This window comes from Vibrio sp. NC2, assembly GCF_025195005.1.
Taxonomy (GTDB): Bacteria; Pseudomonadota; Gammaproteobacteria; order Enterobacterales; family Vibrionaceae; genus Vibrio; species Vibrio splendidus.
The window spans coordinates 1-115343 of the sequence record NZ_JANVFC010000012.1 but is presented as its reverse complement, the minus strand read 5'-3'; the positions used below and the strand labels follow the sequence as shown (position 1 = coordinate 115343).

Below are 115343 nucleotides of genomic sequence, written 5' to 3'. Positions count from 1 at the left end.
GTAACGCAAAGCCTGACGGCTCAATACAACTCTCTGAGCCCTACCTGTTCTATTTCCTGCAAACCAATGGCATCACGCTTTCTAGACGTTCTTTGGATGGCAAGCATGTCGTTGGTGCCGACTTCACGTTGAAATCTCTCTCTTCCCAGATCAGTGAATTGGCCTACTCTCCACAAACCCGACTCGCTCTGTTCGATCAACATTTCAATCTTCTCGGCCAACATCAACTTGATCTATCGATTCCCAAGCTTACCTCCCAGCCTAACGACACAAGTAAAACTGAGAAAACGAATAACCAAACGACGGGGAAACTCTCTGGCAGTGAGCAAGACCAAAGCTTCTTTAATGTGCCCAAACGTGAACAGATGGAAGCATTGAAAGCATCCGTCATAGCACCACTTATCTCCGACGAGGAGAAATTAAACCTCAACCTAAAAAACGTTGAGTACAACCTAAACACTTGGGCATTAACACTAACGCCTGTTGAGCTCACTCAGAATGTCACTTTATATTTGGCAGAGGCTACGCCGCACAATGAGTTGCTCTCTGATCTTATCTCGATGCGTGACAAGCAAGTCGCCGTCGCGATTGGGATGTTGTTCATCTGCTTCGCTATCGTATGGTTTGTTGCTAATAGACTGTCTCAGCCACTCAATACGCTGATGCAACTCACCGACAACATCGCACGATTTGACTTCAGGCGAACTCATTATCCCAAAAGCATGATTCAAGAAGTGGCTAACCTCGCCCACTCAATTGAGCTGATGGAACACACACTTCATGATCTTATTACGCTACTTCGAGACACGGCCGGTAATCAGGAGTTTTCGATATTAGCCAAAAATATTGCTCATCAAAGCTATTTAATTACCAAAGCAGAAACCATCGTCCTCTTCACTCAATCAAAAGAGAAAGATGTGTTTGATACGGCCGCGAACCTCGCCATTTTGCCCTTTAAGGCCGACATCAATGACTTCATCAAGCACACCCCTTGGTTGCTGTGCCAGCTTAAATCTGGAGAAACCATCCACTTAAACCGAGAAGACAATGTTCTCAACTATTACCAAGATTCGATCTTCAATTCAGATCTATACCTGTTTCCACTATTAAACCGTGAGAAGTTGTTGGTGGGTATCGTCGCAATTGGCTATGAAAGACCGATTACCAAGATGCAGGCAGACAAGCACGCCTTCTTACGAGAACTGCTCAGCTTTGCGGAAATAGCCAAAGATAACATTGACCAAATGCAGCAACAGAAAGACATGCTTAATGCCTTTATCGAGTTGATTGCATCAGCGATTGATACAAAATCACCTTACACGGGCGGGCACTGCCAACGCGTGCCTGAACTGACCAAATGGCTGACTCAAGCAACCATTGATGATGACCGTTATTACCCGCAATTCTCATTGGATAGTAAACAGTGGGAAGAGTTAATGCTCGCCGCTTGGCTTCATGACTGCGGAAAGGTAACCACACCTGAGTATGTCGTAGACAAAGCGACAAAACTTGAAACCATTTACGACCGAATCCACGAAGTGCGAATGCGTTTCGAACTGTTAAAACAACAGGCTGAAACGGACTACTGGAAAGCGATAGCGAACGGATCGCTTCAAGAGGATCAGCTTAAGATCCTCGAACAAAGCTTGTCAGAATTGGATGAAGAATTTGCCTTTGTTGCTGAATGTAACCTTGGTGGCGAATCTATGACGGAAGAGCAGCTAGAACGCTTAGACCGAATAGCCAAGCGCCAATGGAAACGAACACTCGACGATCAGCTAGGGTTATCTTGGTCTGAAAAAGAGAGATTCAATGAACAACAAGACACGACAGAGAAGAGTGAAGCTGAGCCAGCAAGAAAAGACCAAATACTACCGGTGATGGAACCGCTACTTGCTGATAAACCCGAACATAAAATACCGTGGGATAATGGCTTTAACCCAGCTGATGTGTGGCAAGAAGCGTTTGTGCTTAAGCCAGGAGAGGTCAAATACAACCAAGGTGAACTGCACAATTTGAAAGTTCGTCGTGGTACGTTAAACGATGAAGAACGTTTCATGATCAACGATCATATTATTCAAACCTTCACCATGCTTAACAAGCTGCCTTATCCGTCTTACCTCCAGAATATTCCGGATATCGCCAGCGGACACCACGAGCGTATCGACGGTAAGGGCTACCCAAGAGGCTTAAGCGAAGACCAATTACCTCTACCGTCCAGAGCGATGGCAATTGCTGATGTCTTTGAAGCGCTCACCTCTAGTGATCGCCCGTATAAGAAAGGCAAACTCCTAAGCGAATCACTCAACATCATGACCGACATGGCCACCAGCGGTCATATCGATCCCAAGCTGTATTTGCTGTTCTTAGAAAACAAAATCTACGACAAATACGCTGAGCGATTCCTAGAGACTAAACAGCGTTGCGAGATTGAACCAAACGAACACATTGACCGAGTAAAAGAGTATATACGCTCGTTATTTTAAGTTTGAGCTAACCATTCAGACTAAAGACCATAAGCTTTATAAGCTCAATGGTTAGCTTTTAGCTGCCGAGTCCAATACCGCAACGTCCACTACAGTCGCTACAGCCACTGTGACTCGCGGTGTCTGGTTGGCTTTCGCCTTGCTGTGTCTTTTAGCTAATAGAGTGTTGGTAATGCTCGCTACAACAATCAGGTTAATGCCAATCATCTGCTGAGTAGAAAACACATCATCAAAGAACAAACCCTGCCATAAGGCGCTAAACAGCATGTTAGTAAAAATCAGTGGTGCCAACTGGGAACCGCTATCTGCAAGCTTATAAGCCTTGGATCGGAAAATTTGAGTATTGATGGTAAACAGTGCGAGTCCAAATGCACCAAGTCCAATCCAACGCAAGTCATCAAACGACAGCAAAGTCGTTAAAGCTCCATACACACTATCCCCCTGAAGTACATCTGGTACAGCAGAAACAGAAGTAAACACGACCATAGGTATAACGAGAATTGCTGCGACTAAAAAGGTCCATGCGTTAAGCTCTGCTGGTGTCAGGCTGGTTTTAGATGCTCGGTACAGACTCACTTGCGAGCCAGAATTAAACACACCCGCTAGAAGTCCAAGCAATAGCGCAGGTCTAAAGAACTCCGAACCCAACTCAAACTGCGACCAATCCCCCGCCATCATCACTACGCCGAAAAATGTAATGGCTAAACATGCGATAGTCGTTGTATGAATCTTGGTTCCGAATATTAATTTTTCTAACAATGGAATAAACAACGGACCCGTACTGAATAACACCACACCTTCAACCAGCGTTAAGGTTTGTAGTGAAGTAAGGAAACACCACTGACACGCCACCATAAAGATCGCCCGCATCACCAAAGGTTTCCACATCTCTCGTGTCGGCTTACTGATTTTGTAAAAGGTCAGAAAAAGGAATAAAAACAGACTAGGTAACAAAAAACGCACAAAACTGAGTAACGAGATTGGCATCACTTCAGATAGATACTTGGCCATCAAGCCACTCAAAGACAAACTGAACGTCGACAACAACATGAAAGTCGTCGCCTTGGTAATATCAGACATAATTATCACCTCCTATGACACCTATTTTAGAAGCGTGACGTGATGAAAAATAGCGAGTAATATTAACCATAACTGTAAGGAAAACTTACCAATGAAGAAACTCGTCCCGCTTAAATCCGTTTATGCTTTCATTGCTGTTGCTGAAACCGGCAGCATGACCGACGCTGCTCGAGTGTTGTATGTCAGTCATTCTGCAGTAAGCCAAGCCATCAAATCACTAGAGCAACTGGTTAATAAACCGCTATTTCAGCGAGTAGGTCGTCGTGTTGTTCTTAATGCCGCCGGTAAGCGATATTATCGAAAGGTCGCGCCAGCACTGGAACAGGTGATAGAAGCGACAGAAGAGCTTGCCAGAACGCCTAAAGACCACCGTATCACTCTCAACATGGTGAACTCACTCGCGATGCACTGGTGGATCCCTCGAGTCCCCGAATTCCAAGCATTTGCTCCCTCACTTGATATCCGTATTTCGACATTAACCGGCCCTTTCGATATCGAACAAGAAGGGGTCGATATTGCTCTCGTCCATGGCAAGCCAAACGAGTGGGAACAATATTACAGCGAAAAGCTCGGCGACGATGACCTGGTCTTGGTGTGCAGCCCTGCTCTATTGAAAAACCAGACCGGATTAAACGTCCAACAACTCGTCAAACAAAACCCGACCATTGGCGTTTTTAACCTCAGGCGACAACATGACTGGCAAGTCTGGTGCGACAAATACCAAATACCAATGCCCACATTCCATAGCAATCTAACGTTTGATGTCTCCATTCAAGCGGTGCAAGCTGCAATTCGTTCGTTAGGCGTATTGGTTACGCATCGCTTGTTTGTGAAAGATGACATCAGCCATGGGATGCTAGTGGAGTTGGGCGAACCCGTCGCGAACCCACACCAAGATTTCTATTTTGTTTGCCCAAAAAACAAATTAAAACAAGAAAGTGTGCTAAAACTGAGAACATGGTTGAGGCATGAATTCACACGCTCAGAGACAACTCTGAGCGATGTTATTCAAGAGTCAGACCAAACTATCAATCCATACAGCGAGTAACAACTCAGCAAGCTTACAAGAGGCCATTATGATTATTACCACCACTCAATCTGTTGAAGGCAAACGTATTGTCGATTACAAAGGGGTTATCGCCGGAGAAGCCATTCTAGGGGTGAACGTTTTCAAAGATATGTTTTCAGGAATTCGTGACTTTGTGGGTGGACGTTCTGGCACCTACGAAAAGGAACTGGAAAAAGCACGCAACTACGCATTCAAAGAGTTGGAGCAAAAAGCGATTGAAGCGGGTGCCAACGCGGTGGTAGGTGTCGATATAGATTATGAAGTATTAGGGACGGGTAATGGCATGTTGATGGTATCAGCGAGCGGCACGGCGGTTGTCGTCGCTTAATCGCTTAATCGCTTAATCACTTAAGATCTCAACACATGAGCACATAAACACTTGGGCACACAAGATGTTGAGCACTTAATCTATTAAGCTATTGAGCAATCAGGCAGCCTAATGAAAACTCGTTCCAACCCTTTGATGATTAGCCGCCAGAGGGTTAGAACGGTTATAAGCTGATACTTAGCTTGATGTTACTCGTGCAACCTTTTGCCCGGAGAGCATGTCATCAAACGAGGCAACTCTCGCCAAAAATGCACCTTTATTTTCAGGTAAGATAGAACTCGCTAAAGGTAAGTTCGCTTTCATCGAATCCACCGCTCTTCCACGCACCAGCACTTCAAAATGCAAATGCGGCCCGGTTACGCGACCAGTCGTGCCAGACAACGCAATTTTCTGCCCACGCTTAACCTGTTGCCCCTTCTTAACCAAGAATCGGCTCAAGTGCAGATAGCGAGTTTTGTAAACACTGTTATGTTCAATCACTATGTATTTCCCCGCATACGGGTGGTTACGAATAGCAATAACTCGACCATCACCGGTTGAATAAACTGGCGACCCTACGGGTGTTGCGAAGTCAGTACCATTATGCGGAGATATACGTCCGGTCACTGGGTGCTTACGGTATGGGTTAAATGGCGAAGTAATTCTTCGGAATTGTTTGTCTATTGGGTAGCGATTGAACGCTTGCTCAAGGCTATTACCCTCTCTGTCGTAGAAGCGTCCATCTGGAGCAAGAAACGCGGCCACTTCCTTACCTCGTAACGTAATCGATATGCCTTGGATCTCCGTTTTTCCTGTTAGATGGTCGCCTGTGTATTGCTCATTGACCAACACATTAAACTCATCGCCCGCTCTTAACTGCTTTGAGAAGTTAATCTTGTCTCTTAACGTTCGAGTAATATTGGCTATCTGGGCGGTTGTTAATCCCGCTTTGTATGCTGACGTTGAAAAACTGCCATGAACGGTGCCCTTATAGAGCTTTTCTTTCCATTCGCCAGGCATTTCATGGAATTGGTAATTAAAGCTTCCATCATCATTTTTAGTGAAGACAGCTTGCTCTGCGAGACTTTCATGGAAAATCAGCTCTACGAGTTGTTTAGAGTCACTATCCAAAAGCAACTCTAGGTGATCGCCAGGCTTTATTGTATCGAGCTTCAAAGACTCAAGATCCGCTTCCATGACTTTTTGAACTGTCTCATAAGGCAGTTTCCATGACGAAAAGATGTTGCTGAGCGTATCTCCAACCTTCACGAAGTAATGCACTTTTACCAGTGTTCTTGAGCTTGTATCTGTATCTGTATCTGTATATAAGTTTGATGCCCCCTCTTGATGAGTTAATAAATCTTTATAAGGGGTGACTTGAATTGAGATTTCTTCTGGTGCTTCGGATTGAAAATGGAGCAAAACGGAAAGCGAGAATGCACTGATAGCGATAACGATCAGGCCAATAGGGAGGAACTTCATAAAATACTTAGCGGTTATAACAAGGAACTTGGCAAGTGTTATAACATAACAATTAATTCAAAAAAATAAACGTAATGTAAGAAACCGTTCCACAAAAGTTGCCAAAATATGGTGGGCGTGTGAAGCCCACCACCTTAAATGACATTACTCTTCACAAAGCGCTTCAAAACGATCTAAGCCGCGCAGCATCTCAAAGTCTGGCTCTTCAGCTAGCAACTCTCTCATTGAACCACTGGCTTCGATAGAACGCTCTAAGTCATCGATAGCCTGACCTTCTGCTCCTAACCTTGCATACGAACAAGCACGTTGATACAAGGCGTGGGCATTTTGGTCATCCACTTCTAACACGCGGTTACATAGGCTCATTGCCCAGTGGTATTCCTGCATATCCATCGCAGCATCCGCTTTATAGGTCAACGCTTCTAAATCACCCGGACGAACCTTCAATATCTCATCGTAAATTTCAATCTTCTGCTCGGCGGTTTGAGCGTTTTGCGCTCTGAGCCATAAATTGTGAATCTCATTGATGATTTCTATTTCTCGGTTGTTCTCTGAGATAATTCTGGTCTTACGCTTAAGATCCCTTTCAAGAACATTGAATTTCTTCTCGTAGTCTTGAGCAATCGAATTAAGTCGCTGGTCAGCCATTTCTTTGGTGGTGTGTTTGAGATCTTTCATTGATTGCCAACCAACCAATGCAATAAGAGAAGCAACACCCGCAATAATGTAGAAGAAATACGTGACCGTGACATTGGCATAGTTCAATGACTTATCGGCGACTGTAAGCTCACGATCGGTCATCTGAATGGTCAAGCGCCTTTCCAGATCTTGCTGTTCCATTCGCAACTGCTTCAGCTCATCTAAGATGTAGCGTTCCATCAATGGTCGGTCTACATACTCTTTCTCTGAGTATTTAACTTCCTCGCTTGCAAAGCTCATGGTCGTGACCAGTGAGAACACTGCAATCAATAGGATTCGAAGCATTTATACATTCCTTATATATTTTATCTTTGTTAACTGTATCTCTTAATCGCAAGACAAGCTAGAAAGTCGGCAATTCTGCCTTCTCCTTATTGGAATTAACACTCTAAAACATCATTGATAATTATAAAACACCTGAAGCAACATCATTAATTTCTAAATTATAAAAATACCGCGTAATACTGTTCTATATAATTAATTCGCGATGCGAATATACCAAGAGTTGATTTATTGCATCGAGATGAATCTTATATTAATAACGATCAGAGCGAGGTTAATTTGAACAATCCACGATACGACTTAATGAGCCGGGTGCTGCACTGGGTCATGGCGTCTGTCATCATCTATGCAACAGTCGCAGGGTATGTGATGCACTATGTCACCAGTCATCCAGAACTGTTTTCTTTTCTGTCAGTGCTCAACATGTCATTGGCGACCATTGCGACGCCATTATTCGTGGTTCGTTATGTCTGGAGTCACTTCCGCTCATCGCCAACCATGCCACTGTCTGTACCTGAAGGGCAAAAATGCGTTGCTAAACTTGCTCACTCCCTGATGTATCTAGTGATGTTTATGGTTTTCAGCACCGGTTATTTGATGCTAAAAGAACCTTATTCGTTATTCTGGTTAGTGAGCGTGAATAACCCAATTACCGACCCTGCAATCAACGGCTTCTTTTTCTATTTACATCGTGCCAGTTGTATTGCCCTAGCCTGTTTAGTTGTTCTTCATGTTTGTGCTGCACTTAAACACCACTTCGTCTCTAGGAACTATGTATTGAAAATGATGCTTTAAATTTTGGAGGGATATTTAAAGTAATCTCAGTGATGTTCTCAGTATTCGTGGTAATCATCTGCTTTAAAAAATACAGCATGGTTTACACAAACAAAAAAGCCATAGCATGCTCGCTATGGCTTTCTTATTTCAATTTGATTACTTGGTTTGGGTATCAAGCATCACTTGCCAGTATTCACACTTGGCCAAGAACTCTTTCAAATAAAGCTCTGGGTTCGCTAGCTTCTCACCGCCTTTAACATCAGCCCCAGTCACACGCCAAAAGCCACGAGTTACCAAGTTTCGGTGATAAATAAAATCGCTGATTTCATTTGTCTTTAAAGGAAGTTGCTCACCAAATGTCTGTTCGTATAGGCTCAGCGTAGAGGCTTGCTCACTTGGCTTTTCCCTTAAAAAGGTATCCAACTCCAAGCCTAGTGGCTGCTGTTGTTCCTTTGGCAGTGCTTTAGTTAATTTAGAGATAACACTGAACAGAGCCAACTCAACTTTTTGAGACGCTAATAACGATGCACCTAAAAGCGCATGTTCATTGGAAATGTGTTGCTCTGTTGATGAAACGGTTGCTGTTGTCACTGTGTTAACCTCAAATAATCATAACGGGCGTTACTGAACTGGATAGAGTCTTTTCACTAAGCTGAATCTTATTCTTGTCATTAAGAAGAATCTTACAGTTAAGCTGAGTCTTGTAGCTAAGCAAAGTCTTACAGCTAAGCAAAGTCTTACAGCTAAGCAGAATCTTTTAGCAGAACTCGGTCAGCATCAATAATGGTGAAGCCCGATGCATCTTCATTCTTTTCGACTTGCACTAAACCTTTAAAACCAACCTGCGACAACTTCTTCGCAAGGTGATCCGGTGCTGTTTCAAAAACAACATTCATAAAAGGTAAAGACTCAGCATCAACAAAACCATGCTCGTTAAACAGTTCCATTGCTTGAGATAAATGGTCTGAGTCGGTTAATTCGATAATTTCTACAACTTCTTCCAACAACATCTTCGATTCCATATTCGCCAGAAAGTGACTGACACAAGCACTTACGTTTTGCTCGCATACATCCCGATGCCCGAAGACACCCCTTTAGTAGTAGGGAGATCATAACATATTAATAATCGAAAAATATGTTTAATTTCCCTAACCTATTGGGAATATTAGAAAACAATAGAAACTGGAGAAGCATAGACAAGACCAGTTCGTCTCATCGAAAGCAACAGCCTGATTTGAGGCAATCAAGCTACCGTAACTTGAGAATCGCCCGTTTCGACAATCGATTCCTTCAATAACCCGGCGTAAATTCCATTATGTGCGACTAGCTGTTGATGATTACCTTGCTCAACAATTTCACCCTGTTCCAATACCAGAATCGTATCCGAGTGACGAACGGTACTCAAACGGTGTGCAATCGCAATCACGGTTTTTTCCTTAAACAGACGCTGCATCGCTTTTTGGATGAGGTCTTCGGTGATTGAATCTACCGAGCTGGTCGCCTCATCAAGCATCATCAATTGACCACCCTGTGCAACCGCTCTAGCAAACGAAATAAGCTGCGTTTGCCCCACAGACAAATTGGAGCCGTTCTTTTCCAAGTGGAAGTCATAACCTTGTGGCAATTGTTCAATAAACTTATCGGCATAAACATAGCGCGCTGCTTGTTCAACCTCAGTTCTAGATAGATGCGTTTTACCCAACGCGATATTGAATTGGATTGTCTCTTCAAACAAGTGCACATCTTGCATCATCATTGAGAACAAATGAGCAGAGTCTTCGCTTGAGATCTGCGACAGCTCTATTCCATTCAACAAAATGCTGCCTTCATAGTCTTGGTAGGTTTTAGATATCAGACGCAGAATCGTCGACTTACCCGACCCCGTAGAACCGACAAGCGCGATTTGATGCCCTTTCTCCAATACAAACGAGACATTCTTTAGAACGTAGGGAGAGTCGTTTTTGTAACGGAAGCTCACGTTCTTAAACTCCAGGCTCACAAACTGTTCGAGCTGTTTCTCAACCTTGTTAGATGGCAGCAGGTTGCGCCCTTCCTCTTCAGTCGGCTCAACAAACAGCTCTTCAATATGGTCAAACGCTGCAAATGAACTCTGAATCGAAGCTATTTGGGAGGTAAAGTCTCGAATAGGTACAAACACTTTTTCTAAGGTGTTGATGAACGCAATTAGCACACCCAAGGTGAGTGCCCCTTCTATCACTTGCTCAGAGCCATACCAGATCATAATTGCGATGGTGATTGAGGTGATGCCTGAGATAAATGAGAACAAAATCGCATCGTATTTATTGATCTTCTTCTGCGCTCTTAAAAACTCATCGGTATAGCCTTGGTAGCGTTGTTCGACTTGCTCTTCCGCTCGATACATCTGAACGGTTTTCATACCAAATAGTACTTCCTGTAAAAAGCCAATACCGCGAGCGAGCGAAGAACGAGTCACCTTATACAAAGCACGAAGTCGGTTTCTCACATACACCGTCAAATACATCACTGGCGGCATAATGATCAATACAATCATCGTTAACTGCCAATCAATGAAGAACATCATCACCAACAGAGCAATGGTATTGATGCTGTCTTTAACTAGACCTACAACCGACTGAACAAATGTCTCGCCGATGGTTTCCAAATCACTGGTTAATCGTGAAAGCGTTACACCAATCGGTGTGTTATCAAAATAGCTGCGCGGCAGTTTGAGCACGCGAGCAAACAACACTGAGCGCATGTCAGTTATCGTGTATTGCCCGGTTTTACGCAGGTTGTACGAATAGGTGGTATCCACCACATAGCTCGCCACCAGCACGGCAACGAGATAGAAGACATACTCGAGCAGTCCATCCATATCCCCATGGCTCAGGTGAACATCAATCACTTGAATGATCAGCCAAGGGAACAACAAGCTCGTGATGACAGAGAGAGGAAGCATAGCGATGCCCAGAATCGCAGAGCGTTTGTATTTCTTAGCAAACTTAAAAAAGTGCTTGAGGTACTTGAGATCAACACCTTTTAACATGCTGCTGCCTCCGTTTCATTCTGCTGTAACTGCCATGTATCGTAATAGTAATCACACGTTTTCAATAACGTTGCATGGTCGCCCTTCGCGATCACCTTACCTTCGTTCAACACGATGATTTCATCCATATATTCAAGGGCATTAACACGGTGTGAAACCACAAGTACTGATTGATTTTCCAAGCGCTTAAACAAGCCTTCCAAAATCTTACGTTCTGTTTCATAGTCGACGGCCGATAGAACGTTATCCATGATGATCAGATCGGTGGGTTGTAATAAAGCACGAGCAATACTTAAACGCTGCTTCTGGCCACCAGACAACATGATCCCTTTCTCACCGACTAAGGTTTGGTCACCATGCTCAAAACGAGTAACGTCACTCGCCAACTGGCTGAGATCCAGCACTTCATCAACCTGACTCTTTGCCAAGTCAGTATCTAAGCTGCCAAAGCGGATATTGTCCTCGACGGTTGCTGAAAACAGGAAAGGGTCTTGAGTCACGGTTTTCACGTAACGGCGCAAGTCACTGCGTGAGAAGCTAGTGATATCCCTTTCGCCAAGGAAAACCGAACTTTCTGGTACATCCAAGTGATGGTTCAAGCAGTTCACTAATGTCGTTTTACCCGCTCCGATTCCACCTAGCACACCCACTTTCTTACCGGCAGGAATATCAAAGCTGATGTCATCAAGAATCACACGCTCTTCACCCGAATAGCTGAAGCTGAGGTTGCGAACGGAAAACGTTTTTCCCCTTAGCGATTCAACATCTAACTCCGTGAGCTTATCTTCATCAAGCTCGGGAACTTTGGCATTAAGAATAGTCTGTGCACTCTGAATACCTACCATGCCACGCTGATAAATGGTCGCGATTCTACCGAGTTGCATCAATGGCATAGCGAGTAAAACAGAATAAGTCAGGAAAGCGGTTATTTCGCCCAAAGTAAGCTCTTGCCGCATTAGCATAAAGCCACCAAGTCCCAGAATGATGATTTTCATCAGGTCATTGGCGTAGTCGAGTACCGGCATAAAGAAGACTTGAATACGTGTAATTTTAAGGCGGCACTCAAGCAATAACTGGTTAAGATTTTCAGTTTCGGCTTTCACCCAAGGTGACATCTGTTGGCTCTTAATCAAATCAATCCCAGACAGGTAACTCATTAGCTGAGCAGACAAGTTTTGTAGACGTTTCATGTGCTCTAAATGCAGTGTTTTCATACGCTTGAAGCCCACACGGAAAATCACAAAAGCGATTGAGATAGGAATAATCGAGTACAGTGTGAGTTCTGGTGAGATACGCCACATGTAAAGAGGTGTCAACGACAACGCAAGCAACGCATTGAAGAACTGCAAGAAGCCGACACCAAACAGCAGTCGGATACCACTAAGGTCGTTATTGATAATTGAGATCAATCGACCTGAAGCAAAACGTTCATGAAAGCTGCTTGGTAAGCGATTCAGCTTTTGTAGAAGTGTACTTTTGAGCGCTGCTTCTGTAATTCGCCCCGGATTAAGCGCATAGATACGAGACAGAATTCTCACCACCACCATGGCGACAGACATGCCGACTACAATCCAAACATAGCTTTGCAGCTGCTGATGGCCAGTTGAAGAAGCATCATCAATCAGATCTATCGCCAATTGGATATAGCGTGGTATTTCAACTTGAAGCCAATTTACGAGAAAAATGAAAACTATCGCCAACAAATAAGAAGTGCGATTCATACGCAAATAGTGGGCAATAAACTGTCTTTTATTCATGGAATTCTTTCTTTGAGGACGGGTTCGCGGCTGTACCATGGATTCATCGGGAGCTTGGTACATTCTCAGGTTTAAAGGTACACCAAAAAGACATAGTTGACAATATCAACCAAATTTATATTTTAATCGTTCCGTTGTTTTTCAAAGCTACAAAAAGAAAATTTGCCGCCAAAATGGCGGCAAATATTTTAGGTTTGTTAAATGATGAGATTTAAAGGACGACGTCTACCTGCCCATTGTTGATGTCCACTAAACGCTTTACTTCACTTCCCATTGCTGATGGATACCATACTTCTACCCAAACCTTATCAACATGATTTGGAAGAAGCAGTGTTGTTGAAAAATCAATATCCTCATTGATCGGCGTTCTCAACACTTGTGAGGTGTAATCGACAACATCTCCATTAAAATCAGTGTAGATGCTCATAAAGCCTCGGGAGCTCTGCGAACTTCCGACATCTACATTGACAACAACCTCTCTTTCAGTAGAGAAATCAAAACCTTCCGGAACTACTAACTCTATCGATTTCTGTGCTTGTTGTGCCGCAGAAGAGCTTGGAGCTGAAGCACTACTGCTACCACCACCTCCCCCGCCACCACAAGCTGAAAGGAAGACAAGAGACACGCTACTCAGCATTAGTTTGATTGTTTTCATAAATCCTCCTTGATTAGTCTTCTGTTGACCAAGTTTTGTCTGAAGTCGGGTTTTGGTACCAGGTTGGTTTCGCTGAACCTCCTGAGGTCGCCCATTCGGCAAAATCAGGATATGCCTCACTGATATCAATGTACTCTGCTGGGTGATTCCAAGGAGATGATATTAATATTCCCCAAGGCATATTTTGCGTAGTTCGATAATACTTATTGCTCGACGGGTCAGAGTCATCCTGCGCAATTCCGTAGAAGTCACTGACTAACGTACCGCGAGTTGTCGGTGGGAAATCGGCTGTATGAATCTCTAAGTCTTTACCCGGAGAACTAGTGAAGCTATCACCATGATACTGACCTTCACCCGGCCCAAAGATGAATGGGTCAAAACCACTCAATGGCATCAATGAACTCACAGTCGGCTCGCTTCCAGAAGCAAACGGTAGTGAAATACTAAACGTCATATTATCTGCTTCCAGCGACATGCTACAAGATGGGTTAGTACGGTGGAACATACACTCGGCATTAATGGGCAGATCGTTTCTTAAATTTAGAGATGCAACAACGACAACGTCTCCTCCTGGCGATGCAACCGCTTTGTCCTCACCAGTAAATGGTGAAATATTAACGCGAGTCGCCCCATTTTTTTGTACTCGAGCAGTTTGCAGATCAACATCTGACTCATCGAATCCATTGAGCTTCCAACCTAAACCATTGCCGTAAGAAGCTCCATAAGCCATGACAGTGCCAGTAATATCCATTCGAAGAACGGCATCGTCTTTACTTAAGATGGTGGTTCGGTAGTAAACAACGACATCATTTAAGTCAAAGTCGCCCACTTCTGGCCAATTATCTTCAAAGGCCGCAGTGTAGTAATTAGAGTGTTGGATCGTGGTCCCTGGGTCGGTTACATTGAAAACGTAATCCTCAACCTCCCCATCACCGACATAGCCATCGCTAGGAATGTTTGGGCTACTAGCCAAGCGGAATCGAGTTTGTACAGTACCAACGACTGCACCGTCGCCGACACGAATAGGAACAACTTGGCTTCCATCGACAACAGAATGATTTTTCAGTATTTGCTCGTCATCATCGAAAACACCATTCATGTCCCAGTCAGCCCAAGCCTGTAGGTAGCCGCTACCGACTACGTTGACATTGATTAAGCTGTCTAATCCAATTTCTAGATTGGACAACAAGGTAATTCCATCGTCGTCGTTCCCGCCAATATCCAAGTCGTCGCCATTGGATGCTGCACCAGGTTGTCCGCCGGTATCAGCATCAATGCTAGCCCCTAAATAAAGCGTTGACGAAATCGCATGTTCAGCACCATTACTCGCTTGTAACGTGCCGTAACTATCAGGCGCATCACCAAAATCAGATTCGTCTGAGCTTTCGATGGGAGTTGTAAAACCGGATAACTCCCAGTTACCATCAAATGCAGAGAATATAGGGTTCGGTCCAGTACTCGTGGTAACCGTTTCAAACTGAAGTGTGACGATAGAAGTGTTTTTGTAGGTGAATTTAACCGCCCCTGAAGTGTCTGTTTCAGAGTAGTTTGTACCAGGACCCGTGAATAAGACTGAAGTCCCATCGGTACTCTCTTCTGCCGTCAAACTTGCACTCGCACTACCAAGTTGATAGCTGAAAAAACCTTCACTTTTAAAGACTCGTACTTGTTCAGACTGTGAGGGTTCTCCATCGATGTCATAACCAATCATGTCAAACTCAGGAATAGTATAAGGTACTGAGAAGGTTCCGGAGAGACCATCCGTACCATCATAAAATTCAAAGGTATAGATTAAGCCTGCCGATCCCGCAGAATTAGTTTGGTAAAGAAAACCAATATCTCCTGAAGGCTGCGTTGCGCCAACTTTGTAGTTGGGAGCATGAAACAAAAATGTCGCATCACCAAACACATTACTAGACACTTTGGCATCTATTGTTTTTCCATCATGTGTTCCGACATTCAGAAAATGCATTGACACCCCATCGTACGTCGGTCCCGCCCAGCTGCTACTCCCATTAGTTGGCTCTATATGGTTTGAAAAGTCCAAATCCACCGTCGTTGCATAAATAGGGACACTGACTACTGCCGTCATAAGATAAATAACTTGCTTGTATTTCATAGTAAACCTCGACTTCTTCTTCGCATGAGCGATTTCCTTGAAAAGTGTGTGAACTCTGAACGACGGTTAAACAAAAGTTTTCCACATCCCAAACTCGTAACTAAGCAAAAGTAGTGGTTTGTTATTTTGGTGTCGATAAAGCGAGCTGCTTAGTCAATGAAGCAAGAGGAAGGCCAAGTTTTCAATTAAGCAAAGCATGAACTTAAGATAATGAAATTAAAGGTAATTTTATTTATTTTCATTTTAAATCTAGAGCTCGTTCTCGATATATTCAAAATAAGAATCAAATTGCTTAAGTGTTACGTCAATTTAAAAACCACCGACTTTAACTACGATTTATACCTATATAGGAAAGTCAAAAGACGAGCACTACATCCACTTCAAACAAAGTGGTTGATGTCAGATACAAAAACCGCCTAAAAGCACAGGACTCTTAGGCGGTTAATAATTAGCAAGTTTAAAAAATAGAAGCTTGATAAGGAAAAAGTTATTGCTGCTTACAGCATCTCTTTGGCAATCAAATGCAGTAAGAAGGTTTCACGCTCAATACTCATGCCCTTTTTCGGGCTCTCGGCCATGGTCTTTTCATTATGGGCAATCGCTTCATGGATATTCATCCACACTGGTTTCATCCCATTTTTCACTTCATAATCTTCGTAAGCCGTTTCACCAAGCTCACGATCGATCTTGCATGAGTAGCAGTAAGAGATCATGTGCATCATATCTGCGTCGTCTTTATACCAAGGACGAAACTCTTCAAAAATACCGAACGGCTTGATGCTATGAATGTTCTTTGCACCGGTTTCTTCTTCGAGTTCACGAACCATACCAGCAATCACATCTTCACCTTCATCCAAACCACCACCAGGAATGGTGTAATCGTGATAACGCTCGGTGTACAGCATCAGAATGTTTTCACCGTCTAAGACAATTGCACGGGCAGCGTTACGCTTGTATACGGTTTTATTGTCTAGGTGATCGATATCAGGGTGGATGGTAGTTTTTAGGTGTCTCATGATTCTGACTGCTCAACTGAATTTGGGCGGCATCATATCATAATAGAGAATAGATTCGAGGCTAAGAACAAGTGACACAACATCAAACACCACGCTCATTAACCCAGTTTATGCATTGCCCTGAAAGAGTCAGTTTCGCTTCAAAACCCTAAGTTCTCCGTATACTGATCTCGCAATACCATGGCCTCTCTTAGCTTGATCTAACACTCAAAAAGCAGCTAAACATGAAGAAATATCAACCTATTTCAATATCTTGACTAAATTAGGACAACCTTTTCTGAAATCTAAAATATACTAATTTCATAGAGCTTCTCATTTGGTTCTGTAGAACTTAACGCATTCGATTATAGAGTTATCACGTAGGAGATAAACATGAAGAAAATTGGTTTGATGGCTGTATTTGCCGTTGTATTAGGCGGTTGTGCAAACGACTATGCAGAATATAGCGAAGGCCAACGTGTTTCAGTCGCTAACCCAGCTGCGGTTTATTGTGTTCAACAAGATGGCGAATTAGATACGGTGACTGAAAACAATCAACGTACCACTTACTGTGTATTCGATGACGGTGAGCGTATCGAGCAATGGGAATATTACCGTAACAACCATGAGCAAAAAACGGAAGAATAACCCCTACTGGCTTCCTCTCACTTCAACGCTCACACCACTTAACAACCCCGAAAGATCTGTAAACTGCCTGCCATTACGGCAGCGGTTTACCGTACACAAGCACTAATTGTACAGTGTTTTATTTTTGACATTTCCCTGACATTTGAACAAGCGTAATAAATAGAATGCAAGTCTGTTACAAATATTTACAAGTAGTGTTGATTATGAAAGTACAAACAAAATCGAAAGAACAAAATCATATGTCATTTGAGATACCAGAGTTCAATCTATCTCAATCGACCTCTGAGGTAATCTACAAACGCTGTCAAACAGCACTGGTGGTTTTAGCGATTGGTATAATAGTCAACCTTGCAATCCGCATTGATTTCGTTTTCTTGAATGGAAAAATCGGTGAAAATTCAGTCACTGAAATGCTACAGCAATTTCTTTTGATCGTCTCCTCTGGTGCATTTGCTTACCTCGCTAAAAAGCGTCCTGAGGTAAAGCACGCCGCTATGTTAATCAGCGCGTTTTTTGCCGTAATGTTCATCCGAGAACTAGACCATTGGTTTGACATGATTACTCACGGTGCTTGGGTATATCCCGCAATTCTCACAGCCGGGAGTGCAATTTTTTATGCACTTAAAAATGGTAAACAAACTATCGAACAACTGGCGCTTATTTTAGCTTCACCGCACATGAACCTTCTGGTTACTGGTGTAATGCTTCTGCTTGTTTTCTCTCGTTTATTTGGCATGGGAAGTTTTTGGCATGGCGTAATGGGCGAACATTACATAAGAAATGTAAAGACTATCGCAGAAGAAGGCACTGAACTTTTGGCTTACTGCCTGATTGCGTTTGCGAGCTTAAAGACCGTTATTGGCATCACGAGAAAAAAATAAACATCTATCGCCACCAGCGATGTGTGTGATCCGATTCCGGGTCTAAACAACGATTCAATAAAGTCAGGTTAATATCAAGTAATGCTAGGTACTCCCTGACTTTTTTTATGTCGGTACCCACTGAAGTCTGCTGGATACAGCGCTCCAATACTGGGAGTAAGCTGTCGACGATGTCAAAATGAGGTGCCCCCTCTACTAACGCCTTTACAGCTATCAGTGACTCCAACGACAGTCTTTCAGGCTCCCCCCTAACTAACTCCAAATCTCGCTTGAATGTTCCCGCAGAAACACCTTCAAGATAAACTCGATAGGTTGTCAGCACATCCATCCACAGAAACAATTGCCCTTGAGTATTTTGATGAGGATATGGAACCGCAACATGAGCTTCTAGCTGAGGATCGATTTGTAGTTCCACCCCAAGTGCAGAGCACTTCTCGACCAAAACCTTAAGCAAGCCTTGTTCGTCCATTAGTGATTGGATCTCGAAAATACGTTGTAAATGGTAGTCATTCGAAACGAACGTCACCTTCACACTCTGCCCACGGGTAAACAGTCCACTTTCAATCATCTCTGAAGCTAAGTTCTGAATGTTCTCAACCGTATTTGTCGAGTTCTGCTCAAGCAAAATCGCCCCCAAGGAAAACGGATATTCTCGCTGGCTTTCCAGAATTCGAAAATACTGGTGCATTGCATCCGCTTCAGAGGTGGTTTGACCTTTTGTCACCCCACCACAAAATGCAACACCCGTTTTCTGAATAGACTCTTCTGCCAAATGCCCCGCCAGATACTCCACTAAAGCATCAACTCGACTGATGCCTTCATCAGTCAATTTATTCCCATTAAGTCGCTTACCTAGCACAATAAGGAGGTGATTAATGCTCATTTTATGTTCAAGTCTCGTTTTAGTGATTAGATGGAGTGAATTATGTATACAATAGTTCTTAACAAAAGTATTTTTAAATTCCTAAATGTAGCTCGCAATAATGCTCACTATTGATAGCAACATCTTAAGGTACACAAGAATCAACGTGCAGCTATATAAAGCAAAAATAGCACGGTCTTGTATTTCATCGAACTACACGCTTGTTAACATTAATCTCATTGAAAGAATACGCTCACTCAAAGAAGTGAGGTTAACAAAAGATATACTTTAACCAGAGTTCGTTCATCGAACCGTCTTCACAGGAAGTTACTATGCTGTCTATTTTTGATATCTACAAAATTGGGGTTGGCCCGTCCAGCTCCCACACAAATGGACCAATGATCGCTGGGTTTAACTTTACCCAAAAAATTGATGCTCAGCTTAAGCAAGTGAAGCGTATTCAAATCGACTTATATGGCTCGTTATCATTGACGGGTATTGGTCACCACACAGACAGAGCAACTTTGTTAGGTTTGCTCGGTAACCGCCCCGACACTATTAAGATTACCAGTGCTAACCAAGCAATGCGTAAAGCGATTGAAGATAAATCTCTACTGGTTAGCGGTAACCATGAAATTCACTTCGATGTAGAAAGCGATTTACTCTTCCATAAAACTAATCTTCCGCTTCATGAAAATGGCATGACCATCTCTGCCTTTGACGCAAGCGGTAGTCTTCTAGATATGGAAACGTACTACTCGATTGGTGGTGGCTTTATCGCAACCGCTGATGAGCTACAAAACGGCAAGCAAGAAGCAGAAACACAAGTCGAGTTCCCTTTTACTTCTGCCGACCAATTGCTTGAATTGTCAGAACAACAAGGGCTTAGCCTTGGTGGCTTAATCCTGCGCAATGAAGTGTCTTTTCAAGGCATGGACGTGATTGACCAAAAAGCTGACCAAATTTGGAAGGTGATGTCTCTGTGCATGCAGCGTGGCTTTGACACCGAAGGTATTCTTGATGGCGGTTTAGAAGTGACGCGTCGAGCGCCTGCTCTTTTGAAAAAGTTGGAAGCGAATGCTTCGATTGAAAATGATCCAATGGAGATCATGGATTGGATTAACCTGTTTGCCTTTGCTGTAAGCGAAGAAAACGCAGCGGGTGGCCAAGTGGTAACATCTCCAACGAATGGTGCGGCTGGCGTTATTCCTGCGGTATTAATGTACTACCACCGTTTCATTAAAGAGCTCGACACCAAACAGCTGAAAGACTTCTTGGCAGTCTCTGGCGCTATCGGCATCCTATACAAAACCAATGCTTCAATTTCTGGAGCAGAAGTAGGTTGTCAGGGTGAGGTCGGCGTATCTTCATCAATGGCTGCTGCTGGCTTAACGGCTTTGCGCGGTGGCAGCAACGAGCAAATCTGTATCGCAGCTGAAATCGCAATGGAGCACTCTCTCGGCATGACATGCGATCCGATCGGCGGGCTTGTTCAGGTGCCATGTATCGAACGTAACGCCATGGGGGCAATGAAAGCCATCAACGCATCACGTATGGCTCTAAAACGCACCAGCAAGTGTCTTATCTCGTTAGACAAGGTTATCGCAACCATGTACCAAACAGGTAAAGACATGAACAAGAAATACCGTGAAACGTCTTTAGGTGGTTTAGCGGTGATCCACATGGCGCCACCGTGTGAATAGTTAGATGCGGTGACCAATTAGATGCGGTGACCAGTTAAATGCGGTGACTAGTCGAGATACCGAGAATAGTTGAAACGCAATACATCGTTGACACGCACGACGAGAAATCGCCTCACTCAGAACCGTTATTGTAAACTTAGTTTTCGATATACAAACAAAAGCCAGCCACCAAGCTGGCTTTTTTATTGGCTAAAATCCAACAGCCAATTGAAAGTGATACTCACTTGAACATTTTACAAGATGACCAATGTTAACTTTTCCTTTATCCGTTCATTACTTAGCCACAAATGAAGGTAGTTAAATTTCTCACAGTTATGCATCCATTATCAAAATCTAACATTGCAAATTTCATTCATGAGAAATATCAATGCACTCATAAGAAAAGGTATATCGAGTAAAGTTCTGTTTGGGATGCATGTTTCATTTTATGTATTGCTAGTGATGGTATTATAATTAGGTTATTACACTACATCTTAATACTAATGTGAGAATAAAATAATGTGGAATAGATTAAACAAATCAATGATGTTCTGCCAAATGATGTTTGGACTTTCGTTCTATGGCGTCATGGTGATCTTGACTCGTTTCTTCCTTGAAGATCTTAACTACAATGAAGCCGACACAATGATGGTTGTTGGTGCTTTCTCAGCAATCGGACCGCTATTTGCTATTGCAGGTGGCTTCATCGCCGACAAATTTTTAGGCGCATACCGATCGTTGACCATTGCCTTTCTAGGGTTCGCTAGTGGTTATGCTCTACTGGTACTCGGTGCCGCGGCGACCAATGTTCCAATGGCATTATGTGGTATTGCTTTAGCGAGTTATGCGCGTGGTTTGATGTCCCCTTCTTACCCAAGTCTTTACAAACGCACGTTCAAAACTCAGGAAGATTTCGAAAACTGCTACCCTATCAACTACTCAGTCAACAATATTGGTGCGCTTTTAGGCCAGTACTTGTTCCCGATGCTAGTGCTTGTTGTTGGTTTCCACGGTGGCTTCCTTCTTTCAGCTGCTCTAGCAGGTGCCGCACTTCTGATGATGCTCTTTGTTCGCAAAGGCCTTGTTGAAGCAAGTGCTGAAATCGACCAAAAACCAGTAAGCACTAAACACTGGGCTGCATTCCTTGGCCTTTCTGCTGCAATGATTGGTTTGGTATTCTTCATGTTTTCTAACATGGATATCGGCCAGAACATCGTGTACGCAATTGGTGGTGCAGCGATCATCTACTTTGTCTCTTTGATGATGAAATCGAAGAAGTCAGATATGCTGAAAATGGGCACGATCTTAATCATCACATTCCTCACGACATGTTTCTTCGTGTACTACGGTCAAATGATGACATCGATGACAATGGTTGCAATCAATACAATGCGTGGCGATCTATTCGGTTTCATCCCTGTAGCCCCTGAAGCGTCGATGGCAATGAACCCACTTTGGTGTATGGTTGCAGGCCCTATCATTACGGGCATCTTCTCTAAACTAGAAAAGAAAAACATTCATTTCTCTACCGCAACCAAAGTAGGTTTCTCTTTCATTCTGACTGCGATCGCTTTCGGTATCTTAACGATGGCAGTAACAACCGTTGGTGAAGATATTCTGATTCGCCCTGAAGTGTTCTTAGCAATCCACTTCTTCCTAGCATTTGGTGAGGTTATTGTTGGTTCTATGGTTGTAGCATTCATCCTGTCTGTTGCACCTAAGCACATCGAGAACTTCTCAGTAAGCTTATTCTCTGTCGCAATCGCACTATCAGGCATTGTTGGTGCTGTATTCTCAACGTCTATTGCACTTGAGAAAGGCCAAGAGATCACACAAGAAATCGTTCAAACGGTTTACGGTGATTACTTCCAACTATTAACTATCCTAGCGGTAGTAATGGTTGGTATCGCAATGGCAGCATCGTTCATTATTCGTAAGATGCTAGAAGCAGCGAAAGCCGCTGAAGAAACTATCGAACTAGAGCAAGCAAACAGCTAATTCTGCTCACGTTAAACAGTTCCAATACACCAAGCCCTTTAGTTTTCTAAAGGGCTTTTTTTGTCGATATTTTTGTTTCTATTGATATCGGGTTCAAGTTACGTTGCGCTTGTGTAAATAAAAGTAAATGATAATTATTAGTATTGAGTGTTTTCTTGTTCAGGATTATGATGTGGAAATCAAAATCTAAGAGAGCCTTATATGAGCAAGCCTAGCCCTATCACATTAACCGTTACTCAAACCTCAACCATTACACCGAATATGCAGCGTATAACGCTTAGCGGTGAAGGATTAAGTAAGTACCCAACCGAATGTGCCGGCGGCTACATCAAGCTTTTGTTCTCGCCACTCGGCACCACAGATTTAAGTCACCTGAACGAAGGTGAGCGCCCAACCATGCGCACTTACACCATTCGTCAGTACAACCCTGTCGAAAAATGGATTGAGGTTGATTTCGTACGCCACATCACCACAGATCTGCAATGTGGCTTTGCTGCAAGATGGGCAATGAACGCAGAAGTAGGTGACACGGTTTCAGTGGCAGGCCCTGGATTAATTCAAGGGCTGAATCTAGAATCGGATTGGTTCTTCTTGGTGGCAGATATGACTTCGCTACCTGCGCTCTCTGCCAAAGTAAAAACGCTTCCGGAACACGCAGCAGGCCACGCTGTCATTCAGATCAATTCAGCAGCAGACAAGCAAACACTTGAAGTACCTCAAGGTATAAAAGTCACTTGGTTAATTGAAGATGAAACTGAAGAAACACTTTCACAAACAGTTCGCAACACAGAATGGTTAGAAGGGCAGGTTTCAGTATGGACGGCGTGTGAATTTGAGAGCATGCGCGAACTAAGACAGTACTTCCGCAACGATAAAGAAGTCGCGAAAGAAAATATCTACATCAGCAGCTACTGGAAACGTGGCGTCACTGAGGATGGCCACAAAGTATTGAAGCAACAAGATGCTCAAGCTTTAGTGGGTTAAGCCTGTTACTACATACATCTTTTTGCTAGATAAATAGAAAACGCCCTTAGCGAAATTCATCTCGTTAAGGGCGTTTAAGTTTGAATCCGATGAAAATCAAAGTCGAAGTGTAAGATTAAATACTCTCCCCCACTTCAATCTCATAACCAAGATCTAGCTTCGCGACCCATTCATTGTTGCCTTGCAAACGCGCTACAACTTGCTGTGCTGCGACTTTACCGATCTGCTCCCTAGGTGTTACTACAGTCGCTAAACGCGGCGTCATCGCCACGGTGATGTCGTGTCCGTGGAAACCTGCAATCGCCATCTGCTCTGGTACCTGAATACCACGTCGTACACACTCGTAAAAAGCACCAATGGCCAAATCATCGTTAGTACAGAAAATGCCATTCACTTCAGGGTGTTTCTCAAGTAACTCACCAATCAGTTTTGCACCAAGAGTAAACGAGGAAGCGTCTTCCGTTTGCAGCGTTACTGGCGTTTTGTCGGCTTCTTGCATCGCATGTTCATAACCGGCCATTTTTAAGCGCGTACGTTCATCCATACGAGCCGCTAAGTAAGCAATATTGGTTCGCCCCCGGTCGAGCATGGTTTTGGTCATTGCTCTTGCCGCTTCGAAGTTATCAAAGCCAACCGCTTGTTCAATACGGGGAGACACCGAATCCATAATTTCAATCACTGGGATAGAAACAGTCTGCAGCATTTTACGCGCTCTATCAGTGTGAACGTTTTCTGAAAGGATAATCGCGTCAACGTTGTAAGAAAGCAGCGAAGCGATGCTCTGCTCTTCCAGTTCTGCGCTATAGCCATAGTGAGCAATCATGGTTTGGTAACCCGCAGGCGCGGTGACTTGCTCAATACCACGAATAACTTCAGCAAAAACTTGGTTAGTTAATGAGGGGACCAAAACACCAATCGCATTGCTTTTTGCGTTGGAAAGAATGTCTGGTGCGCGGTTAGGGATATAACCTAGCTCGTCTACTGCAGCGCTGATCTTATCTCGCAGTGCTTCTGATACTTGAGAAGAGTCTCTCAGGCAGCGACTGACGGTCATTTTGGTGACACCAACTAAGTTGGCAACATCTTGTAATGTTGGACGTTTTTTCTTATTCGACATAATTAGTAATTATTATTTTTGAGTTATGTTACTGGTAACAGTGTATCCGACTGACGTGGAATTTGAAGCCTAATTTAGTAAAATGTTGATACAGCGTCAAAATTACAAACGCCCTCTTGTTGAGGGCGTTATTGATTGTTTAAGCGTTTACTTTTACTTCAGTTCTTGGGGACTGACTCCAAGTGACATGGAATTTTTCAGCTTCCTCTCTATCGACTCGCGAATAGGTATGAGAACCAAAATAGTCACGTTGCGCTTGCAATAGATTCGCTGGTAACACTTCACAGCGCAGAGAATCAAAGTAGCTTAATGCAGAACTGATCCCCGGCATCGGCACACCATACAAAGCGGAGTTAGCAACGGCGATACGCCAAGCAAGCTCACGCTCTTCCACTTGTTTGATGAAAACCTCGTCAAACAACAGATTCGCCAGCTCACCATTTTGTTGATAAGCCGATGTGATACCTTGTAAGAATGCTGCACGAATAATACAACCTGCTCGCCAGATCTTAGCTATTTGGGTGAAATCGAGATTCCAACCCTCTTTGTCTGACGCTGTCTTTAATAAATCAAAGCCTTGTGCATAAACAGACAACTTGGCGCAATATAGGGCATCGTGAAGTTCAGAAATAACCTCTGTTTTATCCAACTGACTCGCATCGGCAACATTGCCTTTTAGCAGTTTGCTCCCTTGAATACGTTGTGATTTTTGACCGCTCATCGCACGTGCATAAACCGCCTGTGCAATGGTTGGAGTTGGGCAGCCTTCCTGAAGGCTGTTAACTGCTGTCCATAAGCCTGTGCCTTTTTGGCCAGCCTTATCAAGCACAACATCAACAAATGGTTTACCCGTAGCCAAATCTTCTTGTTGAAGAATGTCGGCACTGATTTCCATTAAGTAGCTATTAAGTACACCGTTGTTCCACTGTTCGAAAACTTGGCCAATCTCTTGAGCTGGCATTTCAAGTACATCACGCATGAACTGATACACTTCGCAGATGAGCTGCATGTCGGCATATTCAATACCGTTGTGTACCATTTTCACATAGTGCCCTGTACCAGAAGGACCAACATAGGCAGCGCATGCTTCACCCGCTTCAAACTGAGCAACCGGTAGCCCATTAGCATCCACTTTTGCAGCAATCGCTTCCCACATCGGTTTCACATATTGCCAAGCCGATTGGTCACCACTCGCCATAAGCGCCGGGCCAACACGAGCCCCTTCTTCACCACCAGATACAGCAGTGCTGAAGAAACGAAGCTTGCCTTTATAGTTAGCTTCGCGGGCTTCTGTGTCAGTCCATAAACTGTTGCCTGTATCGATAACAATATCGTCGCTCTCTAAACCGGCTTCTAGCAAATTACTCACTACGATATCGACAGGCTTTCCTGCAGGAACCGACAAAGCGATTACACGCGGCTTCGCGAGCCCTTGCAGCACATGCTCAAGGCTAGCCCCTTGTGTGAACTTACCTTTACCAGTAAACGATTCATTAAGCAGCTTTGCTTCTGAACTGGCGCGATCAATGTTGTCTGTATTCAAGTCAAAGCCAGCAACGTTAAAGCCGTTATCCAGTAGGTTGAGTGCTAGGCTTTTGCCCATCACTCCTAAACCAATCATCGCGATGTCGTTTTTTAACTGAGTCATGGTTTAGCCTATCTGCTTAATTTGTTTGAGTGCACTTTCTACTACCTGTTCGACATCTTGTGAGATATCAACAAACAACGCATCGGCTTCATTCGGTTCAACCAAGGTTGCGAACTGGCTTTTCAACATTTCTTGACCATTGAAGTAATGGTTCTCGCGCGCTTTGTGGCGGTTCCAAATGGTGTCGAAGCTACCTTGTAGGTACACGATAACTAAACCTTCATTGTTCTTCCGTAGAATGTCGCGATATTGAGGTTTCAATGCAGAACATGCAATCACAGCACTTGGCTGCTCAATGTATTGCTTGTTGAGTGTTTCTAGCCATCCTTGACGATCTTCGTCAGTCAGCGGAATACCTTGACGCATTTTTTCTACATTGCTTTGCGGATGGAAGTCATCGCCATCAAAGAATTGAAGCTCTAAAGCCTGTGCGATACGGCTACCAATTAGGCTTTTTCCGCATCCAGATACGCCCATCACGAGTATTTTTTTGCTTTTCATAAGGCAAGCCTTCCCTAAGCCCCAACCGAAACAGGGGCTGACAATCGAATCTAATAGTTAAACTTGTGTTGCTGATGATCGGTTCCTGAACATTAGATTCGCTCTGGAACCTTTGCTGTTATTGCCACCAAAGCGCGAGCTGAGGGAAGATAATAACCAGTGCCAACACCAATACTTGAAGTGCAATGAACGGCAGTAGTGAAGAGAAAATCTCACCTAAGCTGATGTCTTTGGGTGCTACCGATTTCAGGTAGAAGGCCGCGGGACCAAACGGTGGTGACAAGAACGACACCTGCATGTTTAGACAGAACACAACGCCGAACCATACTGGGTCGAACCCAAGGCCAGTGATGATTGGTACGAAGATTGGCATTGTTAGAAGTGCCACACCTACCCAGTCAAGGAACATGCCTAGAACCAGTAAGATAGCCATCATGATTAATAGCGTTACTGTCGCGTTACCGCCACTGAGCGCAAGGATGGTTTCTTCAACAAAATCAATACCGCCCATCAGGTTGTAAATACCAACCAATGCACTAGCACCGATACCAATCCACATGATCATGCCGCAGGTACGCATAGTTGCGATGGCACTCTCTTTCAACATGCTGAAATTCAACTCACCACGGATAAGAGCACTGATCATGATACCAACCACACCCAAAGCCGAAGCTTCTGTTACTGAAGCGATACCCGTGTAGATACTACCTAGAACTGTTGCTACAGAAAGCAGTGGGAAGAACAGAGCCTTGAAGTAGCTTGGCTGATTTGCGATATCTTCTTCTGTCTCATCATCACTAGGAAGAGGAGCCAGAGAAGGATTCAGCTTACAGCGAATCAATACGTAGCCGATGTAACAGCCCGCAAGGATAAACGCTGGCAAGAAAGACGCTTTGAACAGGTCTCCAATCGATACACTCGCTGTCATACCGTAAATGATAAGTACGATACTCGGTGGAAGCATAGTGCCTAGTGCGCCACCTGCACAGGTTGTACCGATAGCAAGCTTACGGTCATAACCTAAACGAAGCATTTGTGGCAGTGCGAGAATACCCAGTAGTACCGTTTCACCACCGATAACGCCTGACATCGAAGCCAATAGAACCGCGACTAATAAGGTTTGTACTGCCACACCACCACGAACCTTACGGCCGACAGATTTCATTGCATCAAACAAATCGCGAGCAATGCCCGAACGGTCTAGTAAAGCGGCCATCAATACAAACATCGGTACCGCGAGGAACACATAACCAGAAGCAAAACTGTAGGTACGGCTTGCGATCAAAGGCAGGGCATCAGGACCAAACCAACATAGAGTGAAGAAAATTGCGACAAAGCCTGTTACGAACGCTAGCTGCATACCGGTCAGTAGCAAGCCAATCATCATAACCAGCATGAGCAAGCTGCCCCATGCGATACCAATAGAAGATAAATCAAACATCGTCATTCTTCCTTAGACCCATCAACTCTTGGATTAGGTGCAATACAAACTGGACAACAAGAACACACAAAACGACAAAAATCAGGCCTTTCAGCAGCGCAGGATAAGGCGCGTTTAACACTGAACCTGATGTTTCAAGGCGGAATTCACCCCATGGTGCAAACCACGCTTCTTCCGCAGTGAAGTAAGCTGCATAAGCGAGCATGCCTGCAAAGGCCAAACCCACAATGTGGTGAACAAGATTAAGATATTTACGTGCTTGGTTAGACACTGAATCGTAGATAAGAACCACACGTACATGCTTATTCGCAGCAAACGCGTAGATGCCACCAATAATGAATAAAGAACCACCGATGAAAGAAGCTGTTTCATGTACCCATGTGGTCGGGGCATCGAATGCGTAACGCATCACAACTTCATAAAATGAAATCAATACAGTAAAGATAAAAAACCAGCTCACGAGATTACTGAACTTTATAACAAAACGATCAAGCGCATTTCTTGGTTGCTCGTCGTTTTCAGCTGGGGCATGGGGAGTTTTGTCTGTCATGGGCCAAATATCCTGGGAGAATACGGGAGAGCAGTGCCCTCCCCCGTCAGTAAACTAAGTTTAAATTACAGTAAGCCGTTTTCTTCTAGGAACACAGTCACTGAGGTGTAAACTTTTCCTGCGTTATCAGAACGCTCTGCAAATACTTTCCATTGACCTTTCGCGATTTCACGGAACTTCTTACGCTCTTCTTGAGACCAGTCGTGGATAGTGATTTCTGGGTTCGCTTGAGCTTCTTTAAGCGCCGCTTGGTCAGCCATTTTCAGCTGAGTTGTCATGTCGTAAGAGAAGTCACGCACTGATGTTTGCAGCATTGTTTGTAGATCAGCTGGCATCTTGTCCCATTTCTTCTGAGAAATAGAGATATCGATAAGCGGTAGTGAGTGAAAGCCCGGTTGAACTGGATGTGTTGCAATGTCGTTCATGCCCGCTTTTTGGTTGGTAGAGAATACCGTGTAGTCCGCTGCATCAATTACGCCTTTGCTTAGGCCAGTAAATACTTCAGAACCTGGCAGGTTTACTGGAGTAGCACCCGCGGCTGCAAATACTTGTTGTACTAGGCCTTCAGGCGCACGCAGTTTAAGACCTTTAAGATCCGCGACACCATCGATTGGCTTTTTAGAAATGAATGATTCAACGCCGGTTGTTGAAGCACCAACGAACTGAACACCGTAAGGCTTGTACAGTTCAGTCATTAGCTCATTACCACCACCGTAGTTCATGTACTGAAGCAGCTGTGTTGTGTCTGACCATGCACCAACCATATTACCGATAAGACCAAAAGCTGGATCTTTACCAGAGAAGTAACCTGTTGCTGTGATGTGACCATCTAGGATGCCCATTTTGATCGCGCCTAGCGTTTCTGTGTGCTTAACCACAGCACCAACAGGAAGTAGATCGATGTCGATACGTCCATTAGACATCGTTTCTACGCGCTCAGCCCACTTCTGCTGAACCTTGAAGTTCAAATCACCAGATGGATCTGAAGATTGAATCTTAAGTTTAAAGTCTGCAGCCATTGCTGAAGTAGCAAATAGACCAGAGAGGGAAGCGGCAATCAGCGTTTTAGTCAGAGCTTTCATTTGGGTATCCTTATGAGTTTCACAGAGTCCGGCTTGTTATTATATGTTACCGGTAACGTTGGAGTGGATGTTACCGGTAACTTTACAACCTTGTCTATGAGAAGGATCACATCTTTAACATTAGTAAAACGTTTGCTATCAATAAGAAAAATGTGACTAAAAAGTCACATTATAGGTTGGAGGTAGGATTTAATTTCTTTTTAAGTCAGTGAGATAACTAAACCTGCAATGATAAAAACGACGCCTACACCGCGAGTGGCGTGCCACTTTTCCTTTAAAAAGTAGATCCCCATCACTACGCCGAAGATGATGCTTACTTGCCTTAGAGCGACAACCAAGCTGACATTTTCAGTCATGGTCATCGCAAATAATACGAGGCCATAGGTCGAAGCCATCATGATGCCAGCAAGTGTTGCTCTTTTACGCAATAACCAAGCATTATGAAATTCGATTTTTTGATTCGACACGAGCAACCACAGGCTCAGTGGAATCACAATCGCCCAAAACTGAATGCCTAGATAGAAAATCGCGGTGTGCTTGTTAGTTATAACTGTTGTGCTCAAAGGATCGAGTAACAAAAGCGCTTCTTTATCAATGATGGAATAGCCCGTGGTACCAATGGCCGCGATTAACGCCCACAGCACGCCAAGGTTGAGATACGCTTTTAACCTAAAATCTGAAAACTTCTTAAGTGGTACAAACAAACAACCCAAGGTAATCAAGGTGAACCCAAACCATTGATTAGGTGACAGCTCATAGCCTATCAACACGGTGCCTAAACCCACCATCAACACGGGCAGTGCTCTTGCCATTGGGTAAATCACGCCGATATCAGCCTGTTTATAGGCTGCGCCCAAGCCGATCAAATAGATGATTTGGCAAATCCCGCTCAAGAAAACCAGTTGCCAAAACGGAAGTAAGATATTTGATAGCCCTACACTGTGAACATACCAGATCAAGTAAGGCGTCAATATCGCGGCAGCGGCAAAGCCAGAGGCTAAGAAGAAAGACGAGCCCGAGCCTTGATTAGATTTACCTAAAACGTTCCAACCCGCGTGAAGCAAAGCCGAAATGATCACGATTACAATCGCAGAGAATTCCATTTCATTCCTAAATTATTGATGAATTAGCACAACGGCTGACAACAGGTGATAAAAAAGGCCTCCGAATAAGAGACCTTTGAGCGTTTCAATTGGGCAATCCTGCATAATTGAAGATATGCCAACGTTCTAAAGTATGACTAGCGCTCTAGCTGCGCGATCGACTCAATGCTGATCGCGTCATGACGCCAATATTCAATATCGCAGTCAATCAAATCACCGTCTTGATTGTAATTAACACGCTCGACAACCATAGCCGGAGAACCAGAAGTCGCACGCAGGGCTTGCGCGGTTTCGCCAAGCAAAGACGTTGTGCTCACTCGGTAACGGATCTTCTGATACACCACGCCAAAGTGCTCACGGTAGATGTCCGTCAACGATTTAGACAAGTCATAATCAAGCAAATTAGGGAACAGCTCAGGTCGAATGTAGTTGGTCACATACACAACGGGTCTGTCTTCAAGATAACGAACTCTGTCTACTCGATAAACATCCGAAAAAGGTTGCAGCTCAAGAAGCTTAGTTGCTTCCTTGGTTGCTAACATGCCTTTCGCTGCCACTAATTCTGTTTTCGGCTTACGATTCTGCGACAAAGCCATATTAGTGAAGTTCAGTGTTTGTGTTGGATCGTAACGCAGTGGCGCTGGAGAGATAAACCAACCTCGTCGGTCTTCTCGATAAATTCGTCCTTCCGCTTCAAGTGAAGACAAGGCTTCACGTAACGTAACTCGAGTCGTATCAAACGATTCAGCCAGTTTGCGCTCCGCAGGCAGCTTCTGTCGTGGCGTTAACATCCCCGACTCTATCTGTTCTACGATGACATCTTTGATTTTTACGTACTGCACTTCATTTCCTTTTATTCTTGTTCTTGTCGTCAGCCACTCCTTGGCCAACTGCAACATAAAATGGTTCGCTAGCGTTTACGCCAAGCTTGGGTGCGCTTCTCGAATAACTTGTTGATTAACATATGAATCAACTTCGCGCTCGCTGCCGATATCATGATCATCACCGCCATGGCAGCTGCTGCACCCGTTTGTCCCGCATCATCCATATTCAGTACTGAAACTGACGCAGGTATCGTATCGGTAGAATACAAGAATACTACCGCAGATGTCGTGGTAAGTGCATTAATAAACAGGTATGTCGCAATATCTAAAATCGCAGGCAGACATACGGGTACCGTCACCTTAAAGAACAGCTTGTATTGCGGTAGGTTAACCGAAGCCGCCGTCGCTTCTATTTCCTCAGGCAGCTGTTTTAATGCGGTTAACGCTGTCATGTGGCCGACTGTGTAGTAGTGAACCACCGTATTAATCACCAAGAACGCCATCGTGCCATATAAGAAGTTGAGTGGGTTACTCAAATCATTAAAGTAGAAGATATACCCCAAACCCAACACCATACCCGGAACAGCCATCGGTACCACACTGAGCATTTGCATTGCTTGACGAACAGGACCAAATGCTCTGCCCTTCTCAATGCAGTACGCGCCTAAGAAAATCAATACGGTACCGATGATCGCAGTCCAAGCGCCGAGGGTTAAAGAGTTGAAAAATGGCGTCCAACCATAAGTACTCATCTCTGCGAAGTTATAATTATTTAGCGTTAACGTTTTATTCCAAGGCCAGAAAGTGACCATAGATCCGTATATCGCCATACCTAGCACGATAACAACAGCCACTGAAATTACGGTGCAATAGAGTAAACACACGCCATCACGTAGAGTGTTTGGCTCTGGTTGGTAAGCGACGGAGCGAGTATCAAACAAGCTCTTTTGTTTCTTTTGAACCCAGCGGTCAACGGTAAACGCAAGCAACGCAGGCAATAGCAATAGGATGCTGGTCACCGCGCCCATAGAGAAATTCTGTTGCCCTACTACCTGCTTAAAGATATCGGTAGACAGAACGTTGTAGCTACCACCAATCACCTTTGGCACACCAAAATCACAAACCACCAGCGTAAACACAACGATCAAGGTACTTATCAAACCGTATTTTGCCGCAGGTAACGTCACCATGAAGAAGGTTTTTAGCGATGAAGTATTGAGTGCACGTGCCGCCTCATAAAGACGAGCGTCAGAGGTTCTCAATGAAGTAGTTAAAATCATTAAGGCGTGTGGAAACGTCCAGAATATCAGGCCCAGTGAGATACCAATCAAGCCATAAACCGAGTTGCCACCCAAGACTTCTTTAGCGATACCTTGGTTACCAAATAAGAAGATCAAACTGATGGCAGGAAGCAATGAAGGAGCAAGAATTGGCGCTGAACCCAACACCTGAAAAAGCCCCTTGAAAGGCATACATGAACGAGTCAAAGCATAGGCATAGCCAAACGCTAATACTCCCACGACAACGGTCACTAACAACCCAAGCGTGAACGTATTGCCTACCGACTGCCACAGGCTTTGAGAAGCAAAATACGTTGCGAAATTCTGTAATCCTACAAATTCTCCGTCTGCATTCTGAACGCTTTTTTTCAACATTGCCCACAGTGGCATCAGGATAAACAGCGTCATGAACACAGACAAAAAAGCCAACAGCCCAAATAGGATTACGTTGTCTTTACTTAATCGAGCCAGAAAAGGTTGTACTCGTCGTTGAATTAGCAGCTTAGATTGCATCATTTGAGTCGATTCCATGATTATTTACGCCGCCTCGTCTTTCATCACTTGCAGGCTTTTCGATGGGTAAGCTCTCAGGCCTTGTTGGTCAAACGCCACATAACGAATATCACTGCGACGCAGCTTCAATCGGTTGAACTCTTTGACTGATACATCAACGATGATCTCTTTCGCCGTTGAGTCATGTTGCAATTGACACTCAACACGATAAAACGCCCCTAAGAATTCGCTTGATACGATTCTCACTGGCAAGGATTCACTAAAACGATCAACAAACTGGATTTGCTCTGGACGAACGGCAATATCGAAAACATCACCCAGATTTGGCGTGAGGTTATCCAAATCCGGCAACGGTAGCATCGACTCAGCAATACGTATCTTGCCTTGCGCTGCGACAGAAGCTTGAATGAAGTTCATGCTGCCAACAAACTCAGCCACAAAACGACTGACGGGTTTTTGGTAGATATCTTGTGGGGCGCCTACTTGCTCAATGACACCATGGTTCATCACCACAATTCGGTCTGCCATCGTTAAGGCTTCATCTTGGTCGTGCGTCACCATGATAGTGGTGATACCCAACTTGCGTTGCAGTTGGCAGATCTCGTCACGCAGATGTGTTCTTACCTTCGCATCCAACGCAGACAGCGGTTCATCGAGTAGCAACAAGCCTGGAGACAACGCTAATGCGCGAGCCAGAGCAACACGCTGCTGTTGTCCACCAGATAGCTGATTTGGGTATTTCTGACCAGACGTTGGTAAGCCGATGGTCTCTAACCAAGACTCAACCGTCTCAAGGGCTTCTTTGGTCGACATGCCTTGATTTTTCAGACCAATCGCAATGTTTTCTTCTACAGTGAGATTTGGAAACAAAGCGTAAGATTGGAACACGATGCCAAAGTCGCGCTTTTCTGGTGGCAAGAAGGTCGTATCATTACCGTTCTGCTCAATAGAACCTGAAGTTGGCAAGTCTAGACCTGCAATCGCACGTAATAAGGTGGTTTTTCCACAGCCGGACGGGCCAAGAAAACAGACGAACTCGCCTTTATCTATCGATAGGGAGATGTCTTTTAACGCTGTAAATTGGCCAAATTGCTTTACAACGTTTTCAATATTCAAATAAGTTTGGTTGCTCATACTACAGCACTCTCTATATGGTATATACCAAATTTAAACTGAGAATATTGCAGTTGAGTGACAAATTTATAGTAGCTAAATGACAGTTATATTGCATTTGTGTCATCGTTGGATATACACATTGAAAAGTTAATGACGGCGACCTCTTTCGGAGGGAAGTATCAACGCAGATCTTCTTCATTGAGTTGATGAAGTAATGAACTTAGGCTTCTGTCACCAAATGAGATTGAGTGGCCAGTTACAAACAAAAGCCCCTTAAAACACAAGCAATAAAATACTAATGATAATAAATATCATTAGTATTTGAGTATTTCGTAAATATTCATATAATCCCCTCTCCAAATAATTACTATAAGCTTGCTTTATGAGTATTTACTCACATCCATTTTTTAAATTAAGCCTTTTACCTGTTCTCTTTTCACACGCATTTAGCTCAATTGCAAATGGAACCGAAACTGAAACTACGGATGAATATATTGAGGTTCTTGGCGCTCAATATACTAAACCCATCACTATATCAGAACCCGGGCAAACCACTGTTGACTGGCAAGAAGTAGAAGAGCAGCAGTATTCAAACTTTGCTTCACTTGTTGACTCGGTACCAGGGGCACACCTAGATGGTGGTGCTCGTTCTGGTGGTGAACGTATCAACATTCGTGGCTTTTCTAACCCGAGCGATATAGCGGTGTTCGTTGATGGTGCACCAATCGGTTTTCAACAATATCGTTATGGCACATTTTTCTTTGACCCATTTTTAATTGGCGAAGCGGAAATCGTTAAAGGCGCCCACGACTATCGAGCACTCAACGGTAAGTTTGGTGGCACCATTCATATCAAAACCAAAACGGTCGACGACTTGCTCACACCGGGTGAAAGCTTTGGATTTCGTGTCAACCAAAGGTACAACACCAATGGCGACGCCAAAGCCTATAACCTAAGCTTATATGGCAAAAGTGATTCAGGGTTCTACTACATTGCCAACGGCTCAGTTACAGACTCTGACGACATTCGAGTTGGTGGAGCCAGCGAAGATTTAGATTACTCAGGGTACGAGCAAGAAAATATGCTATTCAAAGTGGGTTATGAAAACGATCATCACCAATTTGAAGTCAGCCACACTCGCTACAAAGATGAGGGGCGCAAACCTTGGGCTAACCGTCGCGGAGATATGCCTACTATTACAAATAGAAACATCGAAAAATATGGCTCCCTAGAAGCAGCAAAATACGCGTATACCACTTACAACGAATATACCGACAATACGACCACCATTTCATACAACTATTCACCGTCAAACCCTTATATTGATTTCAACATCAAGGCAGCACGTTCAGAAAATGACCGACATTGGGTTCGACCAGACATCGCTTTTGAAAAAATGTATGTGTCTGTTGGAAGCTACGGACACGAGTCTTGGTTGAGCTATAGCCGAGATTTTATCGATGTTTACAATACTGCCGTTTTGGGTGATCACACTTTGGTAACTGGTCTCCAATACCAAAAAACCGACCGTGATTCATTAGTTTTTAATGCTACTCAAGCAAAAAAAGAAGCCAAAAACTACGGTTGGTATACTCCGTATTATGAGCCTTCCGGTATCCAAAGAACTTATGCTGCCTATGCTGCTGATCACTACCAAGCAACGCCTAACTTTACTATCAGCCCTTCACTAAGATACGAATACGTCACGAGTAAAGGTAAAGGGAATGCAGCATCGGACTACAATGACCCTTCTGCAGGCCACGATTACAGTGAAACAACGCATAAGGGATTCAGTCCACGGCTCGATCTTGACTACGAGGCAACGGCTAACACGCGTTTAAACTTCTCATACGCGTACGCAATGAAAACGCCAACCGTCGACAATTTGTATTCTGTTCAGTATTCACGAGCGAGAGCTAGCGCAAGTGCTCGTGATCTGGAGGTGTCTCGAATCCATGCGTACCAAGCCAGCATCATAAATATCACAGATGGACTATTTCGCGACAGCGACTCAATCGGTACTGAGTTAACTCTGTTCTACAATGATGTCAGTGACCATGTTCACAACAGGGTTGGGGGAAATCTAGACAGAGACACCAATGAGAACCAGAGTTGGAATACCAACTTAGATGGTTACAAGAATTACGGTTTCGAACTGATCAACCAATATCGTATTGCTGATTTCTTTAGTGATTTTTCTGTTGCCTATGTCCGTGGTAAATATAAAGGAAGCTTGTCCGATTCGACAGGCAGTGACGAGGATTTCCCAAGTACGCCACCATTGAATATAAACCTAGGTTTAGGCTATGAATGGAGCGAAGGACTAACAACAGGTTGGAAACTTCGTTGGTATGACGCTCAAACGAAAACTGGCGAAGACAAAATCTACAGCTACCCTGTGGGTAAACAGTATACATTGCAAGACATATATGCAACGTGGGAAGTCCAGCAGGTTAAAGGTCTCTCATTTGGTGCTATCGTTACCAACTTGACCGATCGATACTACGAAGCTTACCTTTCAAAAGGTGTAGCCTCTCCAGGCCGAGAAATTAAGTTAAACGCAGCTTATCAGTTCTAATAGGAACTGATAATTTAAAAAAGGTAACCAAATTAGTAAATATTGGTTACCTTTACCCCCAACTACTGGAGAGACTCTACAACACAATTAATCAGCAAGTTTATCTGCTTTGCCCGCCGCACCTGCGAGTTTGGATAACTGTTTATCTAGCCACAATGGCGTGCTACCCGAATCTTCCGCGTTCTCTTTTCTTCGTACCGCATCACGCACCATCATCGCACCTACCCAACGAAATGGCTCTGGCGGGAAGTGTCCTAATGGGCCTTTGGTTAAACCACTTCGTGTCCATGCATTGTCGATATCGAGTACCATTGCTGACAAAATTTTTCCGCCCATACGGGTTTGAGCAACGCCATTGCCTGAATAACCAAGCCCATAATAGATGTTGCCTTGGCCTTTTAGATTACCGAAAAATGGCAGACCGGTGACCGAACGATCTGAGCCTCCTGACCAGTTGTAATCGAATTCACTTTGTTCCAATTTAGGGAACAGTTTTTGAAACGATTGATTGAGAATCGGCAGGTAGTTGGTCGTTTGGTTAAACATGCTTTCAACTTGATTGGCAAACGAGAACTTATTACCGCCTTTGCCCAACATGAGTCGTCCGTCCTGGGTATCTCGGTAATAGTGGACAAAGATACGCGAATCTACCACCGCTGCCCCTTTCTCTGGACCAAACTGCTTGAGCTTTTCAGGAATAGGCTTGGTCACCACCATATCTGAAGAAACAACCACTATGCTGCGTTTGAACTCTTTAAAGTGATCGAGCATCCACGCATTGAGTGCCAAAATCACTTTATCCGCAAATACGGAACCGCCTTTGGTTTGAATTCGAGCTGGGGAGCCATAGTCGAGTGATGTCATCTCTGTATTTTCGTAAATTTCGACACCCAATTCGGTCGCAACGCGGCGTAAGCCTCTCGCCAATAACGCTGGCTGCACACTACCCGCAGCTTCTGAGTAGTAACCCTCAATGTGGCGATCAGATCCCGCTTTATCAGCCAAAGAATTGTCGCACTTCTTCCAGCTATTAATACCCTGCTTAACCAGCTCATTAACAACAGGCTCCATTCCACCCTTTTGCGCTTCATTGGTCGCCGTGTAGTAAGTACCGCTTCGATATAGATGCGCGTCAATCTTGTGTTCGTTACAGAAGGCTTCGATCTCGTATATAACCTTTTCCGATTCCTTAACCAACCATTTCGCTTGTTCTTTTCCGTAGAGCTTTTTCAGCGTCGGATACTTAGTTGACCACGTCAGCATGCAACCGCCGTTCGCACCAGAAGCACCGCTACCACATAGACCTTTTTCAATCACGACAACATGCTTTTCGGGTTGCTGTTGTTTGATTAAAATCGCCGTCCATAACCCCGTATAGCCACCGCCAACAATGGCGATATCACAGTTGACGTCTTTTTGGAGCGACTTCGCCGAATCTAGCCCCTCATTGATGTTGCCAAACTCTTGCTCTAACGCTTGCTTGAACCAATATGAGTAGTGCTTTGTCATTTGTTGTACCTTACTTAAAACCTAAAGGCGTAAAACTAAAAAAGGAAGACCGAAGCCTTCCTTTACTGATTTCTAACTTCTAATGAGCTGCATATCTAATGGACTACGTGTCTAATAAGCCATATATCTAATAAACCATGTGTCTAATAAGCTCGGTAGATAATTAACCAAGGAGCTCATGAACTAAAAAGCTCAGCAGATTAAGATTTTGGCTCTGATTTAGCGTCAAACTTCTCAGACCATGTTTTAAGAACGTCTGCACGTTCACTGCCCATGCGAGCGAAGTCCATTTTTGCCATGTTCTTTTCTACATTAGGGAAGTTCTCTGCTTTGCCTGTCACATCTTGGTGACCAACAACTGGGTACATTTCGATGTAAAGCTCATTTGCCGCTTTAGAAATAGACCAATCGATAACACGTTGTGCTGCATCAGAAGGCTTAACAAGGCCTACCGCTTCAGATTCCCAGCCGATGCCTTCAGGTGTAATCACTGAAAGTGGAGCGCCTTGAGTTTTCAGCTTAGCGCCACGGCTCGCCATAGAAATACCGATAGCGACTTCACCCATGCCCGCTTGAACACATGGCTTAGAACCTGAGTGCGTGTAGTGAGCAATATTTTGGTCTAGCTTCTGCATGTAGTTCCAACCTTGGTCTTCACCCATGTTTTGTAACCAAGCCGAAACCTGCATGTAGCCCGTACCAGAAGACGCTGGGTTTGGCATAGCAATGTGGCCTTTATAGATAGGCTTCGTTAGATCATCCCAAGATTTAGGTGCAGGTAAGTTAAGTTGCTTAGCGACCACTTCGTTGAAACAAACTGCATTGAAGAATGCATCATTACCGTACCAAGCTTGAGTAGACTGTGGGTCGTTAAGGTTAGCGCGTAATGCTTCTACACCTTGAGGCGTATAAGGTTTCAGGATGCCCTCTTCTTTAAGCAGTGCCATTGAAGAACCAGCAAGTCCCCAAACTACCTCTGCACGCGGGTTGTTTTTTTCGGCCAATAATTTTGCCGTCATGATCCCAGTTGAATCACGTACCCACTTGATGTTGATGTCTGGGTTTTCACTTTCAAATGCGTTTTTGTACTTCGCTAAAATGTCAGTTTCAAAAGCGGTGTAAACCGTCACTTCCTGTGCTGCATAAGCATTACCAGCCAATAGAGTAACTAAAGCTGCAAGTGATCCTTTCATAAAACGGTTTTTCATCATTTTCTCCAGTCAGGCCCGATGCCAAGGTTAGGAATTGCCAAGGTTAAAGTTGTTAAGGCTAGAAGCTCCATCTAGAGGCTTCTATATCCATAAATTCATTTAGGTTGTTAACACACACCTTTGCATTGGTATGTACCAGATTTCGAGTATTAAGCTAACTGGCTTTTATGACGATTAAATGAACAAAAAATGGCAATTTAAAGATCGGAAAATTTCTCAACAAAAGTGACAAATTTGAATATGAAGCTTTTGTGAAAATAACGTTTGGGCTATTTACGACCGTTTAAATTGGTTGTTAAAGTAACCGCAAATATTGGTATAGTCCAAAATACAAATCACGAGAATTGAACATGAGAAACGAATACTTACTGCTGACACCGGGTCCTCTATCTACTTCTGAAACCGTTCGCCAAGCGATGCTAAAAGACTGGTGTACTTGGGATGATGAATACAACAAAGACGTTGTTGAAGTGATTCGTAGCAAGCTTGTGACTTTGGCGACTAAGCAGGCGGGATATACAAGTGTATTAATGCAAGGTAGCGGCACCGCTTCAGTTGAAGCAACAATCGGTAGCGTTATCTCTCAAAGCGGCAAGCTTCTTGTTGTTGACAACGGTGCGTATGGTGCTCGTATTGCTCAAATCTCAGAATATTTAAACATTCCATGCCATGTCGTTTCCCCAGGTGAAACATCACAGCCTGACTTGAACGAAATGGAAACGGCATTGGCTATGGATTCAGACATTACTCACGTTGCGATTGTGCACTGTGAGACCACTACGGGTATGTTGAATCCAATCGAAGACATCGCCAAATTGGCAAAACAGCACAACAGAACCGTCATTCTAGATGCGATGTCGAGTTTTGGTGGTATCCCTATGGATATTGCTGACTTAGGTATCGATTACATGATCAGCTCGGCAAACAAGTGTATTCAAGGTGTACCTGGATTCGGCTTTGTTATTGCGAAGCAATCGGAACTGGAAAAATGCAAAGGCCAAGCTCGTTCATTAAGCCTTGACCTGTTTGACCAATGGCACTGCATGGAAAGCAACCATGGTAAATGGCGCTTCACCTCTCCGACTCATACAGTGCGTGCTTTCTACCAAGCTCTACTTGAATTGGAACATGAAGGCGGCATCGAAGCTCGTCATAATCGCTACCAAACTAACCAAACCACATTGGTTGCAGGTATGCGTTCTCTTGGCTTTGAACCACTGCTCAATGATGACCTTCACTCACCTATCATCACCTCTTTCTACTCTCCAACTCATAGCGATTACCAATTCAAGGAATTCTATGACCGATTGAAAGAGCAAGGGTTTGTGATTTACCCGGGCAAGGTTTCAAACGCAGACTGCTTTCGAATCGGTAACATCGGTGAAGTGTATCCGTCAGACATTGAAGCTCTCATTGGCGCAGTGAAAAACGCTATGTACTGGGACATCAAATAATGACGACGACCAATCAAGAGCCGACTCTAAAGGCCACACACTTTCGAAGCGAAGGCGATGTGAACACCACGCCAGCACGCGAAAAATGGAACGAATCGCTAAACGATGATGCGACTCAAGCGATGTTAAAACGTGACTCTGATGTATTTCTTCATCAAGCGATGTCGACACCTTGCCTAGACACACTTGAAGCCGCTGAAGGTATCTACATTCAAGATGCGACTGGTAAGAAGTACATAGACTTTCACGGGAATAATGTTCACCAGCTAGGTTATGGTCACCCACATATTATTAATAAAGTGACTCAACAAATGGCATCATTGCCGTTTTCACCCCGTCGCTTTACCAATGAAACTGCCGTTCAGTGCGCTGAGAAGCTGACACAGATCTGCGGTGGCGATTTAAACCGTGTGTTGTTTGCTCCAGGTGGCACATCGGTGATTGGTATGGCACTCAAACTGGCTCGACATGTCACCAACAACTTCAAAGTCGTTTCATTGTGGGATTCCTTCCATGGCGCGTCACTCGATGCAATTTCAGTAGGTGGCGAAGCGTGTTTCCGCGAGGGTATGGGGCCGTTAATGGCTGGCGTAGAACGTATTCCACCAGCAGTCTCTTATCGTGGTGCTTTTCCGCTTAGAGACTCTTTTTCGCCTCGCGATAGTTTTCCGTTAAGTGAGAGTAGCGCAGGCGGTGAAAGTGAGACCTCATGTGATGTGCATTATGCGGATTACCTAGAGTACGTGATTGAAAAAGAAGGTGGCATTGGTGCCTTCATTGCAGAAGCAGTGCGTAACACAGACGTGCAAGTACCAAGCAAAGCTTACTGGAAGCGCATCCGTGAGATTTGTGACAAACACAACGTCCTGTTGATCATTGATGACATCCCTAATGGCATGGGTCGCAGTGGCGAATGGTTTACACACCAAGCTTTTGATATCGAGCCTGACATTCTTTGTATCGGTAAAGGTTTTGGCGGCGGCTTAGTACCAATCGCAGCCATGATCACAAAAGACAAATACAACACGGCAGCGCAAGTATCTCTTGGTCACTACACCCATGAGAAAAGCCCTATTGGTTGCGCGGCAGCACTCGCAACCATGGAAGTAATTGAACAAGAAAACCTACTTGAAAAAGTACAAGCGGACAGCGCATTCGTGCGTGAACAGCTGCATCAAATGAAAGAGAAGTACCCAGTCATTGGTGACGTTCGCGGCATCGGCCTGCTCTGGGGGGTGGAGTTGGTCACTGACCACATCACCAAAACCCGAGCTTTCGATGAAGCAGAAGCCGTGCTTTACCAATGTCTAAACGATGGCCTGAGCTTTAAGGTATCACAAGGTAATGTGATTCAGTTGAGCCCACCATTGATCATCAGTCGCAGCGAACTAGAAGTCGCTCTGGCTGTATTCGAAAAAGCGATAGCAAAAGTCTGCAAAGACTTTGAGTACCTTTAAACCACCTTTTAAAGCATGTCTTGAAGCAATAATTTCAAGCAATTAATAACCTAAAAAATCATTCGTCCCCCAGTACTTTTGAACTGGCAGTGACACAAAAATAGGACATTATTATGAACACAACATCACCTATCCAAGCGGTTATCTTTGACTGGGCTGGCACTATCGTTGATTTTGGATCGTTTGCTCCAACCAGCATTTTCGTTGAAGCATTCAGACAAGGTTTCGACTTTGATATCGACTTAGCAGAAGCGCGTGAACCTATGGGGATCGGCAAATGGGACCACATCCAAGCAGTTGGTCGAATTCCTGCTGTTGACGCTCGTTGGAAGGCTCAGTTCGGACGCTCGATGACCAGTGAAGACGTTGACGCGATCTACGCGGCATTCATGCCTCTTCAAAAAGCGAAAGTAGCCGATCACGCAGCACCTATTTTGAATGCGATAGAAGTGGTCAATAACCTAAAAGAGAAGAACGTGAAGATCGGATCTTGTTCAGGTTACCCACGTGAAGTGATGGATGTTTTAATTCCTGCTGCTGCAGATTACGGTTACCGACCAGATAACGTGGTAGCGACCGATGACTTACCTCAAGGTGGTCGCCCTGCTCCATTTATGGCACTGAAAAACGTAATCGACCTAGGTGTAACCAGCGTTGCTGCGTGTGTAAAAGTAGACGACGCAGCACCGGGGATCGATGAAGGTCACAACGCAGGGATGTGGACAGTTGGACTTGTATTATCGGGGAACGAAGCAGGCTTAACGTATCAAGAATATTTAGATGCAGACGAGACAACACTTGCGGCTGCACGTGAAAAAGCAAGCGTTAAGCTAAACAAATCAAATCCGCACTACCTGATCGATACCATTGCAGACCTACCAGGCGTCATTGCAGATATTGAACAGCGTTTACTGGCAGGAGAGCGCCCATAAGCAAAAGCGAGATGTTCACGTGATATAAAGTACGTGAAAAACATCTCTAATCGCTTTAATTCAAACCCCTACCCAATCATGTATTCATTCGAGTTATACATATTGGGTGGGGATTTTTGCTTTATAAGCATGATAAAGCGCAAGTTTTTTACTTATTACCCGTAGGGCCACTGGTAAATAGACGAGGTTAGGCTATAGCTTAGATATAAGCATTCCAACAAATGATAAAATCAACAATTAAAACATCTTAAATATATAATATTTAACAATTTCATTGACTCTAATACGCAATCAGATTAACAATATAAGTAGCAAGAAAGAAATAGGTTCACCTGAACCAACACCTTGATTTACTTATTATAAGCAGTGTCGTAACCCAATAAGTGATCGTTTTACTGGTAAGTTCAGATAACAATAATAGCTAATCCAAGGATAAGATTATGAAAAGACTGTCAAAAATCATGTGTGCTGTTGTTGCCGCTTCAGGCCTAGCAGCAGCGCCTTCTATTGCTGCAACCACTTATGTAGGTGCAAAAGTGGGTATAGGCTGGCTAGACAGCGCATGTGTAGCCGGTGCTAAATGTGATGATGATGCAATTGGTGCAGGCATCTACTCTGGTTACAATTTTAATGACAAATTTGGTATTGAGCTAAGCTCAGACTTCCTTGGCGACTACAAGACAAGCTTTTCAAAAAACGGTACAACAGCTGCGTTCAGCGACCCACTAATCGCAATCTCGCTAACTCCAATGTACCGTCTAGCAGTACAACAAGAGTTTGATGTATTCTTCAAAGCGGGCCCGGCATACATTTCACACGGTGGCGAAGATGACGTTGTTCTTTCTGCTGGCATCGGTCTAGAGAAGCAGCTTTCTTCTGATTGGGCATTGCGTGTTGAATACCAATATTTTGATGATTTCGACGACAACTACGTTCAAGACCTGAACTCGAACCTACTATCAGTTGGTGTTAGCTACAACTTCGGTACTGGCAACACAACAGCATCAGCGGCGGCTGCAACAGCTTCTGCAGTAGCAGTGACTCAAGCGCCATCTGAGCCAATCACAGAGCCTGCAGTTGTTGTTGAAGAGAAAACGACTGTCGTTGTAACTAAAGCGCAAACAGAGAGCTACTCTCAAGAAATGTTCGCGACTAACAGTACTGAACTGTCTACAGATGGCAAAATTGCATTAATGCCATTAGTTGAAGTACTTAAAGCTCACCCTCAATCAACAGTTGATGTTGTTGGTCACACAGACTCAACAGGCGCAGCTGAATACAACATGATGATCTCTAAGAAGCGTGCAGCAGCTGTAGCGGCATACATCGAAGAGCAAGGCATTGAAGCAGACCGAATTACAGCGTCAGGTGAAGGCGAAGAGAATCCAATCGCATCAAACGATACAGCAGAAGGCCGTGCTCAAAACCGTCGTGTTGACGCAACGATCCCTGGCTTTGAATACCAAGAAGAAGTCAAAGTTGAAGAAGTTGTCGTAGAAGCTACTGAATAATAGCACTCTACCTTAGTTAAAATAATAAGGGCGGAGCACTTTAAAGTGCTCCGCCCTTTTCTTTATCTGTCTTTGTCCATAAACCGTAAGCCGTAAGCCGTAAGCCGTAAGCCGTAAGCCGTAAAGATTAGCCTAACGCCAAGCTGTACAATCAGAGACTAGACGATTTCCCAACTATGAGTCATCTCTACGCCAGCACCCAACATTAGACATACAGAACAGTACTTTTCTAATGAATCCGCACAGACTTTAGCAACCTGATCAGGATCAAGGTTGTCACCAGACACTTCAAAGTGAATATTAATCACAGTAAAGATTTTCGGCGCTGTTTCACGACGTTTGGTTTCAAGCTTTGCATTACAACCAGTGATGCTTTGACCCGCAGATTTCAAACCGTCCACTACATCAACAGAGCTACAACCACCAGCGGCCATGAGCACCATCTCCATAGGGCTTGGCGCTGTAGCACCGCCGCTTCCATCCATAACAATAGAATGGCCTGATTGAGAGTGACCTAGGAATTTAAAGCCTTCGACCCATTTAACTTCTGCTTGCATGTTGTTCCTTAGATGTACGAAAACGTCATCATTATTTGGTATTTTATATCAATGCCTACACCCTACTACTGGCGGCATTTATGAGCAAGATTTTCTATTTGAGATATTTTTTTCATGAATAGTGTAATTTTTTCCATCTAAAACCTGTCTCTATTCGTACATTCAAAATCGAATGAGAAAAACGTCAAGATGAGGTATCTATGAATAAATTATCTAAAATATTGGTATCACTCGTGGTTGCACTACCACTGATTTCGCTGTTTGTAAGCCAGACTGGCACTGCCAATACAATGGATAAAACGGCTAATTCAGGTAAAACTGAAATCGCGACACTGGCTGGTGGTTGTTTTTGGTGTACAGAATCCGATCTAGAAAAACTGACAGGCGTGACAGACGTTATCTCTGGGTATTCTGGTGGTGAATTAGAAAACCCAACCTACAAACAAGTTTCATCGGGTAAATCTGGCCACATCGAAGTAATCAATGTGACCTATAACCCTGATGTGGTCAGCTATGAACAGGTGCTTGACCAATTCTTCCAACACATCGACCCAACCGACGACAAAGGTTCTTTCGTAGATAGAGGTCCACAATATCGACCTGCTATTTTCTATCATAACCAAGAACAGAAAGACGTCGCTCAAAACTTCATGATGGAGATAGACAAAGCTCAGATCTTTGGTGAACCACTAAAAACAGAACTGATTAAGTTTGAAAAATTCTGGCCAGCAGAAGATTACCACCAAGATTATTACAAGAAGAGCAAAGTTCGTTATAACTACTACCGCTACGCCTCTGGTCGTGATCAGTACCTAGATAAAGTCTTCGGCGATGATAGAAAAGAAAACCCGCAAACGATCCGTCAGATCATCGATGGTAAGAATACGACAGCCAATGCTAAGACATACAGCAAGCCGTCTGATGCAGAGATCAAAGCTTCTCTAACTTCACTGCAATACGATGTCACACAAGACGACGCGACAGAGCGCCCGTTTGACAACAAATACTGGGATAACAAGCAAGAAGGTATTTACGTCGATATCGTGACTGGTGAGCCATTGTTCTCTTCAAAAGACAAATACAAATCAGGTACAGGTTGGCCGAGCTTTACACAGCCAATCAGCGAGGCTTATGTCGTCACAACTACTGACTACAAACTGCTTTACCCAAGAACAGAGGTTCGCAGTAAATTTGGTGACTCTCACCTAGGACATGTATTTAAAGATGGTCCAAAACCAACGGGGTTACGTTACTGCATGAACTCTGCCGCAATGCGCTTTATTCCAGCGGATAAACTGGCAGACGAAGGCTATGAAGAATATATTGAAATGTTCGAAGGCTAAGAATTCAGAAACTTACTATAAACCTCTGAACCTCTAAAAAACAAAGCCAGCATATTCGCTGGCTTTGTTTTTCTAACGCACTAACAAGAAGGGTTAACTTAGCCTGTTAACCTTATTAACCCGTTAGCACAGTATCTTCAGGGTATTTCAACAACGAAGGCTCAGGGCGAGCTAACATGTAAGCCAAAGTCAAAGGTCCGATTCGTCCAATCACCATTACCACAATCATGATGTATTTCCCCGGTTCAGTTAAGTTTGCGGTTAAACCGGCTGTTAAGCCAACCGTCGCAAAGGCCGAAATTACCTCAAACATCACTCGATCAAACGCGGCCTGCTCAGTAAGCATTAACAAAAACATTGCAGTGGTTAATAGTGCTCCACTAACCACAATAATGGCCAATGACTTTGTTACCGCTTGCCAGGTCACAGTACGCTTAAACATCACGACATGCTTCTTCTGACGCAAGAAAGTCCAAGTCGCGACAAATGCAACCGCAAAGGTCGAAACCTTAATACCACCACCAGTGGAAGTTGAACCAGCACCAATCAACATCAGTACTATCATCACCAACAATGCAGGCTGAGTGTACTGAGACAAATCCACACTATTAAAACCAGCAGTACGAGCACTCGCTGACTGGAAAAATGCCGCCAGCCACTGCCCTTGTGTCGACAAGCCCTCCATCGTCGCTGAGTTATTTCTCTCCAATAACCAAAACATCACCGTGCCCACCAACAATAACGTCGGTGTCGCCGTTAGCATAATCTTGGTGTGTAAGTGCAGATGTTGGAAGCCTTTCCGCCAGTTAGTCGATAGGTCGCCCACGACAGTAAAACCTAATCCGCCGAAAATGAACAAGCCTGCTAAGGTAAAGATCACCAGTGGATCGTCAACAAAGCTCACCATACTGTCTGAGAACAACGCAAACCCTGCGTTATTGAATGCGGAAATCGCGTGAAATAACGCGTAAAAGCTCCCTGTTACCCATCCCATTTCAGGAACCCAACGAAAACAGAGCAATACGAAACCTATAAATTCGGCCACCAATGCAAAAATGATGATCTTCTTCACTAACTTTCTGAGGTTAATCTTACGATCTTGCCCCAATGCTTCTTTCGCTAATGCTTGCTGTTTCAAACTTAGCCGAACACCAAACATATAGAGCAGCACCGCAGAAAGGGTCATCTGCCCTAACCCGCCGACTTGCATCAAGAACATCAATAAGATTTTGCCTGCCAAGGTGAAATGCTGACCGGTATCAACAACACCTAAGCCTGTCACACTGATCGCCGACGTGGCAGTAAACAGTGCATCCGTAAAGCTTAGACCTGTCACAGAGAACACGGGTAGCGTCAACAATATTGCAGACGGGATAAGTACGCCTAAGAAGCTCGTAAGGATAATCTTAGGTTCAGAGCCTTTACGTGGCTTTTTATCACTCTTAAGCGTGTAGAAAGTACCTTTTCGTTTTAACGAATTCATACTGTTACCTTATTTCCGATTGCCAGTTACCAATTGCGTAGCTTTCTAGATAAGGTCTCTTTCGGCCCTGCGATGATCACCACATCCCCAATTTCTAAACTCACATCCAGTTCAGGTGCTTTAGTTAGGTTCGGGCCTCGCTTGAAACCAAGTACCTCAACACCATTTTCTTTGCACAGCTTAAGGTCACCAAGTTTCTTACCCAAAAAATTGGAACCAATAACAATTTCCGTCATCGCTAAGCCGCTGCCAAGGTCGATAAACTCAAGAACGCGTCTATCCAACATTTTACGCGCAACACGAATACCCATGTCTCGCTCCGGCATGATGATATGATCGGCACCAATCTTAGAAAGGATCTTACCGTGAAACTTATCGTTCGCCTTCACCCAAACGGCTTTTGCGCCTGATTCTTTTACCACTAGCGTCGTTAGAATACTGGAGTTAACATCAGAGCCAATCGACACCATCACCATATCGTAATCGTCCAGCCTTAGTTCTTTAACTGTCTCTTCGCTCGTACAGTTCGCAACAATCGCTTGTGAAACAAAATTGGCCGCTTCTTTCACTCGCTCTTCATCAATATCGACAGCGAGCACCTGCGCCCCTGAACTTTGTAGCTCTTTGCATACAGATAACCCAAAACGCCCTAAGCCGATAACTGCATATTGTTTGTCACTCATTTATTACTCCACTTACAAAGCTACGTAGCATCGAAAACAAATAACAAAATTGTCTTCATACAAAAAAACGACTATATATCCATATAGAGATACAATTGTCAGCTAATCGATTGATTTATAAAGGTAGAGAACAAAAGTGATTTCTGCTAATTTCTAACCCATAATTTCTGCGGCAGTACACACAATGAATGAATTCATAACCCAAGTACAAACCTACATCAACCAGAGCCATAGCGATTGGGCAAATAGCGTCCTGTTCATCACTATTGCGAGCTTTTTCGCTTGGGTCGCTTGGCGAATTGTCCATAATCGCCTGGAAATCTTGGTCAAAAAAACCCAATTCCATTGGGATGACCTACTGCTAGAGGCCTTAAAAACACCTGTCAGTACGTTGCTTTGGTGCTGGCCTGCTACCGTGTCTGTTGGCTTGATTCTTCAAGACCAGTTTGGTAATGAAATCAACTGGCTAAGAACACTCAAACACATACTGATCATATCTACGTTTGTTTGGTTTACGCTGCGAATGATCAGTAACTCTGAAGAGTATGTCTTAGAGCAGAAAACCAGAGACGAAACCACAGTACAAGCTATCGCGAAAGTGGCTCGACTGTTCTTTATGGTGATGGGCGGCTTAACCATCATGCAGGCGTTTGGGCTGAGCCTATCGGGTTTGCTTACCTTTGGTGGTGTCGGTGGTTTAATCGTCGGTTTAGCCGCTAAAGATCTACTGTCGAATTTCTTTGGCGGCATGATGATTTACTTCGACCGCCCTTTTAAAGTCGGAGATTGGATACGCTCTCCCGATCGTCAAATCGAAGGTACTGTCGAACGCATTGGCTGGCGCATGACGATTATCCGCACTTTTGATAAGCGTCCTTTGTACGTTCCAAATTCGGTGTTCAGTAGTATTGTGGTAGAGAACCCATCGAGAATGTTGAATCGTAGAATCAATGAAACCTTTGGTCTTCGTTATCAAGATGCAGACAAATTGGCGCTCATTGTTGATGATGTAAGAACCATGCTCGAGGCCCACCCAGATATTGATGCCAAACAGACGTTGATCGTTAACTTTGACAAATTTGGGCCATCAACGCTGAACTTCTTTATCTATACCTTCACAAAAACGGTCAACTGGATCAGGTACCACAAAGTGAAGCAAGACGTTCTGTTACAGGTTCTGGCGATTATTCATAAACACAATGCAGACATCGCGTTCCCAACACAGACACTCAAGATTGACCCTCAAGACTTTTCTAATGTTCAAGGTCATAACAGCGTTCAAAGCCTAGGTGATAATCAGAATGTTAGCGATCCCAAAGATATGTTGAACTCCCCTACGGAAGGTCATCGATAGTCAACATCCTTCTTGGTTATCGATAAGTAATAAGCGTGAAGCGTGGTAATATGATGGCAGTATTCTAATGCACACAATTACCACTCTATGATTTTACCTGTCATCCTAGCTGGCGGCTCTGGAAGTCGCCTCTGGCCACTGTCTCGAGAGCTCTATCCTAAGCAATTCCTGAATATTGCTGGCGAACAATCGATGCTTCAGCAAACACTTCAACGCCTGCAAGGTATCGACGCACACCTAGCGGATAGTAGCTGCGATGCGCCATTCATTATCTGTAATGAAGAGCATCGTTTTATCGCTGCTGAACAAATTCGCTCAACTAACGTCCTGCACAGTGGCATTCTGTTAGAACCTGTCGGTAGAAATACTGCGCCAGCCATCGCACTTGCAGCCTTGCAAGCTTTGACCAAGTCTCATGGCACTAAAGGAGAAGCGGCTGACCCAATCTTATTAGTGCTTGCTGCCGACCATCACATAGCTAAAACCTCTGAATTCCAACAATCGATTAACCGTGGTGTTGATTACGCAAAACAAGGCAAACTGGTGACATTCGGTATAACCCCAAATGCTCCAGAGACTGGCTATGGCTACATCAAACAAGGGCAACCTCTTGTCTCTAGTCTACAACTAGAAACCAACACTACAGACCAACCAGCCCATTATGCTTACGACATTGAGTGCTTTGTAGAAAAACCCGATAAAGCAACCGCAGAAGCATACATTCGCTCAGAACAGTACCTATGGAACAGTGGCATGTTCATGTTTAAGGCATCACGCTATCTTGAAGAACTCGCCGAACACCACCCCGAGATATTAGCGGCTTGTAAACTCGCTCTTGCAAAGCAAAATACCGACCTCGACTTTATCCGTATCGACGCTGAAGCATTCAAAAGCAGCCCAAGCGATTCCATCGATTATGCCGTGATGGAGAAAACCTCGCACGCAGCTGTGATCCCGATGGATGTCGGTTGGAATGATATTGGCTCATGGTCTGCTATCTGGGATGTAAGCGACAAAGATGAGCATAACAACGTCATTGAAGGTGATGTGTTAACCGTCGACTCTCAACACAACTACATCCATGCTGAAAACAAGCTAGTTGCTACTGTAGGTGTCGATAACCTGATTATTGTCGAGACCAAAGATGCAATATTGGTTGCGAACAAAGACAAAGTTCAGGGTGTTAAGTCGATTGTTAGCCAACTGAATCAGGCTGGTCGAACGGAGCATGTACATCATCGCGAGGTATTTAGACCTTGGGGTAAATACGATGTGATTGATTTAGGAAAGCGAGACAAAGTTAAGCGTATCACCGTAAAAGCGGGTCATCAGCTTTCACTTCAGATGCATCATCATAGAGCGGAACATTGGGTAGTAGTAGCTGGCACTGCGAAAGTGACCAACGATGAGAAAACCTATCTCGTCGAAGAAGATCAGTCGACTTACATCCCTTTAGGTCACATCCACTGCCTAGAGAACCCTGGCGAGACACCTCTTGAAATGATTGAAGTTCAAACCGGCAGCCATTTAAGTGAAGACGATATCATTCGATATCAAGACAGCTATGGGCGAGATGTTCGAAGCGAACAAGCTTCGTCGTCTCAGAACAAAAAATCGAAATAGAAGCGGCGACAATCAAATGAAACCAACATTAGATCTTCGCTGCTTTAAGAACAACGACATTCGCGGCATCATTGGTAGCCAAATCAATGAGCCGTTTGCCTATCTGCTTGGAAAGGCGTTTGGTGAATATCTCCTGTTAGGAAATGCCAAGACCCCAAGTGCATGGCCTCCAGTCGTTATTGGTCGAGATAACCGTGAAACGTCTTTGTCACTGCAAGAAGCCATTACTGCAGGCTTAATCGAGTCCGGGATAAGCGTCATTGATCTTGGGATGACTGGCACTGAAGAAGTCTACTTTGCGACTCGTCACCTAAAAGCGATTGGCGGAATACAAATCACAGCCAGCCATAACCCAATCAATTACAACGGAATGAAATTGGTCGGTGCTGACGCTAGCCCCATCAGTAAAAACAGTGGTTTAGATAAAATCAAACGACGCATTAAAGTACTGAATCAAGAGCTGAACGCCGATTCGCCGATCGTTCATGTTCAATCAAATAACTCCTGCATATCAACTAGTATTCTCGCCCCTTATGTAGACCACCTACTCTCCTACATAACACCTTCTAAACTTTCACCAATGAAGATTGTGGTTAACGCAGGAAACGGCGTTGCAGGACATGTCATTGATGCTTTGGAGAAGAAATTTAACGAACTCAGTGCCTCTATCACCTTCATCAAGGTTCACCATACTCCTGACGGAAATTTCCCTATTGGTATTCCCAATCCATTGATTATAGAAAACCAAATAGCGACTCGAAATGCTGTGTTAGAACATTCGGCCGATCTAGGGATTGCGTGGGATGGTGATTTTGACCGCTGCTTTTTCTTTGATGAAAAAGGTAATTATATTGAGGGTTACTATATTGTCGGGTTGCTCGCTGAAGCATTTTTGTTAAAAGAGCCTAACGCCACAGTGTTGCACGATATGCGTATGACATGGAGCACGATTGAAGTCGCCAATAAGCTTGGTGGGAAGGCTGTTGCAGTCAAAGCTGGGCATGCGCTCATCAAAGAGAAGATGCGAGAATTAAACGCTGTGTACGGTGGTGAAATGAGTGCGCACCATTATTTCCGTGATTTTGGGTATTGCGATTCAGGAATGATTCCTTGGCTGCTTATTATCGAACTGATGTCGAAAACTCAACAATCTCTTCACCAATTGACCAATTCGAGTATGGATAGATTTCCCTCTTCAGGAGAGATCAATCGTAGGGTTTCAGACCCAGAACAAGTCATGGCTTATGTGTTGTCGCACTATCAAGATAACGCCGTTGAGATCGATCACACAGACGGGCTCAGCATGAATATGGGCACATGGCGCTTCAACTTAAGAAAGTCCAATACAGAGCCGTTGATACGCCTCAACGTAGAAACCAAACAAGATAGAACTTTGCTTTCACTTAAAGTCGACGAGCTACTGTCTTTTCTCATTTAAGAGTACAAGGCACTTTCCGCTTACAACTAAGAACCACAAAAAAGCCCTTACTAGCGATTGCTAATAAGGGCTTTGAATTTTCAGTCGTTTAGTGACTGGCTGTAATAATTAGATTACTTGTTGCGGCGAGCTTCAACAGCGTCTGCCAACTGGCGAAGTACTGTTTCAGTATCTGCCCAACCAATACATGCATCAGTAACAGATTGGCCGTAAGTTGCAGCTTTACCATCAACAAGATCTTGGCGACCTTCAACAAGGTGAGATTCAATCATCACACCAAAGATAGCTTTGTCACCGCCTGAGATTTGAGCACTAACGTCATCAGATACATTCATTTGACGCTTAAACTGCTTAGAGCTGTTTGCGTGGCTGAAGTCAATCATGACCTTTTGTGGAAGGCCTGACGCAGCTAGTTCTTCTTTGATTTTACCTACATGCTTAGCGCTGTAGTTTGGCTCTTTACCGCCACGTAAAATGATATGACAGTCAGGGTTACCCACTGTTTCAATAATTGCTGAGTGTCCGTACTTAGTCACAGATAAGAAGTGGTGCGAAGCGCTTGCCGAACGAATAGCGTCTGTTGCGATCTTGATGTTGCCATCAGTACCATTCTTAAAGCCAACTGGGCAAGATAGGCCAGAAGCCAGTTCACGGTGAACTTGAGATTCCGTAGTACGAGCGCCGATTGCACCCCAGCTGATTAAGTCAGCAACGTATTGAGGCGTGATCATATCTAGGAATTCACTTGCCGTCGGCATTCCCATATCAGTTAGGTCAAGCAGTAGCTTACGTCCAAGACGAAGACCATCATTTAGCTTGAACGTGTCGTTCATGTACGGGTCATTGATTAGACCTTTCCAACCAACGGTTGTACGTGGCTTTTCAAAGTAAACACGCATTACGATTTCAAGGTTATCGCCAAGTTCGTCGCGCAACACTTTCAAACGCTTGCCGTACTCAAGAGCGGCTTCTGTATCATGAATAGAACATGGGCCAACAATAACAAGCAAGCGGTCGTCGCTTTCTTCTAAAATATTGTGGATCGCTTTGCGGCTTTCAAAGGTTGTAGAAGAAGCAACTTCTGTCGCTGGAAACTTTTCTAAAACAGCAACAGGTGGTAATAACTCTTTTACTTTGTTAATTCTTACATCATCAGTCTGGAACATTGCTTACTTCTTCCTTTTTTCTATCCTTGAGCTGAATGTACGTTGTCTCACGTAACTTTCTTTCAGCACTAATCTTCTTGTTCCTTGTAACTTAACTAGTAAAAACTCTAGTTTCAATCACTAATTGAAAATAAACGCAATTTTTTTTGTGTTTTATATTAGAAACACCCTGTATAGCATTATTTACACGCTATCGATTGCGTAATTTCAAGGAAGACAAGAGAGCAGCTATTCTTCAAGCTTCAGCATACATGTAGCATTGTGTAGCACTTGAAAACAAAAAAGCTCACGTGATTAACGCAAGCTCTCTATTCAATTACATTCTTTTCAATGGTTTGACAACGCTATCAAGCCCTTCAATTTTCAGAGCAAGGCACAGTTTTAATAAGTCACCTAGCTCACCAGAGGGGAACCCTTTTTTGTCGAACCACAGCAAATATTCTTCAGGTAAGTCAATCAACGCACGACCAGCGTATTTACCAAATGGCATTTGCATTCTAGCAAGTTTAATCAGGTTCTCTTTCTCTAGCATTACAGGCTCTTTCTATGCGTCATCGATATTCTGTAGAGTATCACCTAAACGTTCAACCCAATAGTTGATCGCATCTTTGGCATCATCAAGCGAGTCAATCATGGTTGAAAAGTCTTTATTACACGCTTCACGGTCGATCACCACAGAATCATAGTCGTCTAACTTGGAGCTCAGTCGCTGCGCATCACGTAGCCCAATCCTTGCCCAAACTAGGTCAACGCCTCCATCAGGGACTGGCTGAAAATCTTTATAACTGGTGAATTTAGTTGCGGTTTTAATTGGGCCGCCTGCACAACCAAACAAGAAGATGCTGGTTGCAACAAGCAAAAAGACTTTTAGAGGTTTCATGACGCACTTAGTTAAAATTAAGGAATTTAATTGAGTAAGTCATACCTTATATGAAAAGTTTGTAGAAAAGGGGAGTTAAAACTCAGAGCTAGCTTTAAAATTAATCATGCTGAACGGTGTGTGCATACTCTACGATTACCTGATTTCCTTCGATATAAGCATTTTGGATCTCACCATCAACGCTCATTCTACTTTTTAGGTAGACCACTTTAGGCCCTGACTCATTGCCTTCTTTAAGTGAAGGAAAAACATTCCTAGGCTCTAAATGAAGTAAACGACAAAAGTGACTAACGAAAGACATCGTTAATGGCGTCTCGCCTCTTAGCACTCTAGAGAAATCAAGCTGGTTCATTCCAAGCTTTTTTGAAAACTCCATCTGCGTAATACGCATTCTCGATTTTTGTGACATCCACGTTTGATATAACGCGTCTCTATCTAGTTCTGTGAATTCCATACCGACTCCTTTATATAATTCATACCAATCAATTGTCCGGCTTTTCATACATAGCATGTCAGGGTTTGGTTAGTGGAAACCAAAGGTTTGGTTTTGATATGCGCGCAATTGTCGTGCAGAACAAAACATCACAATCGAAAAGCATTCACAAAAGCGATTAGAGCAAATACTTTCTTCATTTATATCAATAATTTATACGTTAGCGAACTAAACATATAGCAAGTTAATTTGTATTAAGAATTAAAAGTTCGAGATTGGCATTCCACATTTCAATCTATTGATTCGCATTTATAAAACTGGTTGGCTACATTTCGCTTGCTCAAACGCACTTCTGGCAAACTATTTGAAAGAATAGGACGCAAAGCCACCGGTCTGTCGACAATTATTCTGTCTATGATAGCGGGGCCGCCACTTAATAGGATTTAAGTGTCAATGCATGCTGGAGTGTTCTCTTTTTTGTCGGCCAAATACAGTAAGGACAAATAATGAAACAACTCCCAAAAAAATCGCTCATCGCACTATCGCTACTTAGCGTAAGTGGAGCAAGCTTCGGTCACGGTTATGTTTCGGCATACAATAATGGCGTTGCTGAGAGTCGTGTCGCCCTGTGTAAATTCCCAGCGAGTGATACACAACAAAAAAACACCAACTGTGGTGGTATCCAATATGAGCCACAAAGTGTGGAAGGCCCTGAAGGCTTCCCTGAAATCGGCCCTGCTGATGGAAAAATCGCCAGTGCGCAATCTTCTTTAGCAGCAGCGCTTGACGAGCAGACAGCCGATCGCTGGGTTAAACGTCCGATCAAGTCTGGTTCTCAATACTTCGAGTGGACGTTCACAGCTAATCACAAGACTCGCGACTGGAAATACTACATTACTCAACCCGACTGGAACCCAAACCAACCTTTGGCGCGCAGCTCTTTCAACTTAACGCCATTCTGTGTTGTTGAAGGCAATATGGAACAGCCACCGATGCAAGTAAGCCACTTGTGTAATGTGCCAGAACGCGAAGGTTATCAAGTGATCCTTGCGGTATGGGATGTAGGTGACACTGCAGCGGCTTTCTACAACGTTATCGATGTGAAGTTTGATGGCGACGGCCCTATCATTCCTGATTGGGATCAAGGTGGTCAAATCAACCCGACACAAGACCTGAATGTTGGTGACGCTGTTTATACGCGTGTATTTGACCAATCTGGTGAGAACGCTTCATACAGCACAGAGCTTGTGATTGAAAGTTCTGATCAAGGCAAAGCCAATAACTGGTCTTACGCACTTGCCTCTAAGATCAATCAAGAGCAGACGCAAATCAAAGCAGGCCAATTGAATGACCAAGGCGATTTCGCACCCGTTTACGGCACGAACCCTGTTTATCTAAAAGCAGGCTCTGGCTTTAACAGTGTTGAAATCGGCTACAAGATTGATACTCCAGAACCCGAGCATGAGCTAGAAGTAACAGGTCTAGAGTCAGAGTACATTATCGATGAGAGCCAACCTACTCAGCTTGACCTTACGCTAGCGGCAACAGGCGATATCCAAGCCGAGCTTACCGTGTACAACCATCACCGTGAAGCACTTGCATCTCAGAAATCAGACCTAACAGACGGACAAGTTGAAGATATTCAACTGACTCTTTCTAAGTCAGAAGCTGGTCACCACATGCTTGTGGTTGTGACCAAAGATGACCAAGGTAACTTAGTGGATCAGAACACGCTTGATTTCCATCTAATGGACGAGCAAACACCGCCACCAGCGGGCGACTACGACTTCGTGTTCCCAGAAAGCATTGAGTCTTACACAGCAGGAACAAAGGTTCTAAGCAGCGATGGTGGCGTTTATCAGTGTAAAGAGTTCCCATACTCTGGCTACTGTGTTCAATGGGCTCCAACAGCAACTCAGTACGAACCAGGTGTCGGTTCACACTGGCAAAGTGCTTGGAACAAAGTGGACTAATTACTCGCTAGATACTTACTTTGTATTGGGTGAGTTTTAGTCATCAACCAAACAAAAACGGATGCCCAAAGCATCCGTTTTCTTGTTCATTAAAAGTAGAAACGCCAGTTGTCAAAGTAGATAGTGGTCTGCCAACAGAGCAACAAACAAGATCATGAGATGATAGATGGAGAACTTAAAGGTCTTCATCGCCATATTAGGCTCATCACGATACTTAAGTACCCAAGCGTGATAAACAAACCCGCCGTTTAACACCAATGAAGCGCTTAGATATATCCAACTACTCATGCCAACCAACACCGGCAATATACATACGATGCTTAGCAGCAAGGTATAGAGCAGAATCGATGTTTTGGTGTACGCAATACCATGGGTCACAGGAAGCATGGGGATATTCACTTTGGCATACTCATCACGACGATGAATTGCCAACGCCCAGAAGTGCGGAGGTGTCCAAATAAAGATGATCATCACCAACAACCAAGCATTTGAATGAAGCTCGTTGGTGACTGCCGTCCAACCCAATAGCGGAGGCATTGCGCCTGCGATCCCTGCAATTACGATGTTCTGTGGCGTCGCTCGCTTCAAGTACATTGTATAGATGACCGCATAGCCTAATAAACTCGCAAAGGTTAACCAAGCCGTGAGTTGATTGACCCACACCATTAACGTGGCAAACCCAAGTAAGCCGATACCCGCGGCAAAGCTGAACACACGCACACTATTCAGTTCACCAGATGGTAAAGGGCGTCGATTTGTTCGAGTCATCTGGCCATCGATCTTTTTATCGATCAAGTGGTTAAACGCCGCTGCTGAGCCTGCCATTAATCCTATTCCGATCATTCCAAACAAAGTTTGCTGTAAAGGTAATCCGTTGGGCACGGCCAAACACATACCCACTAAGGCCGTCAGTAACATCAAAGCCACCACTTTAGGCTTGGTCAGCGTTAAATAAACTTTCCAAGTTGCTTTGTTTTTTGCAGCTATTTCGTTACTTAAAGCTGTGTCATTGTTGGCTGCTATCTTATGAGTTAAGGCTGCGTCTTGAGCCACCACTTCATACTGTGTTGACGTTCTACTGACCATGATTACCTCCTTGTAATACACTGTTTTTCACCAAGCTCTGACTTGGTTTGCGTTGCCACACCACAAAATTGGTTACAACCATGCTGATGAGCAACATCGCTGCGACTAGGTTATGCAAAACCGCGACTGAGATTGGCAGGTGAAACCATACATTACTGATCCCAAGGCTGATTTGGGTAAACAGGACTATTGCGACAATCACGCTCAGCTTTTGGTGAGGCGCTTGGCCAAATTTCCATAGCTGGTACACGATCATCAGCACCGTTAACGTCGCCACAATAGCCCCGAACCTGTGCATTACATGGATGGTAAGCCTTGCGGGATATTCCAACACGCCAAACTCATAGTTATCATGGCCATGTTGAGCAAAATCGAAGGCATTCTTGAAATCTAAATAGCTTGTCCAGTTCCCTTCACAGATAGGTAATTGGGTACACACCAGAGCGGCATAATTAGACGATGTCCAGCCACCAAGCAGTATCTGCCCAACCACAATGAGTAATCCGAATAGTGCCGAGACTTTAAGTGGTGAAGAATAGGTAGCCTCACCAAAACGGCTTTGGAAATGAGACAAACGACAGTAGAGCAGACACAACAGTGACAGCAACGTGAAGCCCCCCATCAAATGCGCCATAACCACAACGGGCATCAACTTGAGAGTCACCGTCCACATTCCAAGCAAAGCCTGAAATATCACGGTTGCAGAGATAAGTAACGGAAGACCAGCAGCTGTTATATTCTTTTTAATACACCAAGCAACAACAACAAAGATAAGCAGCCCTAATGTTCCTGCAAAGTAGCGATGGATCATCTCTATCCAAGCTTTGTCTGCTTCGAGAGCTCGTTCTGGAAATTGTAGATTGGCTTGATTAACTGCTTGGGTATTCGAGGGAACGGTAATCTTTCCATAGCACCCAGGCCAGTCAGGACAGCCAAGGCCAGCATCAGACAAACGGGTATAAGCGCCGAGCACAATCACGGTAAGGGTTAACAAGATAGTTAATCTCATCATGTGCATGAGTAAATCAGGGGCTTTATTCTGCATCGTTTATCTCCCTATACTTATTCCCTTTTCGCTAACAACACTCAGCATTAACGCAATCTGCTAAAGCTCATTAACTCAAGCTCATCAACTCAAGCTTATCAACTTAAGCTGATTAACTACCCAACTCGTGACAGCTTAAGCAGCTTTCTTAGATCATGAATCATGCCTTTAGATTGGCTGACTAGCTGCGAAGGATCAGAAACACTTTTGTATTCCATAACCAATTGCCCGAGTGGGTCAATTATGACAATGGAAGCGGGTGCAAACTCAGTACTTAATTGATCACCACCTGCTAACAAAGATAAATCAGGCTTGTTGAGCGAACCCGACAACGAGTTACCTTCTGAGACGAAAACAACGGCGGTCACTCGCTCTTTGTTTTTCCCTAGCGCCAAGTAACTTTGATTAAAATAATGGAGTTGTTGTTCGCATAAGCTTTCACACTCTGTGGGAGCGATATAACCCACAACCCAACCCTCTCCAGCCATGGGTACCGTTACGCCGAAATCCGCTAGTGTAATTCTTGGTTCGACCAATTCGCCTGAGTTAGTGACACCTGACGTATACCAATTCTGATCCAACACTGTTTTGGCGATAATCGCAGGCAAAGCGAAAATTAAAACGAGTCCGATTAATACCAAACGTCCCTTAGTACGACGGCTTCTAAGCTCAGCCATGTTTGCCTCGGTACTTTCCCTGTTCACTTGTGCTTGAGACTTATCCATCGTTGTTCTCCGTGATAGGTGTCGTTTTTAGGTACCGATAGCCAATTAACAACATCAAAAACAAAAGTACCGCTGCCATTACAAACCATTGAAATGAGTAACCGAAGTGCTTCTCAGATTTCATTGCCGTCGGTCGCCATAACAACTCATAAGGCCACGATTCTAAGCTTTGCGGTTGGAAGACAAAGGGTAAAACGGCTTGTCCTGTGTGCTCTGATAACGCTGTTATGTTGATGTTTTGAATTCTTTTAGGCGTTGTGTTTTCTAAACCCAGCTCATGACTTAGAGGATTCACTGAACGAGTGTACAAACGCCCTGACATATTGGTCGGTAGTGTTATGTTTCCTAGTTGTGGAAGCTCTCTTCTGTCATTACTTGCCGCAACGAACCCCAGATCGATCAATAACTGCTTTTCGGCCACTAAAGACTCGTTTTCATCTTCAAGACGAACCTTTCCCAACATGTAAATCACATACCCCACCGCTCCTTGGTTAATCTGATTGTCTAACAAGACCACTAAGCCACTTGGTGTTTCCAGCTCCACGTCAACTCTCAAACCATTTAAAGACGGCAGTTCAGATGAGCCTTGCGCTTGTGTACGCGAGTCCTTCCATTCAGAGATAACCGTGTCCAATGACCTAGGCGATTGCTGCGCTCTTTCTGATAGCTGTTGTTCATAACGCAATTTCTCGTTACCACGCTCTAACTGCCACAAACCCAACTTGATTAAAATGCCGACTGAAACCACAGTTAAAACAACCGCTATCCAAAAACCTTTACTGCGGAACTTGTGTTCATCATCAATCAATCGGTTTGGAGTTATCACTATGGCGTCATCTACCTTTGTGTTGTTGTTTAAAATTGTATTGGTCGCTTTGCTGTTTTTTATCGCTTTCAATTTGATGAAAGGTCTAATCCAAATCGCCTCAGGTAAACACAATGGCAAAAGACTGAGTCACTTCTTGGGTCGTCGAGTCATGTGGTCAGCCGTTGTCGTGCTACTGTTGTTACTGGCTTTAGGTTCAGGAGTGATAACTCCCAACCCTCGCCCTTACTAATCCCCTATAGGCTCAACCGCTAAAGCACATAAACAAACACAAACAGCCCTAACCAAACCACATCAACAAAGTGCCAATACCAACTGCCCGCTTGGAACGCAAAGTGGTCTTTCGGAGTGAAGTGGTCTTTCGCAACTCTCGCCAGTAACACAATCAAAAAAATCGTTCCTAAACAGACATGCAAACCATGGAACCCAGTCAACAAGAAGAAGGTGTTGCCGTAGATGCCAGACTGAAGTGTCAGCCCCATCTCTTGATAAGCGTGAAGATACTCTTCAACCTGGAAGAACAGGAAGAAGCCAGCCAGAACGATGGTTATCTCCAACCAGACGATCAAAGCCATGCGCTTATTTTGTTCAAGACTGATATGTGCCATGTGCAGAGTCACAGAAGAAAGCAGCAGAATAATGGTGTTCTTAAGCGGGATACCTTGCCAAGACATCGCTTCTGTCGTCACGCCATCAGGGGTAGTCGTTAACGGCCACATTGATTGAAACATCGGCCACAACACTTCATGGGTCATAGCATTGTTGCCCGCCCCACCAATCCAAGGGACAGAAATCATTCGAGCATAGAAAAGCGCGCCAAAGAAAGCGCCAAAGAACATGATCTCAGAGAAGATGAACCAGCTCATTCCTTGTCTAAAAGAACGAGAAATCTGCTCAGAATAGAGACCACTTAATGATTCCGTGATCACATTACTAAACCATCCTGCGAGCATGTAAAGCAACACACAAAATCCGACTAACAGAACTGCTTTTCCAAACATGCCGCCAGCGGCATCAGTGCCCATATTTTGCACCGTCAAGCCAGCGCCAACCGCGACCAAAAATAGTGCGACGGCACCCACCAATGGCCAGTGGCTTTGATGTGGAACGAAATAAACTTCCTTTTTAGAACTCATCGCTCAACTCCTTATGTTGATACTGGTTCTGTAAATCCCTAGTTACTTGCGAGTGTGCTCGCTTTTGGTGAGCCAGATTGTAGTGTGTTCAATGTTGATGTGCTCACTTCAGGCTTACTTGCCTCTCCACTCACCTGACTTGTAATGTTAAACAGCGTATAAGAGAGTGTAAGCGTATGTATCGATTCTGGAATATCTGGCTCAATGTAAAATATCAAACCCATTTCTGCGCTCTTATGCCCGTCCAATGGCTGCTGATTAAAGCAAAAGCATTCCATCTTATTGAAATAAGTTGCCCCCATACCCGGAGAAACCGATGGCACAGCTTGGCCAACCAATGAGGCTCCTGATAGGTTTTTGGCGATGTAGTTAGTTTGAACCACCTCACCAGGGTGAACCTCTAACACTCGAACCTCAGGCGCAAACTGCCATGGCATATCTGGCTTAATGTGCGACATGAATTCCACTCGAACAGTACGAGAATAGTCGGGCTGCATTCCCTGAGGTTGCACCGCTGAAACGGTATTAGTTTTGCCATTGATCCCTAAAGCCTCACACATTACGTCATACAGAGGAACCAAAGCGAAACCGAAGCCAAACATCGCAACCACGCCCAACACCAAATAACCCGTCAGCTTTTTAGTCGATCGCTTATTAGACAGGCGCTTTGGTTGTTTTTTATCTTGATTGGGATCGCTTTGCTTATCACTCATGGTTCTATCCTCTAATCCACTTTAGGTGGATGAGTAAAGGTGTGGTGAGGCGCAGGGCTTGGTACTGTCCATTCAAGACCTTCAGCTCTATCCCAAGGCTTGCTTGGCGCAGGCTCGCCCCCTCTTACGCACTTAATCGCTAGCCATAAGAAAATCAGCTGAGACAACCCAAAGGCAAAACCACCAATCGACACCACTTGGTTAACGTCGGCGAACTGAATCGCGTAATCAGGAATACGACGCGGCATGCCTGCTAGTCCTAAAAAGTGCATCGGGAAGAACAGTACATTGACTGAAATTACCGACGTCCAGAAATGCCACAGACTGAGCTTGTGGTCGTACATATGCCCAGTCCATTTCGGCAGCCAGTAATAGGCGGCGGCCATAATTGAGAACACAGCACCTGTCACCAGAACATAGTGGAAATGAGCCACAACAAAGTAGGTATCGTGGTATTGGAAATCAGCTGGCACGATAGCGAGCATCAATCCGGATAACCCACCAATCGTAAACAGAACTATAAAGGCAATCGCAAACAGCATTGGAGTTTCAAAAGTCAAAGCCCCTCGCCACATGGTCGCCACCCAGTTGAAGACTTTCACACCGGTCGGCACAGCGATCAACATGGTGCAATACATGAAGAACAATTCTGCAAATACTGGCATACCCGTGGTGAACATGTGGTGCGCCCAAACCAAGAATGACAGCAATGCGATACTACAGGTCGCATAAACCATAGAGTGATAACCAAACAGACGCTTACCACTGAATGCAGGGATGATTGCAGAGACAATACCAAAAGACGGCAAGATCATGATGTACACTTCGGGGTGCCCAAAGAACCAGAATATGTGCTGGAACATCACCGGGTCCCCACCACCTGCGGCATCAAAGAAGCTCGTCCCAAAGTATTTGTCGGTCAGCACCATGGTCACCGCACCCGCGAGCACGGGCATCACGGCTATCAGTAAGAAAGCGGTAATTAACCATGTCCATACGAACATCGGTAGCTTGAACCAAGTCATACCCGGTGCGCGCATGTTCACTATGGTTACGATGACGTTAATCGCCCCCATGATCGAACTGATCCCCATAATATGAACTGAGAACACAAACAATGCCGTACTGTCTGGGCCATAAGTTGTCGAGAGTGGCGCATAAAATGTCCAACCAAAACTCGGCCCACCTCCCTCAGTAAACAAAGATCCGATCAAGATTAGAAACGCAAAAGGCAAGATCCAGAAACTGAGGTTATTCATTCTCGGCAACGCCATATCTGGAGCTCCGATCATCATCGGGATCATCCAGTTAGCCAAGCCCGTAAATGCTGGCATCACGGCACCGAATACCATGATTAAACCATGGACTGTAGTCATCTGATTGAAGAAATCTGGCTCAACAAGTTGTAACCCGGGTTGGAATAGCTCCGCACGGATCACCATTGCCATGGCACCACCCGTTAAGAACATCGCAAAGCTGAACCACAGGTAAAGTGTACCGATGTCTTTATGATTGGTTGAGTAAAGCCAACGAGCCCAGCCTTTAGGTGCCGCATGTGAGTCGTGATCGTCAACAGGCAAATCATCATTGCCCAGCGTACCTTCCGCAGAATGGCTCAGTGCTTGGTCTTCTGCTGGAGCCGATTTCACCGGCTTATTGATTGGTGAACTCATAACTGCTCCTTAGCATCGTTTTGTGCTTGATCCGTTGAACCTTGCGTTTCGTCCATTGAACCTTGTTCGTCAGCTGCTTGGCCTCCGCCTTCTTGCTTGGCTTTATAAGCGTTCACATCTGAAGCCTGAACAATATCGCCCGTATCATTACCCCAAGCGTTTCGCTGGTAAGTCACTACCGCTGCGATCTCTTTCTCGGTTAACTGATTATCAAACGCCTGCATCGCCGTTCCGCCACGACCATAAACAATGGTGTCGATATGAACACCCACATCGCCAAGCGCAATAGGGCTTCCTTTGATGGCAGGAAATGCTCCAGGGATACCTTCGCCATTCACTTGGTGACAAACTGCACAACGAGTTTTATATACCTCTTCGCCAATGGTATTGAGCTCTGCCAAAGAAAGTGACGCATCTAATGCATCTTGCGCGGCTTGTTGTGCGGTTATCGCCAATTCTTTCTGGTCCGCTAACCATGCATCAAACTCGTTTTCCTCCATAGCCTGTACCACTATCGGCATGAAGCCATGAGCACGACCACATAACTCAGCACACTGGCCTCGATAAACACCGGGCTCATCTATCTTTGTCCAAGCTTCATTGATAAAGCCCGGAATGGTATCTTTCTTAACGGCAAATGCTGGGACCCACCATGAATGAATAACATCATCGGAAGTCATCAAAAAGCGGACTTTACGATTGATAGGCAGTACAAGCGGCTTATCAACCTCTAACAGGTAATGCGCGCCTTTCACTTCAATGCCTTCAATCTCTTTATCGCTGGTTGCTAGGAGGCTGAAAAACTCAACGTCTTCACCAAAATAGCTGTAGTGCCACTTCCATTGCGAGCCTGTAATTTTGATTGTGAGTTCTGATTGAGAGGTGTCTTCCATCGCAATCAAGGTCTTGGTCGCGGGTATGGCCATAGCGATGAGGATAATAATAGGAATGATGGTCCAAAGGATTTCGACTTTCGTACTTTCGTGAAAATGAGCAGCAACCGCCCCCTTCGACTTTCGGTGTCTCAGAATTGAATAAAACATCACACCAAAAACAACGAAAGCAATCGCACAGCAGATGTAGAAAATCAGCATATGAAGTTCGTATACCTTACCGCTGATCTCAGTAACACCTTGAGTCATGTTGTATTCAGTGCTGGCATGCACCAAAGGCGATACCAAAACCACAACAAAACTTTTCAAAAGCCACCCTAGCCTAACCAGTAATCTTTTCAAAAGATCTCTCCTTATCCTTCCTAATTGGATACTTGCGACCTAAATGTCGTTGCGAGCAGTGTTTCATTACGAGCTGTATTTCGTTGCGAGCTGTATTTCACTACGAGCTATTTGTCATTGCGAGCTGAACAACATTCATTGTTATTCCAGCTGCACATGAAAGGCTGAATCTCAATCTACAACTCACATGGAACTAGCCTGTCAACGGGCTGCTGACCTCATCTCAACCTAAGAGCTAATACGGCTCATAAGCGTTGGAAGTTTCCATGAAAGATTCAAAAACGGCGAACTTGTTAAATTTTGTTATATTTATGTAAAAGGCTAGTTAGTGATATCCAATTGTTCAAGGTAAGTTTACTTATTAAACAGTCAATTATTGAGAGTGGCTTAATCCACGCGCTCTCGCCGTTATAAATTATTTTATATTGAGTTTTACGATTGCTTTCATGGAAATGATAATCAATATCACTTAAATTAAATCAACAGTAAGTCATACCGACATTAAAAGGTTTAGTGATTATGCAAGATGCAATGAACTGGTTAGCGAGAGACCCAGATCCAAGAACTCGTGAAGAGCTTCAACACCTCATTGATGAGGGAATGCACGACGAACTAGAAGACCGCTTTACTCAACGATTAGAATTCGGAACCGCAGGGTTAAGAGGCAAAGTAGGATGCGGTCCAAACAGAATGAACCGCTTGGTGATACAAGAAACGGCAACAGGCCTTGGCCATTACTTGATTGAACATGTCGCCAATGCCTCGATTCGTGGCGTCGTTGTGGGTTATGACGGGCGTTTAGATTCAAAGCAATTCGCAATTGATACGGCTTCTGTGCTCACCGCTTTGGGCATTAAGGTGTACCTAACCTCCGATGTCGCTGCAACACCTATCGTTGCTTTTGGTATTGAGCATTTCAATGCGGCTGCCGCTGTTGTTGTTACGGCGAGCCACAACCCGCCGGAATACAATGGGTTCAAAGTATACTGGGAGAATGGCGCTCAAATCATTCCCCCTCACGATGCGGGCATTGCCGCTGAAATCGATATCGCATCGACCAAGCCGATCCCTTTAATGAGCCTAAGTGATGCCGAAACGCAAGGTAAACTGGTGTGGTTAACTGAGGGTTATTATCAAACGTACCGTGCTGCTATTAATCAAAGTCCGTACGTGAATAACGCTCTTGAATCCGCGAATACCACCATCACCTACACAGCAATGCATGGGGTGGGAGCAAAAATGGCGGAAGATCTTCTTCACGATGCTGGATTCCACAAAGTCTTCAGTGTCGCCGAACAAAGAGAGCCTGATGGCAACTTCCCAACCGTGAACTTCCCGAATCCAGAAGAAAAAGGGGCAATGGATCTCGTGGTTAACTTAGCAAAAAGTGTCGATGCCGACATCGCTTGCGCCAATGATCCAGATGCAGACCGATTTGCCGTTGCGGTTAGAACCGACGATACAACTAGAACTGACGATGCTTCCTATAAAATGCTAACGGGCGATCAAGTCGGTGTGCTATTCGCGCATTACTTACTCTCAAAGCCGCATACCAAAAATCAGCTAGTTGGTAACAGCATCGTATCTTCAACTCTGCTTGAAAAAGTGGCTCAGTCCCATGGTGCGACTTACTTCCAAACGCTGACAGGCTTTAAATGGTTGGCAAATATTGGCATGCAATTGGAAGATGAGCAGAACGAGTTCTTGTTCGCCTATGAAGAAGCGTTAGGCTACACAATTGGTACCCAAGTACGAGATAAAGATGGGCTGTCTGCTATCGTCGTGTTTGCTCAATTAGTTGAGGCGTTAAAATCTCAAGGCCGAACCGTTTGGGATCTTCTCGCTCAGATTTCATTTGAACATGGTGTTCATACCAACGCGCAGCGAAGCATTGCTCTTGACCCAGATTCACCATCAATTGGTTCTAAACTCAGAGCGGCACAACCTAAAGCAATAAACGGAGTTGCTATCTCTGTGATTGAAGATCTTCAGTCTTCTTTACGCTTCGTCATTGGTGGCAATACTGAAGCGATTAACCTGCCTTCAAGTGATGTTCTCATCTATCACCTAGAAGATGGCACACGCATTATCGTCCGACCTTCAGGCACAGAACCAAAAGTTAAGGTTTATTATGAGACGGTAACAAAGTTCGAAGGAACAGAAACCTATGAAGACACTCGCCTGCGCGGTGAAGAAGACATGAGTAAGCTGATTGAACAGCATCAACAAGAGTTGAACTCATAGCAGTTAACATATTCAGCATGTAACGGTTAAATATAAAAAATGGACGCTCGAAGCGTCCATTTTTGTCTCAGCGGCTAGCCGCGAGAAGATATCTGATTTGATTCGTCTACGAAGTAAAGAAAGAAGACAACATCCAGATAGCCAACACGATGAAGACTCCGCCCATCACTTTCTGTTGATAGGTACGAAACTTAGCATTTTCTACCAGAGACTTACCAATCGTACCTACTAAAGCCACCAGCAAAAAGTTGAACGTTAAACCGAGAACATTCAGCAATAAGCCCAGAACAAGCATCTGCTCACCAGAAGTCGCTTCAATATTCGTCGACACAAACTGTGGTAAGAACATCACAAAGAAAACCAACGCTTTAGGGTTAAGCAGGTTACTAATCAATGCTCGTTGATAGTAGGCTTTTGCAGCAAAGTTGTCGCTTAACTCAGGCGCATTGCCCTGCTCTGTTCGAAGACAATCCCACCCCATTTTTAATAAGTAGGTACCGCCTAACAAATGAAGGGCTTTTAAAGCCACTGGACTCATCGCAATCAATGCTGAAACACCCATTGCTGCTAATACTGTCAGGATAATTCCAGAAGTCGCGTTACCCAAACTTGCAAACACACCAACCTTGCGGCCATAGCTCATACTTGAGCTCGCGATGAGTAACATATCAGGGCCAGGCAAAAGGAGAAGTGCAACAACGGCAGTCAGGTAAACAGGTAGGATGGCTAAGTCGATCATGGGTTTCAGTATTGATAAAAACGGAGGCGGATTTTATATCAATTACCAACACCCTTCCAGATGCAATTAGTTGTAGGATAGTAAAATATTCGAATTAAATACCATCAATGAACAATAAAGCAAATTTATTAACCAAATAGAAAAGGCTACTTAACTTGCTACCCACTCGATCTCAATCAATGTCGTTTCACCACACTTTAGACGGCCAAGGAAGATATCACCTCGATGGACCTCACCAACACCTTTTGGGGTACCTGTCATTACGACATCGCCATCAAGTAAAGTCGTGTAAGAAGAGAGCTCTTCTAGGATAGTTTGTGGAGAATACAGCATCTGCTCAACGTGACCCTTTTGAACGCGAACACAGTTAATAAATAGCTCTAGGTTTAAGTCCGCGAGGTCTAAGTTATCAGTTGGAACAAAGCGACTAAGTACGGCTGAACCATCAAACGCTTTGGCACGCTCCCAAGGTAAACCTTTGGCTTTTAAACTGCTTTGCAACTCACGCTTAGTAAGATCTAAACCGAATCCCACAGCAGAGTATTCACCGTTTTCAACAATAAAACAGATCTCTGCTTCGTAGTGCAGCGCTTCTTGATGAAAAGAAGACAGAGAGGAAGTAACGCTGGTGCTTGGCTTATTGAAAACCACCATAGAGTCAGGGATCGCATTGTTAAGTTCTTCAATGTGATCGACATAGTTACGCCCAACACACAGTACTTTTGTTGGGGTTGCTGTTCGTTTCGAATTCATCAATTGTTTCTGATCTACAACGCTGCTCATAGTTTATCCCTGAACTATTTTTAGAGAACAGAGTTTAGCGCATCATAAAATGAGAGTCTTCGACAAGATGATTACCGATCTCTAAATTCTGATCTTTAGCTCAATTAAATGATTTAAATACTTTTATCCGAAGATCGCGACATATAAGAACTGATGACAAGAGCCATAGCTACGTAGATAAAATGAATAGTTGGGGAGCATGAAGGAAAAGCTAAAACAGATACGTATAGAACGAAAGAAGCCCTCTCAAACCAAAAGGCTTGAGAGGGCTTAGCATGGTGTCTAGGACAGTATCCTAAAAGGTAAGTTTAAGGAGTAAACACTATGCTAAATTAGTCTGCGACTTATAGGTAGTAACGAGCACCAAGTAGCCACTGGTCGTCAGCTTTTTCTTTGTACACGCCAGAACCTTGTAGGTCGAACTGGTAACCAGCAAAGCCTACGAACTGAGATGTGAAGTTGTACTCAGCTTGTAGAGCAGTTGTAGCAAATACTGTTTCACTCATCTTGTCGTCTTCTACCGCTTCGTAGTTAACGCTTAAGTTCAGGCTGTTAGAAAGTGCGTAAGAAGCAAGTAATTCAACTGCAACTGTCTCTTCTAAAGCAACACCAGCGCTTGAGTTCATGTAGTTATTCATAGCATAAACACCAGCTAAGAATAGACCTTCAGAACCGTAAGAACCGTAAGTAGCACTCACTACGTTAGAATCAGCGGTTTTAGAACCACCGCCAATGTTACCAAATGTAACATCACCAGTGTTGTATGCGTAGTTTGCTGTGAAATCAGCAATTGCGTAGTTCAATGCAATTTGAGCACGGTTACCGTATTTGTTTGTGTTTGTATCTGAAACTTTATCAGTCTTGCGGCCTTGCCATGCAACACCTACGTTTAGAGAACCAGCGTTACCAAAATCGATAGCATTGCCGTAACTCACCATCTCTTCGCCACGACCAGTACCTAGGTTACCGTGATCGTCGTAGATGAAGTCATTCGCGAATGCGATTGGCATATCTGCAACACCAGCAACGTTGTAGTATGGCGCCCATTGAGTACCAACAACACCACGACCGAAGTCTTCATGAGTTAGACCAATGTAGCCAAGACGAGTTGTGAATGACTCGTCGCCGCCGTCAAGCATGTTTAGCGCCCATTCGCCTTTAGCATCAGCTGTAAAGCCATTACCAAGATCGTGAGTTGCGCCGAAGTTGATACGTGGAGAAACTGACTCAACACCGATATCGTCTTCGCTGATACGGTCATCGCTGTTTACGTCACCAACTGCAACTGAAACGTGACCGCCAACTGAGAATGTTGTGCCGTCTTCGTTGTAAAGTTCTACAGCAACTGCCTGTGTACCAAATACTGCACCAGAAATTGCTAGCGCTAAAAGTTTCTTATTCATTGTCATATCCATTATGTAACTGGGTGAGTTATTCACTAACAACCTCGTGCTTACGGAGAAGTTGTTACCTGCATTTAACAAGTAGGCAAACACTAATATACGAATGACAAAAAAGTTGCATTAAAATATATAAAATAAAAAAAATCGCACTATAAAAAACAAAAAATAACTTTAAAACAATAAGATAAGTAGATAATTACTGGTTATCTTTTTTATCTTTTGAGACAAAAGCTTCGACTATTTTTGATTTTATAGTCAACAAGCAAGCATTAAAAATCAAATTAAAAAATCACTCATCAGACCATCGAGAGGTATACTCTCGAAATTGAAACATTTTGTAACATGATGAAGTGGGTTGAAATATTTAGCTTTGTGAAACAATTCTCGATTTAAGCTAGAAAAAATCGTTCAATTGAAATTTCACTCGAGAAAACAAAAAAAAGGGCAACCAATCAGCGACTGGTTACCCTTCATAACACATCATTGGACTCTTATTTGAAGCAAACCTCAGCCCAACGAGCTAAACCTGAGGTTACTGAACCGAAGTAGTTACCGCTCACGATCGGTACGTTCGGCACTGCTTGTTGTACGGCTTCACGAAGTATAGGTGAACGAGCTGAACCACCCGTCATGTAAATTACGTCTGGCTTTTTCTGGCCTTGTTGCATGGCTTCTTTAACCAACTCAATCATCTTAGACTTTGGCGATTCAATAGCTTCCACCATCTGCTCAACGGAAATGTCTACTTCGACCAATTCAGAAGCAACATTAATCGCGGCTCGATACTGAGCACACTCCGCCAACGCAATCTTAGCTTCTTCCGCTCTGCGTACAATGCTATAGCCTAGAGTGTCATGATAAACCCTCATCAAACGCTCTAGCTTTTGAGGGTCTGAAGCTTCTTTACGAAGTAACTTCAAGGCCGCTAGGTTTTCGCGAGAATAGAAGTTCTTTTGAGCTTCGACATTATTGATCGCAATTGGATTCCAGAATTGAGTCAGTGGCATATCGATACCCGAAATGCTTTTGCTGCCCATACCAAAAGGTGACATCAATTGTTTGAAGGCAAGGTAGATATCAAGGTCATTACCCCCTACCCTTTGACCGCTGTGAGCTAACAAACTCTGGGTTCGGTCCGCTTTACCCGACCAAGTTGGCCCCATTTCTAGCAATGAGCAATCGGTGGTACCACCGCCAATATCCACAACCAATACCGTTTGGTTTTCAGTCAGGGTACTTTCGTAATCAAGGCCTGCGGCTACTGGTTCAAATTGAAAAGCGATATCAAGGAAGCCTGCACGCTTAGCTGCGCGTGAGAGTATGTCTTCAGCTTGTCGGTTTGCTTCTTCACCACCTCGACCGTGGAAGTTAATTGGTCGACCGATTACAGCTTGTCTGATCTGCTCTTGAGTCTTGAGTTCTGCTTGGTGTTTAATATTTGCCATCATGGCGCACACTAAATCTTCGAAGAAACTCACCTGAACATCATGCAACCCGCTTGCGCCAAGAAAAGACTTAGGGGATTTTACGTAATAAACATCGCGAGGGTCTTCTAAGTAAAGGTCCAACGCCGCCTGACCAAACGCCATATCTTCTGGTACCAAATCGATACTCTCTTCTCGATTCAAAGCTATAGCACGTCGTAACACTTGCTCACCAACCGCATCACTCGGTTTGATATTCAAATGGCGAAATAGATGTTCGGAAACACTCTCACGAGTAGGAGCAAACACGGTTGAGGGAATATAGTGATTGTTACCTTCTAGCGGTAACAGGCTTGGTTTTCCATCAACCATTGCCGCGACAGAACAGTTCGCTGTTCCATAATCAAATCCAATAAACATAATATCCCCCACTCAACAAAAGGGGCGAGATGCTACATGAAAATCCTAAAAATTACGAGGTCATTTCTAAATTTAACTGAGTGATTTCTTAGCCTAACGGCTCTTAATAGGCAAACAAATATGCTACATTTCAGCCCAAATGAATCACAGGTTAGATAAATGAAAACACCTTGCCGAGCGGCTTGTAAAAATAATGGCGGAATGTGCAGTGGCTGCTTTCGAACAATGGATGAAATTATAGGCTGGAAAGGCTTATCTGAAGAAGAGCAAACGTCGGTTATGGATAATCTTACTGGTGTTAGTTCGACTCACCAATGTCAGCAGTGTAATGAGCCAGCTCAATGCGATATCAGTGCGGGTAAAGAGACGTGTTGGTGTTTTGGACTAGAAAAGCGTGATACTAGTGATATTCCAAAGGCTGGAGTATGTCTGTGCCGTAAGTGCTTGTCTGAACTGCCTATTCAGTAGGTTACCTGTACAGTAGTTTAGAACCTATTCGCAGGTTACGTACCGGTTCAACATAGACAAAAAAGCGAGAGATTGCTTCTCGCTTCAAAATACTGAGCTTTATTTGGTTAGTGTCTACTTCGTTTTTGCAACCAGCGCAGGCTGAGAAAACTGTATACCGTTCCAACCATGAACCATGAAGTTACGAATATTTTGATGGTCGGTGTTCTCTGGAAAACCTAGCACGTCGTTACGATAAAATTGACCAAAACAAGCAAGTGTTTGCTCCGCAGATAAACCTTGCTCTAAACCAAAAGCAAAAATCTTACACGAACCATTATTCTGCCCTGCGGTATTCACCACTTCACCATTGCGAAATTCACTCTCCGCAAAAACATAGTGAGCTTCGATCACTTGCATTGTATCTTCAAATTGCACGCTTTCTGGGGTTTCAGCCAGAGTATCTAATAAGGTTTCCAGTTCCATTTACTATTTCTCCATCAAGTATATATCTGTCAGCAGTGTATCTTGTTTTACGACAAGAGTAAGCCGTTGTTTACTTGGGACAGCAATTCACTTTTTGAACGAATACTGCAAATTACCTCAATGAAACTAATGACATAGTTTTATCAGGACGTTATATTATTTTATCAGACGATTAACATTGTTCAGTAACGAATATGCATAAAGATAAAAACTTAGAACTGTTTAGATACCTCAAACCCGGTACAAAAACAGCAGGTGTATTAGAATTTGGCCCAGACGACTCGATCCAGATCACTACACTCTATATCGGACACAAAGAAGAACAATACCTTGTCCTTGAGCTTGCGCAAAAAGCGACAGAAGCACTGACGCTGAGAAAGCTTACAAACGTTGATATTATTGTTCGTGCGATTACCGACACCGAACTTGGACACATTGTCGCGTTTAAAACCAACGTACTGGCTCATATCACCTCACCAGCACACCTTATTTTTCTTCGTCCGCCGTCAAGCTTTGCGACCAAGCCTATCCGTGAACACGAAAGATATAAGGTACGGCTCAGCTGTGAAGTCACCTTTGATACTTTGTCATTAGATGCCACTCTGGTCGATTTTTCAGTCTCAGGCTGTGGCGTCTATATTACCCAGCAATCCGATATCGATGTCGGTTGGAAGATACAAGTAAACTCTGTCTTAAGTGAGTACTTAGATAACGAACTGGTCTACAACGTAGTGAGTAAAAAAAGACAAGGCCAGGGTTGGCTATTAGGCATTCAGTTCCCTGAACACCTAGATATGAGTGACGAGTTAAAAACGCTGCTGTTGGAGCAAGCCTTTGTTGCCGGCTTTGTATAAATGCGTGTTCAAGTAAAGTTTATTCACAACACTTGTTTTATCGCACTTTCAAAGGTTTAGATCAGTAGTTCGTTACATCCCAATGTGCGTTTTTAAAATGAACAAATGCTTGGTGTAGCGACTCTTCTTTAATGGGTTTTACAATCACGTAATTAGCCCCAGCAGCCATAAAGCTGTCTCTTGTCGACGCTTGAGCATCCGCGGTACACGCATAAATCGGGGCTGTAACGCCAATATCGTTCCTAAGTTGCTGAGTAGTTTCAACGCCACCAAGATTGGGAAGTTGGTTATCCATCAAAATAAGATCATAGGTTGTCGCCTTAGCCATTTCTAGCGCTTCTAAGCCATCTTTTGCCCAAGTAACTACCATGCCATATTTTTTACAGAAAGCCTGCGCAATAAAGGCGTTGGTGTGATTGTCTTCCACCAGCAATACGTTCAAAGATCGACTAAACAACGCCTCTGGTTCGATATCGGCTTGTTGCTTCATGTCCAATAGCGGCTTAGAGTGCACTTCCACTGGAATTTCTATAATGAACTCCGAACCTTGGTTTATCTCACTGCGGACTTGAATGTCCCCTTCTAGCATATCGACCAGATTTTTTACAATCGTTAGGCCCAACCCTGTCCCACCATATTCACGAGTCGTGGTTTCTTCTGCTTGAACAAAGGGTTCAAATACAGCGTCAATCTTGCTTTCATCAATACCAATACCGGTATCTTTCACTCGAACGATCAAACTCGCATGGTCTGAGTTAAAGATACTTTCGAGTTCAAAACTAACGGAAATACCGCCTTGGTGAGTGAATTTAAGAGCGTTACTCACCAAGTTAAACATGATTTGATTCAAGCGCACTTGGTCGGTGTTTATTTCAATGTCATCAGCCAAGTGATTCACAATAGTAAATGCGATCGATTTATCGCCACAAAGCGGACGATAGATACTGTCTAATGTATTAACCAGTTCCCCTAAGCGGAAGTCTTTCTTTTGAATATTGAACTGCCCCTGCTCTATCTTTGAGAAGTCCAAGATATCGTTAAGTACCGCCAGCAAATGTTCCGCACTATTACAAAGTACATCCACCTGTTCACGGTTATCTTCACTGTGTATAGAGCGCTTTAGCAACTGAGAAACACCAAGAATACCGTTAAGCGGTGTACGAATCTCATGGCTCATCTTTGCGAGGAAATCTGCCCGCACATTCGCAAGGTGCTCAGCTTCTTCTCTTGCTCGATCAGCCTGCCTCTCGGCTTCAATGAGCTTAGTAATGTCTTGGCCTTGTACCACGACACCGGTAATGCCATGTTCCACACGAATAGCAGACATGTTCCAGCGAAACACCTTTTCACCAATGGGAACGTTAATGCCCGTCAGCTTTGAACCTTGAACCACCATATGAATATTCGGTAGCATGCGATGCTCAAACTCTTGAGCCACTGCTCCGTAGTTATCATCGGCGTCAAATAACGCCATACGAGCAGCAGGGTTCATCTGAATTAAGTCACCTTTATCTGACCAAACCAAGATAGGTGAATGAGCAAAGTTAAAGAGATCTTGGAACTTTTGGTTCTGTTCAGATAAACGTTCAAAAGTGTCCTCAAGGGTGCAACCAATATGATGAAACTCGAAAATGTTGGAGCCATCGAACTTGTTGTACTCTTCGCCGTCACTTGCTGAGCGGGTAAAGTCCATCAACTTATCGAGTTCAGCCGCCACCTTTCTTTGAATCCAAGCTCGCGCAAAGAAAGACATCAATATGATCACCACAATCACAACAATGATCGCACGCTCATAGTTCTCTTCTAACGCAATGAAGTTAGTGTTCTTTTGGACAGCTCGAATGGTAAGGGGCGTTTCAACGGCATTGATCTTAATGGTCGCGATGGTGACGAAATGACGAGGCAGTTGCTCGTACATTTTGTAGTTGAGGATGTCCGTTATTGTGTAACTTTCATCGCCACTGAATGTCGACGTAACCGGTGTTCCGTGCGCTTCGATAACAATATTTTCGCAGTTGCTGCCCTTCTGAATAGACTCAGCCAGAGAGAAATTGTTATCAAGTACGATCGCGATATAGAGCTGGCCAAGAACCTCACCTGTTTTGTTATCCACAATAGGGGTTCGGCGAGCCAACAAATGACGCTTACCAATATCGGTTATCACTTTAATGAAATGCCAGTTACTACTAAATGAAACCTCATCAGAGATATGTTTTAAGTTGGACGAGTCCAATCCATAAAACTGACCGTTGCCATCTTCCCAGGCCAAACCGTCATGAGTAGAAACAAAGCGAAGATCCGGCGCATGATCCGGTTCTCTTTGGTCAACACCAAAAAAGAAATAACTCAGAGCCTCTTCATTGTGGGTATCAAAATACGCTCTGAGTGTTTCACTGTGTGAGCTACTGTCTTGATGGATTTGCAGCACCGACAAACGGTAATCAAACATATTTTGGATCAAGCTAGAGGTTTGCTGGACCGTTCGATTCGTCTCTTGCTTTACGATATTACTGCTGGTTTCATAATTATGAATAAGTACGCCAAGTGCCATCACGCCTATCACTAAAATAATGATACGCGTAATGAGTTTAGCTAAGGTGTTCCTAGGTGTACTGGCGTAGCTTTTCTTCATTATTGACCTGAGTACCTAAATGCTCGCTGCTTAAGTTCTGAAATACGTTCTGGTGAATCATCTTTGGTCACAACTTCAAACTCACCAGAGTAAACCGTAGGAACTTCCAATCCGGCTAGGTCCCACTTGATCGCCTCTGCCATAGCGATACCGGTATCGTCATTCATACGCATGACTGTGACATCTAAATCGCCCTTTGCAATGGCTTCCAGTTCAGCGGATCCGCCTCCCCAGCCATTAACTAAGATATCTCGACCAGATTCACGAATGGCTTCCGCAGCGCCCAGAGCGACATCGGTTGCACATGCATAGATAAAGTCTAGGTCCTTATCGTTCGCAATGCTGATTTTAGCCGCTTGGTAACCACTCTCTTTGTCTGATTTCGTGTAAAATGAAGACTTAAGATCAAAGTTCGTATCGGTGTTCACATCATGGATAAAGGTATCTCCACGAGCATCACTGATATAGCCCTCTGAGCGATATAACACAGAATATTTGCTGTCTGGTTTGCTCACTTCTTTAAAGTAATTCGCCAATTTTAAACTGCCTGTCGCATGATCAAACCCGACATACATGAACGGCTGTCTATCAGCCCAAGCACGCACTGGTGTTGTGATATTTTGCAGAATGAGTTTGGTGTCAGTAGAGCTCAACACGTGCTCAATAAACTTGCGGTGGCGCGTCGTGTCTAATGTAAAAATCAAGTAGTCCGTTTTGTTCTCTATCGCTTCTTGCAATGAAATACTTGTTTGCGTGAGATCGGCATTAACCCGGGTAAACACCTGATTTATTTGATAGTTGATTCTCAACTTATCGAGGCGTTTCTCAAAAGCTTGAATGTTACGAACCCAGTAGTCGGAGATCTGTTGACCCGGATACACCACTGAGATCGTAATAGGCTCATTCTGAGCTCGTCTCAATGGCACAGGGTGATTTTGCACAGCTTCGACCATTTTATCGGTCAGTGCTTTTTGCTCTGGAAACTTGGAAAGATAATCTTGGTATTCCCAGTACCCATTGAGGACATGAGTACCATGGGAGAGAGCGGACGCAGAAAATACGGCAAGTCCAAACAACATCAGTAAACGTTTCATATTTTTCTCGTTTTATATGAGCTACTTTGGCTCATTTTTTAACCTAGCATGACACCATCTCTTTGTATGGCTGAAAGATATTATGTAGGACAACGATGATAAATGATAGCGTCTAACACTAATTAGAACGACATTCTAAATGAGCAATATGTTAATTTGGAATGGAGATTAAGAACAACGAGTTCAATGATGATTTAAGCCCATTCACAAAAAGAGTAATTACCGTTAAAATTCATGAGCTTACATTGATTTATTATAGTCCATTACATTATTAATATTTAATCAATAACAAACATTTTAGCTATGAATTATGAGACTTCGATATATTGAATTCTGTCTTGTTGCCACTCAATAATTAGTTTGAGTGATACCAATTTTTCTTTGCGAGATTTTGGTAGTTGTTTGATCGCGTATTCAGTTTTCAACGCCTCACTTTTTGATCCAACACCAAAACTCCAAACTAGCTTAAGTGGGCCTTTACCTTTTAACGCTTTGGCACCTTTACCCGTTTGATGTTGTTCAAATCGACGCTCTAAATTATTCGTCACGCCACAATAAAGGGCATTGTGACGATTGCGGATTAAGTACACGACCCAATCCGCATTTTTATCAGACTCAGACATCTAAAGCAGTGATTCAACCAGAGCCTTAAGCTCTGCCACTTCTTCACGTAGGCTTGCGACTTCTGATTCAAGCTCTTCAAACTTTTCGCTTGTCGCAGAGGGTGCAACCGCACTTACCGATGCCGTCGCAAACGCTTCAACATCCACTTCACCACTCAATAAGTGCTGGTAGCGTGATTCACGTTTACCCGCTTCACGTGGTAGCTTCACGACTAAAGCACCCGCTTCTCTTACGGCTAATTTATCGAGTGTCGCTTCAACCTCTTTCACATCACTAAAATTAGCAAGACGACCAGTACGAGTGCGCAGTTCGCCAGGAGTTTGCGCCCCGCGAAGCAGCATACAGCAGATGATTGCGCGCTCTTGCTCTGTAAATTGCAAATCCCCAAATTCAGTATTACAGAAACGATGCTGATACTTATTAACACGGCTATTGAAGCTGCTCTCATCACTCACCATGCGGCGAGCTATCAAACCATCAACCGCATCTAAAACGTCCGACTCAGACAGAGAGAGAACTGGCTCACGGTTACTCTTTTGGTTACATGCAGTCGTTAAGCTGTTTAACGTTAACGGGTAATGATCCGGGGTAGTGACTTCTTTCTCGATCAAGCAACCGATAATTCTCGCTTCAATTGGGGAAAGTACTGTGTTCATCGTTTTTCCTTTTTATTATTTTGATAATTCCATCTCAACATTTAACAATGCAGCCAGTAATGGCTAATGCTCAGACAAAATCGGTACTCGTTTCTTTCTGCCTTGTTCATCAATCATTATGATCTTAGAACGATTTAGCTCTATTTCCACGACTTCCAAATAAGTACGTTCTTGTACATACGCATCACGAAGCTTGTTTTGCTCTGCCGAAGGTTCAGTGACATCGTCGCCCAAATCTTCTGTTTCCAGTTGTTGTTGATTCATTTCACATTTCGTATCAATGCCGTGTCTATACTGGATACTAACTTGAACAGTTAGATAAAAACAATCGCACTTTAGCGAGAGTGCCGAATAATTATACAACCTTACTTTTGCTTTGATCTAAAGACTGTTACAACACTAACTGATGTGCTTTAATCAGAACCAGACAACGTATTTGACGATTAGGAAAAGGAATCTATGAGCAGCGTATTTGAAATTGTTAACCAAGCACGACGTAAGAACAAACTTAAGCGTGAACTTTTAGACAACGAAAAGAAAGTTCGCGACAACCGCAAGCGTGTCGACCTTCTTGATAACCTACTTGATTACATCAAGCCAGAGATGACTCACGACGAGATCTTAGGCATTATCAAAAACATGAAAGCTGACTACGAAGACCGCGTTGATGATCACATCATCAAGAGTGCAGAGATCTCTAAAGCTCGTCGCGACATCAGCCGCCGCATTCGTGAACTAACAGAAGAAGACAAGCAAACTCAAGGTAAGAAGTAATCTAACCTCGCTAATTTACTTGTAACAATGTTAGTAACCCACTCTTAGTAGTGGGTTTTTTTGTACCTAAACTCCAGCGTCTAGACTTAAGCGTACCTAAGCAAAATGAATGAAACTCAACAGCAGTATCAAACTAAATAACGAGTGAACGTAAGCAACGGAGTGACCTATGTACGCAAGTATTCTGATTACCTTGGCGTTATCAACGACACAACCTTACCCTGAAAAATTTGAGAAACTTTATACCGAAGAAACCGAAATCACTTATGACGATCTCGTGGTCGATGTTCATGGCTACAAGGTTCCGACCCGATCAGCATTTCGAGGTTGGATGCTCCTTAACCACGCCCAAGATCAAGTCAAAGCGATCGGTCAACAGCTCAAAGACAACGGCATCACTCAGAGCATGCCTCTGCATTTAGTCTTGTTGCAAGGCACGGATTGGGCAATGAGTAATACGACCCTGTTCACCCTTCCCAATAAGAAACATGTGCCAAACATGATCAATACCCTTAAGTACATACAACAATATATTGAGCCTGAAATTGGCGTTGTTATCCCTGTGTCCGGAGAGCGAACCAATATCTACAATCAACAAGCTGGCGGCGCACTGCGAAGTAAACACTTGGAATTCTGCGCCTTAGACTTAGTTCCTGCGAATAATATTACTCGCGAAGATCTACACGTGAAACTTAAAAAGGTTCATGCTGAATTTGGGCAAAAGAATAACGTTGGGCTGGGGTTGTATTCTGGTGTTCGATTCCACATCGATACTTGCGGATTTAGACAGTGGTAGCCACTCGACAGTGTCATAAAGACTTGATAATTATCTAAGTCATTATGACTCAAATAATTAGTAGGATACTTTAACCAATTGATTTAATGATTAAAATAAAACTGGAACGCTAATTGCTATTGATAACGAGTATCATAATTATTAATAGCAATTAGGAATTCAATATGAAGACGATGACTCAACGCTTTCAAACGCTACTTTCTGTTTCAAACTTCAGTCTAGCAACCACCGCCTTGCTTATGCTACTCAGTATTATTGTTGCTTATCCGATGGCCGATCACTTCTCACTGCCAATTCAAATTGTCGCACACATCAGCACGATCTTAGTGGCTGCATTACTAAAGATTAGTTATGTCGGTCGCTGCCTTGCGCAATACAACCTTGGGTTAGAAGTTCGCTAAATCGTACAGTGCTAGCCTTGATAATGAGCCAGTTAGACAATATCAAGGCTACTGAAAAGGTCATACAGTTGGTGGGATTTATAAGGTTTCGGCAAGTAGGCATTCATGCCCGCTTCAAAGCAATCTTTGATGTCTTCTTCCAGCACACTAGCGGTTAAAGCAATGATGGGTAATGGTGCGGCTTGTTGGTCAGTCTCCCACTGTCGAATCGCACGGGTCGCCGTTATTCCATCCATAACAGGCATCATGCAATCCATTAAGATGGCATCAAACTGAGCGCCTTGAGTGATGACATCCACCGCTTCTTGGCCATTACTGGCAATCAAATATTCATAACCCGCTTGCTCAAGGAAGAAGCTCGCAATCTTCTGATTCATTAGGTTATCTTCAACAATCAGAATACGTCGATTCAGAGAACGAACCTCTTCATCTTTTGCTTCCACCGTCGGCGCTTGTTCTTCACCAACATCAAGCGATTGTAAGCTGTTTAAGAATCGTCGACCCAAGAATGGCAATGTATGAGTTGAGTGAACCGTTTCTGTGATTAGATTGGTTTTAAAGAGATGATGCTGACACACGATAACGCGAGCCAAAGGGTATAACGCCTTCAGCGTCGCAAGATCTTTATCCATGGAGTGATGCAGCGTATGACAATAAAGTATGAAGTCACTTTCTTTCAGGTTTTCATCAAGATCCGAAATGGATGACACAACATTAGGTCGAACATTTAAGCGTTCACACTCTTTGACCAGTTGATATAGGTAATTGAAAGAATTCGAGATAATAGTCGCACGGCTTAGGTTGTCGAAGGTTTGAACATGAGTTTCGACAGTGTCGACATACAAACAAAAAGTGAACGTTGAGCCCTCTCCTTTCACTGAACGCGCGGTAATGTAACCCCCCATCAAATCAACAAGCTGTCGACAAATCGCAAGGCCTAACCCTGTCCCACCGAATTGGCGAGTAATGCTGCCATCTTCTTGAGTGAAAGGTTCAAATATGGACTCTAGCTTCTCTGGCTCAATCCCAATTCCAGTATCAGACACACTGCATTCAAGCTTGCCTCTACCCAAAGACATAGGTGTGTATGCAATGTCCGTCGTAATCGTGCCCTTTGACGTAAATTTGATGGCGTTAGACAGCAAATTGGTCAGCACCTGCCTTACACGGTACTCATCGAAAAACAGCTGCGGTGGGGTTTGGGAATCGATATTGATGTCGAGTTCGATATCCTTACTTATCGCTTTGGATAAAATCACACTGACTGAGTCGTAAACCGCCTCTCTCAGATCAGCATTGTGTGGCGATAGCATTAAGTTGCCCGACTCGATTTTGGACAGGTCAAGAATGTCATTAAGCAGAACCAGTAATGAGTGAGAAGACGATTCGATGTCTCCTAACACTTCTTGTTGATTCGCGCTCAGTTGGCTTTGAGATAAGATCTCAGCCATCCCAATAATCCCGTTGAGTGGTGTACGTATCTCATGGGACATATTGGCTAAAAATGCGCTCTTGGCCTTGTTAGCCGAAATTGCATCTTCCTTTGCTTCTACTAACTCTTTGTTATGTTGATAGTTGCGCTCCATCACTCGATTCAAAGTTTCAGTGAACTCGGCAAGTTCATCGTTGCCTTGAATATGAATGACCTTGGGCTTGCCGTAGCTATCGGCGCATTCAGACACCCCTTTCAAAATAATCGATAGGTTTCGATTTAAGCGAATAGATGTCGCTACACCAAGCCATAACAACACACCTGACACGACAAGAATAAGCAATGTCATAACCAAGGTTTGCCTTTTTTGCAGCGCTATATTTTTGGTCAGATCAAACTGTAATTGCTTAGTGTAAGCACCCACTGCCTTTGAAATCGCTAACTTCTTTCGCTCTAAACCTTCCACATGTTCATATATTTCAGGCGACGAGAAGTCACCTTTGAGGATTCGAGCTGTAAAACGGTTTTGAAATTCATCTTTAGAAAACGTACTTAATAGCTTCCCAATTTCAGGCGAACGGCTTCCAGAACGGAAAAACGTATCTAATAACTGCTGCTGCCTTTCTAAAGCACCAACATAACTCAATAAATATTGATCTATCAGCTCTGGAGAACGATACAAGCGGTAGCTCAACCACGCTTCTCGCTGAGTCCAAAACACGTAGTGAGTAAGATTAATAAACATCGCGTCAGCTTGACTGATCTTTTCGTCCACGATGTTAATGCGATACTCAGATAGCTCCATTAACACGCCTTTTAGCAAATCGAAGGCCTGCTCTGTCAGTTGCGTGTTGTTGTCAGTAATCTGTGTTGCGTCGCTGTTCATACTGGAGGTTACGCGAGCAAGTTTCGCTAACACACTCTTAAGCTCAACCAACTGTGGTTCAACAGTCCAATTGCTGTCGAACTGTTGAAGCTGTTTCTCGTACTGAGCGAGTCTAGCTAAATCAGCTTGCAGCTTTAAAAGCAGCAGCTCTTTCTCTGGAGAGTCATTAGACAGAACCAACCATCGATAAGCATCGCTGGAAACGGTATTAAAAGATTGAAGCGCTTCAACCTTAATACGAGTTGTTTCAAGGTGATTCATCTTCTTATCGTTCTTGAGCACTTCATTGACTGTAAAACCAAACATGATGAATACAGAAACCGTGGAAAGAAATATAAGACGCCATCTAATTGACATGTTTATCATTTTTATAACGACTCCCTTCCCGAAAGTAATTTTACCTAGCCCAAGTTAAGAATAGGACATTAACAGGACTTATTGATCAAATTGGATATGAACAAACGATACTCTGAGCCCAGAACGGTAAATTATGATCAACTTACCTCCATGTTTAGGCTTTAAAGGGGGGCTGTTACTTAAACAGATAGAGTTAAAACAAATATGCTTTAAACAAGTGTGCTTTAAACACGCGAGCTCTAGACACAAGATGTTTAAACAGGAGGAGTATAGATGAGAGAGCTGTAAACAAACGAGGTATGAACAAGTGAAGTTTAACGAAGCAAGCTTTATCCAGTTATTATCACTCGCATAATAAGCAAACGGCCACGCTTCTCGGCTCCACAAGGTTGGGAGTAATGACTCTATAAACCAACAAACACCGAAGTTAAGTGAAATTTGTGAGATCCAATCGTTTGCGTCATGCACTTTTCGCACTCGAATTCGACGTATTTAAAGGTCGAACAAGAAAACGCATTAATCACCTTATTTGTCGTTTACTGTTTACGTGTAACTTGAGCTAACGATCACACCTTTAATGATCACTATGACTTTTATTACATATAATATTTTGATTTGAGTATTTTTTGGCGAAAAATAAGTGCTACAGATTGTTAAAGTCAATAGCCTTTATCGACACTAAAAACTTGATTTATGGCTAATATAAAGCCAACTTACAGATAATTTGTCTGCATTTATTTTTCCTAGCAGAATAACCCGTCGTACCTTACAATCCTGCCACATAAAAATTACAAGTTGCACACAAGGCATATTAAACACATTTAAGTGGCAATATAGACCACAGCCTGATGCCTCAAATCCCCTATGCTGATTGGCTTCCCTACAACCGCCATGAATGCAGAAACTTAACGTGAAAGGTCCCGAGTAAAGATGAGTCCCGAAAAGCACCTCCTAGACTGGCAAACTAGTCAAACTATTGCTGAATCCATCGCTCCAACTTTAGGTCAGTTATACCGTCAAAAAGGCGTAGAAGTTATCCTCTTCGGTAAGACCCTGGTTAACGCGACAACTATCGACATCATCAAAGCTCACCGTATCGCAAAACGTTACACTGGTTCTCCTCTTACAGCAGAACAGACTCAACCAATCATTCAACACCTTCTCTCTATGGACTTGTCTCCATGTCGTATTGATGTTGGTCGCCTTGCCCATGCATTCTGGCAAGATCGCGAAGACACTCACGGATTGGATGATTTTCTACAAACTGCACTTGTAGAATCGCTTCAAGGCGATGCAATGACAGAACCTCGTGACGTTGTATTGTACGGTTTTGGTCGTATTGGCCGACTGCTAACTCGTCTATTGATCGAGAAAAGTGGCCCAGGTTACCCACTTCGTTTACGTGCAATCGTTGTACGTGGTGGCAAAGACGGCGACCTAGAAAAACGTGCTAGCCTACTTCGTCGTGACTCTGTTCACGGCCAGTTCAACGGTAGCATCGTAGTTGACCAAGAACGTAAAGCAATCATCGTAAACGGCAACTTCATTCAAGTTATCTACGCAAACAAGCCAGAAGAAGTGGATTACACGACTTACGGTATTGAAAATGCACTTGTGGTTGATAACACAGGTGTATGGCGTGACGCTGAAGGCCTAAGCCAACACGTTGCGTGTAACGGTGCGAAGAAAGTACTACTGACTGCGCCAGGCAAAGGCGACATCAAGAACGTCGTATTTGGTGTGAACGAGAATGTCATTCAACCAGAAGACACAATCATCTCTGCTGCAAGCTGTACGACAAACGCAATCACGCCAGTATTGAAAGCGGTTCACGACAAATTCGGCGTACTGTCTGGTCACATTGAAACGGTTCACTCATTTACCAATGACCAAAACCTAATCGATAACTTCCACTCAGGCGACCGTCGTGGTCGTGCTGCATCATTGAACATGGTTCTGACATCGACTGGTGCTGCTAAAGCGGTATCAAAAGCGATGCCAGAAATGGAAGGTAAGCTAACAGGTAATGCGATTCGCGTACCTACGCCAAATGTTTCAATGGCAGTAGCAAACCTAAACCTTGAGAAAGGCACAAACAAAGAAGAATTGAACGAGTACCTGCGTGAAATGGCGCTGTCTTCTTCTCTGTCTGCACAAATTGATTACACAGATTCGACTGAGATTGTATCGACGGACTTGGTTGGCTCTCGCCACCCTGGTGTGGTTGACGGTGTTGCGACTATCGCACAAGACAACCGTGCTGTTCTGTACATTTGGTACGACAACGAGTTTGGCTACAGCTGTCAGGTTGTTCACTGTATGGAACAAATGATGGGTGTGCGCTACAAGACTTACCCTGAAGTATAAACTGCTTAGAGCCTGTAAATTGCTTAGATTCTATTACTTCCTTAGATTCTATAAACAGTTTTAGGTAACCAGCTCCACAACATAATAATTATATCTGCGAGGTCTGTAATGGGCTTTGCAACCCTTCTTGTTTTACTCCCCCGTATAAACAGGAAGGTTGCCACTTAGATCTGCTCTCTCTATCTGATCTAAGTGGCCTTTTTACATCTGGCAAGCTAACTTTTATCGCTATGATAAGAACTTTATCCTCGTCACTCTTGGAAAGCTTCACTTCACATCTGTTACAACTCAACCTCAACATCTGACTGAATCGCACTCGAACACGCGAGTACATAACCTTGCTCAATCTGTTCTGGCGTCAATGTTTCTTGGCTGCTTGATTCCACTGAACCTTTGGTTACTTTACACTTGCAAGAACCACAAATCCCACTGCGACAAGCAATAATAATCGGAACACCAGCTTTCTCTAATGAATCAGCGAGTGGTGTGCCCGCCTCCGCTTCTACTTCTGCGCCAAATGCAGGAACAAATACCTTAACGGCACCATTTGAATCTGCAGACGCTTCTGCTTGTGGTTCTTCTGAAGCAGTATTGCTATTGGCTAGTGAATTATTACTTTGAGTCGCGGGAGTAAAACTTTCTTGGTAGAAGTTATCCATGTTGAACTCAAGTTCTTTCAGGTAGTTCTCTATGTCTTGCATAAAGCTAACCGGCCCACACAAGTATACGGTTCTGTCTAAGATGTCTGGGCTGAGTGTTACCAACCAGTTCTTGTCTAAACGACCTTGGGGAGCAGTTGTTCCTTCACTGTCTTTCAGAAGCAACTTAAGGTTAAAGTTAGCGTGTGTCTCATCGAGTTGGTTGAGCTCTTCAAAGTAGATAGTCTCGCGTCGATTACGTGCCATGTGAACAAAATCGATTTCAACATCACTGCCTTGAGCCAACCAATACTTCGCCATCGCCATCACCGGAGTGATACCGCAACCCGCGCTCACTAGCGTTACTTTCTTTGTCGCCGTTGGCATGCAATCAATACAGTTAAACGCACCAGCAGGCTTCAATACAGAAACCTCATCACCTTCATCAAGTTCATCAACAATAAAGTTCGAAACCAAGCCACCTTCCACACGCTTTACCGTCAGCTTCAGGCGGTTATCTTCAGGACAAGACGCTACAGAATAAGCACGGTAATCCGTTTTCGCCGGCATATCCAAACCCAGAGTAATAAATTGCCCTGGCTTAAAGTTGAAATGTAAGTCTTGTGGAACGCTGCCAAGCTCAAAGCTGACCGTATCTGGCGTCTCGTGCCATTTCTTTAAACACACTAAATTGATTGAATCGCTGTCCGACCATGCATACATAGTTCGTGTACCTTGCTAATGACTAGATGATTAAATGACTAAAGATTTAAATCGAAAAAGCCCCGCCGTTGTCTGTTTTAGAAAAACGTCACAACAACGGGGCTTAGAGTTGGCTTAAATTAAGCCGCTAAGATTGTTTTAAGATCTTGCTCTGGCGTTGAAATAGAACGCATATCGAACTCGTCTTGCATAATCTTTAATAGGTTTTCTGTTAGGAAAGCTGGCGCTGTTGGGCCCGTGTAAATACCTTTCACACCAAGAGCGAACAGGGTAAGCAGGATAACGATCGCTTTTTGCTCGAACCAAGATAGAACTAGCGTTAACGGAAGTTCGTTGATACCACAATCAAACTCTTGAGACAGTGCGATAGCAAGCTGAATCGCAGAGTAAGCATCGTTACATTGGCCAACATCTAACAGACGTGGGATACCGTTAATGTCGCCGAATTGGTTTTTGTTGAAACGGAATTTACCACATGCAAGTGTCAGAATTACTGAATCTTCTGGCGCTTGAGCTGTGAAGTCTGTGTAGTAGCTACGTTCAGATTTGTCACCGTCACAACCACCGACTAGGAAGAAGTGTTTGATGTTGCCTTCTTTTACTTGCTCGATAACCGCCGGAGCCGCTTCCATCAGTGCGTTACGACCAAAACCGACAGTGATCATTTGCTCGATCTCGTCGTGTTTGAAGCCTTCTTGCGCAAGAGCACAGTCGATTACTGCGCTGAAATCGTCGCCTTCAAGGTGATCAACACCAGGCCAGCCTACGATGCTACGCGTAAATAGACGATCAGCGTATGAGCCTACATCAGGGTTAAGCAGGCAGTTAGATGTCATTACGATGGCACCAGGGAAGTTAGCGAATTCTTTTTGCTGGTTCTGCCAAGCGCTGCCGTAGTTACCCGCAAGGTGTGGGTACTTGTTCAGTTCAGGGTAACCGTGTGCAGGTAGCATCTCACCGTTAGTGTAAACGTTGATGCCCTTGCCTTCAGTTTGTTGAAGGATCTTTTCTAGATCATGCAAGTCGTGACCAGAAACAAGAATACAGTGGCCTTTCTTAGTCTTCACGTTCACGGTTGTTGGTTGAGGGTGACCAAATGTATCTGTCTCACCTTTATCCAACATTTCCATGACTTTGTAGTTCATCAAGCCAATCTGCATAGACGTATCTAGCAGTTGTTTTAGGTCAGATGGGTCAGTACCTAAGAAAGCCATGATTTCATGGTATTCAGCAAAGATAGCATTGTCAGTTTGACCAAGAACACGCGCATGCTCCATGTAGGCTGCCGCACCTTTTAAGCCGTATAGGCAAAGAAGGCGAAGGCCAATCACATCTTCGTGTTGAGAGTCGTGACCACGGTTTACAGCAGCTTGAGGCGCAAGTGCCAATAGCTCTGAAGAATCTGTTGGAAGATCGAACTGTGCTGCTGCAGAAAGTTCTGGAATTTCAAAACCAATCAATGTTGCTGCTGCGCGAACTTTTTGCTCTAAACGCTGCTTGAATTCATGAGACTGTTGTGCGAACTCGATAATACGAGCAGGGTCGAAGTTAACGTTAGTCAGTGTTGCGAAGAACGCTTTTGGTGCCCATTCATCAATTTCAGTATCAATAACATCGCAAGCACGGCCTAAATTGGCCCAGAAAGAAACACCTTGAAGAGAATGCACCAACACGTCTTGAAGGTCGGATACTTCCGATGTTTTACCACACATACCTTGTGCGAAAGAACAGCCTTTTACGGTTGGGGTTTGAATTGTTTGTTCACATTGAATACAGAACATAAGGGCTCCAGTAATATTTTAGTTAACTGTAAGTACTTTGCTTACAGTGACTTATTCCAAACCCTATAGAGCATCAACCGTGCCAACTTTTAACTCATTGATTTTATTAACCTTATCTTTATCCCCTTATTTTAGTGCGTGATTATGACTACATATAAACTCTCTATCCACACACACCTGTGTCATAGTGACTCTCTAGAATTATTTGGTGGTGTTCATGTTTCGTTCAGAATAGAAGCGATATAGTAACAACATAGAAAAAGAGGAATGAATATGAAAAATATATTAGTTACGATTGTTGCGTTGTTTACTGGCCTATTGGCGTTATTCACTAGCTTGATCCTTGCTATTCCTTTAGCTATTGCAGCTTTAATTACTGGCAAGCGCATTCAGAATCAAATGAAGAAACAAGGGTTCGCAGCTCATATGAACACTCGTCAGTCATCAACCAATGATGCCGGTGTTATTGAAGGTGAATACGAAGACCTTTCAAGCAAAAAGTAATCTAAACTTAAGTTTCAAACATAGTGAAAGCACAACAGAGACAACATTAAAAAATGCATAGAAATACCATTCTAACGCTGCTCGCCTTAACGACTTTAAGTCTCGTTGGTTGTTCCAACGAGACATCGATACCCGCTTACGAAACATCTCCAGACTTGCCTAGCTATCAGCAAGACAACTTTGATGCCTACGTCAATGACACCCAAGATTGGTTATTGAAAAACCGCGTGTTCATGACAAAAGACAAGCAGCTTGAGATTCAACTGAACTCCCCGACTGAATACAAACCAGCCTCACCAAACGGCAAGGCAGTGTTATTGGTCCATGGATTAGGTGATTCACCCTATTCGTTTAAAGACATCGCTACCCATTTGGCTGAGCAAGGTTACTTAGTGAGAACGGTATTGCTTCCGGGTCACGGTAGTCGTGTGGGTGACCTAATGCAACCGAGCTTAGATGATTGGCAAGGTGTGGTCGCTCACCATACCAAGTTGCTTGAGCAAGAGTATGATTCTGTGTGGCTTGGCGGCTATTCAACAGGCGCAAATCTCGTCACTTCGCAAGCGATGAACGATCCAAAGATCTCCGGATTACTGCTGTTCTCTCCTGCGTTTCAACCAAGCTCGTCTGCCGTTCAATACGCGGGGCTCGCAAGCTACTTTTTCACTTGGGCTGATCAAGATCCTGAAGACAACGTGTTGCGTTACAACTCATTGCCAATGAACGGTGCCTCGGTTTACTACGAGACATCAGAAGTCGTTCGTGATGACTTACAAGATAAGCACTTCGATAAACCGGTGTTTATTATGATGAGTGAAGGCGACAGCGTGATTGACACCAGTTTCGTTCAACAAGCGTTTACTGAATCGATGCCCAACCCAAACAATGTGTTGATCTGGCAAGGTGAGACGACACTCGATGATCCGCGAGCGGTTCAGTACAGCATGAAACTCCCGGAACAACGCATCTCGAACGGTTCTCACATGGGTTTACTGTTCTCACCAAGCAATCCGTATTACGGAATCAATGGTAGCGAGAAGATCTGCTCCAATGGTCAAGAGGAAGGTTTTGAAGAACAGTGCAACGCGACAAGTGAAGTTTGGTACTCAGCATGGGGATATCGTGAAGATGGAAAAAACCATGCACGTTTGACCTATAACCCTTACTTTGCTGACTCAATGAAAGAATTAGACTCGGTTCTAAACTCAGCAGGCTAACTTCCTTTAACAGTTAACTGTTAGCGTTTAGCGGTTAGCGGTTAGCGTTTAGCGTGTAGATAGGTAGAAACAAAAACGGCTCACAAGATAACCTCTTGTGAGCCGTTTTAGATCTTAAGGTCTAGTGATGACTAAATCATCCACACCACACGCACAGCAAGCAGAATCAACACCACACCTGACAATCGGTCAATCAACTGCGCTTTCGAACGAATACGTTCAACAATCAAAGGGCTAGACAGCACCAAGGTTATAAATGTGTACCATAAACCGTCTACAAGTAGCGGTGTTGAGACGATAATCACTTGATTGGTCAGTTCATTACCTAACGCAACAAATTGGCTAAACAGAGCGATGAAGAACAGCGCGATTTTTGGGCTCAAGATAGAGATCAAGAAAGCCTCGCGAGCAGACTGCATGTAACTCATCTGCTCACCCGCTTCCAATTTCGCGGCAACACCACCTTTCGAACGCAACGCATTCACGCCGAGATAAAGCAGATACGCTGCACCCGCTAAACTAATGCCTTTGAACAACGTGGGGGATTGCTCAAGCACAACGGCTAAACCAACAATGGTTGCGAACGCATAAATACCGATGCCTACGGCGTGAGACCAAGCCGCGATAAGCCCGTTCATACGGCCACCAGCCAGACTGTGTTTTGCAATCATCGCCAAGCTTGGGCCCGGAGACATTGCACCCAACAAGCAAATCGCTAATAAAGAAAACCAAATTGTTACTGTCATCATTCCATTCCTAGTAAAACAAAGCGCCCAGCGGAACGCTCTTTGCTTAATACTCAATACTTAGCACTTACAATAATTCGCAGGAGGTATTATTTGAAATCAAAGATTATCATTACACCTATGATTTCAAGTCATACTGATATTGTAACTCGACTTCTGCATCGCTTGGAATGCCTTTTCTCTCGCCCATTTGTGGGCAGAGTCGTTGTCATACTTGGGATGCCACATTAACCAATAGGTGTGCATTTCCGTATCAAATGGCAAAGAAAAATAGGCAGTATCGAGGTGCCGACCTAGGTTATAGGCGATATGTTCAGGCACAATCATCAAATAATCATCTTGCATTAACACTGTGCCTGCGGATGAAAAGAACGGAACCTGCAGAGCCACTCTTCGTTTAAGCCCTTTTTTCTTCAATGCTATGTCCGCGTAGCTGTCTTTATCTCCGCCACCTGTCACTTTGATGTGAGAGTAGCTGACGATATCTTCTGCACTTAAAACCGCTTGCTGAGCCAATGGGTGCGACTTGCGCATCAAACACACCGATTTATCTTCACCAAGCTTAATGCTTGATACATGTTCTGGCTTTGTGGGAAACATACTAGAAGCCAAATGAATACCCGACTCGTTCAGAGCTTCAAGGTAATTTGGCTGCCACAAACGGAAGGCCAAATTAATGTTGGGGGCTTCGGCGGACACCTCTGCAACAATAACAGGAAGAATATACTGAGCCACATAGTCACTCGAAGACAATACCAGTTCACCCTGCCAGTCTTGCGGTTCAAAGGGTTTATCGTCTAAAAGGTGGTCGAACTCTCCAAGCAAGTCATCGAGTTTGCCTTTGAGCAACAAAGCGCGGTTAGTCGGAACCAGTTTGTTGCCATCACGAACCAGCAAAGGATCGCCACATAGATCTCTAAGCTGAGCCAGTTGACGGCTCACCGCCGACTGCGTGATGTGCAAACGCTGAGCTGTTCGACTGACATGACACTCTTCAAGAAGCACATGCAGAGAGCGCAGTAGGTTTAAGTTGATATTACCTAACATGAATGCACCGTCGCATTCTGTTTGTTGAAAAATTCCGTCAAGACAGTATGAGTCATGAGGTGTCGAAGCTCTGGATAGCTTTGCAGCCGATCGCGAATTTGGTTCAAACGCTCCATGCTTTCAACTTCAACATAAAGCATCATGTCAGTCTCACCGCTAATAGAGTGGCACCATTGCACCTCATCAATACTCTGGATTCGTGTCGCGTAAGACTCACAACTATGGTCGCTGCTCGACATGTCGAACTTCAACAAGATGTACGCGCACACATTCTTCGTTTGATTGGGCTCTACCACTTGAGCACAATAACCCGTAATCACTTTGTCGCTTTCCAGTTTCTTGATTCTGGCATTCACCGCCGAACGCGAGAGACTGACATCTCGGGCGATATCGCTCACTGAGCATCGTGCATTGGTTTTGAGAATATCCAAAATTTGGCGATCAAATTTATCCATGCTTCTGATTCTTTCCATTTATTGTTCTATTTATAACGCCTAATTTGACACAACTTTCCTACTTATAACAGCCATTATGACAGCCGACACTTTCACGCTTAATCAAGTTAAAACCGTTAAATTGACGGTGTCTTAAGACGTTTCGCTAGCTGTATTATTGATGTCGACAATGTATGCTCTCATTCATAGCATCACCCAAACATCAGAAAGCAGGCACAAGAAGGCCGATATGATAAGCCAATAGCTAGGAGAGCGAATGACACAACTCAAACAAGAAATCACGCTTATTTCAGGAATCGGACAACTCTCGACTACCTTGCTAGGCACTGGCTTATTTATGATCCCTGCGATCGCAGCAGGCATTGCAGGACAGTTGTCACTGCTCGCATGGTTAATCCTGTTTATCGCTATTTGCCCGATTGCACTAACCTTTGCCGCACTAGGAAAACGCTACCCCAATGCAGGTGGCACGGCCTATTTTGTGCGTCAAGCATTCAGTGAGCGATTAGAAACCAGCGTGGCTTGGTTATTTGTGAGTGTAATTCCTGTCGGTATTCCGGCTGCGATTGCATTGGCTGGAGGTTTTGCACAACAACTATTGCCAGCACCACTCGACACACCACTTGGCGCTCAATCCTTTACTGTAGCCCTGCTAATTGCCGTCAATTTGATGGGCAGTAAGTCTTCTGGCCGCTTACAAACGGTGATTGCCTTGTCGATTTTTGCCTTGGTTAGCGCCTTTGTTTGGAAAGCCGACATCACAGCAGCTGACATCGCAGTTCCGACCATGACGTCCGATTCGATGTGGTCGATTGGCGCAGCCTTAGCGGTGATGTTTTGGTGCTTTGTCGGGATAGAAGCCTTTGCTCACATGGGAGAAGAATTTAAAAATCCACAGCGTGACTTTCCCATCGCTATCATTGCAGGGTGTTTCGTTGCGGGCATAGTGTACTGGGCTTGCTCGGTGGTTATTATCAAGCTAGGCGCTTATGGCTCACCTGAATTTGATGCTGCATCCATCCCGTGGGTAACAGAACAACTGTTTGGTAATGGCTTCAAAACCGTCATCAGTGTGCTTGGTTTCTTTGCTTGTTTTGCTAGCCTAAACCTTTACACACAAAGCTTGTCTCGCATGATATGGGCTCAGGCTCGCCAACACACTCCTGAAAGTAGAATGGCTCAACTCAATAGCCGTGGTGTACCACTTTACCCAACCTTAGCAATTGGCTTTGTCGCGCTTATCTCTTGTGTGATTGGTGAGTTGTCTAATCTCGATCTCGAATTCTTTCTTAAACTCGCCAACGGTATTTTCGTACTGGTTTATCTGCTTGCGATGTTAGCGGCTTGCCGATTATTGACTGACGCATCTAGATACATTGCCATGCTCTCACTGGTGATCTGTACCTTGGTGTTTATCTGCCTAAGTTGGTCGATGCTCTATGCAGTGACTGTTTTTGTGACATTGTCACTTCCTTGGCGTAAGTGGCTAGGTAAAGGTAAAGCCGTTTCTGTCGACAAGCTATAACTCGATTAATGATGAATCGACAAACTGTAAGCAAGCCCTACCAATATTACTGATAAAAAAGCCGAGCGATCTGTGTGATCTTCGGCTTTATCTCAGCCAAACGAATATTTCCAAACCCCAACACCGCCCCATTCCAATCACGAGCATCACTTGATCCATATTCATAAAAGTCAAAAGGACGAATGATGATATTTTCAAGCTCTGCTCTACGGCTCCACTCTTGTTCAGATATGCTTTGATACCACTTTACGGTCACGTGTAGCCCTGCCGCTTGGCTAATCACTTCAAGATCGCCATGGAACTCACTTTTAATCGCTTCTATCATCGCTTCATACTTGAGTTTGTATGAACGACGCATCTTTCTAATATGACGCAATAAATCGCCTTCGCGAACAAAATCCGCCAAAGCTTCTTGTGTATGAGACGCCGTGTCTCCCGTGAGCGCGTCTTTAATCTCAAGACACTTCGCCACCAGACTTTCTGGCACGACTAAATAACCTAATCGCAGGCCATTGAACATCACCTTACTCAGAGAGCCGACATAGATGATGCGATCATCGAACCCTAACTTACCCGCCAAACCTTGCATGCTGGTATAAGGGCGATGAGCAAACTGGAACTCACTGTCGTAGTCATCTTCAATGATCCATGACTGATGCTTGTTAGCCCAATCGATCAACTTGAGGCGTTGCTCAGTGTTGAGGGTCGTGCCCATTGGGTATTGATTACTCGGCGTGACATAGAGAGCTTTAGCATTACTGGACAACACTTTTTCAATATCTAACCCAACCTTTTCACGCACACTCACACCGTCTAGCTCTAGCCTCAATAGATCGATAATTTTATGCACTTGTCGATAGCCCGGCTCTTCCACAAGGATTTTGTCGCCCATCGCTAACGTCGCCATCAAACCAATTGATATGGCTTGCTGCGCACCAGCGGTGATGATAATTCTATCGGCACTGCAGTGAACCGAGCGACTACTTGCAAGATATCCGCTCAATGCTTCCCTCAAGGCCAAGCTTCCCTGAACCTCTTGATTACCCGCAATGTTCTGACGTGTAGAGTGACGTTGCAGCAGCCTCTGCCATTTCGCAAAAGGGAATGCATCTAAGTCAGGAACTCCGGGGGCAAAGCTGCGGTTAATATCGTTAGGGGTCGCTATGTTTGTAGTCGGTTTACTGACTGTTTGTTTAACCTTCGCATCCTGAACACACTTCGGCTGAGACAAACTTAGGAAATGCTCGGGTTGTTCAACTGAGACATAAAACCCTGAGCCTTGCTTACTCTCGATATAGCCTTCAGTAACCAGTTGTTCGTACGCATAAATCACCGTATTTCGACTCACCGATAACTCAACGGCCAACTTGCGTGTTGAAGGTAACTTACTGCCCTTACTCCATAAATCGTGAACGATCTTCTCTCTGATCGCGTGAAACAAAGCGGTTTGGCGCGTGTCGTGTTGTTCGTCTAACTGTAGATCACCGACATCAATAGGCTGCATAACTGGATCCAAATAGTGTTTAAAAGTGGCTCTATTTAATAGACCAGTTAATCACTACATTAATCAAAAGGCAATGATTAAGGAGCGATTATGTTATCTAACACGAAAAGAACCACGATTAAAAAAGGGGCTCATAAAGCCGTATTTGAACAAGAGAAACTTCATCAAATCATAGATGAGAGCTTAATCGCACACATTGCATTGCAAGGCGAACAAGGGCCAATGGTTATCCCGATGCTCGCGTGGCGAGTCGATGACATGGTTTACATTCATGGGGCCAAAAACAGTCGCTTATTGAGAGATCTAAAAAAGGGAGATCCAACCTGCTTAACGTTCACTTTGTTCGATGGTTGGGTGTTGGCTCGTTCGGCATTTCATCACAGCGCGCATTATCGTTCTGCTGTGATATTGGGGTCATTTTCAGTCATCGATGACAATCAAGAAAAGGATCGCTTGTTGAATATCTTTATTGAGCAAATCGCGCCGGGCAGAACCGATGAAGTGAGGCTCAGTAATGAGAAAGAGCTCACCGCAACCGAGCTATTGGCGATACCTTTAACGGAAGCCTCCGTGAAGATTGGTAAACATGGCGTGAATGATGATAAGACTGATATGGATATCCCAGTATGGGCTGGCGTATTACCTTATCGAACGGTCGTAGGGCCTTTAGAAACGGTTCCAGAGCAAGAAGGCATCATTGAAACACCAGATTACCAACAAGCCTATGGTGAGCGCTGGTATCAGAATTGATACACAAAGATGGTCAACTTAATAAAATTGTATACAATCTGAATTACAAAAATTTAACATGACAAAATAATGTAATCAGACGATGAGAACGAATAAGGATATTCAACCATTTCAAGGCTTGCTCAATGGCATTGGGCAAGTCTATTTCACACCGTCTGTTATGACGTCGCTCCTGCTATTACTTGCCATTTCTATTGAGTCACTTGCACTGGCTTTTCTTACTTTGCTTGGCGCCAGTTGCAGCTATGCATTAGCCTTCTGTTGCTATATCTACACCAACACCAACACCAACACCAACACCAACACCAACAAGGCAGCTTACGATATTGATAGTGGTATGTATGCGTTAAATGGGGCTTTAATTGGTTTATTTATCGGTAACTTTTTTGGTGTCACACCATTATTGGTTCTAGTGACTGTGTTAGGCGCAGTACTCACAGTCCCGATTGCCAACATTGTATTCAGATTTAAAAAATATCGCGGTTACACTAGCGCCTTTATCCTCACTTCTTGGCTGATTTATGCTATCCAATCAACCTTGGATCTATCGGCATTTTCTCCATCCAACTCCGCATTGATACCAATAATCAGTTTTGAGGCAAACTCGTGGTTCAACCTGCCGCCAGTAGTGATCCCATGGTTAAAAGGGATAAGCCAAGTCAGCTTCATCGAAAATGCGTTGTCGGGGCTAGTTATCTTGGTTGCCATCGCACTCAACAATATCAAGCATGCCATTTGGATTATGCTCGCAGTAATAATTAGCACCGTATTTAGCGGTTTGATTGGCGCTTCTAGCGAACTGGTAGCGCAAGGTCTTTACGGGTACAACGCCATTCTTGCCACTTTAGCACTTGTGCTCTATCCGCGAATCCCTTGGCCGTTAACCCTATTAGGCATGCTATTAAGCTGTGTAATCACACTTGGTTTTCATGAACTGTCACTACTACCACTCACCGCCCCTTTCATTTTGAGCACTTGGGTCGTGGTTTACTTATCTGGCCTAACGCAAGAACCGAAGGCCAGTTAGGCAACATAGTCACAGTCCGGTTTTTAAGCGCTCCACATATTGCTTGGGCGTCAAGCCTCGATGTTTCTTAAACATCCGATTAAAGCTCGCGACGTTGGTATAACCTAACCTCGTCGCCACTTCTTCCACTGGCACTGAATACAACAATAGCTCCACCGCCACGTTACTTAACGCGTATCCCATGATGGTAGAAAAGTTAACACCCAATTTGTGTAATCGTCGTTGGAACTGCTGTTCTGATAAACCGAGTAGACTGGAAACTTTATGTAGCGTTGGCAGGCCGAAATGGCGACTATAATTGATCATCTCATAAGTCACTTTATGCTCATCCTCGGCGTCGGGCATGTTGAGGTAATTGTCTAAGTCATGGAAGTTCATCGCCAAACTCATCTTGCCGACAGACGGTGATTGGTTGATCGACAACCTCAAGTGGCTCGGTATCCAAATCTCAGTCCGTGGTTGGCCCCACTGAATATTGCACCCAAAGTACTCCTGATAAAGTTGAGTATTTTCGCGATAACCAGCGATAGATACGGCTGCGGGGGTAAAATCGTCTCCCAAGTATCGTCTCAATATCTTCATCATAAAGATGGCGACTCGAATCGAGTCATGAACTTTACCAGTCTCAGAATACGCAGGGTTGTCGTAACACCACTTGATGAGTTTACCGACTTGAGCGCCATAGAGAAAAGCACCAGACTGCAAACAGTGCAGGCCAATGTTAACTCGACGAATAGAAGAAGCCAGATCGTGTCCAGAGAAAAACCAGTTCGAGAGAGGACCTAGCCTTTCAATATCCACCCTATCAGCAAGCTTCAAGATAATATCAGAATCGCCTGTTTGCTGTTCAAGCAAGCCATACCATTTGTCCACTTCGCCAACGGGAATAAGGCTCATCGGGTTGTTAAATACCGACTTGGGGATACCTAATTGCTCTACATTCACGAACTTATTGGTCGTTGCGTGTTGGTAAAGACCTAGAATTCCCAATGCTCTTAAGAAGTTACAATTGTTCATTAGCTACCATACTTAGAAGTCACTATTACTGATCAAATCATATTGGCATCATTATTAAAGTAATTGGTAAATTTTCAACTTATAAATCTGATATCAATCACACTCTGTGCTCAATTTAACCTAGGGTTTATCAATGAGTTTAGTGAGTGTCCCATTTGTCGGCACCGGCGCCGATACCGCTCTACACGTTGTAGCAGGCGTTGTATTGATCGCAACTATCGCTGCTGCATGTTACGGGTTCTGGCGTGTGCATGAATTACCAATCAATAAAGCTCACAGCAAAGAGCACCAACAACTCGGTTTGATCACCGCATTAACTTGGATTGGTTTTATCTGGCACTGGGTATGGGTACTCGCCGTCATCTTGGCCTTTGTTGATATGGAAAAAGCCATCATCAATCTGAGAGACACCTGGAAAGCGCCGCCAAAATCTGATGTACCGCCGGAACAAAATGATAAAAATGAGGAGAACCCAGTATGTTAGAAGGTTTAGCTATTTGGGCACTGTTCATTTATTTACTGAGACTGGTCGGTATGCCTTGGAATAAAGGCACCAAAGCGTTTGCTTACTTAGGTGGTACATCTTGGTTGATGTTCGTATGGGTTGGGTTAATCAACTTTACTCCGATGGACCTATCTGGAGGGTCGGTTGTTCAGTCTCCACATATTCAATTACGTCCGGACTCAACAGCGGTCACAGGAAAAACCACAAAGGTTCACATCAGCCCAAACCAAGATGTGGTTGAAGGGCAACTTCTTTACGAAATTGATGACACTAAGTATGTGATTGCGAGAGACAAAGCAGGCGTTCAACTTGAGTCAACAAAAGTCGCTTTAGATACCGCTCGCCAAGAAGTCAGCATTGCTAAAATTAGCTATCAGTCGGCGCTAGAAGACATCAAAACATCTATTGCACAGATAGAGTCAGCAAAGACCGATCTAGTGTTGCAATCTAAGACCCTTGACCGTTACCAGAAACAAAACAGTGTCGTAGAACATACGATTACAGAAACTGACATCGACCAACAAACAGCAAAGGTAGACTTAGCGACGTATAACGTTACCACATTGGAATCTCAGCTTAGCAAGAAAGAAGTCGATGCCGAGAATGCGAAATTAAACATCCACAAAGCTGAAACCAATGTAAGCAAGAAGCAGACTGAGGTCGATTCAGCAAAAGCAACATTGGCACAAGCACAATGGGACTTGAACAGTACCAAAGTCACGGCACCGACTGACGGCTTTGTAACGAACTTTATCCTTCGTGAGGGTCAACGCGTTTCAATGATGCCTCGTATCCAGATGTATACCGAAGAGAAGTACGTATTGATGCGAGTCAATCACCAAGCGATTCGCAATGTTAAGGTGGGTCAGCCAGCAGAATTTTCGACCGCGGTATACCCGGGGAAAATATTCTCTGCAACCGTAGAAGGCATTGTTGAAGCGACGGGTGAGGCACAAGCTAGCTTATTAGGTATTGATGAACAGGTTCGCGTTACCACAGGCAGAAACCTCCAAAACAAACACCACTTTGTCCGCTTAAAAATTGACGAAGCAGAAGGTTACGATATTCCTGTCGGCTCCGTTGGGTTAGCTTGGGTAAGCGGTGAGAAACCAATTGGCTTTATGGGCTTCCTAGACGTAATACGCGGGATTATCATTCGAATGAAATCTCAGTTGTACTTCTTTTACTCAATCTAACTTAAGTACCAAGTCAATCAATACAAAGCCAGTATGCCCTTAAAGCATGCTGGCTTTTTTGGGGAAGAACAAAGACGAGTTAGTACTAGCTGTCGGCATAAAATACAAAATAGTTCTTATTACATAGCTTAGACAATCCATCCATATTCGCAAAATGCATTTTCGTTTTGCGAAATTGCAATTTTAAAACGCGAAAAATCAGCTTAAATACGCACCAAATTGCTATAAAACACCCATTTTACGTCGTTTTAAAAGTTGGCACACTAACTGCAATGTATACATTGACCCTTCTTAAGCCGAGGGTCACCTAGCCAACTGACGTTGTTAGTGAACCTTTGTTGTTCACGATATATATAGGCCAATTGCGAATATTGCGATTGGCCATTTTTTTGCCTGTCATTTAAGAAACATCGTCCGCCCAATATACAGATACCCATTCATAAACATAATAATCAATATTCATAGCCAACTATGATCAACAGATACCTGATGCGTTATAGAAAACGTTTTCTATTTATTTTAATTAAAAAAGCACAAAACATAACCTTATGTTTTATATTGTTTTTAGTTCAATAACTGATTCCATACCGCTTTTATTGACAAAATTAGCATTGACTACGTGATTTATATCACCATAATGCGCACGTTTGCCTGCAATACGGCGACCGTTAAATTTAATTTTGATCATTTGCGGAGGTAAAAAATGGCTGCTGATAATAACTACAGTCTTGGGCCGGTTCCTACATCGGCTAGGAAAGGAGTCGCTTCACTCACCATGGTAATGCTTGGACTCACTTTCTTCTCTGCAAGTATGTGGACAGGTGGTTCACTCGGGACAGGTCTTTCATTCAACGATTTCTTCCTCGCCGTTCTCATCGGTAACCTAATCCTCGGTATTTACACTTCTTTTCTTGGCTACATCGGCTCATCTACTGGCCTCTCTACTCACCTCCTTGCTCGTTTCTCTTTCGGTACTAAAGGCTCATGGCTTCCTTCTGCTCTACTTGGCGGTACACAAGTCGGTTGGTTTGGTGTGGGCGTTGCCATGTTTGCGATTCCGGTACAAAAAGCCACGGGCATTGATACCAACACCTTGATTGTTGTATCAGGCTTGTTGATGACGGGTACGGTGTACTTCGGTATTAAAGCACTCATGGTGCTTTCAGCGATTGCGGTTCCTGCGATTGCGATTCTAGGTGGTTACTCAGTATTGACCGCGGTAGACAGTGTTGGTGGCATAGAGCAACTGCAACTGATTAAGCCTGAGACACCAATGGACTTCTCAATGGCGTTAGCAATGGTTGTCGGTTCATTCGTGAGTGCAGGTACGTTAACTGCCGATTTCGTTCGCTTTGGTAAAAAGCCAGCAAGCGCAGTGTTAATTACCATGGTCGCATTCTTCATCGGTAACTCACTGATGTTTATCTTTGGCGCGGCAGGTGCAGCAGCGACGGGTCTCTCTGACATTTCAGATGTGATGATTGCGCAAGGACTACTTCTTCCAGCCATCATCGTTCTAGGCTTGAACATCTGGACAACCAATGAAAACGCACTTTATGCGTCAGGTCTTGGTTTATCTAACATCACAGGTCGCTCAAGTACTACAATGTCTATCATTAACGGTATCGTAGGTACGATTTTCGCGCTTTGGTTGTACAACAACTTCGTCGGCTGGTTAACCTTCCTTTCGCTGGCAATTCCACCCATTGGTGGCGTAATCATCGCCGACTTCTTTGCGAACCGTAAACGTTACAAAGATTTTGCAAAAGCAGAGTTCCAAACCGTTAACTGGGCTGGCATTATCGCGGTAGCAACAGGCGTAGCCGCCGGCCACTTCCTTCCTGGCATCGTTCCTTTGAATGCCGTGTTTGGTGGTGCAATCAGTTACCTCGTGCTTAACCCTCTATTGAATAAAAACGCTCTGAAATCTCAGGCCGCTTAAGGACACACTATGACAACCTTATTAATCAAGAACGCGAAGCTTCAAGACCAAGACGGCTTGAAACAAATCCTGATTGAAAATGGTCAATTTTCTCGCATTCTCGATAATGACGCACCAGTCAATCATCAAGGTGACATCCTTGATGCTGAAGGTGGCATTGCAGTTTCTCCTTTCTGTGAACCGCATATCCACCTAGATACTACGCAAACGGCTGGCGAACCTAACTGGAACATCTCTGGTACTTTGTTTGAAGGTATTGAGCGTTGGGCTGAGCGTAAAGAATTGTTATCAATCGAAGACGTAAAGTCTCGTGCGAAACAAACACTGAAATGGCAGATTGCTAACGGTGTTCAACACGTGCGTACTCACGTTGATGTATCGGATCCGACGTTAGTTGCGTTACGAGCAATGGTTGAAGTTCGTGAAGAGATGAAAGAGTGGGTCGACATCCAGATCGTTGCATTCCCTCAGGAAGGCATTCTTTCATACCCTAACGGCAAAGAATTGCTTGAAGAAGCTGTGAAGATCGGCGCTGACGTTATTGGTGCTATCCCTCACTTCGAATTCACTCGTGAGTACGGTATTGAATCTCTGCACTATGCGTTCGAGCTTGCACGCAAGTACGACTGCTTGATCGACGTTCACTGTGATGAAATCGATGACGAGCAATCTCGCTTCGTTGAAACACTGGCAGCCCTTGCGCACAAATTCGACATGGGTGATAAGGTAACGGCAAGCCATACTACAGCAATGGGTTCTTACAATGGTGCTTACGCATCTCGCCTATTCCGTCTATTAAAGATGTCTGGCATTAACTTCGTGGCAAACCCGTTAGTGAACATCCACTTACAAGGCCGTTTCGACGACTACCCGAAACGTCGTGGTGTGACTCGTGTTAAAGAGATGCTAGCGGCTAATATCAATGTGTGTTTCGGCCATGATGATGTGTTTGACCCATGGTACCCGCTGGGTACAGCGAATATGCTTCAAGTTCTGCACATGGGACTGCACGTAACACAAGTTATGGGCTACGACCAAATCAACACCTCTCTTGATTTAATCAGCAAGAACTCAGCTCGTACATTGAACATCCAAGACAACTACGGTATTGAGGAAGGTAAGCCAGGAAGCCTGCTAATTCTTCCTGCTGACGATGGCTTTGATGCCGTGCGCCGCCAAGTACCAGTGCAGTACTCTATCCGCCACGGCAAGGTAATCGCAGAGACTCAACCAGCGAAAACAAAAATTAATTTAGATAAAACTGAAGATATCAACTTCAAACGATAATATCGTCTATACTAATGATGAAAAGGAGGCTTAGGCTTCCTTTTTACTTTGTCATGGCGTGTGATTTTATAAAACTATCAGCTATTTCAGGTGGTTTTGTTAACGAGCACAACATGACAAAAAAACTCGCTGATTTCTCAATCAATGAGTGTACAACCGGAAAGACTGTGTTAACATGCACTCGCTCTGTTAGCCGGAGTTATTTAAGTTAGATGAATAGTAAAAAATGACATGTAAAATCGTTACCCGTTTTTGTAAGTAGTTTTTCCTTATTTCTTAGCAACATTAAATAATTCAATTATCAGCGCATTGCAGTAATGCAATCAACAATTTAGAAAATTTATGAATAAGGGACAAATTATGTCTAACACAAATACTGGCACTGTAAAATGGTTTAACGAAGAGAAAGGTTTCGGTTTCATTTCTCAAGACAACGGCGGTGCTGACGTATTCGTACACTTCCGTGCAATCGCTTCAGAAGGTTTCAAAACTCTGAAAGAAGGCCAAAAGGTTTCTTTCGAAGTTGAAAACGGTCAAAAAGGCCTACAAGCAGCAAACGTTGTTGCTCAATAATTAGCTTTTAGCTAAAAAGAATTTTAAAGCGCTGATTTTTATCGGCGCTTTTTTGTATCTGCTCATAAATATTTTCATCATCCCCCTCTCTCGATTCAAATTTCTGGGTTGCTTCTCCAATCGATTCTGAGATCACAGTGCTCTCCCGAACTAAGGTTTTAATACAAAACTCAACTTATGTTCCATAGTGAATAACCAAAAATATGGTTAAAGAACAATCCATTAGACACCATTTATGAATACGCAATCGATATTCATAATAAAAATGAGTTATTTATCCAATCCTCATCTATTAATCATATAATTTTTAAAGCAAAGACCTCCGAAATCCGCTAACCTTGTCCACAAGTGGCTTGAGTTAGTTTGGTATCTGCAGTAAAAATAATGAAAAAAGACGAATTCCAGAAATCCACCGCTAATCTAAAAAAAGCGGTACCTCTTATGATGAAGAACAGAGTGTCTACCACACCTGCAAATTACGCACTTTGGTACACCTATGTCGATAATGCTATCCCACAGCTAACTAAAGACATGGATGGTGTTTTAGAACACTACGGTATTTGTCCTCCAGCCGTTGGTGAACAGCTTTACAACAATTACGTTGCGAGCAAATCTGAAACCAATATCAACGATCTTCGCGCTAACCTAGAACTGTTAGTTTCAGAAGTTTCGAATTCAATGAATGATACTCTCACCGATACCTCAGCTTTCTCCGACATGATCGATCAAAGCTTCGAGGATTTGGCTCGTGTTGATAATGAAAGTTTATCGATCGACGAAGTCATGTCGTTGGTTCGTCAGTTGGTTTCTGAGTCTCGTCATATTCGTCACTCTACTCAGTTTCTGAATTCTCAGCTGCACTCTGCTACATCAGAAATTTCCAAGCTTAAAACCCAATTGGTAGAAGTGCAGAAAGATGCGCTCTTTGACAGTACAACGACACTCTATAACCGTCGCTCTTTCGACCGTGATATAGAAACCTTGTGTGAAGCGAAAGAATCTTTGTGTTTGATTCTTCTCGACATCGATCATTTTAAAAATTTCAATGACACCTATGGCCACTTGTTTGGCGATATGGTTCTTAAAGGGATAGCTCGCAAGCTGAAGTTAAGTTGCCGTGAGGGTATTTCTGCGTATCGATTTGGTGGTGAAGAGTTCGCACTCATCGTGCCAAACAAGTCTTTGCGTATTGCTCGTCAGCTCGCTGATACTAATCGACGCTCTCTAGAAAAGCTGTCTATTAAAGATCGTCGCAGTGGTCAACAAGTCGGTAGTATCACCGCATCGTTTGGTGTCGCTGAACTTGAGCCCGGTGAGTCGGCGCAATCACTGATCGAACGAGCTGATAAGCTACTTTACGAAGCGAAATCACTTGGCCGCAACCGAGTCATGCCCCTTTAAGGTTTCACCGCTGGTTCTGCTCAATGAGAACCCGTGAACGCGAATTGATATACATTTAAAAAACAATAAAAAGCCCCAAAGACTAACTAGTACGTTAATCTTTGGGGCTTTTTCGTTGGCTATGTGTATCGGCTTAGTACTTACTGGGTTCAAACCCTTCAGCGTTCCAAACCTTATCTCATGCGACTAAAGTTGGTAGCAGTAATTCAGACAGTAATCTTCACCACTCTTCGCTCTGAACTCTTTATCTTCGCTGCATGCCTTTGGTTTGCCCTTTGCATCACCTTGAATCAAACTGATCCAGTGGCGCATTGCTGCAATGGTCTCTTCGCGCATTGTGGTCGTTGATTCCACTGACGATTGACCGAACGTAGTGCATGATTCTAACTGAATATCATCGATCTCTACCAATTCAATACACCCTGTCCCTTTATGACACCCAAACATCACTTCTAAGTGACTGCCACTGCCATCTCGGAACAAGATAGAGTCTGGGTCATTCTTCTCACCCATGTACGCTACAAACTGTTTAGGGTGCTTTAGGCCGCTGTGCTGACCATCTTTAAAGTAAGCCATGATATGGCGGTAATCAACTACGTAGCTGGTTACGTCTTGATGTGAACCATTCTCTAGTGGGAACAGTCGATCAAGCAGCTGTTTTGCTTTCACTTGCTTCTCTGTTTGCTGGTTGGCACTGATTGTCTCCACGGCAAAGACAGCTTCAGCGATAAATGGTTTTGATTGTTTTTGGATTTCTGTTTTATCGAATGTAAGCATATTCATAGTCTTTCCCTCTTGACTAGCCCGGTGATAACCACCGATTTCTACAGCAAAAATGTGTCCTAGAGCAATTATTCCAAACTAACGTTTAACTTATTTGTCATTTTGTGAATTGCTTAGTTTGTAGATTAGCGCTTTTTTACATACAATTTCACAACAAAAATTTTACAATGTGAATTTTACAAATATGGCCTTGTCAAAAAGTTTAGTTCGTCAGTCTCATTTCCTAGGTACGAAAATACGTAACCTAAGAAAACGTAACCATTTAACGATGGAAGATCTGTCTGCGCGTTGTATTCGAATCAACCCAGAATACGCACCTTCCGTTTCTTACCTTTCAATGATTGAACGTGGAAAGCGTGTGCCAAGCATCGACATGCTGGAAGTGATTGCGCAGGTTTTTCAGAAGACCCCAACGTGGTTCCTCGACGACGAATCAGAACAACAAGCCATTGCACCTGACAAAGGGAATCGTGGTGGGATAAGTGGCATGGCACTCGAGCCTAGCTTTCTTTTCTCCAACGACATCCTGCAGATTGCGATTCCTGAAATGCTGTCACAAACGGGGATCTCTGGCCGTCAGTTTGCTCACCTCTTGATTAGGGCACACCAAGAAAGCAACCAGAACCACTTTCCTGACCTTGAGCGCGCCGCAGAGGAGGTTGGCCTAAAACGTCTTAACCTGAGCGTAGAAGACCTGATAGACATCGCTAGAACCCTTGGTATTAACATCCGCTGGGTTACGCGCACGCCGCAGGACGTGGTTGATGAGCTAGGAATCAATGCCAAGCAACTGGTTACTTCATTCTTTGAGCCTCCCGGTACGATCTTTTTAAACGAAATTCTCAAAGAGTACCCCACTCGTCTGAAATATGATCTCTCGGTTTATATCGGTCATTGCATTCTGCATAGTAAAGAAGGCCTAAAGAGTGTGTTGTCGGTCGGTAACAACAACACATGGGATGACAACCAGATTTCAGGCTCTTCGCAGCTGAACTCTCAAGACATTCTGCAAGCGTGGCGAGACTTTGAATCCAGCTTCTTTGCAGGAGCACTTCTGTGCCCGAAAGTCCCGTTTAGACAGCTGCTTGACCGCACTGGTTACGAAATAGACGTTCATAAGAGAGCGGGGGTTTCCCCCTCTGTTGCGATGCGTAGAATGACGGTAGTATCGCCCTACCCTCACTGGCACTACTTTGATGCTTATGGGCCGGGGAAGCTCAAGGCAGTATACCGCGGGAACGGGATTCCACTGCCTTGGGGGAATATGAGAACGGTCGCCGACCCATGTCAACATTGGGCAGTGTTCCGTCGATTATCAGAACCTCGGGCGGGTAGCTCAGCTCAGATCTCCATTTTAAATGTAGGAGATGAGCCAAGAATCTATTGCTGTGAATCCATCAATATGACGGATCCTGCGGGTAACAATCGTGTGTTGTGTGCTGGTATAGACTTAAACCCAGCGATTGATGCTCAAGGCGGTAATTCAAGAGATATTGCAGAGCAGCTTAAGGCGTCATGCGTCAACAATGGTGGCTCTGTGGTAATCCCACGTAACATCAAGAAAGATCTCACGACAATAGCCAAGATTCTAAATATAAATTGGATTGAACGTGGGATTGAGACAGAGGCTAGGCTTATCTGCTCCAGAGGTGGAGAGTGCCCTCGCCAACCAAGCTGTTACTCGAAGTGTGGTGAGTAAAAAAGTAAAACCAACAAGTAGAACTCAAAATTCAGGCAAAAAAAAACCAACCACAATAAAGGTGATTGGTCATATATTTTGTGTGAACAATATGGGTTCACTAACAACGTCAGTTGGCTAGGTGACCCTCGGCTTAAGAAGGGTCACCATTACTAATGCAGCATACGTGCCAACTTTTAAAACACGTATTTACTAAGCATCTGAACACGTATTGGCCGTAAATCCCTGCTTGTTTTGCAAACTGGAATTGCAAATTGCAAAGATCCACAAAAACGCTAGTGATTATGTTGTTATTAATAAATCATTAACGAATCATTACCTTTCCTCTCAATAGCGTATTTCTTCTTGATTCAGTCGTTTTTACGACCAAGAAATCACTTCTAATTCCCCAAATAATACCCATAAAAAAACGCGAACATTGAAATTCAATATTCGCGCTTATTCGAGTTAAATTGCAGAAATTCGCTAATAAACGAGAATCTTCTTAAAAAGTAATTCTCGTTGCTGAACCGCTACAAAGCTACCTTCTCAACCTTTCGGTCTACCAAAGAGCTACTATTTCTGAGGTGCAGGCTTAGAACGGCTTCTAGATGGTGAAGGCTTATTACCTGCTGGTTTGCTCGAGCCATTACCGCCACCAAAACCAGACTTCTTAGGTTTACCTGCACCAGCTGGCTTACCAGAACTATTCGTAGAAGGCTTGTTTGCCGCATTACCACGCTTATAGTTACTGCCATTATTTCTTAAAGATTTATCATCACCCGCAACTGTTGAGTTGCTGTCAGAAGCTTTGTTGCCTGAGTTCGGCTTGTTCGCATTAGGCTTACGCTTAGGAGCAGAACCTGAACCAGAAACATGACGCTTGTTCTTACCTGCTGGTTTGTGCCCGCGAGCATTCTCACCAGAACGTTGACCATCAGAGTGTTCACGTGTCTTTTTCGGCTTCTTAGGCTTAATCGGACGCGAATCCAAACGAGATTCTGGCAACTTGTTTACAGGTGCAAAACCTTCAAGTTCACGGCGCTCAAGCACTTGCTGAATAAGGCGCTCGATACCAAACAGTTCACCCACTTCATCAGCACAAACCAATGAAATTGCCTTACCCACTTCACCAGCACGGCCAGTACGACCAATACGGTGAACGTAATCTTCTGATACGTTTGGAAGGTCGAAATTCACTACTTGAGGCAGTTGCGGAATATCGATACCACGCGCTGCGATATCAGTCGCCACCAATACTCGTACCTTACCCGTTTTGAAGTTCTCTAGGGCTTTAGTACGCGCGCCTTGGCTCTTGTTACCATGAATAGGCGCCGCTGAGATGCCTTGCTCGTCAAGGAAGTGTGAAAGCTTGTTTGCGCCATGTTTCGTTTTGCTAAACACAAGCACTTGTCGCCAATCATTATCTTTGATGAGCTTCGCTAGCATTGCGCTTTTTTTCTTTTTATCTACTGGGTAGATGCTTTGCTCAACAGTTGGTGCCGTTGAGTTTGCAGGGCTTACCGAGATTTCAACTGGGTTGTTGACTAAGCCTTTCGCCAAGCCACGAATATCATCAGAGAACGTCGCTGAGAACAGTAGGTTTTGGCGCTTCTTAGGTAGAAAAGCCAAGATCTTACGGATATCGCGAATGAAGCCCATGTCTAGCATGCGGTCAGCTTCATCTAGCACTAGAATTTCTAGTTGATCAAAACGCACAGCATTTTGGTTGTATAGGTCAAGTAGACGACCCGGTGTTGCTACCAGTACATCACTACCTTTACGCAGTTTTTGCATCTGAGGGTTAATTTTCACACCACCAAACACCACCGTAGAAGTAAGAGGTAAGTTAATACCGTACTTCACTACGCTGCCATTCACTTGCGCAGCAAGCTCACGGGTTGGTGTTAGCACTAGCGCACGTACTTGGTTCTGACGTACGCGAGGGCCTTTTGACAGCATTTCAAGAATAGGTAGCGTGAAGCCTGCAGTTTTACCTGTACCTGTTTGAGCAGCGGCCATAACATCTTTGCCCGTTAGGACAGCAGGTACGGCTTTCTCTTGTATTGGTGATGGCTTATCGTAACCTTGTGCTTCAATAGCTTTAAGGATCGGTTCAGAAAGGCCCAGGGAGGTAAAACTCATAGATTATTTTCTCAGTTGAATAACATTTAGTATGAGCAACGCGCAGAAAGAAGTCGTTGCTACAGCTTTCGCTCATCAATTGGATTGATAAGGAGCAAAGCGCGGTATTCTGAGGCTTTTCCCCACATTCAGCAACTAAATTCTAATCACAGCTCCAATTCAACCTACATAACTTGCCGCTTCTGTTCGTACATTTTTTCATCAGCCGCTTTCAAGAGTGCATCGACATCATCGTAGTTATTGTTATGAATAACCCAACCAACACTGATTCGAAGATAAATTGAGTGAGTCTCATAGACCACTGGTGTCGTACATATCACCTTACGAAGTTTAGCCACAATCGACGATACATGTTGATCATCGATGATGCGTGGCAATAAAACTAAGAACTCATCGCCTCCTATCCTTGCCACGATGTCTGAACCGCGCAACTCACTCTTTATACGCTTGGCACATTCAACTAACACCTGATCGCCAGCCGCATGACCAAACGTGTCGTTGATCGCTTTAAACCCATCCAGATCGATATTGACAACCGCAAAGGTTCTCGCTCTCTGCTTTTGAGTGGTTTTAAATGCCTGCTTGAGGCTGTACATGAAGTATCGACGATTCGGCAACATCGTGAGCTCATCATGCATAGAACGGCTATCAGCAATTAGATACAGGCGATAAATAGTCATAAAGGCAATCGCTAGCACTAACATTATGGAGTAACCCACCAGCCTTACCGCTTGAACTCGATACCAAGGCACGTCCATCAATACATGCTCACTACCGGAGAGAGCAAGGTACCAACCACCGTAAGGAAAGCTCACCTGCTCGGTGGCAAACGTATTATCGAACACATCCTGGGTGCCATAAAAAACAGGGCCATCTTTACCCGAACTGTTGGCACCGCGAATTGCGAGTTCGTACTTGTTCTCGATTTTCCCAATTCCGACATCTTCAAACAGCTCATCTAAGCCAATAACAGCACTGGATACCCCCCAATAGTTTTGATTAAAAGGTGGGTCTCGAAAGATCGGAGTTCGCGTAATGAGGGCTTGACCACCTTGAAACAATTCAAAAGGCCCAGCAATAAAAGTGTTACCGAGATTACGGGCTATCTCAACAGACTCCCATTGGTTGGGATAATCGCGATAATTAATACCAAGAATCTGCTCATTGCCTTCCATAGGGTAAACAAAGTTTAGAATGTCGTCTTTGGCGAGCCCAATAAGTCGAATATGGAAGCCATCTTGAATGATATTCTCAGCAATCTTGTCCCAATTCTTCACCTCGCCATCAGGGTTGATGGTCACTAAGGTCGAGAAATTGTTGAGGATATACATATCTGACACGATCGCGGCTTCGATCCGAGAACGAATAATGGATAATTGTTTTTTTCCCTCAGAATACGATTCATTTTTAAGAAAAGTTAATTGCTTGGCGTGAAAGAACTCAATCGCGCTCACTATCGCAAGGAAAAAAAGAAAAGATACAACCTTAGCAGACCACTGCTTGCTAGAACCACTTGGCATTTACGAACCTCTAACACTTTTGTTCTATATACTGCCTTATAACGGCTCATTTCTGGCTTATTGCTCCAGTATGCCGCTAAGTCACTAAAAATCTATACTAACGTCTACTATCTATCAAATATTGTGCCATTCATCACTTCAGGTCTGTTGGTTATACTAATTGATTAATCAAAAAGGGTTAGTGAACCTTATAAAGCTTACATTGTATTGACTCAAACCTTACATTAAAGGATTCATCGATGTTATTTTACATAGACTATTAATCAGCTTGGTACCTCACGACATGAAGCTAAAAACGATTACACTGTGCACATTACTATCAGCCTCAGTTACGGTCGCTGTTCACGCACAAGAGAACGCTCTGGCGACAAATGTACCGAGTATTCAAACCCAAGCAGATTCTCTCAACTCTCATGAACAATCTTTCAAACAATCTGCAGACCTCATTCGTACGACCTACGAAAGCCAGCTTTACACTCTGCCTGCATTCAAAGAAGGTCATTACGGGCTGCGCATGTATCGCCAAACATTAGACGATAAATATTCTGCTGCGGTATGGAGTGATATGGCACGAGTGGCAAGCAAGCTCAGCACCCTGTCGAATGACGTTCATACCATGGAACAAATCGTACTTTACTCAGAGAAGCGCGTTGCTTCTTATGTTGGCGATAACGATGAGCGCAGTGTTCGACGTTACAACATCACCAAGCACATGCCGGAATATCTCTACCTTGGTGTTGATCTTCTTGGCTCAATGGCTCGTGCTAATGAATACGGTTTAGAGCACAAGAACGATGCTAAGCTGCGCGAAATCATTCGTCGCTATGACTTCTCACGATACGTGACCAACGAAGACATGGTGAAAGCGTGGGCGGCTCAACTCGCCAATCAAGTCTACTGGCTGCGCCAATTAGGTGAACAAGATGTCGTTGATGAGTTCGTCGACACCTTCAAGAAAGCGTATCCAGACGATGAAGATAAGAAGCTTTCAAGTCAGCAATTTGGCAACAAACTCTATGGCATGACACACGTCATCTTTGGCGATTCCGAGTACTATCAGCATCAAGTGAGCGAGCAAGATCATCAATGGATCTACGATTACTTCAGAGAAAACATCGATACGATTCTGCTGCGTGCGAAAGAGGATGTGATTGCTGAGGTTGGATTGACCTTCTTACTGGCCGGTTTAGAAGATGACCCAGTTGTCGAGAAAACTCGGCTCGCGATTCAAGCTTCTATCGATGAGAAACAAGGCATGATCCCTTCTATCACTGGTGATTTTGATCTTGAGTATGGTGAACACCGCAACGTGCTAGCAATCATGCTACTCGATTGGCAGCAAGTGAATGAAGCGCCGACCTATGAAGGCAACCCTAAGGTGTTTAGTAACATCCCTTACGGACTCATTAAAAACCAACCACCGAAGAACTAGCAGCATACCTAGGCTGGTCTTAGATACTTAGGTTGGTCATAGAACCCAAAAAGCCGCATACTGAAGTGACCCCGTAAAGTTGGACATTTCTGTTAAGCGGCTTTCAAGGCCTGAGTTCGATATTCTATCGGAGTCAGG

General features: G+C 44.0%; 100 protein-coding genes and 1 riboswitch (1 of these 101 running past the window's edge). Of the genes, 40 read left to right on the top strand and 60 right to left on the bottom strand.

What is annotated here, in order from left to right:
* A protein-coding gene (locus NX845_RS15960; RefSeq protein WP_065682376.1) for an HD domain-containing phosphohydrolase crosses the window boundary here: on the top strand, nt 1–2486 show its 3' portion. 538 nt of this gene lie to the left of the window's left edge; only the last 2486 of its 3024 coding nucleotides appear in the window; its start codon lies beyond the left edge, outside the window; the stop codon is at nt 2484–2486.
* Nucleotides 2487–2537: 51 nt separating this feature from the next.
* Here the strand turns inward: NX845_RS15960 and NX845_RS15955 are convergent, their stop codons facing one another.
* Entirely contained in the window at nt 2538–3566 is a 1029-nt protein-coding gene (locus NX845_RS15955) for a DMT family transporter (RefSeq protein ID WP_065682375.1), read from the bottom strand.
* A 91-nt stretch (nt 3567–3657) separates the two neighbouring features.
* Between NX845_RS15955 and NX845_RS15950 the strand changes: the two genes are divergently transcribed.
* The gene (locus NX845_RS15950; protein WP_065682374.1) at nt 3658–4614 is read left to right on the top strand and encodes a LysR substrate-binding domain-containing protein; all 957 of its coding nucleotides are present in this window, start codon (nt 3658–3660) and stop codon (nt 4612–4614) included.
* Between the two features lie 28 nt (nt 4615–4642).
* Entirely contained in the window at nt 4643–4963 is a 321-nt protein-coding gene (locus NX845_RS15945; RefSeq protein WP_004730185.1) for a heavy metal-binding domain-containing protein, read from the top strand.
* A 177-nt stretch (nt 4964–5140) separates the two neighbouring features.
* Here the strand turns inward: NX845_RS15945 and NX845_RS15940 are convergent, their stop codons facing one another.
* Together NX845_RS15940 and NX845_RS15935 are read right to left on the bottom strand one after the other, a co-directional pair.
* The gene (locus NX845_RS15940) at nt 5141–6424 is read right to left on the bottom strand and encodes a peptidoglycan DD-metalloendopeptidase family protein (protein WP_260256983.1); all 1284 of its coding nucleotides are present in this window, start codon (nt 6422–6424) and stop codon (nt 5141–5143) included.
* Nucleotides 6425–6568: 144 nt separating this feature from the next.
* Nucleotides 6569–7408: a tetratricopeptide repeat protein gene (locus tag NX845_RS15935; protein ID WP_017085458.1), complete on the bottom strand. Its 840-nt coding sequence runs from the start codon at nt 7406–7408 to the stop codon at nt 6569–6571.
* A gap of 300 nt (nt 7409–7708) precedes the next feature.
* On the opposite strand from NX845_RS15935, the gene NX845_RS15930 reads away from it, so the two are divergent.
* Nucleotides 7709–8200 (top strand): cytochrome b, encoded by a 492-nt coding sequence (locus tag NX845_RS15930; RefSeq protein ID WP_080583161.1) that lies wholly within the window; start codon nt 7709–7711, stop codon nt 8198–8200.
* Between the two features lie 138 nt (nt 8201–8338).
* Here the strand turns inward: NX845_RS15930 and NX845_RS15925 are convergent, their stop codons facing one another.
* The 7 genes from NX845_RS15925 to NX845_RS15895 all read right to left on the bottom strand — a co-directional run bounded on the left by NX845_RS15925 (nt 8339) and on the right by NX845_RS15895 (nt 16757).
* On the bottom strand, nt 8339–8773 hold the full coding sequence (locus NX845_RS15925) for a hypothetical protein (protein ID WP_065682372.1): 435 nt from the start codon (nt 8771–8773) through the stop codon (nt 8339–8341).
* A gap of 152 nt (nt 8774–8925) precedes the next feature.
* The gene (locus NX845_RS15920; RefSeq protein WP_065682371.1) at nt 8926–9192 is read right to left on the bottom strand and encodes a hypothetical protein; all 267 of its coding nucleotides are present in this window, start codon (nt 9190–9192) and stop codon (nt 8926–8928) included.
* Nucleotides 9193–9425: 233 nt separating this feature from the next.
* On the bottom strand, nt 9426–11210 hold the full coding sequence (locus tag NX845_RS15915) for an ABC transporter ATP-binding protein (protein WP_065682370.1): 1785 nt from the start codon (nt 11208–11210) through the stop codon (nt 9426–9428).
* Nucleotides 11204–12967 carry an ABC transporter ATP-binding protein gene (locus NX845_RS15910; RefSeq protein ID WP_065682369.1) on the bottom strand — a complete coding sequence of 588 codons (1764 nt, stop codon included), beginning with the start codon at nt 12965–12967 and terminating at the stop codon, nt 11204–11206. The genes NX845_RS15915 and NX845_RS15910 overlap by 7 nt, the downstream gene beginning before the upstream one ends.
* A gap of 211 nt (nt 12968–13178) precedes the next feature.
* Entirely contained in the window at nt 13179–13622 is a 444-nt protein-coding gene (locus NX845_RS15905) for a hypothetical protein (RefSeq protein WP_017094981.1), read from the bottom strand.
* 13 nt (nt 13623–13635) lie between these two features.
* Entirely contained in the window at nt 13636–15741 is a 2106-nt protein-coding gene (locus NX845_RS15900) for an LruC domain-containing protein (RefSeq protein WP_065682368.1), read from the bottom strand.
* Nucleotides 15742–16238: 497 nt separating this feature from the next.
* A complete protein-coding gene (locus NX845_RS15895; protein WP_017094984.1) occupies nt 16239–16757 on the bottom strand; it encodes an NUDIX hydrolase in 519 nt (172 codons plus the stop codon).
* Between the two features lie 372 nt (nt 16758–17129).
* Here NX845_RS15895 and NX845_RS15890 point away from each other — a divergent pair, with 372 nt between their 5' ends.
* Together NX845_RS15890 and NX845_RS15885 are read left to right on the top strand one after the other, a co-directional pair.
* Nucleotides 17130–17384 (top strand): DUF333 domain-containing protein, encoded by a 255-nt coding sequence (locus NX845_RS15890; protein ID WP_065105399.1) that lies wholly within the window; start codon nt 17130–17132, stop codon nt 17382–17384.
* Between the two features lie 203 nt (nt 17385–17587).
* Nucleotides 17588–18265, top strand: a complete 678-nt coding sequence (locus NX845_RS15885) for a hypothetical protein (RefSeq protein ID WP_102455213.1) — start codon at nt 17588–17590, stop codon at nt 18263–18265.
* A gap of 4 nt (nt 18266–18269) precedes the next feature.
* On the opposite strand, the gene NX845_RS15880 is transcribed toward NX845_RS15885, so the two are convergent.
* A complete protein-coding gene (locus tag NX845_RS15880; RefSeq protein WP_102455114.1) occupies nt 18270–19148 on the bottom strand; it encodes a YdcF family protein in 879 nt (292 codons plus the stop codon).
* A gap of 311 nt (nt 19149–19459) precedes the next feature.
* Here NX845_RS15880 and NX845_RS15875 point away from each other — a divergent pair, with 311 nt between their 5' ends.
* The 3 genes from NX845_RS15875 to NX845_RS15865 all read left to right on the top strand — a co-directional run bounded on the left by NX845_RS15875 (nt 19460) and on the right by NX845_RS15865 (nt 23791).
* A complete protein-coding gene (locus NX845_RS15875; protein ID WP_102455112.1) occupies nt 19460–20830 on the top strand; it encodes an L-serine ammonia-lyase in 1371 nt (456 codons plus the stop codon).
* A 498-nt stretch (nt 20831–21328) separates the two neighbouring features.
* Nucleotides 21329–22807 (top strand): peptide MFS transporter, encoded by a 1479-nt coding sequence (locus NX845_RS15870; protein WP_017094988.1) that lies wholly within the window; start codon nt 21329–21331, stop codon nt 22805–22807.
* A gap of 201 nt (nt 22808–23008) precedes the next feature.
* Nucleotides 23009–23791 (top strand): siderophore-interacting protein, encoded by a 783-nt coding sequence (locus tag NX845_RS15865; RefSeq protein ID WP_260256982.1) that lies wholly within the window; start codon nt 23009–23011, stop codon nt 23789–23791.
* 115 nt (nt 23792–23906) lie between these two features.
* Here the strand turns inward: NX845_RS15865 and gntR are convergent, their stop codons facing one another.
* From gntR to NX845_RS15815, 10 genes are all read right to left on the bottom strand, one after another.
* Entirely contained in the window at nt 23907–24908 is a 1002-nt protein-coding gene (gene gntR / locus NX845_RS15860) for a gluconate operon transcriptional repressor GntR (RefSeq protein WP_017094990.1), read from the bottom strand.
* Nucleotides 24909–25047: 139 nt separating this feature from the next.
* Nucleotides 25048–26556 (bottom strand): NADP-dependent phosphogluconate dehydrogenase, encoded by a 1509-nt coding sequence (gndA, locus tag NX845_RS15855; protein WP_017059514.1) that lies wholly within the window; start codon nt 26554–26556, stop codon nt 25048–25050.
* Nucleotides 26557–26559: 3 nt separating this feature from the next.
* Nucleotides 26560–27057, bottom strand: coding sequence for a gluconokinase (locus NX845_RS15850; protein ID WP_017059513.1), 498 nt, complete (start codon nt 27055–27057; stop codon nt 26560–26562).
* Between the two features lie 118 nt (nt 27058–27175).
* Nucleotides 27176–28498, bottom strand: coding sequence for a TRAP transporter large permease subunit (locus NX845_RS15845; RefSeq protein ID WP_017059512.1), 1323 nt, complete (start codon nt 28496–28498; stop codon nt 27176–27178).
* Complete coding sequence (locus NX845_RS15840; RefSeq protein ID WP_017079674.1) at nt 28491–29048, bottom strand: TRAP transporter small permease subunit; 558 nt, start codon at nt 29046–29048, stop codon at nt 28491–28493. The genes NX845_RS15845 and NX845_RS15840 overlap by 8 nt, the downstream gene beginning before the upstream one ends.
* Nucleotides 29049–29113: 65 nt before the next feature.
* A complete protein-coding gene (locus NX845_RS15835) occupies nt 29114–30130 on the bottom strand; it encodes a TRAP transporter substrate-binding protein (RefSeq protein WP_108086729.1) in 1017 nt (338 codons plus the stop codon).
* 200 nt (nt 30131–30330) lie between these two features.
* A complete protein-coding gene (locus NX845_RS15830) occupies nt 30331–31233 on the bottom strand; it encodes an EamA family transporter (RefSeq protein WP_260256981.1) in 903 nt (300 codons plus the stop codon).
* A gap of 137 nt (nt 31234–31370) precedes the next feature.
* The gene (gene phnR, locus NX845_RS15825) at nt 31371–32075 is read right to left on the bottom strand and encodes a phosphonate utilization transcriptional regulator PhnR (RefSeq protein ID WP_009845628.1); all 705 of its coding nucleotides are present in this window, start codon (nt 32073–32075) and stop codon (nt 31371–31373) included.
* Between the two features lie 68 nt (nt 32076–32143).
* Nucleotides 32144–33853: a putative 2-aminoethylphosphonate ABC transporter permease subunit gene (locus tag NX845_RS15820; RefSeq protein WP_371704956.1), complete on the bottom strand. Its 1710-nt coding sequence runs from the start codon at nt 33851–33853 to the stop codon at nt 32144–32146.
* Between the two features lie 21 nt (nt 33854–33874).
* Complete coding sequence (locus NX845_RS15815) at nt 33875–34984, bottom strand: putative 2-aminoethylphosphonate ABC transporter ATP-binding protein (RefSeq protein ID WP_260256980.1); 1110 nt, start codon at nt 34982–34984, stop codon at nt 33875–33877.
* 364 nt (nt 34985–35348) lie between these two features.
* Here NX845_RS15815 and NX845_RS15810 point away from each other — a divergent pair, with 364 nt between their 5' ends.
* Nucleotides 35349–37544, top strand: coding sequence for a TonB-dependent receptor domain-containing protein (locus tag NX845_RS15810; protein ID WP_065682336.1), 2196 nt, complete (start codon nt 35349–35351; stop codon nt 37542–37544).
* Nucleotides 37545–37631: 87 nt separating this feature from the next.
* Here NX845_RS15810 and NX845_RS15805 read toward each other — a convergent pair whose 3' ends face one another.
* Nucleotides 37632–39053, bottom strand: a complete 1422-nt coding sequence (locus tag NX845_RS15805) for an FAD-dependent oxidoreductase (RefSeq protein ID WP_065682335.1) — start codon at nt 39051–39053, stop codon at nt 37632–37634.
* Between the two features lie 200 nt (nt 39054–39253).
* A complete protein-coding gene (locus NX845_RS15800; RefSeq protein ID WP_017104203.1) occupies nt 39254–40264 on the bottom strand; it encodes a putative 2-aminoethylphosphonate ABC transporter substrate-binding protein in 1011 nt (336 codons plus the stop codon).
* 350 nt (nt 40265–40614) lie between these two features.
* On the opposite strand from NX845_RS15800, the gene phnW reads away from it, so the two are divergent.
* From phnW to NX845_RS15780, 4 genes are all read left to right on the top strand, one after another.
* Nucleotides 40615–41718: a 2-aminoethylphosphonate--pyruvate transaminase gene (gene phnW, locus NX845_RS15795; protein WP_260256979.1), complete on the top strand. Its 1104-nt coding sequence runs from the start codon at nt 40615–40617 to the stop codon at nt 41716–41718.
* On the top strand, nt 41718–43175 hold the full coding sequence (locus tag NX845_RS15790) for an aspartate aminotransferase family protein (protein WP_260256978.1): 1458 nt from the start codon (nt 41718–41720) through the stop codon (nt 43173–43175). Before phnW ends, NX845_RS15790 begins: the two co-directional genes overlap by 1 nt.
* Nucleotides 43176–43288: 113 nt before the next feature.
* Complete coding sequence (gene phnX / locus NX845_RS15785) at nt 43289–44107, top strand: phosphonoacetaldehyde hydrolase (protein WP_065682331.1); 819 nt, start codon at nt 43289–43291, stop codon at nt 44105–44107.
* 440 nt (nt 44108–44547) lie between these two features.
* Complete coding sequence (locus NX845_RS15780; RefSeq protein WP_017095002.1) at nt 44548–45618, top strand: OmpA family protein; 1071 nt, start codon at nt 44548–44550, stop codon at nt 45616–45618.
* A 158-nt stretch (nt 45619–45776) separates the two neighbouring features.
* Here the strand turns inward: NX845_RS15780 and NX845_RS15775 are convergent, their stop codons facing one another.
* Complete coding sequence (locus NX845_RS15775) at nt 45777–46175, bottom strand: OsmC family protein (protein ID WP_065677256.1); 399 nt, start codon at nt 46173–46175, stop codon at nt 45777–45779.
* 200 nt (nt 46176–46375) lie between these two features.
* Here NX845_RS15775 and msrB point away from each other — a divergent pair, with 200 nt between their 5' ends.
* Nucleotides 46376–47518, top strand: coding sequence for a peptide-methionine (R)-S-oxide reductase MsrB (gene msrB / locus NX845_RS15770; RefSeq protein ID WP_102500090.1), 1143 nt, complete (start codon nt 46376–46378; stop codon nt 47516–47518).
* A 115-nt stretch (nt 47519–47633) separates the two neighbouring features.
* Here the strand turns inward: msrB and NX845_RS15765 are convergent, their stop codons facing one another.
* Together NX845_RS15765 and NX845_RS15760 are read right to left on the bottom strand one after the other, a co-directional pair.
* Nucleotides 47634–49001, bottom strand: coding sequence for a TrkH family potassium uptake protein (locus NX845_RS15765; RefSeq protein ID WP_102535346.1), 1368 nt, complete (start codon nt 48999–49001; stop codon nt 47634–47636).
* Between the two features lie 26 nt (nt 49002–49027).
* Nucleotides 49028–49684, bottom strand: coding sequence for a TrkA family potassium uptake protein (locus tag NX845_RS15760; RefSeq protein ID WP_017079662.1), 657 nt, complete (start codon nt 49682–49684; stop codon nt 49028–49030).
* A gap of 184 nt (nt 49685–49868) precedes the next feature.
* On the opposite strand from NX845_RS15760, the gene NX845_RS15755 reads away from it, so the two are divergent.
* The 3 genes from NX845_RS15755 to NX845_RS15745 all read left to right on the top strand — a co-directional run bounded on the left by NX845_RS15755 (nt 49869) and on the right by NX845_RS15745 (nt 54099).
* Nucleotides 49869–51038, top strand: coding sequence for a mechanosensitive ion channel family protein (locus NX845_RS15755; RefSeq protein ID WP_017094663.1), 1170 nt, complete (start codon nt 49869–49871; stop codon nt 51036–51038).
* A gap of 87 nt (nt 51039–51125) precedes the next feature.
* Nucleotides 51126–52661: a mannose-1-phosphate guanylyltransferase/mannose-6-phosphate isomerase gene (locus NX845_RS15750; protein ID WP_029405909.1), complete on the top strand. Its 1536-nt coding sequence runs from the start codon at nt 51126–51128 to the stop codon at nt 52659–52661.
* A gap of 16 nt (nt 52662–52677) precedes the next feature.
* Nucleotides 52678–54099, top strand: coding sequence for a phosphomannomutase/phosphoglucomutase (locus tag NX845_RS15745; RefSeq protein WP_065682386.1), 1422 nt, complete (start codon nt 52678–52680; stop codon nt 54097–54099).
* 113 nt (nt 54100–54212) lie between these two features.
* Here NX845_RS15745 and aroG read toward each other — a convergent pair whose 3' ends face one another.
* From aroG to NX845_RS15725, 4 genes are all read right to left on the bottom strand, one after another.
* Nucleotides 54213–55265 carry a 3-deoxy-7-phosphoheptulonate synthase AroG gene (gene aroG / locus NX845_RS15740; RefSeq protein WP_065682328.1) on the bottom strand — a complete coding sequence of 351 codons (1053 nt, stop codon included), beginning with the start codon at nt 55263–55265 and terminating at the stop codon, nt 54213–54215.
* A 316-nt stretch (nt 55266–55581) separates the two neighbouring features.
* Nucleotides 55582–55797: a DUF3820 family protein gene (locus tag NX845_RS15735; RefSeq protein WP_065682327.1), complete on the bottom strand. Its 216-nt coding sequence runs from the start codon at nt 55795–55797 to the stop codon at nt 55582–55584.
* 12 nt (nt 55798–55809) lie between these two features.
* Nucleotides 55810–56145 carry a hypothetical protein gene (locus tag NX845_RS15730; RefSeq protein ID WP_065682326.1) on the bottom strand — a complete coding sequence of 112 codons (336 nt, stop codon included), beginning with the start codon at nt 56143–56145 and terminating at the stop codon, nt 55810–55812.
* Nucleotides 56146–56245: 100 nt separating this feature from the next.
* Nucleotides 56246–56599 carry a hypothetical protein gene (locus NX845_RS15725; protein ID WP_017066796.1) on the bottom strand — a complete coding sequence of 118 codons (354 nt, stop codon included), beginning with the start codon at nt 56597–56599 and terminating at the stop codon, nt 56246–56248.
* 323 nt (nt 56600–56922) lie between these two features.
* Nucleotides 56923–57012: riboswitch (cyclic di-GMP riboswitch) on the top strand.
* Between the two features lie 72 nt (nt 57013–57084).
* On the opposite strand from NX845_RS15725, the gene gbpA reads away from it, so the two are divergent.
* The gene (gene gbpA, locus NX845_RS15720) at nt 57085–58551 is read left to right on the top strand and encodes an N-acetylglucosamine-binding protein GbpA (RefSeq protein WP_065682325.1); all 1467 of its coding nucleotides are present in this window, start codon (nt 57085–57087) and stop codon (nt 58549–58551) included.
* A gap of 111 nt (nt 58552–58662) precedes the next feature.
* On the opposite strand, the gene cyoE is transcribed toward gbpA, so the two are convergent.
* From cyoE to NX845_RS15700, 4 genes are all read right to left on the bottom strand, one after another.
* A complete protein-coding gene (gene cyoE, locus NX845_RS15715) occupies nt 58663–59637 on the bottom strand; it encodes a heme o synthase (protein WP_065682324.1) in 975 nt (324 codons plus the stop codon).
* A complete protein-coding gene (locus NX845_RS15710; protein ID WP_065682323.1) occupies nt 59627–60682 on the bottom strand; it encodes a heme A synthase in 1056 nt (351 codons plus the stop codon). Before NX845_RS15710 ends, cyoE begins: the two co-directional genes overlap by 11 nt.
* A 116-nt stretch (nt 60683–60798) precedes the next feature.
* On the bottom strand, nt 60799–61407 hold the full coding sequence (locus NX845_RS15705) for a hypothetical protein (RefSeq protein ID WP_260256977.1): 609 nt from the start codon (nt 61405–61407) through the stop codon (nt 60799–60801).
* Entirely contained in the window at nt 61400–62347 is a 948-nt protein-coding gene (locus tag NX845_RS15700) for an SURF1 family protein (RefSeq protein WP_083994930.1), read from the bottom strand. The genes NX845_RS15705 and NX845_RS15700 overlap by 8 nt, the downstream gene beginning before the upstream one ends.
* Between NX845_RS15700 and NX845_RS15695 the strand changes: the two genes are divergently transcribed.
* The gene (locus NX845_RS15695; protein WP_029203703.1) at nt 62235–62465 is read left to right on the top strand and encodes a DUF2909 family protein; all 231 of its coding nucleotides are present in this window, start codon (nt 62235–62237) and stop codon (nt 62463–62465) included. The two genes, NX845_RS15700 and NX845_RS15695, sit on opposite strands and share 113 nt — an antisense overlap.
* A gap of 19 nt (nt 62466–62484) precedes the next feature.
* Here NX845_RS15695 and NX845_RS15690 read toward each other — a convergent pair whose 3' ends face one another.
* From NX845_RS15690 to coxB, 4 genes are read right to left on the bottom strand one after another with little or no spacing between them, the layout of a single operon-like run.
* The gene (locus NX845_RS15690) at nt 62485–63369 is read right to left on the bottom strand and encodes a cytochrome c oxidase subunit 3 (protein WP_065682320.1); all 885 of its coding nucleotides are present in this window, start codon (nt 63367–63369) and stop codon (nt 62485–62487) included.
* A gap of 38 nt (nt 63370–63407) precedes the next feature.
* The gene (locus NX845_RS15685) at nt 63408–64082 is read right to left on the bottom strand and encodes a cytochrome c oxidase assembly protein (RefSeq protein ID WP_065682319.1); all 675 of its coding nucleotides are present in this window, start codon (nt 64080–64082) and stop codon (nt 63408–63410) included.
* Between the two features lie 11 nt (nt 64083–64093).
* Nucleotides 64094–65755 carry a cytochrome c oxidase subunit I gene (gene ctaD / locus NX845_RS15680; protein WP_004730080.1) on the bottom strand — a complete coding sequence of 554 codons (1662 nt, stop codon included), beginning with the start codon at nt 65753–65755 and terminating at the stop codon, nt 64094–64096.
* Complete coding sequence (gene coxB, locus NX845_RS15675; protein ID WP_065682318.1) at nt 65752–66990, bottom strand: cytochrome c oxidase subunit II; 1239 nt, start codon at nt 66988–66990, stop codon at nt 65752–65754. Before coxB ends, ctaD begins: the two co-directional genes overlap by 4 nt.
* A 519-nt stretch (nt 66991–67509) precedes the next feature.
* Between coxB and NX845_RS15670 the strand changes: the two genes are divergently transcribed.
* The gene (locus tag NX845_RS15670; RefSeq protein WP_065682317.1) at nt 67510–69234 is read left to right on the top strand and encodes a phospho-sugar mutase; all 1725 of its coding nucleotides are present in this window, start codon (nt 67510–67512) and stop codon (nt 69232–69234) included.
* A gap of 106 nt (nt 69235–69340) precedes the next feature.
* Here the strand turns inward: NX845_RS15670 and NX845_RS15665 are convergent, their stop codons facing one another.
* From NX845_RS15665 to yegD, 4 genes are all read right to left on the bottom strand, one after another.
* On the bottom strand, nt 69341–69973 hold the full coding sequence (locus NX845_RS15665; protein WP_004730073.1) for a LysE family translocator: 633 nt from the start codon (nt 69971–69973) through the stop codon (nt 69341–69343).
* A gap of 150 nt (nt 69974–70123) precedes the next feature.
* A complete protein-coding gene (locus NX845_RS15660; protein WP_017079641.1) occupies nt 70124–70756 on the bottom strand; it encodes a fumarylacetoacetate hydrolase family protein in 633 nt (210 codons plus the stop codon).
* Nucleotides 70757–71100: 344 nt separating this feature from the next.
* Nucleotides 71101–72159, bottom strand: coding sequence for a porin (locus tag NX845_RS15655; RefSeq protein WP_017081267.1), 1059 nt, complete (start codon nt 72157–72159; stop codon nt 71101–71103).
* Between the two features lie 491 nt (nt 72160–72650).
* Complete coding sequence (gene yegD / locus NX845_RS15650; RefSeq protein ID WP_065682316.1) at nt 72651–74003, bottom strand: molecular chaperone; 1353 nt, start codon at nt 74001–74003, stop codon at nt 72651–72653.
* Between the two features lie 159 nt (nt 74004–74162).
* On the opposite strand from yegD, the gene NX845_RS15645 reads away from it, so the two are divergent.
* Complete coding sequence (locus tag NX845_RS15645) at nt 74163–74471, top strand: DUF1289 domain-containing protein (protein ID WP_083994929.1); 309 nt, start codon at nt 74163–74165, stop codon at nt 74469–74471.
* A gap of 114 nt (nt 74472–74585) precedes the next feature.
* On the opposite strand, the gene NX845_RS15640 is transcribed toward NX845_RS15645, so the two are convergent.
* On the bottom strand, nt 74586–74936 hold the full coding sequence (locus NX845_RS15640) for a HopJ type III effector protein (RefSeq protein ID WP_065682314.1): 351 nt from the start codon (nt 74934–74936) through the stop codon (nt 74586–74588).
* 194 nt (nt 74937–75130) lie between these two features.
* On the opposite strand from NX845_RS15640, the gene NX845_RS15635 reads away from it, so the two are divergent.
* A complete protein-coding gene (locus NX845_RS15635; RefSeq protein WP_065682313.1) occupies nt 75131–75790 on the top strand; it encodes a PilZ domain-containing protein in 660 nt (219 codons plus the stop codon).
* A gap of 61 nt (nt 75791–75851) precedes the next feature.
* On the opposite strand, the gene luxQ is transcribed toward NX845_RS15635, so the two are convergent.
* From luxQ to NX845_RS15610, 5 genes are all read right to left on the bottom strand, one after another.
* On the bottom strand, nt 75852–78422 hold the full coding sequence (luxQ, locus tag NX845_RS15630) for a quorum-sensing autoinducer 2 sensor kinase/phosphatase LuxQ (RefSeq protein WP_065682312.1): 2571 nt from the start codon (nt 78420–78422) through the stop codon (nt 75852–75854).
* A complete protein-coding gene (locus NX845_RS15625) occupies nt 78422–79516 on the bottom strand; it encodes an autoinducer 2-binding periplasmic protein LuxP (RefSeq protein WP_004730058.1) in 1095 nt (364 codons plus the stop codon). The genes luxQ and NX845_RS15625 overlap by 1 nt, the downstream gene beginning before the upstream one ends.
* Nucleotides 79517–79824: 308 nt before the next feature.
* Complete coding sequence (locus NX845_RS15620; RefSeq protein WP_004730056.1) at nt 79825–80139, bottom strand: GIY-YIG nuclease family protein; 315 nt, start codon at nt 80137–80139, stop codon at nt 79825–79827.
* Entirely contained in the window at nt 80140–80796 is a 657-nt protein-coding gene (locus NX845_RS15615) for a YceH family protein (protein WP_017094684.1), read from the bottom strand. It abuts the gene before it with no gap.
* Between the two features lie 63 nt (nt 80797–80859).
* Complete coding sequence (locus tag NX845_RS15610; RefSeq protein ID WP_004730052.1) at nt 80860–81060, bottom strand: hypothetical protein; 201 nt, start codon at nt 81058–81060, stop codon at nt 80860–80862.
* A gap of 195 nt (nt 81061–81255) precedes the next feature.
* Between NX845_RS15610 and NX845_RS15605 the strand changes: the two genes are divergently transcribed.
* The 3 genes from NX845_RS15605 (at nt 81256) to NX845_RS15595 (ending at nt 82767) form a co-directional block, all read left to right on the top strand.
* Complete coding sequence (locus NX845_RS15605) at nt 81256–81570, top strand: DUF496 family protein (protein ID WP_004730049.1); 315 nt, start codon at nt 81256–81258, stop codon at nt 81568–81570.
* Nucleotides 81571–81739: 169 nt separating this feature from the next.
* A complete protein-coding gene (locus NX845_RS15600; protein WP_065682311.1) occupies nt 81740–82366 on the top strand; it encodes a D-Ala-D-Ala carboxypeptidase family metallohydrolase in 627 nt (208 codons plus the stop codon).
* Between the two features lie 164 nt (nt 82367–82530).
* Nucleotides 82531–82767 carry a hypothetical protein gene (locus NX845_RS15595; protein WP_004730045.1) on the top strand — a complete coding sequence of 79 codons (237 nt, stop codon included), beginning with the start codon at nt 82531–82533 and terminating at the stop codon, nt 82765–82767.
* Nucleotides 82768–82799: 32 nt separating this feature from the next.
* Here NX845_RS15595 and NX845_RS15590 read toward each other — a convergent pair whose 3' ends face one another.
* Nucleotides 82800–85391, bottom strand: a complete 2592-nt coding sequence (locus NX845_RS15590) for an ATP-binding protein (RefSeq protein ID WP_065682310.1) — start codon at nt 85389–85391, stop codon at nt 82800–82802.
* Between the two features lie 981 nt (nt 85392–86372).
* On the opposite strand from NX845_RS15590, the gene NX845_RS15585 reads away from it, so the two are divergent.
* On the top strand, nt 86373–87809 hold the full coding sequence (locus NX845_RS15585) for a glyceraldehyde-3-phosphate dehydrogenase (RefSeq protein WP_004730041.1): 1437 nt from the start codon (nt 86373–86375) through the stop codon (nt 87807–87809).
* Between the two features lie 281 nt (nt 87810–88090).
* Here the strand turns inward: NX845_RS15585 and NX845_RS15580 are convergent, their stop codons facing one another.
* Nucleotides 88091–89170 (bottom strand): hybrid-cluster NAD(P)-dependent oxidoreductase, encoded by a 1080-nt coding sequence (locus NX845_RS15580; protein WP_108091608.1) that lies wholly within the window; start codon nt 89168–89170, stop codon nt 88091–88093.
* A gap of 119 nt (nt 89171–89289) precedes the next feature.
* Entirely contained in the window at nt 89290–90951 is a 1662-nt protein-coding gene (gene hcp / locus NX845_RS15575) for a hydroxylamine reductase (RefSeq protein WP_017093089.1), read from the bottom strand.
* Between the two features lie 273 nt (nt 90952–91224).
* Between hcp and NX845_RS15570 the strand changes: the two genes are divergently transcribed.
* Together NX845_RS15570 and NX845_RS15565 are read left to right on the top strand one after the other, a co-directional pair.
* Entirely contained in the window at nt 91225–91455 is a 231-nt protein-coding gene (locus NX845_RS15570; RefSeq protein WP_017061777.1) for a hypothetical protein, read from the top strand.
* A 53-nt stretch (nt 91456–91508) separates the two neighbouring features.
* Entirely contained in the window at nt 91509–92672 is a 1164-nt protein-coding gene (locus tag NX845_RS15565) for a carboxylesterase (protein WP_017093090.1), read from the top strand.
* A 131-nt stretch (nt 92673–92803) separates the two neighbouring features.
* Here NX845_RS15565 and NX845_RS15560 read toward each other — a convergent pair whose 3' ends face one another.
* From NX845_RS15560 to NX845_RS15550, 3 genes are all read right to left on the bottom strand, one after another.
* Nucleotides 92804–93418 carry a LysE family translocator gene (locus NX845_RS15560; RefSeq protein WP_004730033.1) on the bottom strand — a complete coding sequence of 205 codons (615 nt, stop codon included), beginning with the start codon at nt 93416–93418 and terminating at the stop codon, nt 92804–92806.
* A gap of 126 nt (nt 93419–93544) precedes the next feature.
* The gene (locus tag NX845_RS15555) at nt 93545–94465 is read right to left on the bottom strand and encodes a LysR family transcriptional regulator (RefSeq protein WP_065682308.1); all 921 of its coding nucleotides are present in this window, start codon (nt 94463–94465) and stop codon (nt 93545–93547) included.
* Entirely contained in the window at nt 94459–94920 is a 462-nt protein-coding gene (locus NX845_RS15550) for an Lrp/AsnC family transcriptional regulator (RefSeq protein WP_017079626.1), read from the bottom strand. Before NX845_RS15550 ends, NX845_RS15555 begins: the two co-directional genes overlap by 7 nt.
* A 256-nt stretch (nt 94921–95176) precedes the next feature.
* On the opposite strand from NX845_RS15550, the gene yjeH reads away from it, so the two are divergent.
* Entirely contained in the window at nt 95177–96445 is a 1269-nt protein-coding gene (gene yjeH, locus NX845_RS15545; RefSeq protein WP_017094691.1) for an L-methionine/branched-chain amino acid transporter, read from the top strand.
* Between the two features lie 46 nt (nt 96446–96491).
* On the opposite strand, the gene NX845_RS15540 is transcribed toward yjeH, so the two are convergent.
* Nucleotides 96492–97949, bottom strand: a complete 1458-nt coding sequence (locus tag NX845_RS15540) for a PLP-dependent aminotransferase family protein (protein WP_065682307.1) — start codon at nt 97947–97949, stop codon at nt 96492–96494.
* A 90-nt stretch (nt 97950–98039) separates the two neighbouring features.
* On the opposite strand from NX845_RS15540, the gene NX845_RS15535 reads away from it, so the two are divergent.
* Together NX845_RS15535 and NX845_RS15530 are read left to right on the top strand one after the other, a co-directional pair.
* A complete protein-coding gene (locus NX845_RS15535) occupies nt 98040–98699 on the top strand; it encodes a pyridoxamine 5'-phosphate oxidase family protein (protein ID WP_065682306.1) in 660 nt (219 codons plus the stop codon).
* An 82-nt stretch (nt 98700–98781) separates the two neighbouring features.
* Entirely contained in the window at nt 98782–99726 is a 945-nt protein-coding gene (locus NX845_RS15530; protein ID WP_260256976.1) for an urea transporter, read from the top strand.
* 9 nt (nt 99727–99735) lie between these two features.
* Here the strand turns inward: NX845_RS15530 and NX845_RS15525 are convergent, their stop codons facing one another.
* Nucleotides 99736–100743, bottom strand: coding sequence for an AraC family transcriptional regulator (locus NX845_RS15525; RefSeq protein WP_017079622.1), 1008 nt, complete (start codon nt 100741–100743; stop codon nt 99736–99738).
* Nucleotides 100744–100876: 133 nt separating this feature from the next.
* Between NX845_RS15525 and NX845_RS15520 the strand changes: the two genes are divergently transcribed.
* The 5 genes from NX845_RS15520 (at nt 100877) to NX845_RS15500 (ending at nt 106246) form a co-directional block, all read left to right on the top strand.
* The gene (locus NX845_RS15520; protein ID WP_017082491.1) at nt 100877–101227 is read left to right on the top strand and encodes an MFS transporter; all 351 of its coding nucleotides are present in this window, start codon (nt 100877–100879) and stop codon (nt 101225–101227) included.
* The gene (locus NX845_RS15515) at nt 101221–102444 is read left to right on the top strand and encodes an HlyD family secretion protein (RefSeq protein ID WP_065682304.1); all 1224 of its coding nucleotides are present in this window, start codon (nt 101221–101223) and stop codon (nt 102442–102444) included. The genes NX845_RS15520 and NX845_RS15515 overlap by 7 nt, the downstream gene beginning before the upstream one ends.
* 703 nt (nt 102445–103147) lie before the next feature.
* A complete protein-coding gene (gene codB / locus NX845_RS15510) occupies nt 103148–104386 on the top strand; it encodes a cytosine permease (protein ID WP_065682303.1) in 1239 nt (412 codons plus the stop codon).
* A 9-nt stretch (nt 104387–104395) separates the two neighbouring features.
* Nucleotides 104396–105673 carry a cytosine deaminase gene (locus NX845_RS15505; protein WP_004730011.1) on the top strand — a complete coding sequence of 426 codons (1278 nt, stop codon included), beginning with the start codon at nt 104396–104398 and terminating at the stop codon, nt 105671–105673.
* Nucleotides 105674–106033: 360 nt separating this feature from the next.
* Nucleotides 106034–106246, top strand: coding sequence for a cold-shock protein (locus NX845_RS15500; RefSeq protein WP_004730009.1), 213 nt, complete (start codon nt 106034–106036; stop codon nt 106244–106246).
* A 7-nt stretch (nt 106247–106253) separates the two neighbouring features.
* Here the strand turns inward: NX845_RS15500 and NX845_RS15495 are convergent, their stop codons facing one another.
* On the bottom strand, nt 106254–106382 hold the full coding sequence (locus NX845_RS15495; protein ID WP_260256975.1) for a hypothetical protein: 129 nt from the start codon (nt 106380–106382) through the stop codon (nt 106254–106256).
* Between the two features lie 248 nt (nt 106383–106630).
* Between NX845_RS15495 and NX845_RS15490 the strand changes: the two genes are divergently transcribed.
* Nucleotides 106631–107647 (top strand): GGDEF domain-containing protein, encoded by a 1017-nt coding sequence (locus NX845_RS15490; RefSeq protein ID WP_004730002.1) that lies wholly within the window; start codon nt 106631–106633, stop codon nt 107645–107647.
* Nucleotides 107648–107833: 186 nt separating this feature from the next.
* Here the strand turns inward: NX845_RS15490 and NX845_RS15485 are convergent, their stop codons facing one another.
* Nucleotides 107834–108430: a malate synthase gene (locus tag NX845_RS15485; RefSeq protein WP_017085411.1), complete on the bottom strand. Its 597-nt coding sequence runs from the start codon at nt 108428–108430 to the stop codon at nt 107834–107836.
* A gap of 169 nt (nt 108431–108599) precedes the next feature.
* Here NX845_RS15485 and NX845_RS15480 point away from each other — a divergent pair, with 169 nt between their 5' ends.
* Nucleotides 108600–110129 carry a DUF3612 domain-containing protein gene (locus NX845_RS15480; protein WP_017079615.1) on the top strand — a complete coding sequence of 510 codons (1530 nt, stop codon included), beginning with the start codon at nt 108600–108602 and terminating at the stop codon, nt 110127–110129.
* A 555-nt stretch (nt 110130–110684) separates the two neighbouring features.
* Here the strand turns inward: NX845_RS15480 and NX845_RS15475 are convergent.
* Nucleotides 110685–112253, bottom strand: coding sequence for a DEAD/DEAH box helicase (locus NX845_RS15475; RefSeq protein WP_065682302.1), 1569 nt, complete (start codon nt 112251–112253; stop codon nt 110685–110687).
* A 164-nt stretch (nt 112254–112417) separates the two neighbouring features.
* The gene (locus NX845_RS15470) at nt 112418–113773 is read right to left on the bottom strand and encodes a diguanylate cyclase (RefSeq protein WP_065682301.1); all 1356 of its coding nucleotides are present in this window, start codon (nt 113771–113773) and stop codon (nt 112418–112420) included.
* Nucleotides 113774–114056: 283 nt separating this feature from the next.
* Between NX845_RS15470 and NX845_RS15465 the strand changes: the two genes are divergently transcribed.
* Nucleotides 114057–115205, top strand: a complete 1149-nt coding sequence (locus NX845_RS15465) for a DUF3541 domain-containing protein (RefSeq protein ID WP_065682300.1) — start codon at nt 114057–114059, stop codon at nt 115203–115205.
* The last annotated feature ends 138 nt before the right edge of the window (nt 115206–115343 follow it).

Coding starts and splice junctions, on each gene's coding strand:
- codB (WP_065682303.1), top strand. CDS start 103,148: ATGGCTGCTGATAATAACTACAGTCTTGGGCCGGTTCCTACATCGGCT.
- NX845_RS15760 (WP_017079662.1), bottom strand. CDS start 49,684: ATGAGTGACAAACAATATGCAGTTATCGGCTTAGGGCGTTTTGGGTTA.
- NX845_RS15530 (WP_260256976.1), top strand. CDS start 98,782: ATGAGAACGAATAAGGATATTCAACCATTTCAAGGCTTGCTCAATGGC.
- NX845_RS15705 (WP_260256977.1), bottom strand. CDS start 61,407: ATGGATAAGTCTCAAGCACAAGTGAACAGGGAAAGTACCGAGGCAAAC.
- yjeH (WP_017094691.1), top strand. CDS start 95,177: ATGACACAACTCAAACAAGAAATCACGCTTATTTCAGGAATCGGACAA.
- NX845_RS15660 (WP_017079641.1), bottom strand. CDS start 70,756: ATGAGCAGCGTTGTAGATCAGAAACAATTGATGAATTCGAAACGAACA.
- NX845_RS15620 (WP_004730056.1), bottom strand. CDS start 80,139: ATGTCTGAGTCTGATAAAAATGCGGATTGGGTCGTGTACTTAATCCGC.
- NX845_RS15710 (WP_065682323.1), bottom strand. CDS start 60,682: ATGCAGAATAAAGCCCCTGATTTACTCATGCACATGATGAGATTAACT.
- NX845_RS15840 (WP_017079674.1), bottom strand. CDS start 29,048: ATGACAGACAAAACTCCCCATGCCCCAGCTGAAAACGACGAGCAACCA.
- cyoE (WP_065682324.1), bottom strand. CDS start 59,637: ATGGTCAGTAGAACGTCAACACAGTATGAAGTGGTGGCTCAAGACGCA.
- NX845_RS15940 (WP_260256983.1), bottom strand. CDS start 6,424: ATGAAGTTCCTCCCTATTGGCCTGATCGTTATCGCTATCAGTGCATTC.
- NX845_RS15930 (WP_080583161.1), top strand. CDS start 7,709: ATGAGCCGGGTGCTGCACTGGGTCATGGCGTCTGTCATCATCTATGCA.
- NX845_RS15810 (WP_065682336.1), top strand. CDS start 35,349: ATGAGTATTTACTCACATCCATTTTTTAAATTAAGCCTTTTACCTGTT.
- NX845_RS15820 (WP_371704956.1), bottom strand. CDS start 33,853: ATGATGCAATCTAAGCTGCTAATTCAACGACGAGTACAACCTTTTCTG.
- NX845_RS15520 (WP_017082491.1), top strand. CDS start 100,877: ATGAGTTTAGTGAGTGTCCCATTTGTCGGCACCGGCGCCGATACCGCT.
- gndA (WP_017059514.1), bottom strand. CDS start 26,556: ATGACTCAGTTAAAAAACGACATCGCGATGATTGGTTTAGGAGTGATG.
- NX845_RS15780 (WP_017095002.1), top strand. CDS start 44,548: ATGAAAAGACTGTCAAAAATCATGTGTGCTGTTGTTGCCGCTTCAGGC.
- NX845_RS15665 (WP_004730073.1), bottom strand. CDS start 69,973: ATGATCGACTTAGCCATCCTACCTGTTTACCTGACTGCCGTTGTTGCA.
- NX845_RS15685 (WP_065682319.1), bottom strand. CDS start 64,082: ATGAGTGATAAGCAAAGCGATCCCAATCAAGATAAAAAACAACCAAAG.
- NX845_RS15580 (WP_108091608.1), bottom strand. CDS start 89,170: ATGTATGCATGGTCGGACAGCGATTCAATCAATTTAGTGTGTTTAAAG.
- hcp (WP_017093089.1), bottom strand. CDS start 90,951: ATGTTCTGTATTCAATGTGAACAAACAATTCAAACCCCAACCGTAAAA.
- phnX (WP_065682331.1), top strand. CDS start 43,289: ATGAACACAACATCACCTATCCAAGCGGTTATCTTTGACTGGGCTGGC.
- NX845_RS15670 (WP_065682317.1), top strand. CDS start 67,510: ATGCAAGATGCAATGAACTGGTTAGCGAGAGACCCAGATCCAAGAACT.
- NX845_RS15505 (WP_004730011.1), top strand. CDS start 104,396: ATGACAACCTTATTAATCAAGAACGCGAAGCTTCAAGACCAAGACGGC.
- NX845_RS15565 (WP_017093090.1), top strand. CDS start 91,509: ATGCATAGAAATACCATTCTAACGCTGCTCGCCTTAACGACTTTAAGT.
- phnW (WP_260256979.1), top strand. CDS start 40,615: ATGAGAAACGAATACTTACTGCTGACACCGGGTCCTCTATCTACTTCT.
- NX845_RS15905 (WP_017094981.1), bottom strand. CDS start 13,622: ATGAAAACAATCAAACTAATGCTGAGTAGCGTGTCTCTTGTCTTCCTT.
- NX845_RS15805 (WP_065682335.1), bottom strand. CDS start 39,053: ATGACAAAGCACTACTCATATTGGTTCAAGCAAGCGTTAGAGCAAGAG.
- NX845_RS15900 (WP_065682368.1), bottom strand. CDS start 15,741: ATGAAATACAAGCAAGTTATTTATCTTATGACGGCAGTAGTCAGTGTC.
- NX845_RS15845 (WP_017059512.1), bottom strand. CDS start 28,498: ATGTTTGATTTATCTTCTATTGGTATCGCATGGGGCAGCTTGCTCATG.
- NX845_RS15635 (WP_065682313.1), top strand. CDS start 75,131: ATGCATAAAGATAAAAACTTAGAACTGTTTAGATACCTCAAACCCGGT.
- NX845_RS15525 (WP_017079622.1), bottom strand. CDS start 100,743: ATGAACAATTGTAACTTCTTAAGAGCATTGGGAATTCTAGGTCTTTAC.
- NX845_RS15605 (WP_004730049.1), top strand. CDS start 81,256: ATGAGCAGCGTATTTGAAATTGTTAACCAAGCACGACGTAAGAACAAA.
- aroG (WP_065682328.1), bottom strand. CDS start 55,265: ATGTTCCAGACTGATGATGTAAGAATTAACAAAGTAAAAGAGTTATTA.
- NX845_RS15540 (WP_065682307.1), bottom strand. CDS start 97,949: ATGCAGCCTATTGATGTCGGTGATCTACAGTTAGACGAACAACACGAC.
- NX845_RS15475 (WP_065682302.1), bottom strand. CDS start 112,253: ATGAGTTTTACCTCCCTGGGCCTTTCTGAACCGATCCTTAAAGCTATT.
- NX845_RS15935 (WP_017085458.1), bottom strand. CDS start 7,408: ATGCTTCGAATCCTATTGATTGCAGTGTTCTCACTGGTCACGACCATG.
- NX845_RS15490 (WP_004730002.1), top strand. CDS start 106,631: ATGAAAAAAGACGAATTCCAGAAATCCACCGCTAATCTAAAAAAAGCG.
- NX845_RS15755 (WP_017094663.1), top strand. CDS start 49,869: ATGAATGAATTCATAACCCAAGTACAAACCTACATCAACCAGAGCCAT.
- NX845_RS15895 (WP_017094984.1), bottom strand. CDS start 16,757: ATGAGACACCTAAAAACTACCATCCACCCTGATATCGATCACCTAGAC.
- NX845_RS15765 (WP_102535346.1), bottom strand. CDS start 49,001: ATGAATTCGTTAAAACGAAAAGGTACTTTCTACACGCTTAAGAGTGAT.
- NX845_RS15850 (WP_017059513.1), bottom strand. CDS start 27,057: ATGAAAAGCAAAAAAATACTCGTGATGGGCGTATCTGGATGCGGAAAA.
- NX845_RS15775 (WP_065677256.1), bottom strand. CDS start 46,175: ATGCAAGCAGAAGTTAAATGGGTCGAAGGCTTTAAATTCCTAGGTCAC.
- NX845_RS15555 (WP_065682308.1), bottom strand. CDS start 94,465: ATGTTAGGTAATATCAACTTAAACCTACTGCGCTCTCTGCATGTGCTT.
- NX845_RS15615 (WP_017094684.1), bottom strand. CDS start 80,796: ATGAACACAGTACTTTCCCCAATTGAAGCGAGAATTATCGGTTGCTTG.
- ctaD (WP_004730080.1), bottom strand. CDS start 65,755: ATGAGTTCACCAATCAATAAGCCGGTGAAATCGGCTCCAGCAGAAGAC.
- NX845_RS15750 (WP_029405909.1), top strand. CDS start 51,126: ATGATTTTACCTGTCATCCTAGCTGGCGGCTCTGGAAGTCGCCTCTGG.
- NX845_RS15890 (WP_065105399.1), top strand. CDS start 17,130: ATGAAGAAAATTGGTTTGATGGCTGTATTTGCCGTTGTATTAGGCGGT.
- NX845_RS15735 (WP_065682327.1), bottom strand. CDS start 55,797: ATGCTAGAGAAAGAGAACCTGATTAAACTTGCTAGAATGCAAATGCCA.
- NX845_RS15730 (WP_065682326.1), bottom strand. CDS start 56,145: ATGAAACCTCTAAAAGTCTTTTTGCTTGTTGCAACCAGCATCTTCTTG.
- NX845_RS15485 (WP_017085411.1), bottom strand. CDS start 108,430: ATGAATATGCTTACATTCGATAAAACAGAAATCCAAAAACAATCAAAA.
- NX845_RS15470 (WP_065682301.1), bottom strand. CDS start 113,773: ATGCCAAGTGGTTCTAGCAAGCAGTGGTCTGCTAAGGTTGTATCTTTT.
- NX845_RS15690 (WP_065682320.1), bottom strand. CDS start 63,369: ATGAGTTCTAAAAAGGAAGTTTATTTCGTTCCACATCAAAGCCACTGG.
- gbpA (WP_065682325.1), top strand. CDS start 57,085: ATGAAACAACTCCCAAAAAAATCGCTCATCGCACTATCGCTACTTAGC.
- NX845_RS15550 (WP_017079626.1), bottom strand. CDS start 94,920: ATGGATAAATTTGATCGCCAAATTTTGGATATTCTCAAAACCAATGCA.
- NX845_RS15800 (WP_017104203.1), bottom strand. CDS start 40,264: ATGATGAAAAACCGTTTTATGAAAGGATCACTTGCAGCTTTAGTTACT.
- NX845_RS15915 (WP_065682370.1), bottom strand. CDS start 11,210: ATGTTAAAAGGTGTTGATCTCAAGTACCTCAAGCACTTTTTTAAGTTT.
- NX845_RS15945 (WP_004730185.1), top strand. CDS start 4,643: ATGATTATTACCACCACTCAATCTGTTGAAGGCAAACGTATTGTCGAT.
- NX845_RS15625 (WP_004730058.1), bottom strand. CDS start 79,516: ATGAAACGTTTACTGATGTTGTTTGGACTTGCCGTATTTTCTGCGTCC.
- NX845_RS15645 (WP_083994929.1), top strand. CDS start 74,163: ATGAAAACACCTTGCCGAGCGGCTTGTAAAAATAATGGCGGAATGTGC.
- luxQ (WP_065682312.1), bottom strand. CDS start 78,422: ATGAAGAAAAGCTACGCCAGTACACCTAGGAACACCTTAGCTAAACTC.
- NX845_RS15865 (WP_260256982.1), top strand. CDS start 23,009: ATGAGCAAGCCTAGCCCTATCACATTAACCGTTACTCAAACCTCAACC.
- NX845_RS15590 (WP_065682310.1), bottom strand. CDS start 85,391: ATGTTTGGTTTTACAGTCAATGAAGTGCTCAAGAACGATAAGAAGATG.
- NX845_RS15465 (WP_065682300.1), top strand. CDS start 114,057: ATGAAGCTAAAAACGATTACACTGTGCACATTACTATCAGCCTCAGTT.
- yegD (WP_065682316.1), bottom strand. CDS start 74,003: ATGTTTATTGGATTTGATTATGGAACAGCGAACTGTTCTGTCGCGGCA.
- NX845_RS15745 (WP_065682386.1), top strand. CDS start 52,678: ATGAAACCAACATTAGATCTTCGCTGCTTTAAGAACAACGACATTCGC.
- msrB (WP_102500090.1), top strand. CDS start 46,376: ATGAATAAATTATCTAAAATATTGGTATCACTCGTGGTTGCACTACCA.
- NX845_RS15955 (WP_065682375.1), bottom strand. CDS start 3,566: ATGTCTGATATTACCAAGGCGACGACTTTCATGTTGTTGTCGACGTTC.
- NX845_RS15500 (WP_004730009.1), top strand. CDS start 106,034: ATGTCTAACACAAATACTGGCACTGTAAAATGGTTTAACGAAGAGAAA.
- NX845_RS15815 (WP_260256980.1), bottom strand. CDS start 34,984: ATGAGCAACCAAACTTATTTGAATATTGAAAACGTTGTAAAGCAATTT.
- NX845_RS15950 (WP_065682374.1), top strand. CDS start 3,658: ATGAAGAAACTCGTCCCGCTTAAATCCGTTTATGCTTTCATTGCTGTT.
- NX845_RS15790 (WP_260256978.1), top strand. CDS start 41,718: ATGACGACGACCAATCAAGAGCCGACTCTAAAGGCCACACACTTTCGA.
- NX845_RS15595 (WP_004730045.1), top strand. CDS start 82,531: ATGAAGACGATGACTCAACGCTTTCAAACGCTACTTTCTGTTTCAAAC.
- NX845_RS15870 (WP_017094988.1), top strand. CDS start 21,329: ATGTGGAATAGATTAAACAAATCAATGATGTTCTGCCAAATGATGTTT.
- NX845_RS15600 (WP_065682311.1), top strand. CDS start 81,740: ATGTACGCAAGTATTCTGATTACCTTGGCGTTATCAACGACACAACCT.
- NX845_RS15910 (WP_065682369.1), bottom strand. CDS start 12,967: ATGAATAAAAGACAGTTTATTGCCCACTATTTGCGTATGAATCGCACT.
- NX845_RS15725 (WP_017066796.1), bottom strand. CDS start 56,599: ATGGAATTCACAGAACTAGATAGAGACGCGTTATATCAAACGTGGATG.
- NX845_RS15695 (WP_029203703.1), top strand. CDS start 62,235: ATGGCGTCATCTACCTTTGTGTTGTTGTTTAAAATTGTATTGGTCGCT.
- NX845_RS15920 (WP_065682371.1), bottom strand. CDS start 9,192: ATGTTGTTGGAAGAAGTTGTAGAAATTATCGAATTAACCGACTCAGAC.
- NX845_RS15610 (WP_004730052.1), bottom strand. CDS start 81,060: ATGAATCAACAACAACTGGAAACAGAAGATTTGGGCGACGATGTCACT.
- NX845_RS15585 (WP_004730041.1), top strand. CDS start 86,373: ATGAGTCCCGAAAAGCACCTCCTAGACTGGCAAACTAGTCAAACTATT.
- NX845_RS15515 (WP_065682304.1), top strand. CDS start 101,221: ATGTTAGAAGGTTTAGCTATTTGGGCACTGTTCATTTATTTACTGAGA.
- NX845_RS15535 (WP_065682306.1), top strand. CDS start 98,040: ATGTTATCTAACACGAAAAGAACCACGATTAAAAAAGGGGCTCATAAA.
- NX845_RS15875 (WP_102455112.1), top strand. CDS start 19,460: ATGCTGTCTATTTTTGATATCTACAAAATTGGGGTTGGCCCGTCCAGC.
- NX845_RS15640 (WP_065682314.1), bottom strand. CDS start 74,936: ATGGAACTGGAAACCTTATTAGATACTCTGGCTGAAACCCCAGAAAGC.
- NX845_RS15655 (WP_017081267.1), bottom strand. CDS start 72,159: ATGAATAAGAAACTTTTAGCGCTAGCAATTTCTGGTGCAGTATTTGGT.
- gntR (WP_017094990.1), bottom strand. CDS start 24,908: ATGTCGAATAAGAAAAAACGTCCAACATTACAAGATGTTGCCAACTTA.
- NX845_RS15880 (WP_102455114.1), bottom strand. CDS start 19,148: ATGAGCATTAATCACCTCCTTATTGTGCTAGGTAAGCGACTTAATGGG.
- NX845_RS15830 (WP_260256981.1), bottom strand. CDS start 31,233: ATGGAATTCTCTGCGATTGTAATCGTGATCATTTCGGCTTTGCTTCAC.
- NX845_RS15885 (WP_102455213.1), top strand. CDS start 17,588: ATGAAAGTACAAACAAAATCGAAAGAACAAAATCATATGTCATTTGAG.
- NX845_RS15570 (WP_017061777.1), top strand. CDS start 91,225: ATGAAAAATATATTAGTTACGATTGTTGCGTTGTTTACTGGCCTATTG.
- NX845_RS15835 (WP_108086729.1), bottom strand. CDS start 30,130: ATGAAAGCTCTGACTAAAACGCTGATTGCCGCTTCCCTCTCTGGTCTA.
- NX845_RS15560 (WP_004730033.1), bottom strand. CDS start 93,418: ATGACAGTAACAATTTGGTTTTCTTTATTAGCGATTTGCTTGTTGGGT.